The organism is Stenotrophomonas genospecies 5, from assembly GCF_054473825.1.
This window is the reverse complement of the sequence record NZ_JBTMUW010000001.1, coordinates 1,836,351-1,949,169: the sequence shown is the minus strand read 5'-3', so window position 1 is coordinate 1,949,169 and position 112,819 is coordinate 1,836,351. Positions and strand designations below refer to the sequence as shown.

Below are 112,819 nucleotides of genomic sequence, written 5' to 3'. Positions count from 1 at the left end.
TTGGTTTCATCGCGATAGTTGGTGGCGACCCGGTGGCCCTGGTCGGCCAGGCGTTGGCAGATGGCGGTACCGATGCCGCCGGTTCCGCCGGTGACCAGTGCGACGCGAGATGTCATGGAATGCAGTCCGGGTTTCAGGTGGGGGAAGGGGGATTCTGCAACATCGGCGCGGAAAGTGCGCCCGTCGGCAACAGGATGTCCGTGCGTGGCAGGCGGGCCGGATCGAATGCCTGCCGGGCCGCCGCGAGCAGGTCGTGCAGATCGTCGTGACCCTCGAGTGCGGCGGGCGACTGGCCGAGCAGGCCCCACAACTGACGCAGCACCGGCACCGGGCGGGCGCTGTCGACCGGCAGCGCGGCCAGCGACTTGGACAGCTTGTGCCCGGGCGCGTCCAGCAGCAGGGGCAGGTGCCAGTATCGCGGCACTGCCAGTCCGAGTGCCTGCTGCAGCAGGATCTGCCGCGCGGTGGAGTCGAGCAGGTCGGCGCCGCGCACCACGTCGGTGACGCCCTGCGCGGCATCGTCGACCACCACCGCCAGCTGGTAGGCCCAGCACCCGTCGGCGCGGCGCAGCACGAAATCACCCACCTCGGCGTGGACGTCCTGCACCTGACGGCCGCGCAGGCCATCTTCGAACTGCACCACGCTGCCGGCCGGTACGCGGAAGCGGACGGCAGGGTCCGGTCGGGGCTGCCGCGCGACGCAGCGATGGTGGATGCCACCCCGGGCTGCCAGTTCGCTGCGGCTGCAGTGGCAGATGAAGGCCTGCCCGCTGGCCAGCAGCCTGTCCAGAGCCTGCTGGTAAGCATCGCCACGTTCGCTCTGCCACAGCACCGGACCATCGTGGGCCAGGCCGAATGCCGCCAGTGCCTGCAACTGCGCGTGCGCAGCCCCGGGCACGGTGCGTGGGGGATCGATGTCCTCGATGCGCAGCCGCCACAGGCCATGGTGATGGCGTGCGAGCAGCCAGCTGCCGAATGCAGCCAGCAGGGAGCCGGGGTGCAGCAGGCCGGTAGGCGAGGGCGCGAAGCGGCCGCAGGAAAGGGGGGAGGTCATGCTGGCTGAATCGTCGGTCAGGTTGGTGCTTGAATTCAAGCTGACCGCACCGCAAATTGGCGGATATCGACCCCTTCCGAGCCGGAATTTCCCATGTTTACCCGCATCGCACTCTTTCTAGCCACCAACTTTGCAGTGCTGATCCTGGCCGGCATCGTGATGTCGCTGCTGGGGGTCAATCCGAACCAGATGAGCGGCCTGCTGGTGATGGCTGCGATTTTCGGCTTCGGCGGTTCCTTCATTTCGCTGCTGCTGTCCAAGTGGATGGCCAAGCGCTCCACCGGCGCGGTGGTGATCACCGAGCCACGCAACCAGACCGAGCGCTGGCTGCTGGCCACCGTCGAGCGCCAGGCCAAGGCGGCAGGCATCGGCATGCCCGAAGTGGCGGTCTACGATGGCCCGGAGATCAACGCATTCGCCACCGGCGCCAACCGCAACAACGCGCTGGTGGCGGTGTCCACCGGTCTGCTGCAGAACATGAGCGAAGACGAGGCCGAAGCCGTACTGGGCCACGAGATCGCCCACGTGGCGAATGGTGACATGATCACCATGGCGCTGCTGCAGGGTGTGTTGAACACCTTCGTGATCGTGCTGGCGCGCGTGGTCGGCGGCGTCATCGACAGCGCGCTGTCGGGCAACCGCGAAGGCGGCGGCCGCGGGTTCGCCTACTACATCATCGTGTTCGTGCTGGAGATGGTGTTCGGCCTGTTCGCGACCATGATCTCGATGTGGTTCTCGCGCCATCGTGAGTTCCGCGCCGATGCCGGTGGTGCCTCGCTGGCGGGTCGCCAGAAGATGATCGCCGCGCTGGAGCGCCTGCAGCTCAACCACGGCCAGAGCACGCTGCCGACCCAGATCGCCGCCTTCGGCATCGCCGGTTCGACCGCGAAGAAGCTGTTCATGAGCCATCCGCCGCTGGAAGAGCGCATCGCCGCGCTGCGGGCCTCGACGGTGGTGTAAGCCTCCGGTTGCAACGCACTGCTACAGGAACGCCCGGCCCCGTGCCGGGCGTTTCTGTTTGCGCGTCGGCAGCATCGACGCGTGCCCGCAGGATCGTTTCCGCGACTGCGGAGGGGTGTCACTTTCAAGGTCGAAGGCGAAGCGGCCGCTTCGCTCGCCGGGCATGGCCCGGCGCTACCCGTCATCGTCGTGCAGCTGTGGTTCTTGACCTTGGGTCCGCCTTGAGCGAGCCGAGCACCGCAGGTCCGGCGAGGGCGAAGAGGTGCGGGTGTCTGAGCGCAGCGAGTTCCCGCACCGTCCCTCGACGGACCGAGGAGCGAAGGGAACCGGCGTGCACAGCACGTCGGCTCGCGTCCTGGCGGCGTGTTTCTTTGGTTACTTTCTTTGCACGAGCAAAGAAAGTGACAAGCACGATCACTGCGGATACGAAAACGGCACCTTCACAGGTGCCGTCTCCATGAACCGCTTTACAGGGAAGCTCAGAACTTCGCGTCGAACTCGGCCGCATAGCCCGTGTTGACCAGCACCTTCTGCAGCGACTCGGCCACCTTTAGGTTGCCCGCCACCACCTGCTGGGTTTCCGGACCGCGGTTGTCCATGCGTGCAAGCGGCGCTCCCTTGAAATCGCACACCTTGCCACCGGCCTCACGCACCAGCAGCACGCCGGCCGCGATGTCCCAGGCCTTCACCCCGGCCTCGAAGTAGGCGTCGGCGCGACCGCAGGCGACATAGGCCAGGTCCAGCGCAGCGGAACCGGTACGGCGGATGTCCTCGGCCTGCACCAGCAGGGCATCGACCGCCTTCAACTGGGCGCCGGCACGGGCGCGCTCGCGCGGAGCGAAGCCGGTCTGGATCATGGTGCCGCCCAGGTCCTTGCGATCCGCCACGCGGATGCGACGGTCGTTCAGCACGGCGCCCGCGCCACGGCTGGCGGTGAACAGCTCGTTGCGCAGCGGATCGAAGATGACCGCGTCGGTCGGCTCGCCGTTCTCGACCAGGGCGATCGATACACAGTAGTGGGGCACGCCGCGCAGGTAGTTGCTGGTGCCGTCCAGCGGATCGATGACCCACATGTGGCGATGTTCGCCCTGCACGCCGCCTTCCTCGCCAAACACGCCGTACTCGGGATACGCGCGCTTGAGCTCCTTGACGATGACCTTTTCCGCGTCCGCATCGACTTCGCTGGCGTAGTCCATCCGCCCCTTCTGCACCACGTTCAGTGCCTCGAGCTTGTTGATGTTGCGCAACAGGACGTTGCCGGCGAGGCGGGCGGCCTTGACCATGACGGTGACGGCGGGTTTCTGCATGGCGTGGGCTCCCGGAAAGGCAGAAGGGTAGGACTGGCGGGGGAAAAGAGCGGGTCCGGCGCAGTGGCCGGCCGCACAGTTTACCATTGGTCATCGTCCAGCTCGACCTTTTCCCTGTTCATGTCCCAGTTCCCCGCCGCCACCCGCCTCCGATTCGTCCTGGTCGGAACCCAGCATCCCGGCAACATGGGCGCCGCCGCCCGCGCCCTGAAGACCATGGGCCTGGCCCGCCTGGTACTGGTGGCCCCGGAAAAACCGCTGGACGAGGAGGCATTCCGCCGCTCGGCCGGCGCCGAGGATGTGCTCGGCGATGCGCCCGTGGTGGCCACCCTGGCCGAGGCCGTCGCCGACTGCCGTCTGGTGCTGGGGTGTACGGCCCGCGCACGCCGGGTCCAGCTGGAGGAGTACCTGCCCGCCGACGCAGCGGCCCGTGCGGTCGCCAAGGCCGGTGAGGGTGCCGAGGTGGCGCTGGTGTTTGGCCGGGAACGGACCGGCCTGACCAACGAGGAGCTGCAGCTGTGCCACGCGGCGGTGCACATTCCGTCCGATCCGGCGTTCAGTTCGCTCAACCTCGCCGCCGCCGTGCAGGTGTTGGCCTACGAGGTGCGCATGCAGCTGCTCGGCGCCCAGCCTGCCGTTGGCGCCGAACCGGGCTTTCGTGAGCAGGTGGCCAGCCACGAACAGATGGAGAGCTTCTTCGCCCAGCTTGGCGACACCCTGGACGAGATCGATTTCCACAAGGGCCGTGCGCCGGAGTCGGCGATGCGCAAGCTGCGCCGCCTGTTCCTGCGCAGCGAGCCGAGCGAGCAGGAAGTGCGGTTGCTGCGCGGCATCCTGGCCGATGCCCAGCGCATGGCGCGTCTGGCCAAGCCGGGCAGTCACAACGGCTGACGACGTTCTCATTTTTTCGGGTAGTCTGTCCGGATACCCAGGGGGGGGATGAAACCGGTGTCGGGTCTGCGAACGGCAATGCAGGGGGCGCTGCTGAGCCTGGCCATGGTCCTGCTGGCCGGAACGGTGCGTGCTGCGCCGGATCCGGTGCTGGTGCTGGGCCGGATCAGCGACGATCCCAAGGCCCATTACCAGCAGCTGCAGCCGCTGCTGGACTACGTGGTGGCACGCATGCAGGACGTCGGCATCCAGGAGGGGAGGATACTGATGGCGCGTGATCCGCAGCAGATGGCCAGCTATCTGCGGCGGGGGCAGGTCGACTGGGTCACGGAAACCGCCGGAACCGCAGTGGCGTTGGGGCAGCGCAGCGGTGCGCGGCCGTTGCTACTGACCGAGCGCAATGGCGTGCGTGAGTACCAGACCGTATTCTTCGTGCGCCGCGACAGCCCGTTCCAGCGGCTGGAGGACCTGCGGGGCCACCGCCTTGCGCTGCAGAACACCGCATCCACCAGCGCCTACCTGGTGCCGGTGATGACGTTGCTGGGCCACGGGTTGTCCCCACAGATCCTCGCGGGTACGTGGGACGCTCCGGGCACGGACAGCGTCGGCTATGTGTTCGCCCGCAGCGAGCTGAACATCGCCACCTACGTGCACAAGGGCGTGGCCGATGCGGGCGCGGTGAGCAGCGTGGACTGGAACGATGAGCGGCGCATGCCGCGGGCGTTCCGGCGCGACTTCCGCGAACTGTTGCGCACGGAGCCCTATCCTCGCGCCGTGGAGGTGGTGCGCGCCGACCTGGATGCACGCGTCCGTGATCGCCTGCAGGAGGTCCTGCTGCAGGCGGCCAGTGATCCGCAGGCACAGGCAGCGCTGCACCGTTTTTTTGGTACTTCCGGTTTCCACCGCGTCGACGCGCATGCGCAGCAGCGGCTGGATGAATTGAAACAAGGATTGACGCGCGTGCGGATGGAAGTGGAATGAAGTGGCTCGGCTCGGGAATGCAGGCGCGGTTCCTGCTCGCGATGGGCGGGGCGATGCTTGTGGTGGTGGCGATCCTGGCGGTGCTGCTGGGGCGGCAGGCGGCGATGCAGAGCGAGGTGCGCAACCTCAGCGGCGGCGTCATCCATGAACTGTTCGACCGCAGCGTGCGCAGCCGCGGCGAAGCGATCGCCCGTGAGCTTTCCGATGCGCTGGCCAACCCGCTGTACTACCACGATCTGGACCAGGTCGGCGCACTGGTGCGCAGCACGTCGCGGCAGCCCGTGGTGCGCTATGTGCTGGTGTTCGACGAACGTGGCCGGCTGGTGCACGACGGTTCGGTGGAGGTCGCCGCCTTCGGTCAGCCCATGGGAGATCCCCTTGCGCCGGGCGCGATCGCCGCGCGGACGCTGGTGGTGCAGCAGTCGCCAAAGGTGCTCGACAACACGATGCCGATCATGGTCGGCAACCAGCGCATCGGCGGCGTCCGCGTCGGCATGGCGCTGGACGAAGTGCAGCAGCGCGAGCAGGCCGCCAACGCAACGCTGGGCGAGCGCCTGCAGCAGGTCGGCAGCCGTCATCTGGGCTGGCTGCTGCTGATGCTCGGCCTGCTGGTGGTGATCGGCGTGGCGGTGATCTTCTACGTGCAGCGCACCCTGGTCGCGCCGATCCGCGACCTGGCGGTGGCGGCCCGTCGCATCGAAGCCGGCGACTACCAGGCGCCGCTGCTGGAGAATACCCGCGACGACGAGGTCGGCGAGCTGGTGCGGGGATTCGCCCGCATGCGTGATGCCATCGCCCGCCACGACCGCGAGGTGCGGCACATGGCCTACACCGACGCACTGACCGGCCTGACCAACCGCTTGGCGTTCCGCGAAGCCCTGGACCACCGGCTGATGGCCGCGCGTGCGTCCAAGCAGCGGTTGGGCCTGTTGTTTGCGGACATCGACGATTTCAAGCGGGTCAACGATACGCTCGGGCATGAAGCGGGCGACGAAGCACTGCTGCAGTTTGCCCAGCGGATCGGCCGCGCCGTCGCCGAGGCCGGCGGCGATGAGGCGCTGCTGGCCCGTTTTGGCGGCGACGAGTTCGTGATCCTAGTCGGCGACGGCGATGTCGCTGCCAATGCGCGGCTGCTGGCCGAGGTGCTGGTGCGCGAACTGGGCAAGCCGCTGGTGGTGCAGGGCAGGGAGCTGTTCCTGGGCACCTCCATCGGCGTGACCCTGTTCCCGGACGATGCCGCAGACGCGACCACACTGCTGAAGAACGGCGACATCGCCATGTACCAGGCGAAGATGGCCGGCAAGAATTGCTACCGGTATTACAGCCGGGCGATGGACCATGCGGTCGAGCGCCGCGTGCACATGGAACAGGAACTGCGCGGCGCCTGGGAGCGCGGCGAGCTGCGCCTGGCCTACCAGCCGATCTTCCGCACCCGCGACCGGCGGATGGTCGGCGTCGAGGTGCTGCTGCGCTGGCAGCACCCCACTCTGGGCACGATCCCGCCGTCGGTGTTCATCGAAGTGGCCGAGCAGAGCGGGCTGATCGAGGTGATCGGGCCGAAGGTGCTGCGCGCGGCCTGCATGGAAGCGTCGCAGTGGCCGCGCAGTGCGGGCGGCGATGATCTGTTCGTGTCGGTGAACGTGTCGCCCCGGCAGCTGCGTGGCGGCGAGCTGCCGTCACTGGTCGCACAGTGCCTGCATGAGTCGGGGCTGCCGGCTTCGCGCCTGCATCTGGAACTGACCGAGACCGCCGTGATCGGTGATGAGATGGTGGCCGCGCAGTTGCTGGACAAGCTGCATCGCACCGGCGTCAAGGTGTGGCTGGACGACTTCGGCACCGGCTTCTCGGGCTTGAGCCACCTGCGCCAGGTGCCCGTGGACGGCGTGAAGATCGACAAGAGTTTCATTGCCGACATGCAGCGTGATCCGGACGACCTGGCGCTGACCACGGCGATCATCGCCATGGCCCACGCGCTGGGCATCACGGTGGTTGCCGAGGGCATCGAGCAGCAGGCGCAATTCGAGCTGCTGGCCCAGCGCGGCTGCGATCTTGGCCAGGGCTACTGGCTGAGCCACCCGGTCACCGCGACCGAAGTGGTGCGGATGATCGAGTCCGGCGTCTGAATCCTGGTTCAGGGGTCAGATCCCTTTCTGCAGGAAACGGCTCTGACCCCGGCGGGATCGCTACAGCGGGCGCTTGCTCGGGTCGCCGGGCAGTTCCCGCACCAGCTTGGGAACCAGGTAGCCGGACAGGCGCGCGGTCAGGCCGGCGATCAGCTCCCTGGCGCGGGTGTCATCCACCTCGAAGTGGGCCACGCCCTCGACCCGGTCCAGCTGGTGCAGGTAATAGGGCAGCACGCCGGCGGCAAAGCTGCGTTCGCTCAGTTCCTGCAGCGCCTGCACGCTGTCGTTGACGCCACGCAGCAGCACTGCCTGGTTCAGGAGCTGGGCGCCGGTGCCACGCAGGCGCGCCATTGCCGCGTCCACGCTGGCATCGAACTCATTGCGATGGTTGGCATGGACCACGATCGCCAGCGGCCACGGCAGGCTGCCCAGCCAGGCCAGCAGCTCGTCGTCGACCCGTTCCGGCAGCACGATCGGCAGCCGGGTGTGGATGCGCAGGCGACGGATGTGCGGAATCCGCCGCAGCGCGTCGGTCAGTTCGACCAGCTTGTGGGTGGCCAGCGACAGCGGATCCCCCCCGGACAGGATCACTTCGTCGATATCCGGATCGGCGGCGATGGCGTCCACCGCTTCCCACCAGCCGCCCTTGGCGGCATTCTCAGCGGCGTAGTCGAAGTGCCGGCGGAAACAGTAGCGGCAATTGATTGCACAGCTGCCGGTGGCGATCAGCAGCGCCCGGCCCCGGTACTTCTGGATGACCCCGGTCGCCTTCCTGGCCGCACCATCGCCCACCGCGTCGAAGCTGAACCCGGGAACGACCTGCATCTCGTCATTGACCGGCAGCACCTGGCGCAGCAGCGGGTCGGCCGCATCGCCCTTGCGCATGCGGGCCACGAACCCGTCCGGTACGCGCAGCGCGAACTGGGCCATGGCCGCCTCGGACACGCCCAGTGCGACCGGATCCAGCTCCAGCCGCGCCAGCAGTGCGTGCGGGTCGCGCAGCGCCTGGCGCCAGAGTTCCTGCCAGCGTGCGGGTGCACCCGGCGACGACGGGCGGGGAAAGGCGGAAAGCTGCATGGAGAGGGGGCCTGCGGTTATCATGGGGGCAGAAAAACAGTCGCCCACCGGCATCCGGTGGGCTTTCCATTCTACCGGCTCGCCGCACCCGCGGCGGTTTTGCCATTTGAGGAGCTTGAGCATGGCCACTGTGGGCATGAATGACGTCAAGAACGGGATGAAGATCCTGGTCAACAATGAACCGGCGGTCATCACCGATACCGAATACGTCAAGCCGGGCAAGGGCCAGGCGTTCACCCGCGTCAAGTACCGCTTCATCCGTTCGGGCCGCGTGGTCGAACTGACCATGAAGGCGACCGACGACCTGGAAGTGGCCGACGTGGTCGACACCGACATGAACTACATGTACAGCGATGGCGAGTACTGGCACTTCATGGATCCGGAGACCTTCGAGCAGGTCCAGGCCGACAAGGCCGGCATGGGCGGCGCCGAAAAGTGGCTGAAGGGCGAGGAAGCCTGCATCGTGACCCTGTTCAACGGTGCGCCGATCTTCGTGCAGCCGCCGAACTTCGTCGAGCTGAAGATCACCGAAACCGATCCGGGCGTCCGCGGTGACACCTCCGGCGGTGGCGGCAAGCCGGCCACGCTGGAAACCGGTGCCGTGGTCCGCGTGCCGCTGTTCGTCAACCAGGATGAAGTCATCCGGGTCGACACCCGTTCGGGCGAGTACTCCTCGCGCGTGAAGTAATCCGGCGCAGCCGGATGACCTGTGAGCCGGGCCCAGGCCCGGCTTTCCGGGCATCGCCTGGAACCCGTTGCCGGCGTCCACGGCGCCGCAACGGACAGCCGCCGGGCATGGCCCGGCGCTACCGCCTCCCGTGAGGTTCTCCCCCCAGCCAAGTGAGCCTGCATGAGCGACAGCCCGCACCTCCCCGAAGCCTGCGACCTGCTCATCGAAGCCGGCTACGTCGTTCCGATCGAACCGCATGCCGTGGTGCTGGAAGACCATGCCGTAGCCGTGCGTGGCGGCGAGATCGTGGCCGTGCTGCCGCGTGCCGAAGCGCGGGCGCGCTTCCGCGCCGCGCAGGTGGTCAGCCGTCCGGACGCCGCGCTGATGCCGGGCCTGGTCAACGCGCACACGCACAACCCGATGACCTTGCTGCGCGGCGTTGCGGATGACCTGCCGCTGATGACCTGGCTGCAGGAGCACATCTGGCCGGTGGAAGCGGCGGTGATCGGCCCCGAGTTCGTCGCCGACGGCACCACGCTGGCCATTGCCGAGATGCTGCGCGGCGGCACCACCTGCGCCAACGAGAACTACTTCTTCGGCGACGTGCAGGCGGCGGTCTACAAGAAGCATGGTTTCCGCGCGCTGGTGGGGGCGGTCATCATCGATTTCCCGACCGCCTGGGCGAAGAGCGACGACGAGTACTTCGCCAAGGCCGGTGAACTGCACGACCAGTGGCGCAACGACAGTCTGATCGGCGTCGCGTTCGCACCACATGCGCCCTACACGGTCAGCGATGCCAATTTCGAGCGGGTGCGGATGCTGTCCGACCAGCTCGACATGCAGGTGCACCTGCATACCCATGAGACCGCGCAGGAAGTCAGCGACTCGATCAGGCTGCATGGCCAGCGTCCGCTGGCGCGACTCGATCGCCTCGGCCTGGTCAATGACCGGTTGATCGCGGTGCACATGACCCAGCTGACCGACGCGGAGATCCACCTGTGCGCCGAGCGTGGCGTCAGCGTGGTGCACTGCCCGGAATCGAACCTGAAACTGGCCTCCGGCTTCTGCCCCGCCTGCGCCCTGCAGCGCGCAGGCGTGAACCTGGCCATCGGTACCGATGGCTGTGCCAGCAACAACGACCTGGACATGTTCAGCGAGAACCGCACCGCGGCGATCCTGGCCAAGGCTGTCGCCAACGACGCCACTGCGCTGGACGCGGCCACCACGTTGCGCGCTTCCACGCTCGGCGGTGCCCGTGCGCTGGGCTTCGGCGAGCGGATCGGCTCGATCGAGGTGGGCAAGCAGGCCGATCTGGTCTGCGTGGACCTGTCCGCGCTGGAAACCCAGCCGCTGCACAACGTGCTTTCGCAGCTGGTGTACGCCACCGGCCGGCAGCAGGTGAGCGACGTCTGGATTGCCGGCAAGCCCAAGCTGGTGCAGCGCGAGCTGGTCGGCATGGACCTGCCGGGCATCATCGCCAACGCGCGCCAGTGGCGCGAGCGCATCCGCCATATCCGCGCCTGAACCCTGGCGCTGCAAGGATTCCCCATGACTGTCCCCCATGCTTCCTCCAATTTCGATCAGGCCGAGCTGGACAAGTTCGCCGCACTGGCCAACCGCTGGTGGGACGCCGATGGTCCGCAGAAGCCGCTGCATGCGCTGAACCCGGTGCGCCTGAAGTACGTGGCCGACCGCGTGCCGCTGCGCGGCGCACGCGTGCTCGACATCGGCTGCGGTGGCGGCCTGCTGAGCGAAGCACTGGCCCAGGCCGGTGCCGATGTCACCGCCATCGATCTGGCCCCGGAGCTGGTCAAGGTCGCGCGGCTGCACGCACTGGAAAGTGGTGCCAAGGTCGACTACCGGGTGCAGGCCGCCGAGGACCTGGCCGCTGAACAGCCGGGCAGCTTCGATGTGGTGACCTGCATGGAGATGCTCGAGCACGTGCCGGACCCCGGCGCGATCATCGAGGCCTGCAGGCGGCTGCTGAAGCCGGGGGGGCACCTGTTCCTGTCGACCATCAACCGCACGGCCGCCGCATTCGCGGTGGCCATTGTCGGTGCCGAATACGTGGCGCGCCTGTTGCCGAAGGGCACCCACCACTACCAGGAATTCATCAGGCCGGCCGAACTGGCACGCTGGTTGCGCGAGGCTGATCTGCAGCTGGCCGATGTCAGCGGCATGGCATACGAGCCGTGGCGCAACCGTGCCCGCCTCAGCACCCGCACCGACATCAACTACCTGGCCTACGCGGTCAAGCCGGCATGACCGCCACGCACTTCCCGCGCGCGGTGCTGTTCGACCTGGACGGCACCCTGCTGGACAGTGCGCCGGACTTCGTTGCCACCTGCGACGCCATGCTGGCCGAGCGTGGACGCGCGCCGATCGATCCGGCGCAGCTGCGCCCGGTGGTGTCCAAGGGCTCGCGGGCGATGATCGCGGCGGCCTTCCCGGACCTGGATGCGCATGCGCGCGACGCGCTGATCCCGGAGTTCCTGCAGCGCTATGAAGCGTTGATCGGCCAGCACGCGGTGCTGTTCGATGGCGTCGCCGGCATGCTCGCCGCGCTCGATGCTGCTGGAACGGTATGGGGCATCGTTACCAACAAGCCCGAGTACCTGGCGCGGTTGATCCTGCCGCAGCACGGTTGGCAGCAGCGCTGCGCCGTGCTGGTCGGCGGCGACAGCCTGGCCGAGCGCAAGCCGCACCCGCTGCCGCTGCTGCACGCTGCGCAGGCGATCGGTGTCGCGGCAAGCGACTGCGTGTATGTCGGCGACGACGAGCGCGACATCATCGCGGCGCGCGCCGCGGCCATGCCATCGGTGGCAGCGCTGTGGGGCTACCGCCTGCACAGCGACGACCCGTTGGCCTGGCAGGCCGATGTACTGGTCGAGAACGCCGCACTTCTGCAACTGGCCAGCCTGTGGCCAACCCGGCCGGCACGCCCGGCCCACCCGTAAGGACGATCGTAGTGAGCAGCACCGCGCTGGAAAGCTTCCTCGACAAATGGCGCAGCCGTTGGCCGGAATGGTCGGTGGCCGCGCCGTTCGTGGCCGAATCGCACCGTGAGTTGGCCGTAGCGTGGTTCGCGCTGCTGCAGGAATTCGACGACATGCTCAATACCAGCGGCGATCCGTTGCCGGCCGATGCCAAGCTGGCATGGTGGGGCGAGGAGCTGCGCAGCTGGGAAGGACAGCGTTCGCGCCATCCGCTGGGTCGTGTGCTGGAACCGGTGCGTGCGCCGTGGGCGCGGTTGGCGGAAACGCTGCCGGATCTGGTGGAGGCACGCACCGTCGCGCCGGATGCGGCCAGTGCCGAAGCTGCGCTGGCCCGCTACGCTGAAGCGGTCGCGGCCGTGGAAGTGGTGTTGTTCGATGACAGGCCGCGGACCGGTGCGGGCCGGGCCGTGCAGTTGCAGACGCTGGCCCAGCGCCTGCAGGACGCAGGCGTGGCCGGCGTGCCGCGCAGCCTGCTGGACGAGGACACCCGCTCCGCCGCGCAGCGCTGGGCGCAGCACCTGTTGAAGGGGTGGGGCACGCGCGTGCCAGGCCCGCGCCCGCGCCGCGTGTGGTCCAGCCTGGCCCGTGCACGCCTGACGGCCCAGGCGGCCGGCAAGCCGATCGAGGCGACCCCGCTGCGCACCCTGCTGCGGGCGTGGTGGGCCGCACGCGGCTGATTCCGTTGCCGCTGCGCTCGCCGGGCATGGCCCGGCGCTACCGGGTTGCAGGTTGTTGATTCCGTTGCCGCTGCGCTCGCCGGGCATGGCCCGGCGAGGGTGCACGCGGGTTACTTCCGCTCCAGCACCAGCAGCGGATCGATGCGGGTGTCGAACCAGTTCATGCCCCAGTGCAGGTGTGGGCCGGTGGCACGGCCGGTGGCGCCAACCGCGGCAATGACCTGGCCCTGCTCGACGCGATCACCGACCTTGACGTCGATGCGCGACAGATGCAGGAAGTTCGAGCTGACGCCGTAGCCATGGTCGATCAGCAGCGTGCCACCGGTCAGGTACAGGTCGGGGCCGGCAAAGGTGACCACCCCGGCGGCGGGTGCCTTCACCGGCGTGCCGGTCGGTACCGCGATGTCCATGCCGGAATGGCCGGCACCGGGCTGGCCGTTGTAGACGCGGGCATTGCCGAAGCGGCCGCTGATGCGGCCCTGCACCGGCCAGATGAAGGTCTGGGTGAAGTCGGTGCGGTCATCGTCGCGGGCACGCGCGGCGGTTACCTGTGCCTGCTCGCGCTTGATCCGTTCGGCAATGGCGGGCGGAGGATTGACCGTCTTCGGCGGTACACCGTTGACCCGTTCGGTCGGCCAGTCGCGCGGCGTCACCGAGATGGTGGCCGTTTCGCTGCCGCCGTCCGGGCGCTGCACCTGCACGCGCAGCGGCCCCTTTTCATCGCGGCCGATACCGAACACCACGCTGCCGTAACCGCTCACGCGCAGCGAGCGGCCGGCATACTGCACGCGGCTGCCGGCGGGAACCTTGCCGATCACCAGCGCGCCCTGCGACGCACTGGCAGGAAACACCACGCGGCTGTCGATCAGGCTGCCGATGCCATCCTGGGCCTGTGCCGCAGATACGGCCCAGAGGGGGGCGGCAACCAGCACCCCCAGCATGAGGAACCCACGCATCAGCGGTCGTAGGTCAAGCGCTGGCCGGCCGGCTCGCCCACCAGCGTGCTGCCGTCCCACACCCGCTGGCCGTTGACCCAGGTGGAGGCGATGCGCGACCGGAAGGTCGTGCCTTCAAACGGCGACCAGCCGCACTTGGAGAGCACGTCCTCGCGCTTGACCGTGAACGGCACGTCTTCCACCAGCACGAGATCGGCGAAATAGCCTTCGCGCAGGAAGCCGCGCTGCTCCACGTCGAACAGCTGGGCCGGGGCATGCGCGAATTTCTGCACCACCTGCTCACGGGTCAGTTTGCCCTCGTGCACGCGCTCCAGTGCGGCCACCAGCGCGTACTGCACCAGCGGCAGGCCGGACGGCGCCTGCGCATAGGGCTTCTGCTTCTCCTCCCAGGTGTGCGGGGCATGGTCGGTGGCCAGCACGTCCAGCACGTCGTCGGCCAGCGCGGCGGTGATCGCCTCGCGGTCGGCCACGTCCTTGATGGCCGGATTGCACTTGATCAGGTTGCCCTTGGTGGCGTAATCCGGGCGGGCGAAGTGCAGGAAGTGCACGCAGGTTTCGGCGGTGATCTGCTTGCGGCTGCCATCGGCCCGGATCAGCGGGCCCTTCTCGAACAGTGCCAGTTCGTCGGCGGTGGAGATATGCAGGACGTGCAGGCGGGTGCCGTGCTTGCGTGCCAGCGACAGCGCCAGCCGCGTCGACTTGATGCAGGCTTCGCGCGAACGGATGTCCGGGTGCATGTCCGGGGTCAGCGCGTCGCCGTATTTTTCCTGGAAGGCTTTCAGGTTGGCATCGATCATCGGCGTGTCTTCACAGTGCGTGATGATCGGGGTCGGACACTCGCGGAAGATCGCGTCCAGTGTTTCCGGGTTGTCCACCAGCATGTTGCCGGTGGACGCGCCCATGAACACTTTCACGCCCGGCGCCTTCTTCGGATCGAGCTGGCGGATGGCCTCAAGATTGTCGTTGCTGGCCCCGTGGTAGAAGCCGTAGTTGGCCCAGGCGCGGCCACGCGCCAGTTCGTGCTTGGCTTCCAGGATGGTGGAGTCCAGCGTCGGCGGATTGGTGTTGGGCATGTCCATGAAGCTGGTCAGGCCACCGGCCACGGCCGCTGCCGATTCACTGGCGATATCGCCCTTGTGGGTCAGGCCCGGCTCGCGGAAGTGCACCTGGTCGTCGATCATGCCGGGCAACAGCCAGCGGCCGGCGGCGTCCACCACCTGCTCGCCCTCGCGCGGCGCCAGCCCGGTGCCGATCTGCGCGATGCGACCGTTCTCGATGCGCAGGTCGCCGTCGAAGGTGCGGCCTTCATTGACCATGCGGGCATTGGTGATGAGCGTGGAGGACATGTCAGTGTTTTCCTGTGCAACGGCATGAAGGGGTGTCGGTGCGTTCGGGCACGAGGTCGACACCGCCGGGGTGGAAGGGGTGGCAGCGGCCGAGCCGGCGCGCGGCCAGCCAGCTGCCGCGCAGCGGGCCATGCAGGGAGATGGCTTCCATCGCGTATTCAGAACAGCTGGGCACGAAACGGCAGCGTGGCCCCAGCAGGGGGCTGATGAAGCGCTTGTAGAAGCGCAGCAGGGCAATGAGCAGGCGCGAGATCACCCAGTCATCTTATGCCAGTTGGCATGAAGGCCGCATTTGTGCAGGATGGGCCGTTGGTCGCATGTCGCCGATGGCCTGCGACCGGTACCGGCACCTTCGGGTGCCGGCCAGGTTCCGTACCGCGCGAGGCGGTCCGTGTTCGTCGGACTGCCCCTTGGGGGCCTTGACTCCAGGACTGAATGGAGCGGGGCTGTCGAGGTTGCTGCTGCGGGTCGGGTAGGCTATAAAGGCCCGCTTTCCCGGGCCCCGGGGAATCCAAGGAAGAGCGTTTCGTGGCTGCTAAAAAAACTGCAAAGAAGGCCGCAAAGGCCGCCAAGAAAACCGCCAAGCCTGTTGTGAAGAAGTTGGCGGCAAAGCCCGTTGTCAAGAAGCCGGCGGCCAAGCCGGCGACCAAGGCAGCGTCCTCGCAACCGGCGGCCAGGAAGGCCACCGCGAAAAAAACGCCGGCCAAGGCAAGCAAAGCGGCCGTCAAGAAGGCCGCTGCGCCGGTCAAGGCCAAACCTGCTGCTGCCAGCAAGAAGGCGCCGGCAGTGAAAAAGGCCGCCAGCAAGGCGGTGCCGGTCAAGAAGGCTGCTGCCAAACCGGCTGCGAAGAAGCCGGCAGCCAAGCCGGCGCCGAAGGCGGCGGTGAAAAAGCCGGTTGCAGCGCCAGCGGCAAAGAAGGCCGCGGCGCTCAAGCCGGCGGCCAAGCCTGCCGCTGTAAAGAAGGTCACCAAGAATATCGCCACGCCGGCTGCCAAGCCGGCACCGGCCCCCGTAGTGAAGTCCGCACCGAAGCCTGCCGCAACGCAGGCTCCGGCCAAGCCTGTCCCGGCCAAGACCGCGGCAGGTGCTGCAGCCAAACCGGCATCCAAGCCGGCCTCGGCCGCTGCATCTTCCGCATCGACCGCCCCGCAATCCAAGAATCCCGTGCCCGTTTCGAAATCGCCTGCCAAAACCGCCGTGAAATCCGATCCCGCTCCGAAGACCGTGTCGCGCCCTGTCGGCAAGGTCGCCGTGGCCGTCGCCGCCCGCTCGGCCGCCCCGGCCCCGCGCAGCAAGTACAAGGTCGTCGAGTACAAGACCGACGAGGCCACCGGCCGCCCGATCCTGCCGGCCGGTTACAAGCCGTCGTCGGAAGAGGAATACATGAGCCCGCTGCAGCAGGAGTACTTCCGCCAGCGCCTGCAGAACTGGCGCGCGGATCTGGTGGAGGAGTCCAAGCAGACCATCGAGAATCTGCGCGAGGAAGTGCGTGACATCGGCGACGAGGCCGAGCGTGCGACCCGTGAGACCGAGAACTCGCTGGAGCTGCGCACCCGCGACCGCTACCGCAAGCTGATCGGCAAGATCGACAGCACGCTCAAGCGCCTGGAAGCCGGTGATTACGGCTACTGCGTGGACACGGGTGAAGAGATCGGTCTGGAGCGCCTGGAAGCCCGTCTCACGGCCGAGCGCACCATCGACGCCCAGGAGCGTTGGGAACACCTGCAGAAGCAGCAGGGCGACTGATTCCCGGTCGTTGTCTGGTCATGCAGAAAAACCCGGCCTTGGCCGGGTTTTTTGTTGGGTTCACGTTGGCTGTGTAGAGCAGCGCCTTCCGGGTATCGGGTGGAGCCCGCGGGTGTAAGCTCGGCCGCGGTATCCATGCCGCGGACGGTTCTGCCCGGCCCCACCGACAGGCTCTCGACGCTTCCCTGCGTGCGCGGCCGATGTAGAGCCGAGCCCACGCTCGGCTCAGGCCGAAGCCGGAGGGCAAGGAATAGCAAAAGCAAAAGCAGCCAAGCATGGCTTGGCTCTACCAGGAGCGGTCATGCGTGCGCTCGCGGCTGTTGGGTCCGCCTTGTAGCGAGCCGAGCACCGCAGGGCACTGGCGCGCAGCGCCGGCTCGCGGATGGCGGCGTGTTTCTTTGGTGACTTTCTTTGCACGAGCAAAGAAAGTTACACCCCGCCGCGGTCGCGGAAGAAGCCCGCCGGGCGCGGCCCGGCGCAACCGCTGCGTGGGCGCACGGAAATGCGCAGCCGAGCATGGGCTCGGCTCTACAGGTTCACTGCAGGTCGCGAAGATTCAACTTGCGCAGCGTCGGGTTCTTCCACGCGGTGATCCCGGCCACGCTCAGCACCGCGAAGCCCCCCAGCACCACTGCCGGTACCAGGCCCAGCAGTCGTGCCATCGTGCCGGCATAGAAGGCGCCCAGTTCGTTGGACGAACTGATGAAGATGCCGTTGATCGACGATACCCGCCCACGCATTTCCTCGGGCGTCGCCAGCTGCAGGATGGTCGAGCGGACCACCACCGACACGCCATCGAAGGCGCCGTAGAACAGCAGGATCAGCGCCGACAGCCAGAAGTGCTGCGACAGCCCGAAACCGATCACGCACAGCCCGAAGCCCGCGACCGCAGACAACAGCACCCGGCCGGCGTTGCGGTGCAGGGGGTGCCGAGCAAGCCACAGGCCCACGCCGATCGAGCCCAGAGCGGGCGCAGCGCGCAGGATGCCCAGCCCTTCGGGTCCATGGTGCAGGATCTCATGCAGGAAGGCGGGCAGCATTGCCACCACACCGCCCAGCAGCACCGAGAACATGTCCAGCGCCATCGCGCCGACCATGATGCGGTTGCCGACCACGAAGCGCGCACCTTCGGCGATGCTCTGGAAGATCGGTGCTGCGGGGCCGCTGTGCACCGGTTCCTCCACCTTCAGCGTGGCCAGGCAGGCCACTGCCACCAGCGCGAAGGCCGTCGCCACGCCATAGGACAGCCCCTTGCCTCCCAGGCCGACCAGTACGCCGCCCAGCGCCGGACCCACCACCATGCCGGCCTGGAACACCACGGCGCCCAGTCCCGCACCGCGTGCGAACTGCTCGCGCGCCAGCACGCGGGCGAACAATGCATTGTAGATCGGCGAAAGAAAGGCACGGACCATGCCGGTCAGTGCGATCGCCGCATAGATCGGCCATACGCCGTGGAACGGCAGCCAGCCCTTGGCCACGCTGGTCAGTACCAGTGCGGTGGCGATCAGGCCGGAGCAGGCGACCATTCCCAGCTTGCGCCGCGGTAGATGGTCGACCAGATAGCCGGCGAACGGGGCCACGCAGAAGAACGGCAGCACTTCGGCCAGACCGATCAGGCCCAGCGAGAACGGATTGCGGGTAACTTCGTAGATGTGCCAGCCGACGGTGACGGCCACCACCTGGTAGGACAACATGGCGAAGATGCGGTAGGCCAGCAGCTTGGCGAAGCCCGGCCGGGCCAGCAGGCCCAGCGCCGTGTCTTCGGCCGGGGCGGTCCCGCTCACGGGTGTCCGCGCTGCAGCTGGGCCTGCGCCGTCTCGCGGATGAAGGCCAGCATCGCTGCGACGCCGTTGCTGCGGGTCGGCGAAAGATGGCGGGCCAGGCCGATGTCCTGGATGTAGCTCGGCTGCGTGTCCAGGATTTCCTGTGCCGAGCGCCCGGAATAGACACGCAGGGCCAGGAAGATCAGGCCGGAGACGATCGCCGAATCACTGATGGCGTGGAAGCGCAGCGACTGCGCATTGCCTTCCGGAACGATCCAGACCATCGACTGGCAGCCGAGCAGGCGGTGTTCTTCGGTCTTCCACTCTTCGGGGAAGGCCGGCAGCTTGCGGCCGAGGTCGATCAGGTACTGGTAGCGCTCGGACCAGTCGCCGAAGAAGCCGAATTCCTCGGCGATGGCGGCCTGGGCCTCGGCGGTGGTGGGTTCAAGCGGGAACGGGGAGTCGATCACTGCAATCTCTTCGGTGGGGGCGTGGCGGGCGCGGATCAGCCGCGCTTGCGCGACCAGCGCACGCCCTGCGGGGTGTCTTCCAGCACGATGCCTTCGGCGGCCAGCTGGTCGCGGATGGCGTCGGAGCGGGCGAAGTCACGCGCCTTCTTGGCGGCGGCGCGTTCATCGATGAGGCCCTGGATGCGCGCATCCTCGCCATCATCGTGGGCAACGGTGCCGAACCACTGCGCCGGGTCGGCCTGCAGCAGGCCCAGCGCCAGACCCGCACCGAGCAGCTCGCCTTTCAGGCGCGCCTGTTCGGCCGGCTCGATGGCGCGGCGTGCTTCGGCGGCGATGCGCGCCAGTTCGGCCAGTGCCTGCGGCGTGTTGAGGTCGTCATCCAGGGTTGCCTCGATCGTGGCCGGGATCACCGCCACGGCCGGAACCGCGGCGAGCTCGCGCAGGGTGCCGTAGAGGCGGTCCAGCGTGCGCACCGACTGTTCGATCAGCGCGTCGGACCAGTCCAGCGGCTGCCGGTAGTGGGCCGACAGCAGGGCCAGGCGCAGCGCTTCCGGCGGGTGCTGGCGCACCAGGTCGTGCACGCGTTCGATGTTGCCCAGCGACTTGCTCATCTTGGCACCGCCGAAATTGAGCATGCCGTTGTGCAGCCAGAAGCGGGCGAAGATCTTTCCGCCATGGGCGCATTCGCTCTGCGCGATTTCGTTCTCGTGGTGCGGGAACTGCAGGTCGACACCACCGGCATGGATGTCGATGGTCTCGCCCAGATGGGCGGCAGCCATCGCCGAGCATTCGATGTGCCAGCCGGGGCGGCCACGGCCCCACGGCGACGCCCAGCCCGGCAGGTCGTCGGTGGACGGCTTCCACAGCACGAAATCGCCTGGATCGCGCTTGTACGGCGCGACATCGACGCGGGCGCCGGCCAGCATTTCTTCCGGGTCGCGGCGGGAGAGCTTGCCGTAGCCATCGAAGCTGGCAACGGCGAACAGCACGTGGCCCTCGGCGGCATAGGCATGACCGTTGGCGATGAGCTGCTCGATCATGGTGATGATCTGCGGCATGTGCGCGGTCACTTCCGGTTCGATGTCCGGCGGCACCACGCCCAGCGCGGCCATGTCCTCGCGGTAGGCGGCGGCGAAACGGTCGGTGATGGTGCTGATCGGCACCCCCTGTTCGCGCGCGGCCGTGTTGATCTTGTCATCCACGTCGGTGATGTTGCGGGCGTAGCGCAGGGCGCCGAAACGCCGCCGCAGCAGGTCGGCCAGCACGCCGAACACCACCGGCCCACGGGCATTGCCGATGTGCACGTAGTTGTAGACCGTCGGGCCGCACACATACAGGGTCGGACAGGCCGGGTCGAGCGGAATGAACGGTTCGAGCTGGCGTGTCAGGTTGTTGTGCAGGCGCAGGGTCATGGGGGTGTGGCTGGGGGACAAGCCTGCGATTTTAGAACGTGTCGGCCCCCTTTGGGGCGACCGCCTGCCACCGGTGGACCCGGGGGCCACCCAGGTGGGGTGGGCAGGAGCGGCGCGGACGGGTAATGTTCAGCCCCTTGCGCTCGTCACTGCCTACACTATTGCCGTGTCCTTGCTCCCGTCGCCAATGAAATCCACCGCGTTGCTGACCCTGGCCTGGCTGTCGGCGTTGCCGGCCGTGGCTCTGGCCCAGGAGGGGGAGCCCCGCAACCGGGTGGTGATCGTGGAGAACGTGAAGTTCGACTACGCCCAGGTGCTGAACGTCGAGCCGGTGTTCCAGACCCTGCGCGCGACCCGGACCGAGGAGCACTGCGAGCCGGTGTCGACCCGGACCCTGGCCCCGGTGAACGTCACCGGCGAGGAGCCGACGGAGGACAAGGGCCGGATCAGCCGCTTCTGGGACTCGGTGCGCTCGATGTTCAAGCGCAGCGACGAGGAGGCGGTGGACGAGACCGCAGCCGAGACGCCGGCCGCGCCCACCGGTCCCACCAACAACGGGCCGATGCTGACCCGCGACTGCCGGATCGTTCCCGTCGGGCGCGAGTTCCGTCGGCCCATCGCCTACGACGTGGATTACGTCTACAGGGGCACCAAGTACCGCTCGCGCCTGCCGGAAGACCCTGGTAACCGGCTCAAGGTCCGGGTCTCGATCACGCCCTGGGTCGGCCCGGAGCAGGGCAGCGCCAGCAATCCCTGATTCTGGGACCCCGGCCCCTTGCGCCGGCGCCGGCCGCGTGCAAAGATGCCCGGCCATGAAGCTCACCGACTTCCAGCACGACAGCAGCGCAGCCCGACAGGCGTCGGGCATGACCTCGCGTGCCCGTCGACCGGAACCCCACATTCTCGCTGGGTAACCGGAGCTTTTTGCTGTTCGTCCGATAGAAACCCAGCCCGCCGGCTGGGTTTTTTCGTTTCCGCTTCCTGAAAGCTTCAACTGCAACGATTTCACCCCACCTTTGGTTTCCGCATTTCCCTTCCACCGCGTCGAACCTGACGCCGCCACGCAAGGAAAGATGATGTCCCCCAAGCACTTCCTGAACACCCAGGACTGGAGCCGCAGCGAGCTTGATGCGCTGCTGACCCAGGCAGCGCTGTTCAAGCGCAACAAGCTCGGCGACCAGCTCAAGGGCAAGTCGATCGCGCTGGTGTTCTTCAATCCGTCGATGCGCACCCGCACCAGCTTCGAGCTGGGCGCGTTCCAGCTGGGTGCGCACGCGGTGGTGCTGCAACCGGGCAAGGATGCGTGGCCGATCGAGTTCAACCTCGGTACGGTGATGGACGGCGATACCGAAGAACATATCGCCGAAGTGGCCAAGGTGCTGGGCCGCTACTGCGACATCATCGCCGTGCGCGCGTTCCCGAAGTTCGTGGACTGGGCCTATGACCGCCAGGACATCGTGCTCAACAGCTTCGCCAGGTATTCGCCGGTGCCGGTGATCAACATGGAGACCATCACCCACCCGTGCCAGGAACTGGCTCACGTGATGGCGCTGCAGGAGCACTTCGGCACCCAGGACCTGCGCGGCAAGAAGTACGTGCTGACCTGGACCTATCATCCCAAGCCGCTGAATACCGCCGTGGCCAACTCGGCGCTGACCATCGCCACCCGTATGGGCATGGACGTGACCCTGCTGTGCCCGACCGCCGACTACATTCTCGACGACCGCTACATGGGCTGGGCCGAGCAGAACGTGGCCGAGAGCGGCGGTTCGCTGAAGATCAGCCATGACATCGACAGCGCCTACGCCGGTGCCGATGTGGTCTACGCCAAGAGCTGGGGCGCGCTGCCGTTCTTCGGCAACTGGGAGCCGGAAAAGCCGATCCGCGACCAGTTCAAGCACTTCATCGTCGACGAACGCAAGATGGCACTGACCAACAACGGTGTCTTCAGCCACTGCCTGCCGCTGCGCCGCAACGTGAAGGCGACCGACGCGGTGATGGACTCGCCGCAGTGCATCGCCATCAACGAGGCCGAGAACCGCCTGCACGTACAGAAGGCGATCATGGCGGCGGTTGCCGGGCGCTGATTCTTTCCCATTCAAAAACCCCGCCGGGCATGGCCCGGCGCTACCAGGACATTACCCCCCATGAGCAACAAAGACGTCGTCCTCGCCTTCTCCGGTGGCCTCGATACCAGCTTCTGCGTGCCGTACCTGCAGGAGCGCGGCTACAACGTGCATACCGTGTTCGCCGACACCGGCGGCGTGGATGATGAAGAGCGTGATTTCATCGAGAAGCGTGCCGCCGAGCTGGGCGTGACCAGCCATGTCACCGTCAACGGTGGCCCGGCCATCTGGGAGGGCTTCGTCAAGCCGTTCGTGTGGGCGGGCGAGGGCTACCAGGGCCAGTACCCGCTGCTGGTCTCGGACCGCTACCTGATCGTCGATGCCGCGCTGAAGCGTGCCGCCGAGCTGGGCACCAACATCATCGCCCACGGCTGCACCGGCATGGGCAACGACCAGGTCCGCTTCGATCTGGCGGTGAAGGCGCTGGGCGACTACCAGATCATCGCGCCGATCCGCGAGATCCAGAAGGAGCACACCCAGACCCGCGCCTACGAACAGAAGTACCTGGAAGAGCGTGGTTTCGGCGTGCGCGCCAAGCAGCAGGCCTACACCATCAATGAGAACCTGCTGGGCGTGACCATGTCCGGTGGCGAGATCGACCGCTGGGAAGCTCCGGGCGAGGGCGCACGTGGCTGGTGCTCGCCGCGCAGTGAATGGCCGGAACAGGCGCTGACCGTCACCCTGAAGTTCGTCGAGGGCGAAGCGGTCGAGCTCGACGGCAAGGCATTGCCGGGCGACCAGATCCTGGCCCAGCTCAACAAGCTGTTCGCTCCGTACGGCGTGGGCCGTGGCGTGTACACCGGCGACACCGTGATCGGCCTGAAGGGCCGCATCGTGTTCGAGGCCCCTGGCCTGGTTTCGCTGCTGGCCGCCCACCGCGCGCTGGAAGACGCGGTGTTGACCAAGCAGCAGAACCGCTTCAAGCCGGACGTGGCGCGCAAGTGGGTGGAGCTGGTCTACGAAGGCTTCTATCACGACCCGCTGAAGACCGACATCGAAGCGTTCCTGAAGTCCTCGCAGGCCAAGGTCAACGGCGAAGTGGTACTGGAGACCCGTGGCGGGCGCGTGGACGCGGTGGCGGTGAAGTCGCCGCATCTGCTCAACACCAAGGGCGCCACCTATGCGCAGTCGGCCGACTGGGGCGTGGAAGAGGCGGAAGGCTTCATCAAGCTGTTCGGCATGAGCTCCACGCTGTACGCGCAGGTCAATCGCGGTTGACCGCGATTGCGCTGGGGCGCTCCAGCAGAGGCGATACGGTAGCGCCGGGCCATGCCCGGCGGAATTTCACAGGAACTGTTGATTCATGCTTGAACAGACACTCGATCACCTGCAGGCCCTGGTGTCCTTCGACACCCGCAACCCACCGCGCGCGATCAGCACCGCCGGCATCTTCGATTACCTGCGCGCCAACCTGCCGGGTTTCACCGTTGAAGTGATCGATCACGGGGCCGGTGCGGTCAGCCTGTATGCCGTGCGCGGCACACCGAAGTACCTGTTCAACGTGCATCTGGATACGGTGCCGGATTCGCCACACTGGACTGCCGACCCGCACGTGATGCGCCGCCTGGACGATCGTGTGGTCGGCCTGGGCGTGTGTGACATCAAGGGCGCTGCGGCGGGGCTGGTGGCTGCGGCCAATGCCAGTGACGGCGACGCCGCGTTCCTGTTCTCCAGCGACGAGGAAGCCAACGATCCACGCTGCATCGCCGCGTTCCTGGCCCGTGGCATTGCCTATGACGCGGTGCTGGTGGCCGAGCCGACCATGAGCGAGGCCGTGCTCGCGCACCGTGGCATCAGCTCGGTGCTGATGCAGTTCACCGGCCGTGCGGGCCATGCGTCCGGCAGGCAGGATGCCGCCGCCAGTGCGCTGCACCAGGCGATGCGCTGGGGCAATCGGGCCCTGGATCATGTGGATTCCCTTGCATCTGCACGCTTCGGTGGCCTGACCGGCCTGCGTTTCAACATCGGGCGCGTCGAAGGCGGGATCAAGGCCAACATGATCGCACCGGCAGCCGAAGTGCGTTTCGGCTTCCGCCCCCTGCCCTCGATGGACATCGATGCGCTGCTGGCGACCTTCGCGGCTCTTGCCGAACCGGAAGCCGCGCTGTTCACCGAAACCTTCCGTGGCCCCAGCCTCCCGGCCGGTGACATCGCCGAAGCCGAGAACCGCCGTCTGCTGGCGCGTGACGTGGCCGATGCGCTGGAGCTGCCGATCGGCAACGCGGTGGACTTCTGGACCGAGGCATCGCTGTTCTCCGCGGCAGGCTATACCACGCTGGTGTTCGGCCCCGGCGACATTGCCCAGGCCCACACGGCCGATGAGTTCGTGACGCTGGAGCAGCTGCAACGCTATACCGACGCCGTGCACCGCATCATCGGCGCCGGCGCCTGATCAACCCCACAACGCCGCCATGCCCCGGCATGGTGGAACTGCAACGCGGCGACCGCCGCCCGTGACGAAACCGAAATGTCTCCTGCCCTCCAGCCCCACCGCCAGACCCGCCAGACCATCGTGCGCCTGCTGTCCAGCATGGCCAGCGCGAAGGAGATCAGCCAGTACCTCAAGCGCTTCTCGCAGCTGGACGCCAAGCGCTTCGCCGTGGTCAAGGTCGGTGGCGCCGTGCTACGCGACGATCTTGAAGCGCTGACTTCCTCGCTGTCCTTCCTGCAGGAAGTCGGGCTGACCCCGATCGTGCTGCACGGTGCCGGCCCTCAGCTGGACGCCGAGCTGTCTGCCGCCGGCATCGAGAAGCAGACCGTCAACGGCCTGCGCGTGACCTCGCCGGAAGCACTGGCGATCGTGCGCCGGGTGTTCCAGCAATCCAACCTGCGCCTGGTCGAAGCCCTGCAGCAGAATGGAGCGCGTGCCACCTCGATCACCGGTGGCGTGTTCGAGGCCGAGTACCTGGACGTGGACACCTACGGCCTGGTCGGTGAAGTGAAGAAGGTCAACCTGGCGCCGATCGAAGCCAGCCTGCGCGCCGGATCGATCCCGGTCATCACCAGCCTGGGTGAGACCGCCGGCGGACAGATCCTGAACGTCAATGCCGACTTTGCCGCCAACGAACTGGTGCAGGAACTGCAGCCGTACAAGATCATCTTCCTGACCGGTACCGGTGGCCTGCTGGACGAGGCGGGCAACGTCATCGATTCGATCAACCTGTCCACCGAGTACGACCACCTGATCGCACAGCCGTGGATTCACGGCGGCATGAAGGTCAAGATCGAACAGATCAAGGATCTGCTCGATCGCTTGCCGCTGGAATCGTCGGTGTCGATCACCCGCCCGGCCGATCTGGCCAAGGAACTGTTCACCCACAAGGGCTCAGGCACGCTGGTGCGCAAGGGCGAGAAGGTGCTGCGTGCGGCCACGTGGGACGAGTTGGATCTGCCACGCCTGAAGGGCCTGATCGAATCCAGCTTCGGCCGCACCCTGGTGCCGGACTACTTCCAGAAGACCAGGCTGCTGCGCGCGTACGTCAGCGAGAACTATCGGACGGCCGTCATCCTGACCAACGAGGCCGAAGGAGTCTATCTGGACAAGTTCGCCGTGCTCGATGATGCGCAGGGCGAGGGCCTGGGGCGTGCCGTCTGGAACGTGATGCTGGAGGAAACGCCTCAGCTGTTCTGGCGCTCGCGTCACGGCAATCCGATCAATCACTTCTACTACGCCGAATCCGACGGCTGCTACAAGCAGGACCAGTGGAAGGTGTTCTGGTTCGGTGCCGATGGCATCGACCGCATCCGCACCTATGTCGATCACTGCGCTGCACGCGCACCGAGCTTGCAGGGCTGAACGATGACCGTCACCGACACCTGGGCGACGGTGCCGACCCTGCGCGGCCAGCATGTGACGCTGCAGCCCTTGCAGCAGGGACACGTGGACGGCCTGCGTGCCGCGCTGGAAGGCAGCGGACTGGACCGGCTCTGGTACACCCAGGTGCCGGCGCCGGCACAGGCAGGCGCCTACGTACAGGCCGCACTGCAGGCGCAGGCGGAGGGCAGGGTGCTGCCCTTCGTCATCCGTGATGCCGCTGGCGACATCGTCGGCAGCACCCGCTTCTATGACCTCGATGCCGCCGTGCCCAGGCTCAGTCTCGGCTATACCTGGTATGCACCGCGCGCGCAGCGTACCGGTGCCAATACCGAGGCCAAGCTGTTGCTGCTGCAGCATGCCTTCGAAGTCATGGGCTGCATCAGCGTGGTGCTGGAAACCAGCTGGTTCAACACCACCTCGCGCACCGCCATCGCCCGCCTGGGGGCCAAGCAGGATGGCGTGCTGCGCAACCACAAACGGCATGCCGACGGCACGCCGCGCGACACCGTCATCTTTTCCATCATCGATGCGGAATGGCAGGGCGTGAAGCGCCACCTGCAGTACCGTCTGGACAGCCACGCATGAACGATTCGATTTTCTCCCTGGGCATCATCGGTGCCCGCGGCCATACCGGTGCCGAACTGATCAAGCTCGTTGCCGCGCATCCGCGCCTGCGCCTGGCGTTCGTATCCTCGCGCGAACGTGCAGGGCAGCGCCTGTCTGACCATCACCCGGAAGTGCAGGGTGATCTGCGCTACGAGAACCTCGACGCCGACGCGGTGGCGGCCAAGGGCGTGGACGCGGTGATCCTGGCGCTGCCCAATGGCCTGGCCGCACCGTTCGTGGCCGCGCTTGAAAGCGCCCGGCCCGATACGGTGATCGTGGACCTGTCGGCCGATTACCGCTTCGACCACAGCTGGTACTACGGTCTGCCGGAGCTGACCCGCGGTCGCTACACCGGGCAGAAGCACATCAGCAATCCTGGCTGCTACGCCACCGCGATGCAGCTGGCGATCCATCCGCTGCTGGACCTGCTGGCCGGGCCCCCGCAGTGCTTCGGCGTGTCCGGCTACTCCGGTGCGGGCACCACGCCCTCCGACAAGAACAACGTCGAACTGCTGGCCGACAACCTGATGCCGTACGCGCTGACCAACCACGTGCACGAGCGCGAGGTGTCGGTGCAGCTGGGGGTGGCAGTGGAGTTCATGCCGCATGTGGCGCCCCATTTCCGCGGCATCACCCTGACCGCCAATCTGTGGTTGAACCGCGCACAGACGCGCGAGCAGATCGTCGAGCGTTTCCAGCAGGCCTATGCCGGCGAAGCACTCATCGAGGTGGTGGATGACGCGCCGTGGGTCAGCCGCATCGCCGGCCGCCACGGTGCCCAGATCGGTGGCTTCACCCTGGCCCCGGGTGGCAAGCGGGTGGTGGTGGTGGCGACGCTGGACAACCTGCTGAAGGGCGCGGCCACCCAGGCCATGCAGAATCTCAACCTTGCGCTGGGCATCGACGAACTGACGTCGATCCCGCACTGAACCCGCATCCGGAGCCCCCATGGCAGACCTTCTTTGGCAGAAACCCGGCGTCGCTGTCGACGCCCAGATCCAGACCTTCCTCGCCGGCGATGACGTGATCCTCGACCGTGAGTTCTTCCTGCATGACATCGCGGCCAGCGCCGCGCATGCACAGGGCCTGCAGCACATCGGCATCCTCGCCGCCAGCGAGCTGGAGGGCCTGCTGCGCGAGCTGGAGGTGCTGGCAGACGACTTCCGCGCAGGCCGTTTCGTGCTGGATACGCGCTATGAAGACGGTCACTCGGCGATCGAAGCGCGCCTGACCGAGCGGTTGGGTGATGCCGGCCGCAAGATCCACACCGGTCGCAGCCGCAATGACCAGATCCTGGTCGCCACGCGCCTGTGGCTGAAGGAAAAGCTGCAGCGCGTCGCCCAGCTCAGCGCCGAGGTGGCCAAGGTCGCGCTCGACCGCGCTCAGGCGGAAAAGGACCTGCCGGTGCCGGGCTATACGCACATCCAGCGAGCCGTCGTGTCCTCGGCGGGCATGTGGTGGGCCGGCTGGGCGGAAGCCTTCATCGACAATGCCATCCGTGCACGTGACACCCATGCGCTGGTCGATGCCAACCCGCTGGGTACCGCCGCCGGGTATGGCGTGAACCTGCCGCTGGACCGTGAACACACCACGGCTGCGCTCGGTTTCGCGCGCATGCAGGTATCACCGATCTATGCACAGCTGTCGCGCGGCAAGTTCGAGCTGGCCGCCCTGGAGGCGCTGGGTGGCGCTACCCTGGACCTGCGTCGCATCGCCTGGGACCTGTCCCTGTTCACCAGCGCCGAATTCGGCTTCGTCGCACTGCCGGCGCAGTACACCACCGGCAGCTCGATCATGCCGAACAAGCGCAACCCCGATGTGATCGAACTGATGCGTGCCACCCATGCCAGCGTTGCGGCGGCGCGCACCGAAATCGAACAGCTGCTGTCGCTGCCGTCCGGCTACCATCGTGATCTGCAGTCGTCCAAGGGGGCCATCTTCCACGGCTTCGGTCGCGGCCTGGCCGCGCTGGAACTGCTGCCGGCGCTGCTGGCCAACCTGGAATGGCGCGAGGACAGGCTGCGCGCGGCGATCGACTCCGGCATGTATGCCACCGACGTCGCGGTCGAGGCCGCCGTGGCCGGCGTGCCGTTCCGCGACGCCTACAAGGCCGCCGCGGCAGGTGCCGACAGCGCAGGGCAGGGACGCACGCCGGAGGGCAGCCTGGCCGCGCGTGTCTCGCCGGGTTCGGCATCGGACCTGCGCCTGGATGAGCTGCGCGCGCGCTGGCAGGCGCTGTCCTGATGGCGGGCACCGTCTATCTGGTCCTGGCCATGCGCCGGCCCGGCTTCAGTGCCACCGCTGTGCAGCCGCATCTGGATTTCCTCGATGGACTGCGTGCGCAGGGCCAACTGCAGCTCACCGGTGGTTTCGCCGACGGCAGCGGCGGTGCCTACGTGCTGTGCAACGTGGAGAGCCTCGCACAGGCGCAGGCCATCGTCGCCACGGATCCGCTGGTGACGATGCAGGCCTCCGAGCTGACCGTGCACGAATGGAATACGCGCTGAGAGCCCGGCCATGACCCCGCACGCCGCCCCCGTCGCTTCGCCGTTTCCCGAACAGGCGCTGCCGCCATGGCGACGTGCCGTACTGAAGGTGGGCAGCAGCCTGCTCGCTGCCGATGGAGGCGGCCTGTCGCCACGCCACGCGCTGGGCCTGGCCCAGTTCGTCTCGGCCAATGTGCTGGCCGGCCGCGAAGTGGTGATCGTCTCGTCCGGCGCGGTCGCCGCCGGCCGCGCGATCCTGCCGCGTGCCGATGAGCCGGGCGCTGCGATGGCCGCGCGGCAGGCACTGGCTGCGCTTGGCCAGGCGCAGCTGATCGGCCTGTGGCAGCGCTTCTTCGAGCGCCCGGTCGCGCAGGTGCTGCTGACCCACGACGACCTGCGCAACCGCCGCCGCTACCTCAACGCCCGCGCCACCCTCACCGAACTGCTGCGGCTGGGTGCGCTGCCGGTGGTGAACGAGAACGACACCGTCTCGGTGGATGAACTCAAGCTCGGCGACAACGACAACCTGGCCGCGACCGTGGCGGCGCTGGTCGATGCCGACGCATTGTTCATCGCCACCGACATCGATGGCCTGTACAGCGCCGATCCGCGCACCGTGGCCGACGCACGGCCGCTGCACGATGTGCCGGAACTGGGCCCGGACGTGCTGGCGATGGCCGGCGGCGCCGGCTCGCGCGCGGGCACCGGGGGCATGCGTACCAAGCTGGAGGCCGCAGCCAAGGCCGGCCGGCTGGGTATCGAAACCTATCTGTTCAACGGCCGCAGCGGCGAGGTGGTGCGCGCGCTGGCGCAGGATCGCCTGTTCGGCACCCGGATCCATGCCGCACGCAGCCGTGAAGCGGCGCGCAAGCACTGGCTGCGCCATGCCCCCCTGGCCGATGGCGCGATCGTGATCGACGCCGGCGCGGCGCAGGCGATGCGTGAGAAGGGCGCCTCGCTGCTGCCCGGTGGCATCACCGGTGCCGACGGTGATTTCCGCCGGGGCGACATGGTGCAGGTGTGCTGGAACACCGCCGAAGGGCGGGTCTGCGTTGCCCGTGGTGTCAGCCAGTACGCGGCTGACGACGTGCGCCGCATCGCTGGCCGCCATTCGCGCGACATCCAGGCCGTACTGGGCTACAACTATGGGGGCAGCGTCGTCCATCGTGACGATCTGGTGCTGCCATGACCGGACCGCAGGACACCTCGATGAGTGACATCCAAGCACAGGCACGCGCCTGCCGTGACGCGGCCCAGGCGGTTGCAGGCCTCGACAGCGAAGCGCGGCGCGCGCTGCTGCAGGCCATGGCACAGGCACTGGAAGTGAATGCCGGCCAGATCCTGGCCGGCAATGCGCGCGACCTGGCCGCCGCGCGCGACAAGGGCGTCGGCAGTGCCATGCTGGACCGGCTGGCACTGAACCCGCCGCGTCTGCTGGCGATGGCCGACGCGGTGCGTGAGGTTGCCGCGTTGCCCGATCCAGTCGGGCAGGTGACCCGCGACGACGTCCGCCCCAATGGCATCCGCGTGCAGAAAGTGCGGGTGCCGCTGGGCGTGATCGCGATGATCTACGAGGCGCGCCCGAACGTGACCGCCGAAGCGGCCGCACTGTGCCTGAAGGCAGGCAACGGCGTGATCCTGCGTGGTGGCTCCGAGGCGATCCATTCCAATACCGCCATTGCCCAGGCATTGGCCGGTGCGTTGCAGGCCAACGGTGTTCCCCCCGCAGCGGTGACTGTACTGACCGACCTGCGGCGTGAGGCGATGCTGGAGCTGCTGCAGCTGCACGAGCTGATCGACCTGGCGATTCCGCGGGGCGGCGAAGGCCTGATCCGCTTTGTCGCCGAACACGCGCGCGTACCGGTGATCAAGCACTACAAGGGCGTCTGCCATCTGTTCGTGGACGCCAGCGCCGATCTCGACCAGGCCGTCGGCCTGCTGGTCGATGGCAAGTGCAGCCGGCCGGCCGCATGCAATTCACTGGAGACGCTGCTGGTGCATCGGCACGTGGCGGCGGAGTTCCTGCCGCGCGTGGCGCAGTCGCTTGGCGAACGGGGCGTACAACTGCGCGCGGATGCCCACGCGCGTCCGTTGCTGCCGGGCAGCACCGAGGCGACCGACGAGGACTACGCAGCCGAATTCCTCGATCTGGTGTTGGCCGTGCGCGTCGTCGATGATCTCGATGCGGCAATCGCGCATATCCGCCGCTACACCTCCGATCACACCGAAGTGATCGCGACCACCGATGCCGTCAATGCCGAGCGGTTCGTCAATGCGCTGCGCTCGGCGGTGGTGATGGTCAACGCGTCCTCGCGCTTTTCGGACGGCGGCCAGCTTGGGCTGGGCAGCGAGATCGGCATCTCCACCACGCGCCTGCATGCCTATGGTCCGATGGGGCTGGAGGCACTGACGGTCGAGCGCTTCGTGGTCCGCGGCGAGGGTCAGACGCGGGTCTGACCCGGCAGCCGCCAGGCCTGCGCCGGCGGCGAGCCGTTTACCAGAGGTCTTCCAGCTTTCGCGGCTTGCAGGCCACCCACGATGCGCACAGCATCAGCGTGGCGCAGCCGAACAGGAAGCCGAACGGCAGCGTCCAGCCGTTGCTGACGGTATGCAGCCAACCGACCAGGAACGGACCCAGGCAGCTGAAGCTGTAACCCACGCCCTGCATGAAGCCGGACAGCGCGGCGGAACCGGTCGGGGTACGCGTGCGCAGGTTGATCAGGGTCAGCGCCAGCGGGAAGGTCGAGGGGCCCACGCCGAGCAGGCAGGCCCACAGCAGCGGCGCCTTCATGGGGGCCAGCAGCAGGCCGGCAAAGGCGATCACGAATGACGAATAGCCGATCAGGACCAGCGGGAACGGATTCTGCAGGCGCACCGCCATCGACGGAATGACCAGCGACGGCAACAGGCCCAGCGCCGAGAACACCGCCACCATCACCCCACCGAACGCAGGTGTGGCGCCGGCTTCGACCACGATGCGCGGCAGCCAGGTGAACATCGAATAGGTCATCAACGATGTCATGCCGAACATCAGCGTCATGCTCCAGCCCAACGAGGTGCGCCAGACCTTGCCGTGAGGCTGCGCGGTGGGATCGGCAGCGTCGGCCTGCGGCTTCGGCGCGCGCCTGGCCAGTACCAGCCACGGCAGCGCGGCGGCCAATGCCAGCAATGCCCACATGCCCAGCGATACGCGCCAGCCGGCCGCGCTGGCCACCGGCACCGCCAGCAGTGCCGGCAGCATGGTGCCCAGCTGCAGCACGCTGATGTAGAGCGTGCTCATGGTGCCGACCTTGTTGGCGAAGTAGCGCTTCACCAGCGGCGGCACCACCACGTTGCCGATGCCCATTCCAGCCAGCGCGACGACCGCGCCCAGCAGCAGGGTGCCGACGTTGCCGGCGCTGGAGCGCAGCAGCAGGCCTGCCGTGGCCAGGATCATCGCCAGCAGGGTGGTGCGCTCCAGGCCCAGGCGCCGGGCCACAGCCGGCGTGGCCACGCCGAACAGTGCGAACGAGGCGGTCGGCAGCATGCCCAGTACGCCGGTCATGGTGGTGCCGAATCCGAACTGCTGGCCCAGTACGTCCAGCAGCGGGGTGATCGAGGTGACGGCAGTGCGCAGGTTGACCGCCGCCAGCAGGATGGCGGCGAATGCCAGAACGCGGCCGTGCAGCAGCGACGGCGATTCGGATGAGGAGGAGCTCATGGTGGTCCTTGCAGGTGTCGCACGCCGCCACAGTGGCGTGCAGCGCCGGCATCGGTCTACGCCGACGCGGCAGGTGGGGGAGTGGACATCATTGTACGTGGCTGGCGGGGCGAGGTCCCGTCGGCGCAATCTGTCGCTATCGGCACCTTCCGGCGCGCTGCGGCGCGCCTCTCCGGCGTTGCGTCCGGCGGGTCGCTGGACGGCAGACACAAAAAAACCCGGAGGACGATGGCGTCTTCCAGGCTTCTTGGTGACCACCGGAGTGGTCGGGGAGACAGGATTCGAACCTGCGACCTCTACGTCCCGAACGTAGCGCTCTACCAGACTGAGCTACACCCCGAAGGGGGCCGCCTATTCTAGCCATTCACCCCGATGGCGGCAAGGGGTGAACGCCGTTTCCTTCACGCTGCCGGGGCAGCGGCTCTTCAGGGAACAAAAAAGCCTGGACGACTTCACCAGGCTTCAATGCGACCACCGAAGTGGTCGGGGAGACAGGATTCGAACCTGCGACCTCTACGTCCCGAACGTAGCGCTCTACCAGACTGAGCTACACCCCGAAGGAGCCGCCTAAGATACCGTGTGAAGGCCTGGGCGGCAAGGTTTTTTTACATTTCAGCGACGATTCTCTGTGTCGATGCGGTTCTGTTCGCGGGCTTCGAACCACATGCCGTTGAGGATGGCGACCGTCGAGGCGAGGCCGGCGCCGAGGATCCAGGCGAAATACCACATGTTCGGTTCTCCTTGGGAGGCAGGGGATCAGTAGGCGTTGGGGTTGCTGCCCATTTCATCGCTGGTGGTCTTGCCCTTGAGCACGCGGTACACCCAGGTGGTGTAAGCGAGGATGATCGGCAGGAACACCACCGTGGCCAGCAGCATGATCCACAGGGTCAGATGGCTGGACGAGGCATCCCACACGGTCAGGCTGGAGGTGGGCTGGCTGGAGGACGGCAGCAGGAACGGGAAGATCGCGAAGCCGACGGTCAGGATGATGCCGGCGATGGCTGCGCCGGAGGCGATGAAGGCCAGGCCGCCGCGACGGGCACGCAGCAGCACCGCGCTGGCGAGCAGGCCAAGCAGGCCGACCAGCGGCGCCAGCAGGGTCGCCGGCATGGTGCTGTAGTTGCGCATCCAGCCGCCGGCCGCGCCCAGCTCGGCGCTCTTCAGCAGCGGGTTGGTGGCGCCGTCGGTGATCACCTGCGAGGTGATCTGGTAGCCCGGCAGGCCGAAGGCCACCCAGGCTCCCCCCACCGCGAACAGTGCGAAGGCGATCAGCGCGGCAATGCTGCCAAAGCGTGCCGAGCGTTCAGCCACCGGGCCATCGGTCTTGATCACCAGCATCGCGGCACCGTGGGCCACCAGCATGGAAACGCTGAGCAGGCCGGCCAGCAGCGCGAACGGCATCAGCAGCCCGAAGAACGAGCCGGTGTAGAAGATGCGCATGCTGTCATCGAAGTGGAACGGCACGCCCAGCAGGACGTTGCCCACCGCCACGCCCATGATCAGCGCAGGGATGAAGCCGCCGATGAACAGCGCCCAGTCCCAGGTGTTGCGCCAGCGCTCGCCCGGCATCTTGCTGCGGAACTTGAAGCCGACCGGGCGCAGGATCAGGGCAAACAGGATGACGAACATCGCCAGGTAGAAGCCTGAGAAGCTGACCGCGTACAGCGGCGGCCAGGCGGCGAAGATCGCACCGCCACCCAGGATCAGCCACACCTGGTTGCCTTCCCATACCGGGCCGATGGTGTTGATCACCAGCCGGCGCTCGGCGTCGGTGCGGGCCACGAAAGGCAGCAGCGTGCCCACTCCCAGGTCGAAACCATCCATCACCGCGAAGCCGATCAGCAGGATGCCGAGCAGCAGCCACCAGATCACGCGCAGCGTGGTGTAGTCCAGAAGAATGAAATCCATCTTGGTTTTCTCCTGCCTCAGGCCTGGCCGGCGGCCGGCGCTGCGGCATTGTGGGAAGCATGCGGGCGGGGCGACTGCAGCGACGGCAGCACCTCGTCCGGACCCTTGCGGATCGCCTTGAGCATCAGCTTGATCTCGACCACGATCAGTGCGGTGTAGATCGCGGTGAAGCCGGCCAGGGTCAGCACGATCTGGTGCAGGGCCAGGCCCGATGCCGCGTAGAACGTCGGCAGCACGCCATCAACCGCCCAGGGCTGACGGCCGTACTCGGCCACGAACCAGCCGCATTCGATCGCGATCCACGGTGCCGGCAGCGTCCACAGGGCCAGCGTGAGGAACCAGCGCTTGTCCTGGAAGTTGTTGCGGCACGAGTAGTAGAAGGCCAATGCGAAGAAGGCGATCAGATAGAAGCCCAGGCCCGCCATCACGCGGAAGGTCCAGAACAGCGGCATCACGCGCGGCACGGTATCCATTGCCGCCTGCGAGATCTGTTCGGGGGTGGCGTTGAGGATGTCCTCGCGGTAGCGCTTGAGCAGCAGCCCATGGCCCAGATCCTGCCAGTGGCGGTCGAACATCTCACGGGCTTCGACGTCGTTCTTGTTGGCGCGCAGGCGTTCCAGCGCACCGTAGGCGAGCTGGCCGCCGCGTACGCGGTGCTCGGCGCGCTCCACCAGTTCCAGGATGCCCGGGATCGGCTGGTCCAGCGAACGGGTGGCGATCAGGCCCATCAGGTACGGGATCTTCACCGCATAGTCGTTCTGGTGCGTCTGCTGGTTGGGAATGCCGAAGGCGGTGAAGTCCGCCGGGGCACGCTCGGTCTCCCACATCGCCTCGATCGCGGCCAGCTTCATCTTCTGGTGCTCGCTGGCGGCGTAGCCACTCTCATCGCCCAGCACCACCACCGACAGCGATGACAGCAGGCCGAACGCAGCGGCCACCGCGAACGAACGGCGGGCGAGGTCCTTGTGCTTGTTGCGCAGCAGGAACAGGGCACTGATCGACATCACGAACACCGCGCCGGTCACGTAGCCGGCGCTGACGGTATGCACGAACTTGGCCTGCGCCACCGGGTTGAACACCACGGCCATGAAATCGACCACTTCCATGCGCATGGTTTCCGGGTTGAACACCGCGCCGGTGGGGTTCTGCATCCAGCCGTTGGCGATCAGGATCCACACCGCCGACAGGTTGGTGCCCAGCGCCATCAGCCAGGTGACCGTCAGGTGCTTGACCTTGCTCAGGCGGTTCCAGCCGAAGAAGAACAGGCCGACGAAGGTGGCTTCCAGGAAGAAGGCCATCAGCCCTTCGATCGCCAGCGGCGCACCGAAGATGTCACCCACATAATGGCTGTAGTACGACCAGTTCATGCCGAACTGGAATTCCATGACGATGCCGGTGGCCACGCCCATGGCGAAGTTGATGCCGAACAGCACGCCCCAGAACAGGGTCATCCGGCGCCAGATCTCCTTGCCGGTCATCACGTAGACACTCTCCATGATGGCGACCATGAACGACAGGCCCAGGGTGAGTGGTACGAATAGGAAGTGGTACATCGCGGTCAGCGCGAATTGCAGCCGCGACAGTTCTACGACTGTCTGATCAATCATGGCCTGGCTACCTCGTTGGATAGTGCCGTTGCAGGTGGCGGGAAGGGTGGTCTACGACGTGAATGATGTGACCGACTACTTCAGACAGCCTTGATCCAGATCAATGTATGAACAGGTACGCGAAGAGATCGTATGCGGGCCCTGTGAAAACTGCGACCCCTGGCCGCAGGGGGAGGCTGTTGCCTGTGCCTACAATGCCATCCATCCTCCACTCCCTGTGAAGACCCTTTGAGCGCTGCCGAACCGACCGTCCTTTCGCCGGAAGCCGAGACGAACCGGCAGCGGCGTGCCCGCACCGCGTGGCTGGCCGACCTTGCGCGGGGGGCACGGGGCCGCCAGCGCCTGGCGGCCGTATGCATCAGCCTGTCCGGCGCGCTGCTGATCGGCCAGGCCGCCGCCATCGCCTGGCTGGTGCAGCAGGTGCTGGTGGAGCAGGCGCCGCTGTCCTCGGGCCTGCCGGTGCTGGCCGCACTGGCGCTGATCCTGTTGCTGCGCACGGCATTGGGCAGCGCGACCCAGGCTGCCGCCGGCGATGTTGCCGACACTGCCCGCCTGGCCCTGCGCGAGCGCGTGTTCGCGCGCCTGCTCGGCCACGGGCCGCTGTGGCTGCGGCAGCGCCGCACCGGCGAGCTGGGCGAGCTGCTGCTGCATCACGGTGATGCGATCGAGAATTATTACAGCGGTTTCCTGCCGGTGCGCACTGAAGTGGTGGTGGTGCCCGTGCTGATCCTGGCCGCGGTGGCCTGGGTGGATTGGGTGGTGGCGCTGATCCTGCTGTTCACGGCGCCGCTGGTGCCGTTCTTCATGATGCTGGTGGGGTGGGGCGCCGAAGCGGCAGGTCGCGCGCAGCTGGGTGAGCTGGCGCGCATGAGCGGCCATTTCGCCGACCGCATCAAGGGCCTGGGCCTGCTGCGCGTGTACGGACGGGGCGAGGCCGAGCTGGCGGGAATAGAAGCCGCTGCCGAGGGCGTGCGGCTGCGCACGATGAAAGTGCTGCGGATCGCGTTCCTGTCGTCCACGGTGCTGGAGTTCTTCGCTTCCGTCAGCGTGGCGATGGTTGCGCTGTACCTGGGCTTGAGCTATCTGGGCATGATGTCGCTGCATGCGGCCGTGCCGACGTTGGGCGCAGGCCTGTTCTGCCTGCTGCTGGCACCGGAATTCTACGCGCCGCTGCGACGGCTGGCCGCGCATTATCACGATCGTGCCAACGCGCTGGCCGCGGCAGCCGAAGTGGAGCGCCTGCTGCAGTCGTTGCCGGATGAGCAGGGACTGATCGAGAACGAGGTCGTGCCGCTGGCAGTGGAGCCGGCCGAGGCCGCACTGCCGCCGCTGCAGGCACAGGGCCTGGTGCTGCGCCCGCTGGGCGCGTCGCAGGATGTGCTGCAGGGCGTGGATGTGCTGCTGGAACCAGGCCAGCGGCTGGCACTGGTAGGTGCCAGCGGCAGCGGCAAGAGCACGCTGTTGGAGGCGCTGGCCGGCTGGCTGCCGCCGCGCGCGGGCAGGCTGATGCTGCGCCCCGGCGTGCAGGTGGCCTATGCCAGCCAGCGCCCCTATCTGTTCCACGGCAGCATCGCCGACAACCTGCGGCTGGCCGATCCTGGCGCCAGTGATGCACGATTGCGCGCGGTGGCCGAGGCAGCGCAGGTGCTCACGTTCGCGCAGGGGCTGCCGCAGGGGCTGGACACGATCATCGGTGAACGCGGCTTCGGCCTGTCCGGGGGCGAGGCACGACGCATCGGCCTGGCCCGCCTGCTGCTGCGCGATCCGCAGGTGCTGTTGCTGGATGAGCCGACCGCCTTCCTCGATGCAGATACCGAGGCCGCGCTGCTGCGCAGTCTTGCCGCCTACGCGCGCGGTCGCAGCGTGGTGGTTGCCACCCACAGCCCGGCCGTGATCGCCTGGGCTGATCGCTGCCTGCTGCTGCCGGAAGGACGTCTCGTCGAGCCGGCGCAGGCGGTGCACGCATGAGCCGCTCGCCCGACACGCTGCGTGCGGTGTTCCTGCAGCAGCGGCCGCGTCTGCTGCTGACCATGCTGCTGCTGTGGACCACGATGCTGGCAGGCACCGCCCTGCTTGGCCTGTCCGGTGGCTTCCTCACCGCAGCTGCGCTGGCCGGTGCCGCCGGTCTCGGCCAGGGCTTCAACTTCTTTTCGCCTTCGGCCGGCATCCGTGGCCTGACCATGGCACGCATCGTTTCCCGCTATTTCGAGAAGCTGGTTGGCCACGATGCCACGTTGCGCATCGCCCGCGACCTGCGGGTATGGTTCTTCCGGCGCGCCCTGCCACTGGCGCCCGCGCGGCTGGGTGCCACGCGCACCGGCGAGCTGCTCGCGCGCCTGCTCGGTGATATCGGTGAAGTGGACGGCCTGCTGGTCCGCGCGCTGGGCCCGCTGGTCGCGCTGGGTGCCCTGTCGATGGTGGCCGTGCTGTCGGCGGCGATGATCCTGCCGTCCGCAGCGGTGCTGCTGGCGGTGCTGGCCGCGCTGATTGCCTTCGGTGTGCCGTGGCTGGGCGTGCGTGGCCGCGATGGCGAGGAAGCGGATCGCGCCGCGCATCGAGCCGCGCTGCGCACTGCCGCGTTTGAAGGACTGGAAGGCGCGGGTGATCTGGCGGCGCTGCATGCCGATGCGGCGTGGCAGCTGAAGGTGCGGGTGGCCGCCAAGCAGTTGGCCGCGCGTGATCGCCGTCGCCGCTGGCGCCTGGTCGCCGCGTCGACACTGCACGGCAGCGTGGCCGGACTTGGCCTGGTCGCCATGCTGGCACTGGCCCTGCATGCGGCCGAGCAACAGCGCATCGCCGCTGAAATGGCAGCCGGACTGGTGTTCCTGACGGTGGCGCTGATCGAGCTGTGGGCGGGGATGGGCCTGGCATGGCAGTCGTTGCAGTCCGGTCGCATCTCGGCCGATCGCCTGCAGTCCATCGTCGAGCAGCCGCCGGCCGTGGACGAACCGCTGGCACCGCAGCCGGTTCCGGTGCACGCACGCGTGCACTGGGATGACGTCCACTTCCAGTGGCCGGGGGCGGTACGCCCGGTGCTGCGCGGGCTGCAGCTGACGTTGGCGCCCGGCGAGCGCATCGCCATCCGTGGCGACAGTGGCTGCGGCAAGACCACGTTGTCCAGCCTGCTGCTGCGCCTGTGGGATCCGCAGCAGGGCCGGCTGACCTATGGCGGGCGGGACCTGCGTGATTTCGCCCAGGCCGATTGGCATCGGCAGCTGGCCTGGCTGCCGCAGAACGCCCCGGTGTTCGCCGGCAGCGTGGCGGAGAACCTGCGCCTGGGGGATCCTGATGCCGACGATGCTGCACTGTGGGCCGTGTTGCACAGGGTGCGGCTGGGCGAGTGGGCCGAGCGCAATGGTGGCCTGCTGGCCTGGGTTGGCGAGAACGGTGCGACGATGTCCGCGGGTCAGGCGCGACGCCTGGCGCTGGCCCGCGCGCTGTTGCGCAACGCGCCGATCCTGTTGCTGGACGAACCGACCGAAGGCCTGGACGTGGACACGGCCCATGCGCTGCTGCAGGATCTGGCCGGCCTGCTGGACGGTCGCAGCCTGTTGATGATCACCCATGACGACCTGCCCGATGGCGTGGTCGACGCGCAGTACCGGTTGCGCGATGGCGTGCTGATCCGCGAGGCGTGAGCGGCGCGCCTCATCAGGAAAATTCGCGCAGCATCACGGCGATCGAGGCCACATTGGCCAGCACGCACAACCCGAACACCCACTGGAATGCGGCTTTGCGATGCTTGTGGCGGAACGTCGCCTGGCCCAGCAATGCGCCGGGCCAGCCGCCGGCGAAGGCCAGCAGCTGGAGTGTCCGTTCCGGAATGCGCCGGTGGTTGCGTTGTGCGGCGCGCTTGTCATGGCCATACAGGCCAAACGACACGGCACTGGCCAGCAGGCACCAGCCGCCCAGCCACAGGGGCAGAACGCCGCTGATCGTCAGTGCGATCAGCGCGCCGAAGGCGGCCAGCGCGAGATGACGCCGCCATCCCACTAGAGCGTGTCGAGGAAGCTGCGAACAGCCGGGCCGAACCGATCGAAATCGACCAGGAAGGCATCATGGCCCTGCGGCGAGTCCAGTCCGATGAAGCGTGCATCGGCGCCGCCGGCGCGCAGGCCGTCGGCCACCTGCTGCTGCTGCTGCACCGGGAACAGGATGTCGGTGTTGGCACCGATGGCCAGCGCCTTGTCCACACGGATCCTGGCCAGTCCAGCCATGACATCGCCATCGGTATACTCGGCCAGGTCGAACCAGTCCATCGAGCGGCTCAGGTACAGATAGCAGTTCGGATCGAAGAAGCGCACGAAGCGGCGCGCGTGGCCTTCGAGATAACTTTCGACCTGGAACTCCAGGCCGAACGGATCGTCGTCGGCCTGGTCCGAATCCAGGCGCACGCGACCGAAGCGGCCGTCCCATTCCAGCGCCGAGCGGTAGGTGATCACCCCCAGCTTGCGCGCCATGCGCATGCCGGATTCCGGGTACTGGGTGTCGTCGTAGCGGCCACTGTTCCAGCGTGGATCGAGACGGATCGCTTCCCGCTGCAGCGATCGGATGGCGATGGAGAACGGCAGCGCCTGCGCACTGCCGGAAATGTTGATGTGGCTGCGCGCGATTCCCGGATGCAGCATCAGCACCGCCAGCGCGGTCATGCCGCCCATCGAGTTGCCGATCACGCAGGCCAGCCGTTCGATACCCAGCGCACGCACCACCTCGACGGCGGCGCGTGCGCCGTCTTCGATCGACAGTTCGGGAAAGTCGAGCCGGTACGGTTCGCCGGACGCCGGATTGATCGATGCCGGTCCTGTCGAGCCCTTGCAGCTGCCCAGCGAGTTCACGCAGACCACGAACCAGCGGTCGGTATTGATCGGCTTGCCCGGCCCGAGCATCGCCTCCCACCAGCCCGGTGCGGGATTGCCTGCGTTGCCGGCGGCATGTGCGTCCGGCGACAGGCCGGTGACGATCAGGATCGCGTTGCCCCCATCGGCAGCCAGCGTGCCCCAGGTCTCGTAGGCCACGCGCGCACCGTGCAGGGCGCCGCCGCGCTTGAACGGGAAGGGCGAAGGCAGGGCATGGAAGCGGGTGCCGGGCGGAATGAATTCGGTCATGCGGGCATTCTAGCGGGGCCACATGTGGAGCTGGCGACACGCTGGTTTCCATCAGCGGGCGAATGTCGCACGCCAACCCTCTGTCGGGCATGGCCCGGCTCTACCGATGGCAAGCGCACAGGTAGCGCCGGGCCGTGCCCGGCGAGCGCAGCGGTGCGGTGCTACGGAAACCGCAGTTCCACCACGTCCTCATGCGGCAGGGTCACCTTTACCGGCAGACTCTGCAGGTCACCGTCGCCGCGATTGGCACTGCCACTGCGCGAGATCCGCGCCAGCACTTCCACCTCGCGATGCGCTGACAGGGGGGCGGTGGGCATTGGACTGTCGCCGTCGCCAAGTCCGACCGTGCCGGGAAAACCAGCCAGAGGCAGCTTGCGCACCGCGACCGGCATCGGCGGGCCGCCGACCGCACGTGCCAGCACGAAGATCTGCGCGCCCGCGGGCCATTGCGCATGCTGCACGGAGACGGGCAGCTGCACACGCACCTGCAGCAGTGCAGGCGAGGTCGCCGGGGCCGGATCATGCGCCTGTGCGGCCGCTTCGCGGGCAATGGCGATCTGTGCCTGCAGCGCCTGCGCGGCACCCGGTTCCAGGTGCGGCAGCAGGCCACTCCAGACATCGGCGGCTTCGCTGTTGCGGCCGCGCTGGCGCAGGGCGATGCCGAGCAGCCAGCTGGCCCGTTCGGCTTCGGGCGCCAGCGTGCGCGCCCGCTGCAGCCACAATACGGCGGTGTCGTCGAACTGCTTTCCGGCATCGGCCTGGGCGCGCGCCTGTGCCGCTTCCACCAGCACGCCCGGGTCGTCCGGTGCCAGTGCCACCGCGCGTGCGAAGGCTTCGGCAGCCGCGGCGGCGTTGCCCAGTTCGCTTTGCGAGCGGCCGAGCAGGGCCCAGCCATCGGCACGTTGTGGATCGCGCTGCAGCGCGCCCTGCAGGGCCTGCACGCCCTCGCGCAGGGTCGCCACCGATGGCGCCGGCTGCACCCGTGCCGCCTGCGGGTTCCCCACCAGCTGGTACAGGCAGGCGCCGGCGATGCCCACGGCAGCCACGGCGACGAGGAAGCCGGTGCGGCCTTGCCGCCGCAGCGGCCACAACACCAGCAGCGCAGTGAGCGCAGCGCTGGCGGCAGCCGCGAAAAGCAGCCAATCGTTCACCAGTCCTCTCCCACGTCGGCCGATGTCGGCGGTGCGGCGGCCACGGTACGGGCACGACGGCGGACGATGCCCACCACCACCAGCGCGCCGGCGCCCAGTACCAGCAGCGGACCACCCCACAGCAACCAGGTGCCCGGCTGCAGTGGGGGCTGGTAAAGCACGAAGTCGCCATAGCGGGCGACGAGGAAGCGCTTGATCTGCGTATCGTCATGGCCCTGCTGCATCAGCTGCAGTACCTCCCGGCGCAGGTCCTGGGCGATCTGGGCGTTGGAATCGGCCAGCGACTGGTTCTGGCACTGCACGCAGCGCAGCTGCGCGGCGAGGTCGTGGAAACGACGCTCCTCCGCTGCATCACGGAACTGCAGCGGCTTTGGGTCATGCAGTGGTTGCTGCGCCAGGCCGGGCAACGACCCGGCCAGCAGCAGTACCAGCAGCCCGCGCAGGCCGCTACGGAGCAACGCGCTGCGAACCGGCCGCATCGTTCTGAGCCTTCTCGATCTTCTCCAGCGCCGGGATCAGCTTCTCGTCGACCACCTTCTGCGTCATCGCTCCGCTGTACTTCCAGCGCACGATGCCGCTGCCGTCGACGAGGAAGGTCTCCGGCGCGGCCGTTACGCCCCAGTCGATCGCGGTACGGCCTTCGATGTCGCTGAGCACGACCATGAACGGATTGCCCAGCTGTTCCAGCCAGTGCAGGGCATCGGTGGGGTCGTCTTTCCAGTTGTAGCCGATCACGCGCACGCGCTTGCTCTCGGCGAAACGGGTGAGTACCGGGTGTTCCTCGCGGCAGGCCGCGCACCAGCTGCCCCAGACGTTCAGCAGATAGGGCGCACCGCGCAGTTCTTCGCTGCGCACGATCATCTGCGGATCGTGCAGCACCGGCAGCGCGAAGGCGGGGGCGGGCTTGTCGATGAGGGCCGAAGGCAGCACGTCGCGCTGCGGGTCGCCCGACTTCATCACGCCGTAGATCATCAACCCGAGCAGGCCGAAGAAGAACAGCACGCCGATAACGATGGCGACCGGCGGCAGCGGGCGGGAGGGGCGCGGGGCGGGGGACTCGGACATGGAAACTCCTACGGACGACGGAAGCGGCGGTCAGCGGCGGTGATGAATCCACCCAGGGCCATCAGCAGCGCGCCCAGCCAGATCCAGCGCACGAACGGTTTGATGTGGACGCGGACCGCCCATGCATTGTTGCCCAGCGGCTCACCCAATGCCACGTAGACATCACCGCCGATGCGCGCATCGATGCCGGCCTCGGTCATCACCTGGCCACCGCTGGCGTACTGCCGCTTCTCCGGATGCAGCAGGGCCAGTTCGCGGCCGTCGCGGAACACCCGCAGATGACCGCGGTCGGCAATGAAGTTGGGGCCCTCGCGGTGATCCACGCCTTCGAAGCGCACTTCGTGACCGCCGACCACGATCTGCTGGCCCGGTGCCAGCGCCACTTCGCGCTGCACGTTCAGCGCTTCCACCAGCAACGCGCCCGCCAGAAACACGGCGACGCCGGCATGGGCAACGATCATGCCGAGCATTTCGGCAGTAAAGCGGCCATTGCCACGCAACCGCTGCCAGACGAAGCGGGCGGTGCCCAGCGCGACCCAGGCCGCCGCGGCGACGCCGATGCCGGCTTTCCATCCGTTCTGCGGCGCCTGCCACCAGGCCAGCGCACCGAGCAGTACCGCCAGGCCGAACCAGGGGGCGAGCAGGGCCATCGTGTGCGAAGGCTGGTCGCGCTGCCATTTCACCAGCGGGCCGAAGGGCAGCAGCAGCACCAACGGCGCCATCAACAGCAGGAACAGGCTGCCGAAGTAGGGTGGGCCGACCGAAATCTTTCCCAGCGCCAGCGCATCGGCCAGCAGCGGGTACAGCGTGCCGAGCAGGACCATCGCGCAGGCGGTGGCCAGCAGCAGGTTGTTGGCCAGCAGCAGCGTTTCGCGCGAGGTTGCGGTGAAGCCGCGGCGGGCATCATCGGCGTCGATGCTCAGCTGGCCCGCGCGCAGCGTGTACAGCAGCAGGCTTCCACCCACCAGCAGTGACAGGAACACGAGGATGAACAGGCCCCGCGAAGGATCGGCGGCGAACGAGTGCACGCTGGTCAGCACGCCGGAGCGCACCAGGAACGTGCCCAGCAGCGACAGCGCGAATGCGGCGATCGCCAGCAGCAGGGTCCAGCTGCCGAAGGTGCCGCGCTTCTCGGTGACCGCTTGGGAGTGGATCAGTGCGGCGCCGACCAGCCATGGCATGAAGCTGGCGTTCTCGACCGGATCCCAGAACCACCAGCCGCCCCAGCCCAGTTCGTAGTAGGCCCACCAGCTGCCCAGGGCGATGCCCAGGGTCAGGAACGCCCAGGCGACATTGGTCCATGGCCGCGTCCAGCGCAGCCAGCGTGCGTCCACGCGTCCCTCCAGCAGCGCGGCCACGGCGAAGGCGAACGGCACCGCGAAACCCACGTAGCCCAGGTACAGCATCGGCGGGTGGATGATCAGTCCCGGATCCTGCAGCAGCGGATTGAGGTCACGGCCCTCCAGCGGGGCCGGGTTCAAGCGCAGGAACGGGTTGGAGGTGAAGATCAGGAAGGCGAGGAAGCCCATGCTGACGATGCCCATCACCGCCAGCACGCGCGCCTGCACGTGCCGGGGCAGGTGCCGTGAGAACAGCGCGACCGCTCCAGTCCACAGCGCCAGCACCAGCGCCCACATCAGCAGCGAGCCTTCGTGCGCGCCCCACACCGCCGAGTAGCGGTAGATGAGTGGCAGCAGTGAGTTGGAGTTCTCGGCCACGTAGCGCACCGAGAAGTCCTGCTGCACGAAGGTGGCGGTCAGCACCGCGAATGCACCGGCCACCAGCAGCAGCTGCGCGTAAGCGGCCGGCCGTGCCACCGCCATCCACGCCGCGTTGCCGCGATGGGCGCCGGCCAGCGGCAGGCCGGCCAGCAGCAGCGACGCCAGCAGTGCGCACAGCAGCAGGATCTGACCCAGTTCGGGCAGCACTCAGCGGACCTCGGGTGCCGTCACCGGCACGTCGTGCTTGAGATGGGCCTGGCCCATCTTGTCGGCCACTTCCTTCGGCACGTACTGCTCGTCGTGCTTGGCCAGCACTTCGTCGGCGACGAACACGGCGTTCTGCAGCGCGCCCTCCTGCAGGCGGCCGCTGGCGACCACGGCCGTGCCTTCGGCGAACATGTCCGGCAGGATGCGCGAGGTTGTCACCGCCAGCTGGGCATCGCCATCGGTGACCAAGAAGTGGGCTTCCAGCGAGCCGGGCGGGCGATTGAAGGAACCCTTCACCACCATGCCGCCGAGGCGGAACCGAGATTGCGGCTCGACGTCGCCACGCAGCACTTCGGAGGGCGTGTACAGGTAGGCAATGTTGCGCTCCAGTGCCATCGCCACAAGCGCGGTGGCCAGGCCGGAAGCGAGCAGGGCCAGCAGGACCCAGGCAAGGCGGCGGCGTTGGACCGGTGTCATCGTTCCAGCTCCGTGGACAGCGACGGTGGGACATCCTGGGCGCTGGCACGTGCCTGCTGCCGCTGCTGCCGGGCCTGTGCCATGCGCCGGGCGGCGCGCAGGCGCAGCCAGGAACCGAGCGCGTCGGCGCAGAGCACCAGCACGAACACCGCGTACGCACCGATCACGTAGGGCAGGTGGCTCATTGCGGGTTCTCCGCAGCAGCCTGCGCGGCGTCGATGCGGCCACCGACCCAGGCCTTGCCGGCCTCGCGGTCGAGATTGTCGGCGCGCGCCTTGGCCAGCACCGAACCGGCGAACCAGAACTTGGTACCGATCACCATCCACCACAGCGGGGCGATCATCGCACTGTCGATGGCCGATTCACCGAACACGTTGATCGACTGGCGCTGGTGCAACCCACCCCACCAGTCCACGGAATAGCGGATCACCGGCAGCAGGCTGACGCCGACGATGGCCAGCAGGCCGGCCGCACGGGCGGCACTGCGGCGGTCCTCGATGGCGTGGTACAGGCCGATCACGCCCAGATACAGGAACAGCAGCACCAGTTCGCTGGTCATTCGCGGGTCCCAGTCCCACCAGGTCCCCCACGTGCCCTTGCCCCAGATGCTGCCGGTGAGCAGGGTGATCAGCGTGAACCCCGCGCCCATCGGCGCGCACGCCATGGCCAGGATCTCGCAGACCTTGATCCGCCAGATCAGGGCAATGGCGGCGTACAGCGCCATCAGCGCGAATACGAACAGGCTCATCCAGGCGCTGGGCACATGGATGTAGAGGATGCGGAAACTGTCCAGCTGCCGGGCTTCCGGCGGCACCACCAGCAATGCCTGCCAGATTCCGACAAGCAGGACCGGCACGGCCGCGAGGTAGAACACCCGCGACCAGCGGGCGGCGAAACGATCGAACGTGGGCGGAGAACCGAGTTGGTGGAACCAGCGGACAATCGGATTCATGCGTGACGGCTATCCAGCAGGGGTGGATTGGCTCTCAGCTCGATCAACTCAGAGAAATACGAATCGCAGCGGCAGTCGCCAGCGGTGCCAGCACCAGTGCCACCAGCAGGCCGGCACCCAGCATCAGCAGCGCGCCGACCGGATCCTGTCCACGGCTGGCTGCAGCCAGGCTGCCTGCACCGAAGACCAGCACCGGTACGTACAACGGCAACGACAGCAACGCCACGAGAATACCAGAGCGCCGGATGCCCACGGTCAGTGCAGCGACCACACCACCGATCAGGCTCAGCAACGGTGTTCCCAGCAGCAACGATGCCAGCAACATCGGCAGCTGGTCATGCGGCAGATGCAGCATTTCCGCCAGCAGCGGGCTCAGTACGATCAGTGGCAGGGCCGTGGTGGCCCAGTGCAGCAGCACCCGCACCAGCACCAGCCACGCCAGTGGCACCGGTGCCAGCAGCCATTGCTCCAGCGAGCCATCCTCGGCGTCGGAGCGGAACAGCGAATCCAGCGCAAGCTGCCCGGCCAGCAGCACCGCCAGCCACAGCACTGCACCAGCGGTCGCCGCCAGCGGCTGTGGATCGCGTCCCTGTGCCAGTGCGAACAGCACCACTACCAGCAGGGCGAACAGCAGCGGCTGCAACGCATCGCCGCGGCGGCGCCAGAGCAGGCGCAGGTCACGCCTGACCAGGGCGCGCGCGGTCTGCCACAGGCCCGGTTCGGTACCCGGGGCGATCATGCGGCACCGCCGAGGTCGAGCTGGCGGGTACGCACCGGTGGTGCGGCGTAGGCCCCATGGGTGGTGACCAGGGCGGCGCCACCTGCACGCAGGTGTGCCGAAATCATCCGGTTGACCAGGGTGATGCCCTCCAGGTCGAGGTTGGCGTAGGGCTCGTCGAGCAGCCACAGCGGGGCGGGCGAGAGCCAGATGCGGGCCAGCGCCAGCCGCCGCTTCTGTCCGGCCGACAGGTGCCTCACCAGGGTGTCCTCATACCCGGCCAGGCCGACGATGGCCAGTGCATTGCCCGGCATCTGCCGCGCCCGGCGCCCGTGCAGGCCGCACAGGAAGTGCAGGTTCTCCAGTGTGTCCAGGTCCGGCTTCAGCGCGGGAAGATGGCTGAGATAGGCGACGTAGCGCGCCCGTTCGGCGTTGCTGGCGGGCCTGCCGTCGATCCGCACCTGGCCGGCGCCGGGTCGCGCAAGGCCGGCGAGCACGCGCAGCAGGGTGGTCTTGCCGGCACCGTTGCCGCCCTGCACGAGCAGCGCCTCGCCAGCATCCACGTGGAAGTCCAGCGGGCCGAACACGGGCGCGTCATTGCGCGAGAAGCTCAGGCCGCTGGCGGCCAGCAATGCAGGGGTGTCCAAGGGGCAGGGATCTTCATGCCGGAGTGCGGCGGCAATTGTAGCGATGAAATCTGCCCGGTAGCGCCAGGCCACGCCCGGCGAGCGTCAAGCGCGGTATCCCGCTGAAAGGGCATGTGCAAACAGCCGCCCGGCATGACCCGTCACGACCGGCCCGCGCCGCAGGCCGGGTCCGGATTTCGTACACTTCCAGCCCTTGTTCCCATTAGCCCAGGCCGATGCAACCCACCACCAAGCTGCCCAAGGTCGGTACCACCATCTTCACCGTCATGTCCCAGCTCGCTGCCGAGCACGGTGCAGTCAATCTGGGCCAGGGGTTTCCGGATTTTTCCGCGCCGCAGCGCCTGATCGACGAAACCGCCAAGGCGATGGCGGCCGGCCTGAACCAGTATCCGCCGATGACCGGTGTGGCGCCGCTGCGCCAGGCCATCGCGCAGAAGTCACTGGACCTGTATGGCGCCCAGGTCGACCCGGACACCGAAATCACCGTCACCAGCGGCGCGACCGAGGCCATCTTCAACGCCATCCACGCCGTGGTGCGTGCCGGCGAGGAGGTGATCGTGCTGGACCCCGCATATGACTGCTACGAGCCGGCCATCGAGCTGGCCGGCGCCACCGCCGTGCACGTGCCGCTGGACCCGCAGACGTTCGCCGTGGACTGGGACCGCGTGCGTGCGGCCATCACGCCGCGCACCCGCATGCTGATGGTCAACACCCCGCACAACCCCTCCGGTGCGATGCTGGACGAGGCCGACATGCAGGCGCTGGCCGACGTGCTGCGTGGCACGCAGATCTACCTGATTTCCGATGAGGTGTACGAGCACATCATCTACGATGGCCGCCGCCACGAATCGGTGCTGCGCTACCCGGAACTGCGCGAGCGGACCTTCGTCATCTCCAGCTTCGGCAAGACCTACCACTGCACCGGCTGGAAGATCGGTTATGCGGTGGCGCCGCCGCTGCTGACCGCGGAATTCCGCAAGGTGCACCAGTACAACACCTTCACCAGCTTCGGCCCGGCCCAGTATGGCTTTGCCGCGATGATCCGCGACGAACCGGAGCACCACCTGGAACTGGGCGCGTTCTACCAGGCCAAGCGTGACCGCTTCCGCGAGCAGCTGGCCGGTACGCGGCTGAAGCCGCTGCCGGTGCCGGGCGGCTACTTCCAGCTGGTCGATTATTCGGCCATCAGCGATCTGCCCGACCACGAATTCGTGAAGTGGCTGACCGTCGAGAAGGGCGTCACCGCCATCCCGCTGTCGCCGTTCTACGAAACCGCACCGACCGGCCAGCGCCTGGTACGGCTGTGCTTCGCCAAGAACGAGGCGACCCTGGACGCGGCGATCGAACGCCTGCGCCTGCTGTGAGCGGAGTGACGACCATGCAGGATCTGCGCATTTCCCTCGTCCAGGGCGACACCCGCTGGCACGACCCGGCCGGCAACCGCACCTACTATGGCGCGCTGCTGGCGCCGCTCGCCGGCACCACAGATCTGGTGATCCTGCCCGAGACCTTCACCAGTGGCTTCTCCAACGAGGCCATTGCCCAGGCTGAAGGCATGGATGGCCCCACCGTGGCGTGGGTGCGCGAACAGGCCAGGGCCTTGAACGCGGCGGTGGTCGGCAGTGTGCAGCTGCGCGACGGCGCGGGCGTGTACAACCGGCTGCTGTTCGCGACCCCCGACGGTGGACTGCAGTACTACGACAAGCGCCACCTGTTCCGCTATGGCGGCGAGCACGAGCGCTATGCCGCCGGCCGCGACCGCCTCTGCGTGGAATGGAAGGGCTGGCGCATCAATCCGCAGGTCTGCTACGACCTGCGGTTCCCGGTGTTCTGCCGCAACCGCTACAACGTGGAACGGCCCGAACAGCTGGATTTCGATCTGCAGATCTTCGTTGCCAACTGGCCCTCGGCGCGTGCCTACGCGTGGAAGACGCTGCTGCGCGCACGTGCGATCGAGAACCTGTGCTTCGTCGCTGCGGTCAACCGTGTCGGCGTGGACGGCAACCAACTGCACTATGCCGGCGACAGCGCCGTGCTGGATTTCCTCGGCCAGCCGCAGGTGGAGATCCGCGAGCGCGAGCAGGTGGTGACCACCACCATCTCGGCCGACGCGCTGGCGCTGCACCGTGCGCGCTTCCCGGCGATGCTCGATGCCGATGCTTTCCATCTGGACGTGCAGGCCTGAACGAAGGGCTGAACGCTGCCCGCATCACCGTGCGCGCCTGCATTCACCCTGCACGCGCGCGCTGCTAGATTCGCCGGCAGTCCGAACGCTGTGGAAGTCCTGCCGATGAACAAGTCCCTTGCCCTGTTGCTGGCGCTGGCCGCCACCTCCCTGGCTCCGGCCGCGCATGCCGGTGGCAACCTCGACTGCCACCTGCGCTACAACCTGTCCGGCTGGTCGCTGATCTACAAGACGGCCTCGGGCACCGGCACCGTCATCTGCAGCAACGGTGCCAGTCTGCCGGTGCGCATCCAGATGAAGGGCGGTGGCCTGACCGTTGGCAAATCGAAGATCACCGACGGGCGCGGCAGCTTCACCGGCGCCGTCAGCGTGGATGAACTGCTCGGTACCTACGCGTCGGTGGGGGCTCATGCCGGTGCGGTGAAATCCAGCAATGCGCAGGTGATGACCAAGGGCGACATCTCGCTGGCGCTGTCCGGTACCGGCAAGGGCTGGGACCTGGGTGTGGACGGCACGGCCTTCACCATCAGCCGACGTTGACCGGTTCCCGTCGCAGCGGCACCCGATAACGAAAAACCCCGGCCAATGCCGGGGTTTTTCATGTCAGGCGTGCTGCCGATCAGCCGCCGCGCGGGCCGCCGCGACGGGGGCCACCCGGGCCACGATTGCCGCCGGGGCCGCCCGCACCGCGGTTGCCCCCCGGACCGCCGGGGCCGCGATTGCCACCGGGGCCACCCGGGCCACGGTTGCCGCCGCCGGGACCGCGGCCGCCCGGACGGGCACCCTGCGCCGGCTTCGGGCTGCCATACGGATTGAAGCCCGGGTTGGCGTGGTCGGACGGGAAGCTCGGGGCGTTGCCCGGATGCCCGTACGGATGCTTGTTGCCCTGCGCGCCCTGGCTGCGGTTGCCCGCGCCGGGACGGCCCTGGCCACCGGCGCCGCCGCGACCCTGGCCGCCTGCGGCGCCCGGACCCTTCGGCTTGCCATAAGGACGGCCCTGGCCGCCGCCCGGACCACGCGCGCCCGGACCGGCGTTGCGGTGGCCGCTCGGGCCGGTGCTGACGCCATCGGGCACGTACCAGGTGCGGAACGCAGCCGGATTGCCTTCCGGCAGCGAACGGTCATTCTTCGGCTTGCGCTGCTTGAACGGCTTCTGCGACTGCTTGGCCGCGGCCTCGCCACTGACCGTGAGGCCGCCCTTGAAGCCGCCCCCCTTGCCGTTGCGTCCACGGCCACGGTCTTCGCGCAGGGTGTCGAAACGGCGCAGTTCGCGCCCTTCGTCGGCCGTGCTGTGGCCATTGACGTAGGCGTTGCCACGGCCACCTTCACGCACGCGCACGGTGGTCTTGGCGGCGCGGCGCTGGCCGATCACCGGCTGCAGGGTGAGGGCCGACGGAGCGCCTTCTTCCAGCTTCAGTTCAGCACGCAGCGCTTCGACCTGGGCGCTCGGCAGCTCGACCGACTGGCCACGGGCCAGTTCGCGCGGCAGGCTGACCCGGCCGTAGCGGGTGCGCTTGAGGCGACTGACCTGGCAGCCCTGCGATTCCCACAGGCGGCGCACTTCGCGGTTGCGGCCTTCCTTGACCACGACGCGGAACCAGTCGTGCGAATCGGTACCGCCGATGCGTTCGATCTCGTCGAACTTGGCCGGGCCGTCTTCCAGCGCGACGCCACGGGCAAGGCGGTCGACGATGGCATCGGCCACCTTTTCCTGGCCTTCCGGTGCACGCACGCGGACCACGTACTCGCGCTCGACCTCGAAGGACGGGTGCATCATCGCGTTGGCCAGTTCACCGTCGGTGGTCGCCAGCAGCAGGCCGGTGGTGTTGATGTCGAGGCGACCGATCGCGATCCAGCGCGCGCCCTTCAGCGGCGGCAGCGATTCGAACACGGTCGGACGGCCTTCGGGGTCTTCGCGGGTGGTCACTTCGCCTTCCGGCTTGTTGTAGACCAGCACGCGCGAGGGTTCGGACAGCGCCGTGGCGACGAAGCCGCGGCCGTCCAGTTCGATCTTGTCGCCGCTCTTGACCGACATGCCGGTCTGCGCAACTTCACCGTTGACCTTGACCAGGCCTTCGGCGATGCGCTGTTCCAGCGCGCGGCGCGAGCCAAGGCCAGCCTGGGCCAGGACCTTGTGCAGGCGTTCTTCCAACTTGAACTGTTCGGAGGTGGCTTCGCGCTTGAGCGAGAGCTTGTTCAACGACAGCTTGCGAGGGGTGTCACTCATCAGTTTTGCTCCGGCCGACGGTTTCGAGGTCGGCCTCTGGTTCGGAATCGGCTTGGTCAACAGCCACGGTCGTCGTCGCGACGGCGTTGTCTTCGCGTTCGTTCACTGGCACCGCGCGCTCGCCCGGCGCGGAATCGGGGTGCCCATCATCGAGGGGCGAAGGTGCTTGCTCATCGGTGGCCGCCGCAGGGACTGCGTCGGCGGAATGCGGGGTGTTGCCACCGGCCAGGCCGGCATCATCATTGGCGGCCCCGTCCGGCTCGGCCGAAACGTCGGGGCCGTCGGCGCTGGCGGCAGCCGGTGCATCGCGGTCCAGGGCCAGCTGTGGTTCCAGCTCGCCCAGGTCCTTCAACTCCGACAGCGGCGGCAGCTCATCCAGGCGCTTGAGGCCGAAGTAATCCAGGAAGCCCTTGGTGGTGCCGAACAGTGCCGGCTTGCCGGGCACGTCGCGGTGGCCGACGACGCGGATCCATTCGCGTTCTTCCAGTGCCTGGATGATGTTGCTGCTGACAGCGACGCCGCGCACCTGCTCGATCTCGCCGCGGGTGATCGGTTGCCGGTAGGCGATCAGCGCCAGCGTTTCCAGGGTGGCACGGGTGTAGCGGGTCTTGCGTTCGGTCCACAGCCGGCTGATCCAGCCATGCACCTCGCCGGTGACCTGGTAGCGGAAGCCCGAGGCGACCTCGACCAGTTCCACGCCGCGGCCTTCGCAGCCTTCGCGCAGGTGCTCCAGCGCACGTTCGATGCTGCCCGGCGGTGCTGGTTCCTCTTCCGGGAACAGGTCTTTCAGCTGGGCCAGGGTCAGCGGCTGGCTGGAGGCCAGCAGGGCACCTTCGACAATGCGGTTGATCAGCGGTTGATCCATCGGCAGGCAGCGCTCACTCGTTCTCGTTGGCGGCGTCGTTGTCGTCGAACTCGCTGCTGAACTGCAGCGGGGCATTGGTGTTGCCGGCCGCCAGCGACTTCACGTAGATCGCCGCCAGCGGTTCCTCCTGGACGATGTCCAGCAGTTGCTCCTTGGCCAGTTCCAGCACGGCCAGGAAGGTGACCAGCACGCCCAGCTTGCCTTCTTCAGCAGTGAACAGGCTTTCAAAACGGTAGAACCTGCCGTCTTCCATGCGGCCGAGCACTTCGCCCATGCGCTGCCTCACGCTCAGCGCCTCGCGCTTGATCGCGTGGCCGCTGAACAGCTCGGCGCGCTTGAGCACATCGTGCAGCGCCAGCAGCATCTCCTTCAGGTCCACCGGCGGCGGCAGTTTCACCGTGGCGCGTTCGGGCATGAAGGCATGGGCCACCGTGGTGTCCCGGTCCTGGCGGGGCAGGGCATCGATGTCCTCCGCCGCCTGCTTGAAACGTTCGTACTCCTGCAGCCGGCGCACCAGTTCGGCGCGCGGATCGGCTTCATCGCCTTCGTCGCTGACCGGACGCGGCAGCAGCATGCGCGACTTCACCTCGGCCAGGATCGCTGCCATCACCAGATACTCGGCCGCCAGTTCGAAGCGCAGCTCGCGCATCACGGTGATGTACTCCACGTACTGCCGGGTGATCTCGGCCACGGGGATGTCCAGCACGTCCAGGTTCTGCCGGCGGATCAGGTACAGCAGCAGGTCCAGCGGACCTTCGAAGGCATCCAGGATGACTTCCAGCGCGTCCGGCGGGATGTACAGGTCCTGCGGGATCTGCAGGACCGGTTGCCCATGCACGACGGCCAGCGGCATTTCCTGCTGCTGGGGGGCGGGCGGCCGGGTTGGCGGGTTCGCGTCGAGCGCGAGTTCGGAAGTCATCTAATGGACATCAGGATTGCAACGGACCAGTCGCGGCACCCGGCGCCGCGCGTGCACCGCGGGCCCCAAGGCACCAGGCGCGCCTGTCTCGGCGCGATTCCACACATATCAAACAGCAGGACGCGCCGCAGGAGACGGCAGCGACGGGACTACGGGGAGGTCGTCTACGTGGCCTGCCCGGAAGCGGCAGGTCGGTCGTCGGGGGCTGCGTTGGCCGCAAAAACCGACGGGTTGCTGCATCCAGCCACGTGCAATGGACTCTAGGGTAAGCCTTTGCCGCGCCAGTGTCCAGCCGCGGCCAGGGCGAGGGGGCTTTGGCTAGAATTGGCGGACCCGACAACGCGAGCGAGGAAATGCCGGTGTGGTATGTGATTGAAGGCTATGACGGCCAGGACGTGCTGACGCAACGGCTGCAGGCCCGGCCGGAACACCTGGCGCGGCTGCACGCGCTGCGTGATGAGGGGAGACTGCTGCTGGCCGGGCCCTGTCCGGCGATCGACAGCGAAGATCCAGGCCCGGCGGGGTTCAGTGGTTCGGTGGTGATCGCCCGCTTCGGGTCGCTGCCGGAGGCGCAGGCCTGGGCCGATGCGGACCCCTATGTGGCCGCAGGTGTCTATGAAAGGGTGCAGGTGCGGCCCTTCCGCCAGGTGCTGCCGTGAACGCGGACCGGATCGAGCGAATCCGTGATGCGCTGCAGCAGGCGCTGGCCCCGAGCGTGCTCGAGATCGAGGACGACAGTCATCGTCATGCCGGCCACGCTGGCGCGCGCGATGGCCGTGGCCATTTCAACGTGCATGTGGTCAGCGAGCGCTTTGCCGGCCTCGGCCCGCTGGCCCGCCACCGCGCGGTATACGCCGCATTGGGGTCGATGATGGAGACCGACATCCACGCGCTGTCCATCCGCGCGCTGGCACCGTCAGAACAGGGCTGAGCCCTTGTCCCGCACTGTCATTGCCGGTCCGTGCGTGGACCGTCAGGGACAGATTTCCATGTCCATTTCAGGACATTCGTCTAACGGACAGTTTACAAGCCCAGATGGAAACGCTTACATTCCGCGCCAATGCTGGTAGGTCCAAGCCGTGGAGGGCGGCTTCGTGAACAAGGCAGCCATTACAATCAAGGATGTCGCACGCGAAGCCCGGGTCTCCGTGGCCACGGTTTCCCGCGCGCTCAACGGGCATGAAAATGTCGCCGAACCGGTCCGCCAGCTTGTGCTGGAGGTGGCCGCACGGCTGCGTTACACCCCGCACGCCGCCGCCCGCAGCCTGAGCAGCCGCCGCACCAACACGGTGGGCGTGGTGCTGCCGGACCTGTACGGCGAGTTCTTCTCCGAGCTGATGCGCGGCATCGACGGCGTTGCCCGCAGTCGCCGCCAGCATCTGCTGGTGTCCAGCTACCACGGCGACCAGGAGCAGCAGGGTGCTGCCCTGCGCGCCATGCGCGGGCGTGTCGATGGCCTGCTGGTGCTCTCGCCCTATGCGGAGAGCCCCGGCTTCCTGACCGACAACCTGCCGCAGTCGCTGCCCACCGTACTGATCAACACCTATCTGCCTGGGCAGGATCATCCGGTGTTGAGCATCGACGACCACGCGGGCGCAATGGCGATGACCCGTCATCTGCTCGATGCCGGTCACCGGCGCATCGCCTTCATTTCTGGCCCGGACCTCAACTTCGACGCGCGCGAGCGCCTGCGCGGCTTCCGTGACGCGCTGGCGGCTGCCGGCGGCAGCGCCGAAGGCATCGAGCTGCCCGGTGATTTCGACGAAGCTTCCGGCCATCGCGCCGGTCAGGAGTTGTTGGCAGCCGGCACGCTGCCCGATGCCGTGTTCGCCGCCAACGACATGATGGCACTTGGCTGCCTGTACGCCTTCGCGCAGGCAGGCGTCCATGTCCCGTCCGATGTCGCCCTGGCGGGTTTTGATGACATTCCGCTGGCACGTTTCGTTCACCCGTCGCTGACCACCATGCAGGTCAGCATCGCCGAGCTCGGCGATCGGGCGATGACGCGCCTGATGCAGTTGATGGACGGCACCTCCACGGAAGGGGCCGGGGACAAGCAGACCCTGGTACCCCGTCTCGTTGTTCGCGATTCCACCACTCCGCCATCCGGCCGTTGAAGCCGGAGGCGTTCCTTCTTTTTTGATTGATCGCAGGGGACCGCACACGCGGTCGCCGCCACCCGGAGATTGAGTTGATGATGCATTCCACTATCCGCACGCCGGCGCGCCGGCTGCTGAGCACCGCACTGGTCAGCTGCCTGATGCTGGCCGCCGCCCCGAACGCCCTGGCGCAGTCGGCCAACGCCAGCCTGCGCGGCCAGGTTGCCGGCGCACAGGCCGGTTCGGAGGTCACCGCCACCAACGTTGCGACCGGCACCGTGCGCCGCGGCACCGTCCGCGCCGACGGCAGCTACTCGCTGATGGGCCTGGACCCGGGCACCTACGACGTGGTGGCCAACGGCCAGACCCAGAAGGTCACCGTGACCGTGGCCTCCACCGCCACCCTGAACTTCGCCGGCGCTGCCAGCAGTACCCCGGGTTCAACCGCGGCCACCAACCTGGACACCGTCAACGTCGTCGCGCCGACCCTGCTGCAGGAAGTGCGCACGTCCGAAGTCGGCAAGACCGTCAGCCTGCAGCAGATCCAGACCACTCCGCAGGTGTCGCGCAACTTCCTGGAGTTCGCCGATGCGGTGCCGGGCCTGATCTTCACCCGTGATGCGAAGGGCAACACCTCGCTGCGCGGCGGCGCCACCAATGCCGATGGCACCAACGTGTACATCGATGGCGTTGGCCAGAAGAGCTACGTCAAGGGCGGCGGTGTGGCCGGCCAGTCCGGCAGCGCCGGCAACCCCTTCCCGCAGCTGGCCATTGGCGAATACAAGGTCATCAGCGGCAACTACAAGGCCGAGTACGGCCAGGTCTCGAGCGCTGCGGTGACCGCCGCGACCAAGTCCGGCACCAACGAATTCAAGGGTGAGGCGTTCTATCGCTACACCGACGAGGACATGCGCGCCAAGACCCCGGCCGAACGCCAGGGCGGCAAGGACAAGCAGGTGTCGGCCGAGAAGGAATACGGCTTCGCGCTGGGCGGCCCGATCATCCAGGACAAGGCCCACTTCTTCGTGACCTACGAAGCCAAGCGCTTCGACCTGCCGGTCACCATCGCACCGGACGGTGCGGTCACCGGTGCCGCCGGTCTGCTGCCGCCCGCCGGCGCCGCCGGTCTCGGCCCGGCCAGCCAGCCGTTCCAGCAGGACCTGATCTTCGGCAAGATCGACTTCGAGCCGACCGACAACGATCGCATCGAGCTGACCTTCCAGGACCGCGACGAAACGCAGTCGCAGTTCAGTGGCCAGACCTCGCCGGAAGCCGGCCGTGAAGTGGTCAATACCGACCGTCGTTACGCGCTGCGCTGGAACCACAGCGGCGAGCGCTACTACAACGAATTGATGGTCACCCACGAAGATTCGTTCAACAACCCGACCCCGCTGACCCTGGCCAACGGCATCACCTACACCGCGCCGGACGGTCCTGAAGACCGCACGATCGTGAAGATCGGTGGCGCCTCGGCACTGGACTCGCAGGTGAAGGGCCAGAAGGGCTGGTCGATCGAAGACAACCTGACCCTGGATGGCATCCAGTGGGCGGGCGACCACACCATCAAGATGGGCGTGAAGTACAAGCAGATCGACCTGTACGCTTCCGATGCGGCGCAGATCAACCCGACCTTCACCTACACCCTGGGTGATCCGGACTTCCCGGATTCCATTCCGTACAAGGCGCAGTTCGTCAAGCCGGTGACCGGCGTGTCGGGCGTGTCCGGCGAAGTACGCTCCAAGTCCAAGCAGTACGGCGTGTTCATCCAGGACGACTGGCAGGTCAATGACCACCTGCAGCTGAACATCGGCCTGCGCTGGGACTACGAGAAGACCCCGTCCTACCTGGACTTCGTGACCCCGCAGCAGGTGGTCGATGCCATCTATTCGCAGGATCCGCGCGCACCCGCCGGCCAGACCTACGCCGATTCGCTGGCGCTGGGCGGCCTGGACATCAGCGACTACATCAGCAACGGTCACAACCGCAAGGCATTCAAGGATGCCTGGCAGCCGCGCCTGGGCTTCTCGTATGACATCAACGCCGACGAGCAGCATGTGATCCACGGTGGTGCCGGCCGTTCCTACGACCGCGACCTGTTCGACAACCTGCAGCTGGAGACCACCAAGCTGGCCCTGCCGCAGCCGACCATCTACTTCCGCAACCCGGCCACCGGGACCTGCATCAACGGTCAGGCCGCCTGCTACGACTGGAATCCGAACCTGCTCAACGGCATCGGCAACCTGCAGGCGCTGGTGGGATCGACCAGCAACGCCGGCCTGGAGGTCGACCTGCTGAACAACAAGCTGAAGGCGCCGTACTCGGATCAGTTCAGCCTGGGCATGAGCAACCAGATCGGTGACTGGCTGACCGATGCCACCATCGCCCGCACCCTGAGCTACGACGGTTTCGCCTTCACCCTGGGCAACCGTTACCCGACCGGCCAGTTCTTCGATGATCCGCGCCTGTGCGGCGGTACCGAGCCGGGTCTGAGCCAGGCCTGGAGCTGCAACGTGCCGGGCTTCGGCAGCCTGATCATCGGCCAGCAGGGCATCAAGACCCGTGCCACGCAGGTGCTGCTGTCGGCGCAGAAGCCGTTCACCAAGGAAAGCGGCTGGGGCACCTCGATCGCCTACACCTGGACCACCGCCCGCCACAACCGCGACATCAACGAGAAGTACGCCTTCGACCGTGGCCTGATCGGCGATTACCCGACCATCCGTTCCAACGGTGCCCCCCGTCACCGCCTGGTGGTGACCGGTTCGTACGCGGGCTTCTGGGGCATCACCTTCGGCGGCAAGATCACCCTGGCAACGCCGACGGCCGTCAACGACTGGTACCCCGTGCCGCAGGCCAGCGGCTACACCCTGCCGACCCCTCAGGCGGCCGTGCCCAACGCCAACGGCAAGTTCCTGGTGGGTGGCAAGATCTTCGGCTACCGCTCGGTCGACCTGCAGGCGACGAAGACGTTCAAGATGCCGGGTGATACCGAGCTGTACGCTCGCCTGGACATCATCAACGTGTTCGATTTCGACAACTTCTCCACCTACAACTACGTCAAGACCAACGGCAAGCTGCAGGCCAGCTACAACGAGACCGGTGACATCATCGGTACGCCCCGCCAGATCAAGGCGGAAGTGGGCTTCCGCTTCTAAGCGGGTATGCCTGCTGCAGGAGTCGATGCCGCCGGTTCGCCGGCGGCATCGGCAACTGCGATGATCGCGCTGTCAGGCCACGTTCCCGTGGCTTTTTTAAACGCGTGGTTTGTAAACGATTTCAGATCATTGGACGTTATGCTTTCCCATCGATCAGTCCACCGGAGGAACCGCGCCATGCAGGCACGCCACCTGTTGTCCGCCGCAGCGATGACCCTGGCCATCGCCGCCTGCAAGCCGGCCCAGCAGGAGCCCGCCAAACCCCGGCCGCCGGTGATCCTGATCGAGGCCGACGCACCGCCGCGGCCGATGAAGCCGGAACTGCCGCCGCTGTTCGATGACATTGAACGCCGCACCTTCCAGTTCTTCTGGGACACCACCAATGAAGTGAACGGCCTGACACCGGACCGTTATCCGTCACGCCCGTTCGCCAGCATCGCCTCGGTCGGCTTCGCGCTCACCGCCTATCCGATCGGCATCGAGAATGGCTGGGTCAGCCGCAACCAGGCGATCGACCGCACGCTGACGACGCTGAAGTTCTTCCGTGACGTGCCGATGGGCCCGCAGCGCACCGGCAAAGCCGGCTACAAGGGCTTCTACTATCACTTCCTGGACATGCAGGAAGGCCGCCGCTACGACAGCTGGGTCGAACTGTCGTCGGTGGATACCGCGCTGCTGATGATGGGCGTGCTGTTCGCGCAGTCCTATTACGACGGCGATGATCCGCGCGAGAAGGAAATCCGGCAGATTGCCGATACCCTGTACAGGAAGATCGACTGGCCGTGGCTGCAGCAGCGCGCGCCGCTGATCTCGATGGGCTGGTTCCCCGAAAGCGGCTTCATCGACCACGACTGGATGGGCTACAACGAGGCGATGATGGTGTACATCCTTGCCCTCGGCTCGCCCACGCATCCGGTCAGCCCCGACGCATGGACGGTGTGGACCCGGACCTACGACAACGACTGGGGCGTCTACCAGGGCCAGGAATACCTGTCCTTCGGGCCACTGTTCGGCCACCAGTACAGCCATGTCTGGATCGATTTCCGCGATATCCAGGATGCCTACATGCGCGAGCGCGGCAGCACCTACTTCCTCAACAGCCGCTCGGCCGCGTTGGCCCAGCGCGAGTACGCCATCGCCAACCCGATGCAGTGGAAGGAGTACGGTGAGAACGTGTGGGGACTGACCGCCAGCGATGGTCCGCAGAACACCACCCAGGAATATCGCGGCGAGCAGCGCCAGTTCCGCCACTACTCCTCGCGCGGCGCCGGCCTGCGCGAGAACTTCGACGACGGCACCATCGCGCCGACCGCGGCGGTGGCCTCGATCGTGTTCGCCCCGGAGCAGGTCATTCCGGCCACGCTGGAGATGCACAAGCGCTTCGGCGATTACATCTATTCCAGCTACGGCTTCCTGGATTCGTTCAATCCCAGCTTCAGCTACGACATTCCGATCAAGACCGGGCGCCTGGTGCCGGATCGTGGCTGGGTCGCCAGCGACTACATCGCCATCGACCAGGGCCCGATCCTGACCATGATCGCCAATTACCGCAACGACTTCGTGTGGGAAGTCATGAAGAAGAACCCCTACATCCGCAAGGGGCTGGAGCGCGCCGGATTCAGCGGCGGCTGGCTGGCCCCCGAGGGCTCGTTCCAGCCGCTGGAACTGCAGAAGGACGAGAAGGCTGCATCGGCGCGCGCGGTCGGCATCGCCGAGTCACGCGCGGCCGCCGCACAGGAACAGAAGAACAATGCCAACCGCACCACAGGCCAGGGAAAGTAACGCTGTGCAGAACTGGCTCCATCGCATGCGCCGCTGGGCGCTGCCGGCCCTGGCCGCGCTGGTCGTGGCGGGCTGCGCCCGTACCGAACCGGGCACCACCACCGTGCGCTTCTGGGCGATGGGGCGCGAAGCGGAAGTGGTCAGCGAGCTGATCCACGAATTCGAGGCCGAGAATCCCGGCATCAAGGTGGATGTGCAGAACATCCCATGGACTGCGGCGCACGAGAAGCTGCTCACCGCGTTCGCCGCCGATGGCCTGCCCGATGTCTGCCAGCTGGGCAACACCTGGGTTCCCGAATTCGCCGAGCTCGATGCGCTGACGCCACTGCAACCGTTCGTGCAGCGCTCGGCGGTGGTCGACCCGAAGGATTACTTCCAGGGCATCTGGGACACCAACGTGATCCATGGCGAGCTGGTGGGCGTGCCGTGGTACGTCGATACCCGCCTGATCTATTACCGCAAGGACCTGCTGGCCAAGGCCGGTTACGACCACCCGCCACGGACCTGGCAGGAGTGGAACGAACAGATGGCGGCGATCAAGCGGATGCAGGGGCCGAACCGCTATGCCGTGCTGATGCCGATCAACGAGTTCGAGCAGCAGCTGTCGCTGGCGCTGCAGCAACCCGATCCGCTGCTGCGCGACGACGATACCCGTGGCAACTTCTCCAGCCCGGGCTTCCGCCGCACGCTGGCTTTCTACGCCAACATGTTCGAGCAGGGCTGGGCGCCGAAGATGTCCGAGACGCAGATCTCCAATGTCTGGGATGAATTCTTCCGCGGCTTCAACGTGTTCTACATCTCCGGCCCCTGGAACATCCGCGAGTTCAAGAAGCTGCAGCCGAAGGCGCTGGAAGGGCAGTGGGGCACCGCCGCGTTGCCGGGCCCGGATGGCCCCGGTGCGGGCATCGCCGGCGGTACCAGCCTGGTGATCTTCCGCAAATCGCAGCAGAAGCAAGCCTCCTGGAAGCTGATCGAGTTCCTGTCGCGCCCGGAAATCCAGGCCCGTTTCCATTCGATCATCGGTGATCTGCCGCCGCGTCGCAGTGCCTGGGATGCACCGTCCCTGGCCGGTGATCCGCTGGCGGCGGCGTTCCGCGACCAGCTGGAGCGGGTCAGGCCGACGCCCAAGGTGCTTGAGTGGGAGCGCATCGTGCAGGAAATGCGCATCGTCACCGAAAAGGTGGTGCGCGGCGGGATGCCCCAGGACGACGCCGTGGCCGAGCTGGACCAGCGCGTGGACAAGGTGCTGGCCAAGCGTCGCTGGATGCATGAACAACAACGCCTGCAGGAGCGCGCGCCATCGCCGACGCGTTCAAGCAGCACCCTGGCCGATGGGGGCGCGCAATGAAACGAACTTCGCTGGCCGGATGGATCTTCGCAGGCCCCTCGCTGATCGTGCTGGGGGTGTTCTTCGGCCTGCCGGTCGCCTCGGCGCTGGCGCTCAGCGTCACCGACTTCGACCTGTACGCATTGGCCGACAGCAGCAACCTGCGTTTCGTCGGCCTCGGCAACTACATCGACCTGCTGCAGACGCCGATGTTCTGGAAGTCGCTGTGGAACACCAGCTACTTCGTGCTGATCGGTGTGCCGCTGTCGATCGGTGTGTCACTGGGCGCGGCGATGCTGCTGAACGCGCCTGCCGCGCGTTTCAAGGCGCTGTTCCGCACCGCGCTGTTCGCGCCGGTGGTGACCACGCTGGTGGCGGTGGCGGTGATCTGGCGCTACCTGTTCCATACCAGCTACGGCCTGGTCAACTACGGCCTGGGCCATCTGGGCATCAGCCCGATCGACTGGCTGGGCGATCCGAACTGGGCGATGCCCACCATCATGCTGTTCGCGGTGTGGAAGAACTTCGGCTACAACATGGTGATCTTCCTGGCCGGCCTGCAGGCGATCCCGCATGATCTGTACGAAGCGGCGCGGATCGACGGTGCCTCGCGCTGGAAGCAGTTCCTGCACATCACCCTGCCCATGCTCGGCCCGGTGCTGCTCGTGGTCGGAGTGATCACCGTCTCCGGCTACTTCCAGCTGTTCGCCGAGCCTTACGTGATGACGCGTGGCGACCCGCTGCAGAGCACGGTCAGCGTGCTGTATTTCATGTTCGAGGAAGGCTTCAAGTGGTGGAACCTGGGACGCGCCTCCGCGGTGGCATTCCTGCTGTTCCTGATCATCCTGGCGGTGACCACCGTGATGCTGCGCTTTGGCCGCAGGAGGCAGTTGGTATGAGTCGTGAAATCGGCCAGTCGCGCTGGCATCCGTGGTGGATCAACGGCGCGTTGCTGGTGCTGGCCCTGGTCAGCCTGGCGCCGCTGCTGTGGATGGTCTCGGTCTCGTTCATGCCGCAGGGCGAGGCCAGCCATTTCCCGCCTCCGCTGTTGCCCTCGCAGGTGACCACCCACAACTACCACGAGCTGTTCGCGCGTACCGGCATGGGCGGCAATTTCGCCAACAGCCTGCTGGTGTCGCTGGCGATCACGCTGGGCTCGCTGCTGCTCAATACGATGGCCGGCTATGCGTTCGCCAAGCTGAATTTCGTTGGCCGTGAGCGCCTGTTCCAGGTGTTGATGGCGGCGCTGGTCATTCCCGCCCAGGTGGCGATGCTGCCGCTGTTCCTGCTGATGAAGCAGCTGGGGCTGGTCAACAGCTTCGGTGGCGTGATCGTGCCGGCGCTGGCGAGCGTGTTCGGCATCTTCCTGGTGCGGCAGTACGCGCGGTCGATCCCGGACGAACTGCTGGAGGCCGCGCGCATCGACGGGGCAGGGGAGCTGCGCATCTTCTTCCAGATCGTGCTGCCGATGCTCAAGCCGGTGCTGGTGACCCTGGCGATCTTCACCTTCATGGGCGCATGGAACGATTTCATGTGGCCGCTGATCGTGTTGACCGATCAGGAGCACTACACTTTGCCGGTGGCCCTGGCCACCCTCTCGCGCGAACACATCATGGACGTGGAAATGATGATGGCCGGCGCGGTGGTTACCGTGGTTCCGGTGCTGGCACTGTTCCTGGTGCTGCAGCGGTACTACATCCAAGGATTGTTGCTGGGGAGCGTGAAGGGATGAAGGGTGCGATCGCCGTTGGACTGGGCCTGTTGTGGACCTCCCTGGCGATCGCCGCCCCTCCGGCGCTGCCGGCGCCGAAGGTGCTGGACGACTTCGACGATGTCAGTGCCTGGAAGCTGGTGCTGTCCGACCAGGTCAGCGGCTCGCTGCGCCCGGTCAGCGGCGCGGGTGGCGGCCGCGCGCTGTGCCTGGATTACGACTTCCACAACGTATCGGGCTACGTCGGCATCCGTCGCGCGCTGACGGTCGAGTATCCGGTCAACTACCGCTTCGGCTTCCAGCTGCGCGGTGATTCACCGGCCAATGATCTGCAGTTCAAGCTGATCGACGCCAGCGGTGACAACGTGTGGTGGGTCAACCGCCCCGGTTACAGTTTTCCCAGGTCGTGGACGCCGGTCGAGTACCGGCGTCGGCAGATCGACAAGGCGTGGGGGCCGTCGCCGGAGAAGGAAATGGCGCGCAGCGCCGCAGTCGAGTTCACGATCTACAGCAAGGTCGGCGGACGCGGCACGGTGTGCTTCGACAGACTGACCCTGCAGGGCCTGCCCGCACGGGACGAATCGCCGCTGCGGCCGGAGGTGATTGCCGACACCGCCACGGCGCTGCAGGACCGGATGGTGGACGGCAAGAGCGATACCTTCTGGATCAGCGGTGGGGTGAAGCAGCAGACCATCAGCCTGGACCTGCACAAGAGCCGCGAGATCGGCGGCGCGGTGATCGACTGGCTGCCGGACCTGCAGGCGACCCGCTACACCGTGCGCACGTCCGTGGACGGACGCGACTGGCGCACGGCACGCGAAGTGACCGCCGGTGGCGGTGGCCGTGACTGGCTGGCGCTGCCGGATACCGATGCGCGCTATGTGCGCTTCGACCTGCAGGGAGGTCCGAACTGGCGCTATGGCATCCGTGACATCACGCTCAAGCCACTGGACTTCGCAGCCACGCCCAATGCATTCCTGTCGTCGGTTGCCGCTGATCTCCCACGCGGTGCGGTACCGCGCGCGTTCGTGGGCGAACAGCCGTACTGGACCCTGCTGGGTCTGGATGGCGGCCAGCAACAGGCGCTGATCAGCGAAGACGGTGCGCTGGAGCCTGCCAAGGGCAGCTTCAGCATCGAGCCGTTCGTCCGCCTGGATGGCAAGCTGATCGCCTGGAGCGATGTGGCCATCACCCAGTCGCTGCAGGATCGCTACCTGCCCATCGCCAATGTCGACTGGGTGCATGAGAAGGTGGGGCTGGCGGTCACCGGATTCGTGCAGGGCACGCCCGAGCGTGCGCAGCTGATCGGTCGCTACCGCCTGAGCAATCCGGACAAGGTGGCCCACGAGTACACGCTGGCGTTGGCCATCCGCCCCTGGCAGGTCAATCCGCCAACCCAGTTCCTCAACACCACCGGCGGCTTCAGCCGCATCGACAGCCTCGACGTCGGCGAGCAACTGGTCCGCATCAATGGCGAGCCACGCATCTACCCGCTGCAGGTACCTGATGCGCGTTTTGCCACCTCTTTCGACGGCAAGCTCGATGCCATGCACCTCGCCTCGGGCAAGCTGCCGGCGACGACCACGGTGAAGGACAGCACCGGCATGGCGTCGGGCGCGCTGCTGTACACGATCACCCTGGAATCCGGGCAAAGCCGCGAAGTGGCGGTGGTACTGCCGCAGACCGGTGGCTGGGCGCCGCAGGCCGTGGACGTGGCAAAGGCGCAGCAGCAGGTTGCCGACATGTGGCGTGCCAAGCTCGGCGTGGTATCGCTGCAGGTTCCGAAGGCGGGCCAGCCGATGGTCGACACGCTGCGCACCGCGGTAGCGCACATGCTGATCTCGCGCGTCGGGCCAAGCCTGCAGCCGGGCACGCGCTCGTATGCGCGCAGCTGGATCCGCGACGGCGCGATGATCTCCGAAGGGTTGCTGCGCATGGGCCGCAGCGACGCGGTGCGTGACTACCTCAACTGGTATGCGCCGTTCCAGTTCGAGAATGGCAAGGTGCCGTGCTGCGTCGACGCACGTGGCAGCGACCCGGTGCCGGAGAACGACAGCCATGGTGAGTTGATCTACAACATCGCCGAGTATGGCCGCTACACCGGCGACAGCACGTTCATGGAACTGATGTGGCCGCATGTGCAGGGGGCCTATCAGTACATGGAGCAGCTGCGTGCCAGCGAGCGCACCGAGGAGAACCGTGCACGCAACCCGGCCTTCTACGGGATGATGCCGGCCTCGATCAGCCACGAAGGTTACTCGGCCAAGCCGATGCATTCGTACTGGGACAACTTCTGGGCGCTGCGTGGCTACAAGGACGCTGCGCTGCTGGCGACGCAACTGGGAAAGGTGGAGGCGATGCAGATCGCCGAGTCACGCGATCAGTTCCGCGACGACCTGCAGGCATCGCTGCTGTCGGCCATGCAGCAGCACAACATCGATTACCTGCCGGGCTCGGCCGAGCTGGGCGATTTCGACGCGACATCGACGACCATCGCACTGGCGCCCGGGGGCGAGCAGGGCCGGCTGCCGCAGCAGGCCCTGGAAGCAACCTTCGAGCGTTACTGGAAGGAATTCGTCGCGCGTCGCGATGGCAAGCGCGAATGGAAAGACTACACGCCGTATGAGTGGCGCAACGTCGCCGCCTTCGTGCGCCTGGGCTGGCGCGACCGCGCCTGGCAGGCGACCGAGTTCTTCTTCAAGGACCGTGCCCCGCAGGCATGGAACCAATGGGCGGAAGTGGTCTCGCGGACACCGCGCAAGCCGTTCTTCGTCGGCGACCTGCCGCATGCATGGGTCGCGTCGGATTTCGTGCGCTCGGCGCTGGACATGTTCGCCTACAGCCGCGACATGGATGAGTCACTGGTGCTGGCCGGCGGCGTTCCAACGGCCTGGCTGCAGGGTGAGGGCATCGCGGTGCAGGGCCTGCGTACGCCGCAGGGGCAGTTGAACTATCGGTTGCGGCGCAGTGACAAGCTGCTGGTGCTGGAGGTGCAGCCCGGCCTGGTGCCACCGGCTGGAGGCGTCGTGCTTCCGTGGCCCTATGCGGGCGAACCGGGTGACGCCACCATCAATGGCGCGCCGGGTGAATGGATCGACCGCGAACTGCATGTGCACGAACTGCCGGCCCGCGTCGAGATCGAAGTGCCGGCGGCAGTGCGTCGCTCCGAGCGCAAGGGACAGTAAGCATGGGTAGGAAGGCATGGCGTGCGCGCGCGGCAGCGTGCGCACTGGGCATGGCGATCGCGCTGGCGCTGCCTGCCGCGGCGATGGCGGACGTACCACCGGCGGACGATGTGGACGCATCGGCCCACGCGCCTGGCATGGGCATGGTCACCTTCAACCTGCACCACGACCGCGAGGACTGGCCCAGGCGGCGTCGTACGATCCTGGCAGAACTCAAGCGCCTGCAACCTGATGCCATCGCGCTGCAGGAAGTGATCCAGCGGCGCAACGTGCGCAACCAGGCGCAATGGCTCGCCAGCCAGCTGGGCTACCGATACGTGTTCGTGTCCACCGATCCGGTCGGCGCGCCCAAGCGCTACGGCAACGCACTGTTGACGCGACAGCCGATCCTCGCCCAGGGCGAGCACCTGCTGCTGCCGCTGGACGACTACCGCACCGTGGCGCACCTGCGCATCGAGGTGGAGGGCCGGCCAGTCAACCTCTATGCAACCCATCTCAATGAGCGCAGCGATGAAAGCGGCAAGCGCATCCGGCGGACGCAGGTGGAAGATCTGCTGCGCTTCATCGCCGCAACGTCGGATGGCGCGCCGGTGGTGATCGCAGGCGACTTCAACGCACTGGTCGATGCGGGTGACCTGAGCGAGCTGCGCAGCCACTATGGCGACAGCTATGGCAGCGTGCATGTGAACACCGACCTGGCGGCTGTCAGCACCCTCAACCGGCATTACTACCAGGCGCCCTCGCGGATCGATCACATCTTCTTCCAGCAGGATCAGCTGGTTGCACGGGAGGCCAGGCTTCTGTTCGACCAGCCGGATGACAGCGGCCGCTGGGCTTCGGATCATTACGGCGTCTGGACGCGATTGCAGTTCGCGCCGAAACCCTGAAGAACGACCCAGCAGCCTATCCCGGTCGGCACGATACAGCCGGATGCACAAACAGAAACGGCGGGGATCATCGATCCCCGCCGTTCTGCTGTCACCCGATCAACGAGCGGTCAGTTGGCCGGCGGCGTGCGCTTGGCGGCCTCGTCGTCCTCTTCGTCAGCCTTGGCTTCGGCCGCCTGGGCGGCAGCATCGGCATGGCCATCCGCGACCGGGTCGAGGGTCGGCGTCACGACGGCATCGGCGACCGGCGCAGGGGCGTCCACCGGCGGGGCTTCCACGGCTACTGGTGCGACCGGGGCTTCGGCAACCACGACAGGTTCGACGGCCGGCTTCACTTCAACCACCGGGGCAGCCTCAACGGCCACCGGCGCGGTATCAGGCACGGGCGCTGCCTCAACAGCCGCCGGCTTCGATTCCACGACGGGTGCAGGCTCGACCACGACCGGCTTCACGTCCACCACAGGGGCCGCTTCGGCCACGACCGGCGTTGCTTCGATCACCGGTGCGGCGTCCGCCGACGGGGTTGCCGCCGCCACGGGCTGTGCGGGTGTCGCGGCGTCGATGGCGTCGAGCATGCTGGTCTGCACCGGCGATGGCGCCGGTTCTGCCTTGGCAGCGGTCTCGACCGGTGCCGGAGGCGCGGCGGTCACCGGCGCGGCGGCTTCAACCACGTCGCTGCTGACTACGGCGGCCGGTGCGGCGGCGACAGCGGCCGCAACGCGGGCCGGCTTCTCGCCTTCGACGATGGACGGCTCGGCGTCGTCATCGAAGTCGAACTCCGGCTGCGAGCGGGCGGGCTGCGTGGCTGCAACCGGTGCTGACCCGGCAGCGTGGTCGACACGCGGCTCGGCGCTGTCGGTGCTGTCGGCGTCATCGCCTTCGTCACCGTCATCCTGGTCTTCGCCCAGCGGATCGGTGCCGGCCGCATTCTCGGCGCCACCACGGCGGCGGCGGCGGCCACCACGACGACCACGACGACGGCGGGTCGCGCCTTCGCCGGCCTGCTCGCCCGTGGTGTCGGCAGGTGCCTCTTCGCCCGTCACGGCAGTGGCGTCACCTTCAACGGCGGTGACAGGCGCGACTTCGGCCAGCGCCGCGGTTTCGACCGGCGGCTGTGCGGCCACCGCCGCGACCGGCGCCGTAGCCTCCCGCGCGGTCACCGCAGCAGCGGTGATGGCACTGGCCGCCACCGCAGCGGACGCCGTCGCCGTGTCGGTCTGAGCTTCTGCGGCACCTCGCTGCGGCTTCTCGGCCGGCTTGTCGCCGTCCTGCTGCGGACGTGGCTGCTTCGGCTGCTTGAGCTTCGGCTGCTGCTGCGGGTTCTGGCCCTGCTGCTCGTTGCGCGGCTTGTTCTGCTGCTGCGGCTGCTGGCCGTCCTTCTGCTTGCCCTGCGGCTGGCCGTTGCCGTTCGGGTTGCCATTGCCGCCCTGACGACCGTCCTTGCGCTGTTCGCCGCGATCCTTGCGGTTGCCGCCCTCCTTCTGCTGCTGCGCATTGCCGTTGCCGCGATTGTCGTCGCGACGGTCCTTGCGGTCCTTGTTGCGGTCCTTGTTGCGCTCCCTGCGGCCACCGTCCTGCTGCGGCTGGCGGGCGGCCGGCGGCGCCGGGGCGGGTGCCGGCTCACCACCGAACACGCGCTTGATCCAACCGATCACGCCACCGCCGGTCGACGGGGCGGCGGGCGCAGCCACCACCGGCGCGGGTGCCGCTGCAGCCGGCTCCACTTCCTCACGCACCGGGGCGGGGGAGGTGTGCTTGACCTGGGTCACCACCGGCGGCGGGATGTTCAGCTGGCCCTTGGTGAGGGCGTGCACAGGCAGCTTGCGCGGAGTGCCACGCTGGTAGCTCGGACGGCTGCTTTCCTCGCCCAGTTCGTTCTCACGCAGGCGGGTGACCGTGTAGTGCGGGGTATGCAGCTGCTCGTCGGCGACGATCACGATCGGCGCTTCATGGCGCTGTTCGATTTCGCGCAGCGCGCTGCGCTTCTCGTTCAGCAGGTAATTGGCGATCTCCACCGGCGCCTGCACCAGCACCTGCCCGGTGTTCTCCTTCATCGCGTGCTCTTCGGCCACGCGGATGATCGACAGCGACAGCGACTCGACGCTGCGCATGCGGCCGTGGCCATCACAGCGCGGGCAGACGATCTGGCTCGATTCGCCCAGGCTCGGGCGCAGGCGCTGGCGGCTCATTTCCAGCAGGCCGAAGCGCGAGATGCGGCCGACCTGCACGCGTGCGCGGTCGTACTTCAGCGCGTTGGCCAGGCGGTTCTCGACCTCGCGCTGATGCTTGTTGGAGGACATGTCGATGAAGTCGATCACCACCAGGCCGCCCAGATCGCGCAGGCGCAGCTGGCGGGCCACTTCCTCGGCCGCTTCCAGATTGGTCTGGAAGGCGGTGTCCTCGATGTCGCTGCCCTTGGTCGCGCGCGAGGAGTTCACGTCGACGGCGGTCAGTGCTTCGGTCTGGTCGACCACGATCGAGCCGCCCGAAGGCAGGCGCACGTTGCGCTCGTAGGCGCCTTCGATCTGCGATTCGATCTGGAAGCGGTTGAACAGCGGGATGTCGTCCTTGTAATGCTTGAGCTTGCGCAGGGTCTGCGGCATCACCTGCTGCATGAACTCCCTGGCGTGCTCGTACATCTCCTCGGTGTCCACCAAGATCTCGCCGATGTCGGCGCGCAGGTAGTCACGCAGGGCGCGCACGATCAGGCGCGATTCCTGGTAGATCAGGAACGGGGCCGGCTTGCTCAGCGCCGCCTCGGCGATCGCCCGCCAGACGCTGAGCAGGTAGTCCAGATCCCACTGCAGCTCTTCCGCATCGCGGCCGACGCCGGCGGTACGGATGATCACGCCCATGTCGTCGGGAATGTTCAGCTTGTCCAGTGCGTCCTTCAGGGCAGCCCGGTCTTCGCCCTCGATGCGGCGCGAGACGCCGCCGGCACTTGGCGAGTTCGGCATCAGCACCATGTAGCGGCCGGCCAGGGAGATGAACGTGGTCAGGGCGGCGCCCTTGTTGCCACGCTCTTCCTTGTCGACCTGGACCACCACTTCCTGGCCTTCCTTGAGCAGCTCGCGGATGCCGGCCTTGTTGTGGTCGACACCGGCCTGGAAGTAGTCGCGGGAGATTTCCTTCAGCGGCAGGAAGCCATGGCGGCCACCGCCATATTCGACGAAGGCGGCTTCCAGCGAGGGCTCGATGCGGAAGATCCGGCCCTTGTAGATGTTGGACTTCTTCTGTTCCTTCGACGGCTGCTCGATGTCGATGTCATACAACGACTGGCCATCCACGATGGCAACACGCAGCTCTTCAGCCTGCGTGGCGTTGATCAGCATTCGCTTCATTGTTGCGTTCCTCGCAAGCGGCTACCGCGCGGAACGCCATGGGGTTTCGCCTCTGGATACGGCTCGCCCCCCATTCGCGCAAGCGCGGGGAGGGGGGCTTGGGTTTCCAGCGCTACGACACCACGGCAGGCCGCGGGAGCGCTTCACTCATATGGTTTTTGGGGTGTTGCAGGGCCGCAGGCAGCTGTCAGCCAGGCTGGAGCGCCACGCGGGACATGTTCAGCACGGTTGCGTGTCAGGCATCCGGCGATGGCCGGGAAGGCCGGTGAGCCGCTAACATGGCCGCCCCGCGGGCGGTGGTCGCGCACTGTGCCGGATTCGTCGGAAGCTGGGCTTCTGGCCCTGAGTAACTTCCAACGAAATCAATCCCTTATCTCGCCCCCCGAGTGTAACAGAATAAACAGCCTGATGACCGCCCAAGACTCCACCAAGCCAGCTGGCGACAAGCCATCCGTGCGCATGATCACCGTTCCCGCCGACCGCGCCGGCCAGCGCCTGGATAATTTTCTGCTCGGCCAGCTGAAAGGGGCCCCGCGCAGCCTGGTCTACAAGCTGGTGCGCAGCGGGCAGGTGCGGGTCAATGGCGGCCGCGCCAAGGCCGAGCGCAAGCTGGAGGCGGGCGACGAGGTGCGGGTGCCGCCGGTTCGTCTCACCGAGGAGGGAGACAAGGCTGGCCCTCCCGAGTCGTTCATGCGCCGTCTGGAACAGGCCATCGTCTTCGAGGACGCACGGCTGCTGGCGCTGAACAAACCCTCGGGCGTGGCCAGTCATGGCGGCAGCGGGATCAGCTTCGGCGCCATCGAGACCCTGCGCGCCCTGCGCCCGGGCCAGACGCTGGAACTGGTGCACCGTCTCGACCGCGATACGTCGGGCCTGCTGGTGGTGGCCAAGAAGCGCTCGGCGCTGAGCGAGCTGCAGGCGCTGCTGCGTGAAGACCATGGCGCCGGCATCCGCAAGCGTTACCTGACCCTGCTGACCGGACGCATGCCCGACGGGGTGATGACGGTGGACGCGCCGCTGCACGTGGGCCTGCGCCAGCGCGGTGAGCGACATGTCCAAGTCAATGCGATCGGCAAGGAATCGATCAGTCATTTCCGCGTGCTGGAGCGGCGTGGGGGCCATTCCTATTGCGAGGTGCGCATCGAGACCGGCCGGACCCATCAGATCCGGGTGCACGCCCAGCATCTGGGGCATGCGGTGGCCGGTGACGACAAGTACGGCGATCCTGCAGTGAACAAGCGGCTTCGTGAGCAGATCGGCCTGAAGCGGTTGTTCCTGCACGCGGCCTCGCTGGAGTTCGCGCTGGACGACGGCAAGACTCCCTACGTGCTGAACGCTCCGCTGGCGGATGAGTTGGTCGAGGCGCTGGACCGCCTGCGCTGACGGCGATTCGGCGGCGCCGGGCGCTTGGTCGGCACCGTCGCTTCCCTGCGATGAGTGGGCTTGTCACTTTCTTTGCTCGTGCAAAGAAAGTAGCCAAAGAAACACGCCGCCATCCGCGCCGGCGCTGCGCGCCGGTGCCCTGCGCTCCTCGGCTCGCTACAAGGCGGACCTGACAGCCGCAGCGTAGACCCATACCCGCACGCAGCCCTTGTAGAGTCGAGCCACGCTCGACTGACGCGCGCAGCGCGGGCTTCGCTTTTTCATTCTTTCATCGCGCGGCTGGCACGCGCCTATAGCCTGTCAGAGCCTAGTCCAACCCCGGGAACTCGCTCCGCCAGCCGCGAGGGGGCTCAGCCCGTTGGTCGCAACCCGCTCACCACTTGAACAGCACCAGGCTGACCGCCAGCGTTCCCATGCCTGCAACCAGGCCGTACACCGTTTCGTGACCCTTGGCGTAGCGCTTGGCCGCCGGCAGCAGTTCATCCAGGGCCAGGAACACCATCACGCCGGCGATCAGGCCGAACACCCAGCCGAACGTGGCGTGCGACAGCGATCCGGACAGCAGCCAGTAGCCCAGCATGGCCCCCACCGGCTCGGCCAGGCCCGACAGCAGGCTGGCACCGAACGCATAGAGCTTGTTCTGGGTGGCGAAGTACACCGGGACCGCGATTGCGATGCCCTCGGGAATGTTGTGGATGGCGATGGCGAAGGCCAGCGGCATGCCCACCGACGGGCTTTCCAGCGTAGCGAAGAAGGTCGCCAGCCCTTCCGGGAAATTGTGTGCGGTGATCGCCACCGAGGTCAGCAGCGCGACCCGCTTCAGGTACTCGCGGCTGTTCTCGCGGAACGCAGGGTCCTGCTTGTCCAGGCTGTCGTGCGGATTGGGAATGAAGTGATCGATCAGCACGATAACGATCACACCGGCCAGGAACGCCAGCGTGCCGTAGGTGAAGCCGGTGCGCTCGCCATAGGCCAGGGCGAACGACGCGATGGACTTGTTGAGGATCTCCGACAGCGACACGTAGACCATCGCGCCGCCGGCGAAGGCCAGGCCGAACGCCAGCAGGCGCGGGTTGGGGCGGCGCGAGAACAGCACCAGCAGGCTGCCGATGGCGGTCGCCAGGCCGGCCGCGAGGGTGACCGCCAGCGCGATCCAGATGTTTTCGGGGGGGATCTGCAGCATGTACCGACGCGGTCCTGGTCAACAGACAACCGCCCCGGGCACTGCCGGGGCGGCAAGGGCGAGGCGGGCGTCGGCTGGCCTCGTCATGGTGCGCGGTCAGCCGCCGCGGCGCAGGCGCTCTTCCACCGCGAAACACTGGTCCGGCTTCGGCTGCGGCGGGTTGAAGCTGACCGGCACCTGGATGGTGGCGGGCACGGCCTGGCCATTGCGGGTGGCGGCCTTGAACTGCCAGCCCTGCACGGCATTCCTGGCCAGCTCATCCAGCTGCGGGTTGCCCGCGCCGCTCAGCAGGGTCACTTCGCTGGGCTTGCCGTCGGTGCCGATGGTCACCTTGAAGGTGCTGGTGCCGCCTGTACCGGTACAGGCCAGCTCGAGCGGGTACTGCGGTGGCGGCGTCTTCACCGCAGCCACCTCGGTCGGCGGCGGCACGGGCGGCGACGGCTCGGAGGCGCCACAGCCGGCGAGGCCGGTCACAGCGATCAGGGACAGGCTCAGCACTCGCACATTCATGGCAGTTGCTCCGTGAGGGCCGATGTCTTGGCCGCGCAGATGAAGTCGTTCTCGCTCAGGCCGCCGACGTCGTGGGTCGAATAGCGCACCACGGCGCGGTCGTAGTGCACGCCCAGGTCCGGGTGGTGATCCTCGTGGTGGGCGATCCAGGCCAGTGCATTCACAAAGGCCATGGTGGCGTAGTAGTCCTTGAAGCGGAAGGTGCGCAGCAGCGCCTGGCCGCCCTCGGCCAGTTCCCAGCCGGGAATCTGCGGCAGCAGCTCGGCCAGGCGGGCCTCGCCCAGCTTGTGGTCGCTGCCTTTGCGCGGCACGCAACGGGCCTGGGCCAGTGGAATCAGGTCGGCCATGGGAATCTCCACCTCGTGTTGACTGAACAATGCGCCGGACGGTGTATAAACCGAATGAGCGGTTGACACTTACTTGGCTAGAATAGCCTGATGATCCAGATCTCCGACACTGCCCAGACCCATTTCCGCAAGCTGATCGAACGCGAGGGCGCGCCCGGCATGGGCGTACGCCTGAGCGCGGTTGATCCCGGCACTCCGCGTGCCGATGCGCGGCTGGAATTCGCCGAACCCTCGGACCTGCACGGCGACGAGTGGGCCGTGGACTGCGACGGGTTCACCCTGTATGTCGACGCCGGCAGCGTCGGCTGGCTCGATGGCGCGGAGATCGACATCGTGGCCGGCGCGGCAGGTGCCCAGCAGTTGACCATCAAGGCGCCGCGCATCAAGGGCGAAGCGCCCGGGGAGGCCGCTTCGCTGGTCGAGCGTGTGCACTGGGTGGTGGAGAATGAAATCAATCCACAGCTCGCCTCCCATGGCGGCAAGGTCGCAGTGCAGGAAGTCTCGGCCGAGGGCGTGGTGCTGCTGCGTTTCGGTGGTGGCTGCCAGGGCTGTGGCATGGCCGATGTGACCCTCAAGCAGGGCATCGAAAAGACCTTGATGGGCCGGGTGCCCGGCGTGACCGCAGTGCGCGACGCGACCGACCACGACAGCGGCCACGCACCGTACATCCCGCGCGGCAACGCCGCCTGATCGCCGACGCGTGCCTCTGCCCAGAGCCGAGCAACTCATCGACCTGCTGCTGGCGCGCCAGCAGCAACCGATCATCCTGGAGAAGAACACGCGCCTGCCTTATGGCTGGGCGCTGTGGCTGCGCTCGCTGAGCCCGTTGCCACGCCCGTTCCATGCCCGCGAGGTGATCGCGGTGCTGCTGCCCAGGCCTCTGCCGGGACGCCCCGGGACGCTGCCGGCGCTGCCCCGCTGGCAGGCGCTGCGGCGCCTGTTGTGGCAGGACTGGGAGCCGGCGCCGCGTGACCAGCGCTGGATGCGCTGGACGTCGGCCGTCGCCAGTGCATTGCTGCACCTGCTGTTCTTCCTGCTGCTGCTGTGGGTGGCGGTGATCCGCACCTCGGTGCCCGCCGAGCAGGGATCCGACGGTGAGCGCGTGCAGATCGAGTTTGTCGGCCGCGCCAGCCAGGAGGGCGGAGGCGACCAGCCCGGCGCCGAATCGGCTGCAGCAGCTGCAGCCGGCCGCACGGCTGCAGGAGACGCGGCAGGATCGGCAACTGCGCCGCAGCCGCGACCGGTCGCGGCGCGCCCGCAGCCATCCCCTGCTGCGGCCCCCGCTGCCGCCAGTACGCCTCCGCAAGCCATGCCGACCGAGCCGGCCCCACCGGCCACGCCGCCGCCTTCGCCGGTCCAGGCGACCGACGTGGCGCAGGCCACGACCGATTTCGTGGTGCCGCCGGTCAGCGTGCCGCGCACCGAAGTGAGCATCGTGCCGCGCGACACAACGCCCAGCGTACGCGAGCGCAGCGTGCAGCCGCTGGAGGCGCCGCCCACACCGCAAGCGCTGCGCACACCGGATGTGCAGGTGAGGGTGCCGCAGATCCGCCAGCCGCAGGTGCAGGAACGTGAGGTGGCCATCGTGGAGACACCCGTTGTGGCTCCGGCGGTGCGCGCAGCGGAAGTACCGATCCGCGTTCCGCAGCAGGATGTGCAGGTGCGCGAACGCGAAGTGCAGGCGGTTGTCGATCCGCAGGTGCGGATGGCGCCGATCGCAGGCCGTGAGCCTGCAGTACGGGCGCCCGCGGGCCGCGACGTGCAGGTGCGCGAACGTGAGGTGGCGTCTGCACCGGTCGCTTCGCCTGCGCCTTCCAGTGGCAGTGCCGCAACCTCCGCCCCCGCAGCCCAGGGCAGCGCGGCTGCGGTGAGCAGTCCCGCGGCGCGCCCATCAGCCGCCGCCACGACACCGGCACAGGCCGGTGCCCGCCCGACGCCGACCCCGGGCAACTGGGCTACGCCGGCCCGGGGCGACGACTGGGGGGCCTCGGATCGCACTCGTGATGGCGCCCGCAGCGGCGCCGCGCAGGCGAGCAGCGCGGGCCGGGGCAACGGCCTGTTCAACGCCGACGGCAGCGTGCGTGTACCGGGGCAGGACGGCCCCGGCAATGCGGAGCGTGGCGCTCCCGGGGGGGACAACGACGGCTGGAGCAAGGAACGCATCGCCCAGTCGGGGACATGGCTGAGGCGACCGCCCTACGACTACACGCCCACCTCGTTCGACAAATACTGGGTGCCGCAGGAGTCGCTGCTGGCCGAGTGGGTGCGCAAGGGCGTCAAGGCGATGGAGATTCCGCTTCCCGGCACCAGCACCCGGATTTCCTGCGTCATCTCCATTCTGCAGGCGGGTGGCGGCTGCGGCCTGACCGACCCGAACATGCAGGACCAGCCGGCCGTGGCCCGGCCGCCGCCGGATATCCCGTTCAAGAAGGAACTGCAGGAAGACAATGGGAGCCGCTAGCGGCTCCCATTGTCCACGCATGTTTCCTTATCCCCGCGCCGTTGGCGCGCCCCCTTTGAACAACAAGGGGGCTCTTCGCCGGAACCATTGCGGGCGGCCGGCCTTGGTCGGCGTCGCCCCTTTACTCGCTCTGTGACAGGAACACCCAGAACGGCACGTCGCGGCCGACCCGATCCCGGCTGGCTTCGTCCAGCACGTCGAGCAGGGTGTCGAAATCCTTGGCTGCGCCAGCGCGCAGCGCGTCGACATCCGCCAGGAACAGCGCATAACCGCTGGCCGGCAGCCACTGCAGGTCGCGAAGATTGTCCGACAGGGCATCCCAGTTGCCGCCGAAACCGGCCGGGAAGTCCAGCTGCGCGGACAGCCGCGCCAGCAGGGTGCGCTTGTCGGTCACGCCCTCCAGATCGATGCGGATCACCTTCAGGCCGGCATCGCGCATGGCAGCGGCAAGCGCGCCGATGTCCGCGCTGTCGATGGCATACACGCCGGCGTTGTTGATGTCGTGCAGGCCGAGGCCGAAATCATCGTGGCTCATCGAGCGTCTCCGGGGGATGGAACGGTGAAGCTGCGGAATGAGCCGTAATGGTCATCGGTGTAGTACCACGCCTCTGCTGGATCGCCGCCCGTGACGATGCGGCGTGCCCCCCGGTTGCCCGCACCGGGGGTGTCGACCGTGTACTCGCGGTAGTAGCCACGCGGCCGCTGCGGCAGGCGCTGCTCGCGGTTGCCGAAGGTGCTGCCATCCTGGCGGTGCGGGAAGGGCCCGCCCCGCTGGATCAGGGTGATGGTCTGGCGTGCTTCGGCGGGAAGGAAGGCGGGCAGGCCGTTGCGTGCGCCATCGCCGTGTGCCGGGGTGGGGGCAGTCCGGGCCGGGGCGCCCTGCAGGTCCGGCGCGAACTGCGGTGCCGGCGGCCGCTGCATGACGTGGTTGACGACCAGGCCGAGCAGCAGCAGGGCGATGGCAGTGATCAGCAGCCGGGGGTTGCGCATGGGCACGAACGGGTGAGGGTGGTGCATGCACTGTAGCGCCTGTGCGCTGCACGCTGCATGAGGAACCGCCGCGTCACCGCTGCGTAACAATTGCCGGCATGCTCACCGGCAGGACGCAATTTCCTTTACATCCCCCTTGGTAATCTAGTGGTCTGTCCCCATCATTCACCGCGCTACACCCGACACCGTCGGGTGCCCTCGCAATCAGGAGATGCATCATGGCCTATACCCTGCCCAAGCTGTCCTACGCCTACGACGCGCTGGAGCCGCATATCGACGCGGCGACGATGGAGATCCATCACACCAAGCATCACCAGACCTACATCAACAACGTCAACGCGGCGCTGGAAGGTACCGAGTACGCTGACCTGCCGGTGGAAGAGCTGGTGAAGAAGCTGAAGTCGCTGCCGGAGAACCTGCAGGGCCCGGTGCGCAACAACGGCGGTGGCCATGCCAACCACTCGCTGTTCTGGACGGTGATGGCGCCGAACGCGGGCGGCAACCCGGTGGGCGACGTGGCCAAGGCCATCGACAAGGACCTGGGCGGTTTCGACAAGTTCAAGGACGCCTTCACCAAGGCGGCGCTGACCCGCTTCGGCAGCGGCTGGGCATGGTTGAGCGTCACCCCCGACAAGAAGGTCGTGGTGGAAAGCACCGGCAACCAGGACAGCCCGCTGATGGAAGGCAACACGCCCATCCTCGGTCTGGACGTGTGGGAGCACGCGTACTACCTGAAGTACCAGAACCGTCGTCCGGAATACATCGGCGCGTTCTTCAACGTCATCGACTGGAACGAAGTCGAGCGCCGTTACCAGGACGCGATCGCCTGAAGGCGGTGACGGGATGACATGAGAAGGCCGGGGGAGACCCCGGCCTTTTTGTTTGCCAGCTTCTGGACGTCGGGCGGGACCTGGTGGGTGCCGACCTTGGTCGGCACCCACCGGGGCCGAGGGCGGGCCTATTCCGCGGTGGCCGTATCGCCCTGCAGGCGCAGGGTGGCCATCATCCCCAGGCGCAGTCCAGGCAGCTCGCCGTCGGCCGGCAGCAGGATGGGCTGCTGGCGGATGCCGCCGAAATGCTTGACCTGGAACAGCACATCCAGACCGTGACCGCTGGCGCCGCCGGCACCGGAGGCTGACGCTTCCGCCCGGCCGCCCGGGCTGCGCCGGGCCGGCTGGAAGCCCGGCGTAGCGCGCACCAGTTCCACCGTGCCGGCGGAAAAATCGCCTGCGATCACACTGGGCAGGCCTTCTGCGGTCGCGCTGATCCAGGCCATGAGATCGCTGGTCTGGTGCTGGCGGGCCGCCGCTTCATCCGGCTCCGGGCGCAGGCGGGTCACGTAGACATTGACCAGGGCCTCGCCCAGCCGCAGCCGCATCATGCCCGCCGCGCTGAACGTACCGGGCGGGTGCAGCAGGGTCACGCCATCCTCGCTGACCGGCAGCCGCGTCAGCATCGCATTGCCGTGCCGCAGCGGCTGGCTGGGCGGGTCAGCCGTGACGAAGTCGCAGCTGTAGCGCAGCCGGTTGGCCAGCCAGCAGGCCGGGTTGCGCCCCTGCTGCTGCCGTACCTGCTGCACCGAGATGACGTCCGGCTGCAGCTCGGTCAACAGCTGCGCCACCTGTTCGCGGCGTTGCTTCCATTGCGCATCGTCCCGCCCGGGCAGTTCCAGGGCCGCCACGGTCAGCTGCCGGGCCTGCGCGTCGAGGGTCGCGGTGTCCGCGGCCTGCGGCCGCGCCGGTGCCGGCAATGCAAGCAGCAACAGGCAGCAGCCGAGCAGGGGGCGGACGAGGACGAGGGCGCGCATAACGATAAGTTTACGCTTTTGTCGTGCAGGTGCCGTGACTTCCGGCAGGGCACCGGTACCGCCTGCCATGGATCGGCGGCGCTGTCATGCAGCCCCGCAGCGTGCTTCCAGCCCGCAGGTTCCGGTAACCTTGCGGCTTTCGCTTTGCAGGAATGCCTTACAGGATGAGCCACGACGCAGTCGCCCCCATCGCCGGCCAGGGAAAGATGCCGCGCCAGATCCCGTACATCATCGGCAATGAGGCCTGCGAACGGTTCAGCTTCTACGGGATGCGCAACATCCTGGTGCAGTTCCTGATCACCTCGCTGCTGCTGCAGGAAATCACTGCGGAAGGCCGTGCCGGTGAAGCCAAGGACATCATGCACAGCTTCATGATCGGCGTGTACTTCTTCCCGCTGCTGGGCGGCTGGCTGGCCGACAGGTTCTTCGGCAAGTACCACACGATCCTCTGGTTCAGCCTGGTCTACTGCGCCGGCCACCTGTGCCTGGCGCTGTTCGAGAACAGCCGCCAGGGCTTCTTCCTCGGCCTGGGCCTGATCGCGCTGGGTGCCGGTGGCATCAAGCCGCTGGTGGCCTCGTTCATGGGAGACCAGTTCGACCAGAGCAACAAGCACCTGGCCAAGCTGGTGTTCGATGCCTTCTACTGGATCATCAACTTCGGCTCGCTGTTTGCGTCGCTGCTGATTCCGCTGGTGCTGAAGAACTGGGGCCCGCAGTGGGCGTTCGGCATTCCGGGCATCCTGATGTTCGTGGCGACCTTCGTGTTCTGGCTTGGCCGCAAGCGCTACGTACTGGTGCCGCTGCCGCCGAAGGACCCGCATTCGTTCGCCAACGTGGCGCGCACGGCGCTGACCGCGCGGGTGGCGGGCCAGGGCCGTCCGGGCCTGGCGATCGCCGTGGCCGGCCTGGTGCTGGCGGTGGCATCGTTCGGCCTGGTAGGCTCGTTGGGCATCGTGATCTGCCTGTGCCTTGCGCTGGTGGCGATTCTGGCTGGTGTCGGTGGCGGCACCTGGCTGCAGCTGGACCGCGCCCGCGCGCACCATCCGGCCGAAGCCGTGGAGGGCGTGCGTTCGGTGCTGCGCGTGCTGGTGATCTTCGCGTTGACCACGCCGTTCTTCTCGCTGTTTGACCAGAAGGCCTCGACCTGGGTGCTGCAGGGACAGCAGATGCAGATGCCGAGCTGGTTCACCGCCTCGCAGATGCAGGCGCTGAACCCGCTGCTGGTGATGATCCTCATCCCGTTCAACAACCTGGTGCTGTACCCGGCCCTGCGCCGCTTCGGCTTCGAGCCGACCGCGCTGCGCCGGATGACCGCCGGCATCGCCTTCAGCGGCCTGGCCTGGATCGTCGTCGGCAGCATCCAGGTGGTGATGGATGGCGGCAATGCCATGTCGATCTTCTGGCAGATCCTGCCGTACGCGCTGCTGACCTTCGGTGAGGTTCTGGTGTCCGCGACCGGCCTGGAGTTCGCTTACAGCCAGGCGCCCCAGGCGATGAAGGGGGTGGTGATGAGCTTCTGGAACCTGACCACCACCATCGGCAACCTGTGGGTGCTGCTGTCCAATGCGGCCGTACGCAACGAAACGGTGACCCACCAGATCGCCGGCACCGGCTTGAGCGAGGCGGCCTTCCTGATGTTCTTCTTCGCCGGCTTCGCCTTCATCGCGGCGTTGGCCTTCGGTTGGTACGCGAAACGCTATCGTATGGTCGACAACTACCGCGCTGCCTGAGCCTGACATGACCCCCGTCAATCTGCTGTTGATCGCCATCACCGCCATCCTGTCATGGAGGGCGTTCAACCACCGCGCGCTGGCCGACCGCCTGATCCTGTGGCCACCGGCCATCGACCGCCATCGCCAGTACGACCGGCTGGTGACCTATGGATTCATCCACGCGGACTGGTCGCACCTGATCTTCAACATGATCACCCTGTTCTTCTTCGGGGGATTCATCGAGAGCGTGATGGCGCAGCTGACCGGCAGCTACCTGACCTATCCGGCGTTCTACATCGGCGCGCTGGTGGTCTCGATCCTGCCGAGCTACCTGAAGAACCAGAAGAATCCGAACTACCTCAGCCTGGGGGCTTCGGGTGCGGTGTCGGCGGTGCTGTTCGCCTTCATCCTGATCAAGCCGTGGTCGATCATCCTGGTGTTCTTCATCCCCGCACCGGCCATCGTGTATGCCGCGTTCTATGTCGGCTACAGCATCTGGATGGACAAGCGCGGTGGCGACCGCATCAACCACAGCGCGCACCTGGCCGGCGCGGCATTCGGCGTGATCTTCATGCTGGCCATGCAGCCGAGCATCTTCACCCACTTCCTGCGCGAACTGTCCAACCCGACCTTCCGCCTGGGCGGCGGTTGAGGGACTGGGGTCGGATCCGCCGGATCCGACCCCGGGGCAGGGCCCCCGCTCGTGGTCAGGCCCGGGTCTGCTGGCCGTAGGTGTCCAGCAGGCGGGCGAAGACTTCCTCGCCGATGCGCTGGAAGGCCTGCTCGTCGGTCTGGCCTTCCACGGCGAGCTGGAGCAGGCCCTCCAGCAGGGCGCGGTCGGTATCGGAATGGGAATCGCTGGGGTGCATCGGGGGCCTCCACGGCAGTCGCACGGTCTACGGTCGCAAGGGCCGTGCCAGCGTGGCCGGACCCCTCCGCAGGCGATAGCGGCCGCGGGCGCTCCAGCTTTAGGGTCGCAAACTGACGTGGAGGGCCTGGACTTGCCCCTGTTCAGGCTTCACGCGATCATGGCGCCCGGCTGCGCACCATCCACGCAGTCGCCGCAGGAGACAGTCCCATGGCTTCGGTCACGCCCCCCGGTCTGGCCTACGAGGTCGATCATGACCAGGCCAACCATCGCTTCACTGCCCGTGTGCGTGGACAGGTGGCGGTGCTCGATTACCAGATCAAGCGCAGACGCATGGTCATCACCCACACCGAGGTGCCCGAGCCGATCGCCGGCCGGGGCATCGCCGGCGAGTTGACCCGGGTGGCGCTGCGGTTCGCGCGGGAGCAGAAGTACAAGGTCGTGCCGGCGTGTGCCTACGCCGAGGCATTCCTGCAGCGGCATGAGGAGTATCACGACCTTCTGGCGGGATGACGCCAGCGGGCTACGCTTAAGCCAGGGCGGGCGATGATGGATGAACATGAACAGGGGATCCCGATGAAGATTGGAAACAACCGGCTGCTGCGCGGAAGCGTGCTGGCCGGTGTGGCAGGCGTGCTGTTGCTGGCGGGCTGCCAGCGTGAAGCCGAAACCCCGGCACCGGTGGCCGACGCGGCGCCGGCGGTCGATGCCTCCGCCACGGGCGAGGCGCCCGCTGCGGAAGCACCGCTCGACCTGCGCGACGTGATCGAGAACAACGAACGCGAGGTGGTGGGCATCAGCTATCCGGCAGGCATCGACCGTTATCCGGGCCTGGCGCGTGCGCTCCAGGACTACGCCACCACGGCCCGCAGCGAGCTGCAGCAGGCGCTCGATGGGCTCGGCAACGACAAGCCGACCATGCCCTACGAACTCTCGCTGAGCTTCGAGAAGGTGCTGGAGACGCCGCAGCTGGTGGTGGTGAGTGCCGATGGCAGCCGTTACACCGGCGGCGCCCACGGCGAACCCCTGGTGGCACGTTTCGTCTGGCTGCCGGAGCAACAGCAGATGCTCAGCGCCGACAAGCTGGTGACCGACAGCAAGGGCTGGAAGGCGATCAGCGATTTCGTCGCGGACCAGCTGCGCGAGCGCGTGGCGACACGCCTCAGCGGCGAGGACATGGAGCCGGCCGAGCTGCAGGAGTCGCTGCGCAATGCATCGCGCATGATCGCCGATGGCACCGGCCCGCAGCCCGACAATTTCAGCCAGTTCCAGCCGCTGACCGACGACAAGGGGCAGATCACCGCGCTGCGCTTTGTTTTCCCGCCCTACCAGGTGGGTCCATACTCGGATGGAACGCAGACCGCCGATGTGCCGGCGGCGGTGCTGTTGCCGCACGTGGCCAAGGATTACGTGGAGCTGTTCGCACGCGGTTGAGCGCAGACGAGGAGGGGGCGTGGATACAGGGTTGCAGGAGCGGGTCAGCGGCCTGCTCCACGAAGCCGGGGTCCGCATTGGCGGCTCCCGGCCACAGGACATCCAGGTACATGATCCGAGGTTCTTCGCACGGGTCATGGCGCACGGTTCGCTCGGCCTGGGCGAGAGCTACATGGATGGTTGGTGGGACGCCAACGTCCTGGACGAATTCCTGGTCCACCTCATGCAGGCGCATCTGGACGAACGGGTGCACGGCTGGCGGGAAGTGGCCGACGCGCTGAAGGCGCGCCTGTTCAACCTGCAGGCCGGGCAGGGAAGCTACGAAGTCGGCCGTCGCCACTACGATCTGGGCAACGATCTGTACCAGGCGATGCTGGGTCGGCGCCTGGTGTACAGCTGTGGCTACTGGCGGCAGGCCGATGATCTGGACGCTGCACAGGAAGCCAAACTGGACCTGGTCTGCCGCAAGCTGGGATTGCGCCCGGGCCAGCGGGTGCTGGATATCGGCTGCGGTTGGGGTGAGGCCCTGAAGTTCGCTGCCGAACGCTATGGAGTCAGCGGGGTCGGTGTAACGATCTCGCAGGAGCAGGCGGAATTCGCGCGCGAGCTGTGCGCCGGTCTGCCGATCGAGATCCGCCTGCAGGACTACCGCGCGCTGGACGAACCCTTCGATGCGATCTTCTCGATCGGCATGTTCGAGCACGTCGGTGACAAGAACTACCGCAGTTTCTTCGAGGTGGCGCGGCGCTGCCTGTCGCCACGTGGCCTGCTGCTGCTGCACAGCATCGGGACCAACGTGTCGCGGCATCGTACCGATCCGTGGATCGCGCGCTACATCTTTCCCAACTCGATGCTGCCCTCGGCGGCGCAGATCAGCAGGGCGTTCGAGGGGCGGTTCGTGTTGGAGGACTGGCACAATTTCGGCACCGACTACGACCTGACCCTGCAGGCGTGGCGGCGCAACGTGGAAGCGGCGTGGCCGCGGCTGGATGCGCGCTATGACGAGCATTTCCGGCGGATGTGGCGCTTCTATCTGGCCGGTTCGATGGCGACCTTCCGTTGCCGGCACGCGCAGTTGTGGCAGCTGGTGCTTTCGCCGGAAGGTGTGCCGGGAGGCTATGTGGCGCCGCGATGAAGCCAGAGCGGGGGCAGATCCCTTTCGCAGAAAAGGGCTCTGACCCCAACCACAACGAAAAAACCGCCCGGTTTCCCGGGCGGTTCTGTTTTCAGCACAGCGTACCGGCGATCAGTTGCCGGTGCCGGTCAGGCCACGCTTCTCCAGCAGCGGTTCGATCTGCGGCTCGTGGCCGGCGAAATCGCGGAACAGCTGCATCGCGTCGACGCTGCCGCCACGCGACAGCAGGGTGGCGCGGAAGTGGTCGCCGTTCTTGCGGCTCAGGCCACCGTTCTCGCGGAACCACTTCTGGGTGTTGGCGTCCAGCACTTCCGACCAGATGTAGGCGTAGTAGCCGGCCGAGTAGCCGCCCATGATGTGGCTGAAGTACGGGGTCTTGTAACGCGGCGGAACCGGTGCGTAGTAGATGCCGTCCTTCTCCAGCGCGGCGCGCTCGAAGGCCATCACGTCCTTGGCGGCCGGCACCTGGTCCGGGCCGATCTGGTGCCAGCGCTGGTCCAGCATGGCCGCACCCAGGTACTCGGTGGTGGCGAAGCCCTGGTTGAACTTGGCCGCGGCGATCACCTTGTCCAGCAGTGCCTGCGGCATCGCCGTGCCGTTCTGGTAGTGCTTGGCGTAGTTCTTCAGGATGGCGCTGTCATCGGCCCACATCTCGTTGACCTGCGAGGGGAACTCGACGAAGTCACGCGGCACCGAGGTGCCCGAGAAGTACGGGTACTTCACGTTCGAGAACATGCCGTGCAGGGCGTGGCCGAATTCGTGGAAGGTGGTCGTCACCTCATCCCAGGTCAGCAGGGTCGGCTGGCCGGCCGGCGGCTTGGGGATGTTGAGGTGGTTGGCCACCACCGGCTTGAAGCCGGTCAGCTTCGACTGCGAGACATACGAGTTCATCCATGCGCCGCCGCGCTTGGAGGCACGGGCGTACGGGTCGAACAGGAAAATCGCCAGCTGGCTGCCGTCGGCGTCGAACACGTCGTAGACGGTGACATCATCGTGATAGACCGGCAGGTCGGTGCGCTGCTTGAAGGTGAGGCCGAATTCCTGGTTGGCGGCGAAGAACACGCCGTTCTCCAGCACGTTCTTCAGTTCGAAGTACGGCTTCAGCTGCGACTCGTCGAAGTTGTACTTGGCCTGACGCACCTTCTCGCTGTAGAAGGCCCAGTCCCACGGCTCCAGCGCGAACGTCGGCTTGCCCGCGGCCTTCTGCTCCTGGTCGATCATTGCCTGCAGGTCGGCCGCTTCGCGCTTGGCGTTGGCCACTGCGGCCGGGGCCAGCTTGCCCAGCATCGCGTTGACCGCCTCAGGGGTCTTGGCGGTCTGGTTGGTCAGGTTGTACGCAGCGAAGTTGGCAAAACCCATCAGCTTGGCCTTGTCGGCACGCAGCTGCATGATGCGCGAGACGATGGCGGTGTTGTCGAACTCGCCACCGCGGCTGCCACGGCTGACCGATGCTTCGTAGATCTTCTGGCGCAGGGCGCGGTTGGCCAGGTTGGTCAGGGGCGGCTGGCCGGTGGTGTTGAGCAGGGTGATCACATACTTGCCATCCAGGCCACGGGCCTTGGCGGCTTCGGCGGCGGCGGCGATCTGCTCCCTGGACAGACCATCCAGTTCCTTCACGTCATCAACGGTGATCGCCGAAGCGTTCACTTCCGACTGCACGTTCTGGCTGAAGCGGGTACCGAGGTTGGCCAGCTCGGCGTTCATTTCCTTCAGCTTCGCCTTGTCCGCGTCAGACAGCTTGGCGCCGGCGCGCACGTAGTTGTCATAGTACTTCTCGACCAGGCGCACGCCTTCGGCGTCCAGACCCAGCTGCGTGCGGGTGTCATACAGCGCCTGGATGCGCGCGAACAGCTTGCTGTTCAGGGCGATCGCATCGCTGTGCGCGGCGAACCTGGCCGAGTAGTCGGCCTGCAGCTTCTTGCGGGTGTCGTTGGTGTCCGCGCCGACCAGGGCGAAGAACACGGTGGTCGCGCGGTCAAGGATGTCACCGCTCTTTTCCAGGGCGATGATGGTGTTGTCGAAGGTCGGCTTGGCCTTGTTGTTGGCGATGGCCTCGATTTCCTTCAGCTGCTGCGCCATGCCGGCGTCGAAGGCCGGAGCGAAGTCGCTGTCCTTGATCTTGTCGAACTGCGGATAGTGCAGTGCCAGCGGGCTTTCGGCGAAGAACGGGTTGGCCTGCTGTGCGGTGGTGCTGGCAGCCGGGGTGGCGGCGCCGGCGGAATAGGCGGGCAGGGCAAGGCCGAGGGTCATGGCCACGGCAAGGGCAAGGCGGGTGGTCAAGGCGGTACTCCGGTAAGGCAGACAAGTGCCCGAGGTTAACCCGGGGTAATGGGATCGGGCTTGTGTCGAAAGGCATGGGCGGGGATACCATCGGAAGCCCCCATTGCGGAGATCTGCCATGACCACTGCGTTCGATTTCGGTTTCACCGACCTGGACGGCCAGCCGCAGGCCCTGGAGCAGTACCGCGGCAAGGCGCTGCTGCTGGTCAACGTGGCCAGCAAGTGCGGTTTCACCCCGCAGTACGAGGGACTGGAGGCGCTGTGGCGCGAGTACGGCCCGAAGGGCCTGGTGGTGATCGGCTTCCCCTGCGACCAGTTCGGCCACCAGGAACCGGGCAATGCCGAGGAGATCCGCAGCTTCTGTGCGCTGACCTATGCAGTGGACTTCCCGCTGTCGGAGAAGATCCAGGTCAACGGCGACGGTGCACACCCGCTGTGGAAGTGGCTGAAGTCCGAGAAGACCGGCCTGCTGGGGCTGAGCGCGATCAAATGGAACTTCAGCAAGTTCCTGGTCGGACGCGACGGGCAGGTGCTGAAACGCTACGCTCCGACCGACAAGCCGGAAAGCCTTCGCGGGGACATCGAGAAAGCGTTGCAGTCCCGGCAGTAAGGGCTGCCGCTTCCCGCGGCAGCGCCGGACGCAGGCCCGGCGCTACGGGTTACTTCTCGACGAAGGCGCGCTCGAACACGTAGTGACCCGGCTGGCCGATGCGCGGGGAGACCTGGAAGCCACGGGCGTCGAGCACCGTGCGCAGGTCGGCCAGCATCTGCGGGCTGCCGCAGATCATCGCGCGGTCATTCTCCGGGCTCAGTTCCGGCAGGCCCAGGGTGCGCTGCATTTCCCCGCTTTCCATCAGCGAGGTCAGGCGCCCCTGGTTGGCGAACGGTTCGCGGGTGACGGCCGGGTAGTACAGCAGCTTGTCGCCGATCATCTCGCCGAGGAACTCGTGCTCACGCAGGTCCTTCTCGAAATAGTCGCGGTACGCCAGGTCCTTCTCGTAGCGCACGCCGTGGCACAGGATCACCTTCTCGAAACGCTCGTAGGTCTCCGGGTCCTTGATGATCGACAGCCAGGGCGCCAGGCCGGTGCCCGTGCCCAGCAGGTACAGGTTCCTGCCGGGATGCAGATCGCTGATCAGCAGGGTGCCGGTGGGCTTCTTGCCTACCAGAACCTTGTCGCCGGGCTTGATGTGCTGCAGGCGCGAGGTCAGGGGGCCGTCCTGCACCTTGATGCTGAAGAACTCCAGCTGCTCTTCCCAGTTCGCGCTGGCGATGGAGTAGGCGCGCAGCAGCGGCCGGGCGTCGGTTTCCAGGCCGATCATCACGAACTGGCCGTTCTCGAAGCGGAAACCGCTGTCGCGGGTGAGGGTGAAGCTGAAGTAGGCATCGGTCCAGTGGCGGACCTCAAGCACCGTTTCGGCGCCGAAAGCGGAAGACATGGGCGTATCTGTTGGAAGTCGTCGGGGTAATTCTATCTCAAATGAGACGGGTTCTCATTAGGCGGAACGAGAGGCGTTCTCAGCGGTAGCCGGCGGCCTGCAGCTCGAACAGCTCGGCGTAGCGGCCGCCCTGGGCCATCAGCTGCTCGTGGGTGCCGCTGGCCTCGATCCGGCCATCGGCCAGCACCAGGATGCGGTCGGCCATGCGCACCGACGAGAAGCGATGGGAGATGAGTACGGCAGTGCGATTGTCCGCCAGTTCCCTGAACCGCTGGAATACCTCGAACTCGCTGCGCGCATCCAGCGCTGCGGTCGGCTCGTCCAGGATCATCACCTGCGCATTGCGCATCCACGCGCGGGCGATGGCGATCTTCTGCCACTGCCCGCCGGAGAGGTCCACGCCCTCCTTGAAGCGACGCCCGATCAGCTGGTCGTAGCCGCGTGGCAGCGACTCGATCACTTCCTGGGCCATGCCCCGGCGCGCGGCATCGGCAACCCGTCCCCGGTCCGCCATCGCCTCGACCTGGCCAACGCCGATGTTCTCCCCGGCGCTCAGGTTGTAGCGCACGAAGTCCTGGAAGATCACCCCGAGATTGGCGCGCAGGTCATCCAGGTCATAGTCGCGCAGGTCCCGGCCGTCGAGCAGGATGCGCCCCTCGTCGGGCTCGTACAGCCGTGCCAGCAGTTTGACCAGCGTGGTCTTGCCGGCACCGTTCTCGCCGACCAGTGCCAGCACTTCGCCGGCATGCAGCTGGAAATCGAGGTGGCGGACGGCCCATTGCTCGGCATCGGGATAGCGGAAGCCGACGTTCTCGAACACGAAGCCCTGGCGGATGGGCTGCGGCACGGCTGCGGCGCCCTCGCGCGAATGGATCTCCGGCTGGATCTGGAAAAACGAGAACAGATCGTCCAGGTACAGGGCCTGGCTGGCCACCTGCGAGAAGCCGATCAGCAGGCCCTCCAGCAGCTGGCGCAGGCGCAGGAAGCTGCCAGCGAGGAAGGTCAGGTCGCCGATCGAGAAATCGCCGCGCACCGTGCGCCAGGCGATGTAGGCGTAGGCGGTGTAATAACCCAGCGTGCCCAGCGCGGCCAGCAGGGTGCCCCACACGGCACGGCGCCGGGCCAGCGCGCGGTTGGCCTTGAACAGCGCTACCGACAGGCTCCTGTAACGCTCCACCAGGAAGCGGTGCAGGTTGTAGATCTTCACTTCCTTGGCCGTCTCCACGCTGGCGCCGAGCTGGCGCAGGTAGTCGAGCTGGCGGCGCTCGGGCGTCCATTGGAAATTCAGGCTGTAGCCGGCGGCGTTGAAGTGCGATTCGCCGATGAAGGCAGGCACCAGGGCCAGCGCCAGCAGCAGGATCAGCCACGGCGCGTAGACCAGCAGGCCCACCGCCAGGCTGACCACCGTGATGGCGTCCTGCACCTGGCCGAACAGCTGGCTCATCAGGTTCATCCGGCCCATCGTCTGGCGTCGTGCGCGGTCCAGCTTGTCCTGCAGGTCCGGATCCTCGAAGTCCTCCAGATCCAGCGTTGCGGCGTGCTCCATCAGCCGGATGCTGGTGGCGTTGGCGAACAGCTCCGACAGCAGGGCATCGGCGTAGGCCACCATCCGGCCCAGCAGGTCGGAGACGATGGCCAGGCCCAGCTCCAGGGCCAGCAACCCGAGCAGCGGATTGAGCAGGCCGCTGGCCAGGGCCTCGCCCAGCGGCGGAAAGCCGGCGTCGTGCCGGCTCAGCTGCAGCGCGCTGTCGATGATCAGCTTGCCCACATACAGCATGGCGACCGGCAGCAGGGCACGGATCAGGCGCAGCCCCAGGCTGACCAGGGTCAGTGCGGGGCTGGTCTTCCACACCAGCCGCAGGAACGGTGGCACGTTGCGCATCGCATTGAAGCGCTGGCGCAGGCTGGGTTTCTTTTCGACTGAAGGCATGTCGCCATTGTGCGCGCCGGAGCCGTGGCGAAGGCATGAATGCGACGCCCGCAGGGAGCGTGCGCGTCAGCGCGCCACCGGTGCGGAGCCGCGCTGCGCGAGGCCCCGCACTCTTGTGGATCAGGGCAGCGGCGGCAGCAGGCCGGCGCCGAGGCGGTTCCAGGCGTTGATCACCGCGATGCCCATGCTCAGGTCGCTGATGCCCTTCTCATCGAAGTGCGGTGCCAGCGCATCGAACGCCGCCTGCGATGGCGCGGCGTCGGTGAGCCGGGTCAGGGCCTCGGCCCAGCCCAGCGCAGCGCGCTCACGCGCATCGAAGAAGCGGCTTTCGTGCCAGGCGGGCAGGGTGTCCAGCTTGCGCGGCTCGATGCCACTCTTGCGCAGCGCCGTCCCGTGCATGTCCATGCAGTAGCCGCAGCCGTTGAGCTGCGACACGCGCAGGAACACCAGTTCCATCAGGGTCGGATCGATCGAACTGTCATGCACTGCCTGGCTGGTATCGAGCAGGCCCTTGAAAGCCTTGGCGGCCAAGCGGGTATAGGGAACGCGGGGTGAGGCGGGGTTGGACATCGTGGGCTCCACGGCGGCCCCGATGGCCGCCTTCCCTTACCAGGACGCCGCCGCGTCTGCGTGCGTGACAACCGCGGGCAGTTTTTCCGGATTGAGCACGCTGTAGAGGCGCGCGATGCGGCCATCGATCACCTCGATGGTGGTGACCGAATGCAGGCGATCGCCGTCGAAGCCCAGGATCGCCGGCTCGCCGTTGACGTAGCCCAGCCGGGCCGGGTGCGTGCCGCCGCGGCGGGCAATGGCCCAGAACAGGCGGCCGATGCGTTCGGCACCCCGCAGCGGGCGCACCGCTGCGGTGACCACGCCGCCTCCATCGGAGACCATCAGCGCGTTGGCATGCAGCAGGGCCTGGATCGCCTCGCTGTCGCCACGCTGCGACGCATCCATGAAGCGTGCCAGCAACTGCCGGTGCTGGCCGGCGTCGGCATTGAAGCGCGGCCGGCCGGCTTGCAGCCGCTGCCGGGCCCGGTGCACCAGTTGCCGGCAGTTGGCCTCGCTGTGGCCGATCAGGTCGGCGATCTCGCGATAGTCGTGGTCGAACGCTTCCTTCAGCAGGAACGCGGCGCGCTCCTCCGGGCCGAGCTGTTCAAGCAGGGTCAGGAAGGCCACCGATACATCATCGGCCAGGGCATGCAACTGGGCCGGGCCGGGCGTCGGGTCGGGCTCCAGGGTGACCGCCATCGGTTCAGCCAGCCACGGGCCCACGTAATGCGCGCGCTCGCGCTTGGCCGCACGCAGACGGTCCAGTCCCAGGCGCGTGGTGGTGGTGACCAGCCATGCCTCGGCATCGCGGACGCTGGCCGGGTCGGCGCCGGACCAGCGCAGCCAGGCGTCCTGGACGACGTCCTCGGCGTCGGCGCGGCTGCCCAGCAGGCGGTAGGCGAGGGCCATCAGGCGCGGACGGTGGGTCTGGAAGGCGGTTTCGGCGTTCATGCGGGCAAGGACGCCGCAGCGGGCAGGGGCGTGACAAGGGCTTGGGGTCAGAACCCTTTCCCCGGGAAAGGGTTCTGACCCCATAGACTCTACCCGCAGCCGGGGAGGGGGTAAAATGGGCGGATTACCCCCGCCAGCCTCGAGCAAGCGAGCAAGCCGTGACATCGATCAAGCAGGAAGACCTCATCCAGTCCATCGCCGACGCGCTGCAGTACATCTCGTACTACCACCCGGTCGACTACATCAAGAATCTCGCCGCTGCCTACGAGCGCGAGGAGTCGCCGGCCGCGAAGGAGGCGATGGCCCAGATCCTGATCAATTCGCGGATGTGCGCCGAAGGCCATCGTCCCATCTGCCAGGACACCGGCATCGTCACCGTGTTCCTGGAAATCGGCATGGATGTGCGCTGGGACGACGCCACCATGGGCGTGGAAGACATGGCCAATGAAGGCGTGCGCCGCGCCTATCTGCATCCGGACAACAAGCTGCGTGCTTCGGTGCTGGCGGATCCGGCCGGCAAGCGCATCAACACGAAGGACAACACCCCGGGCGTGGTCAACGTCAAGGTCGTGCCGGGCAACAAGGTGGATGTGATCGTGGCCGCAAAGGGCGGCGGCTCGGAAGCCAAGACCAAGTTCGCCATGCTCAATCCGTCCGACTCCATCGTCGACTGGGTGCTCAAGACCGTGCCGACGATGGGGGCCGGCTGGTGCCCGCCGGGCATGCTGGGCATCGGCATCGGCGGCACTGCGGAGAAGGCCATGCTGCTGGCCAAGGAAGCGCTGATGGAGCCGATCGACATCACCGAGCTGCAGGCCCGTGGAGCGTCCAACCGGATCGAAGAGCTGCGCCTGGAGCTGTACGAGAAGGTCAATGCGCTGGGCATCGGCGCCCAGGGCCTGGGTGGCCTGACCACGGTGCTGGACATCAAGATCAACGATTACCCGACCCACGCGGCCAACCTGCCGGTGGCGATGATCCCGAACTGCGCCGCGACCCGCCACGCGCACTTCACCCTGGATGGCAGCGGTCCGGTGATGCTGGATCCGCCGTCGCTGGAGGACTGGCCGAAGCTGACCTACGACGCCTCCAAGGGCACCCGGGTGGACCTGGATACGATCACCCCGGAGGAGGTGGCCAGCTGGAAGCCGGGCCAGACGCTTCTGCTCAACGGCAAGCTGCTGACCGGCCGCGACGCCGCGCACAAGCGCATGGTCGACATGCTCAACAAGGGCGAGGAACTGCCGGTCGATCTGAAGGGACGCTTCATCTACTACGTCGGCCCGGTCGATCCGGTGCGCGATGAAGTGGTCGGTCCGGCCGGGCCGACCACGGCAACGCGCATGGACAAGTTCACCCGCCAGGTGCTGGAACAGACCGGTCTGCTGGGCATGGTCGGCAAGGCCGAGCGCGGCCCGGCTGCGATCGAGGCGATCCGTGACAACAAGTCGGCGTACCTGATGGCGGTCGGTGGCTCGGCCTACCTGGTGTCCAAGGCGATCAAGGCGGCCAAGGTGGTCGGGTTCGCCGATCTCGGCATGGAAGCGATCTACGAGTTCACCGTGCAGGACATGCCGGTGACGGTGGCGGTCGACTCCACCGGTGAATCGGTGCACAAGACCGGCCCGCGCGAATGGCAGGCCCGCATCGGCAAGATTCCGGTGGTGGTGGAGTAAGCGCGGCACACGCTTGATGGCAAACGGCGCGTGTTGGCGCCGTTTGTCGTTTAACGAGCCGGCACGGAACTTCTGCTAGTTTCCATGCGACTCGAACCGGGAACGTTCATGCCGCTGTTACGGAACTTCGCGCTTGCCGGGCTGTTCGCACTGGCCGGCTGCAGCAGCACCTCCTCCTCGTATGAAGGAGCGGATTTCAGCGCATCGGCGCAATGCCGCATGCAGTGCCAGGCCAGCCATCGCAGCTGCATGGCGCAGGCGGACAGCCTGGGCAGTCGGCAGAGCAGCTGCGAACAGCAGATGGCTCCGGCTGCCGACAAGCGCTGCAAGGACATCGCCAATGCCGATCTGCGCCGCTCGTGCGAACTGAAGGCGCATGACTGCACGCTGCGGCAGCCGATGATGAGCTGCGGCGAACGTCGCGACACCTGCATGAGCAGCTGCGGTTGAGCAGTGGCCGCCGGGCGGGCGCATAATCGCTGGCTCTACCTGCAACGGATCCCGCGCATGAGCACCACCCTGTATGGTTCGTCGAGTACCGCTTCGCTGGTCGTGCACTGGCTGCTGATCGAACTGGGCATCGAGCACGAACTGGTGCTGCTGGATTTCGACAGGCGCGAGCACAAGGCGGCGGACTACCTGGCGTTGAATCCGGCCGGGAGGGTGCCGACCCTGAGGATCGATGGCCTGCTGTTGACCGAGGCAGCGGCCATCGCGCTGTACCTGGCCGACCGCCATCCCGAAGCGGGGTTGCTGCCGGCCGTGGGCACGCCCGCGCGGGGCGAGGCCTATCGCTGGATGTTCTGGTGCGCCAACACCCTGCAGCCTGCCTATCGTGCATGGTTCTATCCGCACGAAGCGGCGGGCGAGGCCTGCGTGGAGGCAACGCGTGCGATGGCCCGGCAGCAGCTGGAGGCGGCCTGGCAGCATGTGGCGGCGCACCTGCAGGCGCACGGGCCTTACCTGCTGGGCGACGCGCCCAGCGTGGTCGATTTCATGCTGGTGATGCTGATGCGCTGGTCGCGCAACATGCCCCGGCCCACTGACACCTGGCCGGTGCTGAAGGCGCACGCAACCGCGCTGAAGGCGCGCCCCGCCTTCGCGGAAGTCTATCGACGCGAAGGCATCAGCGACTGGCGGTGATCGCCGGCGTTGAGCCGAGCGCGTGCCGCCGGGCATGGCCCGGCGCTGCCGGGTGGTGCGTCCGGGCTACAGGATCTCCAGCACCGTTTCCGGCGGGCGGCACAGGCGCGTGCCCTTGGCCGTGCGCACCACGGGCCGGTTGATCAGGCGCGGGTGCGTCGCCATCGCCGCCAGCAGGGTCGCCTCATCGGCCCCGGCCAGCGCCAGACCGGCAAACTCCGGTTCCTTGCTGCGCACCAGGTCGGCGGCGGCCAGCCCGGATTCGGCAAGCAGCTGGCGCAGGGTCGCCACGTCGGGCGGTGCCTGCAGGTACTCGATCACCTCCGGCTCGATGCCGGCGTCGCGGATGAGCTTCAGTGCGCCGCGCGAATTGCTGCACGCCGGGTTGTGCCAGATCGTCACGCCCATCAGAACCATTCCAGCAGCGACACGCCCACGCCCACGTAGGTGGCCTTGTGGTTGTAGTCGATCAGGCTTTCGCCGTATCCGTCGAAGACCTGGATGTGGCCGCGCAGCAGGTTGCTGATCGGGAAACCGTAGTCGAGCTGCAGGGCGCCATGCGAACGGTCGCCGGTACGCAGCGAATGGCGCGCCATCAGGGACACTTCGTGGCCATTGCGGTTCCAGATCAGGGTCGCGTCGCCGCGGCCCATGTAATCCTCGATGTCCGGGTTGTTGTCATCGCTGCGCGTTTCGGGAATGCGGTACCAGGGCCGCAGCACCAGCGCCCAGTTCTCGCGGTCCAGCCCGACGTTGAGCATCACCCGGTTCCAGCTGCGCGAAAGGGGATCGGCGCGGCCGTTGGACTGATGGTTGAGGCTGATGCCGGTCATGCGTCCGCGCCAGCCACCAATGGAGTAGCCGTTGCGGAACACCATCATCACTTCCGGCTCGTAATTGGTCTCGCGGAACGGGCGCGAATTCTCGGCGTTGTAGGCCTGCCAGCGCGAGCTCTGGGTATAGCCGGCCCAGATGTCGCCGTTGTCGCCGAACAGGTTCTCGGCGATCTTGGTCTTGAAGCTGATCTGGAACTTCAGCTCGGCACTGTCCAGCGCCTGCGGCTCGGTCACGCTGTTGGCCGGATTCGGCGACTGCGGCATCTGGTTCTTGTCGCTGGTCCAGAACGCCGGCAGCAGGTACACCGGCTTGTAGGCCCGCAGCTGGAACGGTCCCAGCTTCGAGTCTTCCGCCAGTTCCCAGCGGCTGTCCAGCAGGGAACCGCGGCCTGCATTGGCCAGGGCGCTGTCGTCGGGGGCGGGGCGCAGCACATCGCCGACCCGCGCCCGCAGGTTCTCTTCGCCCTGGCTCAGGCGGGCGGCGCGACGCTGTTCGCGCAGCGCCTGCGCGGCCTGCTGCGCGGCGGCATCGGCCTCGGCGGTGGCCGGTGCGGTACGGCCGAACAGGCGGTCGTAGCACGACAGTCGGGCGGCGTCGGTTTCAATGGCCGCGCAACCGGCCGGCGTGGTGGTCGTGGCAGGCGCGATTTCCTGCGCGGCCAGCGGCGCGCTGGCCAGGGCAAGCGCCAACGGCGCCAGACGGGGGAGCAACGGCGGGAGGGTCATTGCAGCAGGCCCTTCGGGATGACTACGGGAAGACGCACAGTGTGGCGGCTGCCCGCAGCAACGGCCAGCCCCATGGAGTTATGCCCGGCGCAGGTGTGCGCGTGGCGTGAAGATCGTGCGTTACAGGAACCAGGCGAACGCGAACAGGCCCAGCATCGCGATGACCATCGCCAGTTTCAGCGCCAGGCCCAGCAGGATGCCCAGCCAGGTGGCGAGGCCAACCTTGGTCGAGCGGCCCAGCTCCCGCGTGTGCCAGTACTCGCCCAGCAGAGCGCCGACCAGCGGGCCGGCGAACAGGCCGATGGGCATGAAGAACAGACCGGCGATGCTGCCGATGAAGGTGCCCCACAGCGCCTTGCGGCTGGCCCCGACACGCTGGGCCCCGACCACCGTGGCCAGCACATCGGCCAGCAGTGAAAGCAGGGTCAGCACGCCCAGCACCAGCAGGGTCGGCCAGCCGACATGGGTGAAGCCGTCGGCCCACGCTGCCAGCAGCAGGCCGACGAACACCAGAGGGACGCCTGGAAGTGCCGGCAGGACGATGCCGGCAACACCAACGAGGACAAAAATGACCGCTAGCAGATACAAGATGAATGAGAGGCCCATGCTGTCCCGTATGGTTGTCTTTTTGGGGTTGACAGTGAAAGATTTTGCCAGTTGCTTTTTCGTTTTGGCCGGGTTAAGTTGCAGTCGCTGAGCTTGGCAAGGTCACCGTGGATCGTGGCCTGATGAAGCAAGATCTTCCCGATCCGCTGCATCGATGCACCTCGCTTCCCCCTTGCTTGTCAGCCGCCCACAAGGCGTTTCCAACAACAAGAGAGAGTCATCAGGGAGTTAGTGAGATGTCCGAACGCGAGAACGGTACTGTCAAGTGGTTCAACGATGCAAAGGGCTTCGGCTTCATCAGCCGTGAAAACGGCGAAGACGTGTTCGTGCACTTCCGCGCCATCCAGACCCAGGGCTTCAAGAGCCTGAAGGAAGGCCAGAAGGTCACCTTCACCGTCGTGCAGGGCCAGAAGGGCCTGCAGGCCGACGCCGTGCAGCCGATCTGACCGGTCTGCAGCCGTCACATGAAAAAGGCCCGCGCAAGCGGGCCTTTTTCTTTGTCCGGGGCCGGCAGCGGATCAGCGCAGGATCACCCGGCCGTTGACCACGCGAACATAGGTGTTTTCGCGGATGCCGCCCAGATCACGCTGGTTGACGACGATGGTGCGTCCGTCATCCATGCGCACGCTGATGTCATACGTATCGCTGGTCACGTTCTTCTGGATCTGGTTGCCGGCCAGCGCGCCACCCACGGCACCCGCCGCTGCGGCGATGTTCTTGTTGCCGCGGCTGCCGCCGGTGTGGTCGGAGATCTCATGGCCGGCAACCGCACCCACGATGCCGCCGAGGATCGCGCCGGTCGCGCTGGGCGCAGTGCGGCCGGACTGCACGGTGTTGATGCGGGTGACGATGCCGCAGTCGGCGCAACGGCCCTGGTTGTAGCCGGAGTTGTTGCCGTAGCCGCCGTTGTTGTACCCATTGTTGTAGCCGCCGCCGCCGTAACCCGGCGAGGTGGCGCAGCCGGCCAGGGCGAGGGTGGCGATGGCACTGGCGGCGATGAGCTGGATCTTCATGGGGCGTCTCCTGGCCGTGAAGGCGGATGTGTTGGGTGGTACTGCGTCATGCAGCAGGGTGCGCGAATCGTCTCCTTTCCAACGTGAACAAGACGCCAATCAACGCCGCCATGACCGGCTGCGGGATGAACGCTGTTCAACGGAAATCCTGATGGCAGGCGCGGCAGTCCGCCTGCAGCGTCTGCACCACCTGGGCCAGCGCGGTGCAGTCTGCCGGTGGCGTCGCCAGGGCGGCATTGAGGCCGGCCCGGTACTGGCTGGCATGCTGCTGGAACTGCGCGCTGTCCTTCAGGCCGGGGAAGGCCAGGTCCAGGTCGTTGGAGAGCAGGCGCAGCGTCTGCAGGCGCGGCACGCTGTCGGCCAGGCTGCAGCGGTTCTGCTGTTGAGCCTGCTGCAGCAACTGGGATTGCCGCTGCATCACCTGCATCAGGCTGTCCGGGAAGGGGTCACGGCGGGCCTGCAGGGCGCGGCCGACCATCACCGTGGCGATCAGGCCGATCAGCAGACCCAGCGCGAGCACGAACAGGTAGCGATAGGCGGAAGACGGCGGGCGAGGGGGGCTGGCGTTCATGGCGGGCTCTCCGGGTGTGCAACGGTAGGTTCGACCCGGCGTGCTGTGGACGCCGGCCGCTGCACGTTAAAATAGACCGATGAACGAACAGGTCAAACAACGCTTCGCCGGCATCGAACGGCTGTATGGCGTGGGTGCGCTCGAGCGCCTGCAGGGCAGCCGCGTAGCGGTGGTCGGCATGGGCGGGGTCGGCTCGTGGGTGGTCGAGGCGCTGGCGCGCTCGGCGGTCGGCCATCTCACCCTGATCGATGCGGACGACATCTGCGTGTCCAACACCAACCGGCAGCTGCCGGCGATGGAGGGCAATTACGGGCGCAACAAGGCCGACGCCATGGCCGAGCGCTGCCGGGCGATCAACCCGGAACTCGATGTCGACGCGGTGCAGGCGTTCCTGACCACCGCCAACATGGCGGAACTGCTTGATCGTCGCTTCGATCTGGTGATCGATGCCTGCGACAGCTTCCGGGTCAAGGTGGAGACCATCGCCTGGTGCCGCCGCCGCAAGCTGCCACTGCTGACGGTCGGCGCCGCGGGTGGCCGCACCGATCCGACCCTGGTACGCATCCGCGATGTCTCGCGCACCGAGCACGACGCGATGCTGGCGCTGATCCGCAAGAAGCTGCGCAGCGAGTTCAACTTCCCCAAGAACGCCAAGCGTTACTTCGGCGTGCCGGCGGTGTACTCGCTGGAGAACGTGAAGTATCCGCAGGCCGATGGCAGTGTCTGCGGCCTCCGTCCCAACCTGGGGGCGGACGCTGCGCTCAAGCTTGATTGCGGCGCAGGGCTGGGGGCAGCCACCCATATCACCGGTGCCTTCGCCTTTGCCGCCGTCGGCAAGGCGCTGGAAATGCTGCTGGAGCCGAAGAGGGTCAAGTCCGAATCCGTTGAGGCTTGACCGGTAGCGCCGGGCCATGCCCGGCGAAACGGCGATCAGGCGGCCGGCAGCGCGAACAGCCGCCGCGCGTTGTCGGTCGTGGTCCTCGCTACCGTCTCCAGGTCGGTCTGCCGCAACGCCGCGACGTGGCGCGCGATGATCGAGAGGCGTGCCGGCTCATTGCGCTGCCCACGGATGGCCGCGTCGGGCTGATCGGGCGCGTCCGTTTCCAGCAGCAGCTGCTCCAGCGGCATTTCCCGGACCAGCCGTTGCAGGCGCTGTGCCCGTTCGTAGGTCAGGGGGCCGCCCAGACCCAGCAGGAAGCCCTGCCGATGCAGCTGTGCCGCCTGCTCCGGGCTGCCGGAGAAACTGTGCACCACGCCGCGCAGGCCACCGATGCGGCGGATCGCTGCGATCACCGCATCTACGGACCGACGCGCATGCACGATCACCGGCAGGTCGAAGTCGCGCGCCAAGCGCAGCTGGCCGGTGAAATAGGTCTGCTGCGCCTCCGCATCCAGGCCTTCCACGAAATAATCCAGGCCGCATTCGCCGATCGCCCGCGGACGCTCACGCTCGATCCATTCCCGCAGCAGCGGAAGGTGCCCGGCACGATGCTCGGCAAGAAACATCGGATGCAGCCCGTACGCGGGGTACAGGCCGGGTGCCTGCTGGCAGACCTCGCGCAGCTTCGGCCAGCTGGCGGCGGTGACGGCCGGCACGACCTGGAACTGCACCCCGGCCGCGCGCGCGCGCTCGATCACGGCAGCACGGTCGGGGTCGAACTCGCCTGCATCGAGATGGCAATGGCTGTCGACCAGCACGCTCAGCGCTGCTCCAGCGGTGGCGGCGTGCGGGTGCCGCGGCTCTTCCAGTTGGCCAGCAGCAGTGTGCCCAGGCCCAGCACCAGCTCATCGACGAAGGGAAGCGGATCGGGAATGAACAGGGTCAGCGCGAACAGCCCTGCCGTGAGCTTGAACAGCGTGGGGTAGCGCAGCCGGCGCGCCCATTGCAGTACCGGCAGCAGCATCGGGTTGGCCATGGCGGGATCCTCCTGGTGAATATGCAAACGCTACCACGGGCCCAGCATTTCCCGATGCTGAATGGGTTACGGCGACGAGCAGGAAATGTGGAGATTCCGTTCAGGGAGGCCGTGCTGCAATCTGTGCCGAGAACGTTGCGGACGGTCCGCAAGGAGCAGGTCATGAAAAGCACAACTACAACTGTCCTGGTCGCAGCGGGCGCGCTGCTGGTGGGTGGTATCGCCACGGCCGCCTTCATGAAGAGCGGCAACCCTTCGCCGGATTCCATCAGCGCCGGCGCCCCCAACGGCGAATCGCGCCTGGCCGATGGCAGCGGCACCGACGATGGTGCGCGTGGCAACCAGCTCGATGCCACCGCGCCGCGCGGCCTGGAGTATGCCGATGTGCTGAAGGTCGACCCGATCACCGAAAAGCAGAAGGCGTACGCCACGGTCATCGGCACCGACGCGGTGCGCGAGACCTCCACCACACAGACGCCGCACGAGGTCTGCCAGGATGTGGTCGTGCAGGAACGCCTGCCCGAGCGTGATGGCAACGTCGGTGGCACCGTCGCCGGCGCGGTGATCGGTGGCCTGCTGGGTAATCAGGTTGGCGGCGGCAATGGCAGGAAGGCGGCGACCGCAGCCGGTGCCGTGGCCGGCGGCCTGATAGGCAACCAGGTGGACAAGCGCCACGTCGGTGGCCGTGTGGTCAACCGCACCGAGCGCCAGTGCCACACCGAGACCGCCACCTCCGAGTCGAGCCGTGTCACCGGCTACAACGTCACCTATCGCAACGAGGACGGCACCACCGGCACCATGCGCATGGCCAGCAAGCCCGGCAACCGCATCGCCATGGGCACCAACGACGTGGTCAAGGGTTACAACGTGACCTACCGCTATGATGGTGCCGAGAAGACCGTGCGCATGGACAACAAGCCAGCCAGCGATCGCCTGCCGGTGGTCGATGGCCAGCTGGTCACGCAGACAGCGGCAGCCGGCGCCACGGCACCGACCCGCCAGTAATCCTGCCGCTGCAGCGGACAGGCGACAGGCCGGCTTCTGCCGGCCTGTCTGTTTTTGTGGCCGGGTGACATTTGCGATGATGGCGCTCCGTCATCGCCCTGGAGTCGGCATGAGCATCTTCGACCTGCGCCTGGAAACCGAGCGCCTGATCCTGCGCCCACCGCATCGCGAGGATTTCGAGCCCTATCTGGCGTTCTGCGCGGATGAAGAGGTGATGCGCACGCTGGGCGGAGTACAGCCACCGTCAGTGGCATGGCGTGGATTCTGCAGCCTGGCTGGCGCGTGGCAGTTGTTCGGCTTTTCGATGTTCAGCGTGATCGAGAAATCCAGTGGTGAGTGGATCGGTCGCATGGGGCCCTGGCAGCCACAGGACTGGCCGGGCACCGAGGTCGGCTGGAGCATCCGGCGTGCCAGCTGGGGCAAGGGCTACGCGCCGGAGGCGGCGACCGCTGCGATCGACTGGGCATTCAACGCACTCGGGTGGGAGGAGGTGATCCATACCATTGCCGAGGACAACGAGAATTCCCGTGTCGTGGCCCGCAAGCTGGGCAGTACGCTGCTGCGCATGGGCGAGCTGCCGCCGCCGTACCAGGGCAAACCGATGCAGATCTGGGGGCAGTCGCGCCAGCAGTGGCAGCAGCGCGTGCGCTGAGGGGCCCGACGGGCTGCATCCAGGGGCGGGCTGCGCGGTGGGCATGCTGCACCCGCGCTTGGCATCGGCGGGCGCGCTTGCCAGACTGCGCGCAACCGGTCGTTGGCCGGGTCTCCTGGAGCAGGCAATGGTGGAAGAACGCGTTCCGTTGACGGTGCATGGCATGTCCGTTTCAGGCAATTGCCACAAGGTGCGCATGCTGCTGGAACACCTCGGCAGCCGCTATCGCTGGGTGGAGGTGGACAGCGCCCATGGCCAGACCCACACGCCGGAGTTCCTGGCATTGAATCCCAATGCGAAGGTGCCGTTGATCGTGCGCGAGGACGGCCGCGTGTTGACCGAATCGAACGCGATCCTGTTCTGGCTGGCCGAGGGCACGCCCTACCTGCCCGGCGATGGCTGGGAGCGGGCGCAGGCGTTGAGCTGGATGTTCTTCGAGCAGTACACGCATGAACCCTGCGTGGCGGTGGCCCGTTTCATCCGTGGCTGGACGCCGGCCGACTCCCCGCGGCGCGCCGAACTGCCGCGCCTGCAGGAGCGCGCCAGCACCGCACTGACGGTGATGGAACAGCACCTGCGGCAGTCGCCCTGGTTCACCGGCCGCAGTTATGGCATCGCCGATATCGCGCTGTTTGCCTACACCGACGTTGCCAGCGATGGTGGCATCCGCCTTGATCCGTTCCCGCAGGTGCAGGCCTGGCTGCAGCGGGTCCGGGCGCAGCCGCGGTTCGTGCCGATGCCGGCCGTGGGCGCGGAGGTGCTGGCGCGATTTAACGCGGTGGCCTGATTCCAAGGGGAGCGTCGGGCAGGCCGACTGCGGGGGAAGCCGGGCGGGCCCGCGCCACGCTACGCAACAACGACACGGAGGGTGTTCGATGTTCGCTGTGGTTCCAGATCCCATTCCCGCGCGCATGCGCGGGCTCAACCGCGCCGAAGTGTGCGACGTCAATTTCCTGGAGGCGGTGCGCGGCTGGCGGGGCACGCCACGGCCACGGCCCGCGCCGCACGCGCCGATCCTGCCAGGCAGCACGCTCAGCGCGGCGGCCTTTGCCGACCTGTTCGATTCGCAGCTGGCCAGCCGCCAGCTGGACCTGATGGCACGCGTGCTGCGCGTGCAGAACAAGGTCTTCTACACCATCGGCTCGTCCGGACACGAGGGCAATGCGCTGTTGGCGCGGGCCTGCCGGCACACCGATCCTGCGTTCCTGCACTACCGCTCCGGCGCCTTCATGGCCGAGCGCGCGCGGCAGGTGCCGGGCATGGATCCGGTGCGCGACGCGGCACTGTCGTTCGCCGCCAGCGCCGACGATCCTGCCAGCGGAGGCCGTCACAAGGTGTGGGGCAGCCGGCCGCTGTGGGTGCTGCCACAGACCTCGACGATCGCCTCGCATCTGCCCAAGGCGCTGGGCACTGCGTTGGCCATCGAGAGCGGCAAGCGCCTGGGCCAGCCGTTGCCGATTCCGGCCGACAGCATCGTGGTCTGTTCCTTCGGCGACGCCTCGGCCAATCACGCCACCGCACAGACGGCGTTCAACACCGCCATGTGGTCGGCCTACCAGAAACTGCCGGCGCCCATCCTGTTCGTCTGCGAGGACAATGGCCTGGGCATTTCGGTGAAAACACCGGAGGGATGGATCGCCGAGCGCTTTGGCGTCCAGCCGGGACTGGACTACTTCTTCGCTGACGGGCTGGATCTGGCCAGCGGCCACGCGCAGGTGCAGGCCGCGGTCGAGCATTGCCGGACGACCCGCAGGCCGACCTTCCTGCACCTGCGCACCACGCGGCTGATGGGGCATGCCGGTACCGATTTCGAGGTGGAGTGGCGCGCGTTGCCGGAGCTGTGTGCGGCGGAGGCGCAGGATCCGCTGCTGCGCTCGGCGCAGATCGCGATGGAGTCGGGCTGGATGGATGCCGCGGCCGTCGAGGCGGCCTATGAAGCGATGCGTGTGCGCTGCATGGCGGCCGCCGCCGACGCCGAGCGCCAGCCGAAGCTGCAGTCCCTTGAGCAGGTGATGGCACCGCTGGCGCCCTATACACCTGCAGCGGTGCACGCCGAGGCCCGGCGCGCGGTCGCGGACGAGGCGCGACTGTCGCTGTATGGCGGCGCCGACGCATTGCCGGAGCGGCAACCGCCGCGTCATCTGGCCATCCAGATCAATCACGGACTGCAGGAACTGCTGTGCAAGTATCCGCAAAGCCTGTTGTTCGGCGAGGATGTGGCGCAGAAGGGAGGCGTGTACACCTTGACCCGCGACCTGCTGCGTCGTTTCGGCCCGCGTCGGGTGTTCAACACGCTGCTGGACGAGACCATGATCCTGGGCATGGCGCAGGGGCTGGCCAACATGGGCATGCTGCCGATCCCCGAGATCCAGTACCTGGCCTACCTGCACAATGCCATCGACCAGATACGTGGCGAGGCGTGTTCGCTGCAGTTCTTCTCCAATGACCAGTTCCGCAACCCGATGCTGGTGCGGGTGGCAGGGCTGGGCTACCAGAAGGGATTCGGTGGCCATTTCCACAACGACAATTCGATCACCGCCCTGCGCGACATTCCCGGCCTGGTGGTGGGCTGTCCCTCGCGTGGCGACGACGCCGTGATGATGCTGCGCACGTTGGCGGCGCTGGCCCGGGTGGATGGCCGCGTGGCGGTGTTCCTGGAGCCGATCGCGCTGTACATGAGCAAGGACCTGCACGAGCCGGGTGACGGCCAGTGGCTGTTCGACTACCCGCAACAGGGACAGGCGCTGCTGCCGGGGGAGGGCCGGGTGTATGCCCCCGAGGCGCAGGATCTGGTGATCTACACCTATGGCAATGGCGTGCCGATGGCGCTGCGTGCCGCGCGGGTGATCGACCAGCAGCTCGGGTGGCAGGTGAGGGTGGTTGACCTGCGCTGGCTGGTGCCGCTGGACGGCGGATTCATTGCCACCCAGGCGGCCACGGCGCGGCGCGTGCTGGTGCTGGACGAGGGGCGTCACAGCGGTGGCGTGGGCGAGGGGGTGGTCACGGCCCTGGTCGAGGCCGGCTTCGGTCACCTGCCGCTGCGTCGGGTCTGCGGCGCCGATACCTATACGCCGCTGGCGGGGGCAGCAATGTTCGGGCTTCCAAGCGACAATGCGGTGATTGGCGCCGCCCTCGACCTGGCGCAGGAACCCTGATGCATGTGTGGATTGGCGGGAATGCTGTTGCCGGCACCGATGGTGCCGGCCGAGGAACTGCAGGCACAGGCCCTGGCCATGGGCCAGGCGCTGCACCATCGCGGGCCGGATGATGGTGGCACCTGGGTCGATGCCGCTGCCGGGATCGCACTGGCGCACCGCCGGCTGAGCATCCTCGATCTGTCCCCGCTGGGCCACCAGCCGATGGCATCGTCCGACGGCCGCTATGTGATGGCCTACAACGGCGAGGTCTACAACTTCGCGGCCCTGCGCGCGGAGCTGGAGCCGCTGGGCCATGCGTTCCGTGGCCACTCCGATACCGAGGTGCTGCTGGCTGCGATCCTGCAGTGGGGCCTGGAAGACACCCTGCAGCGCTGCAACGGCATGTTCGCCATCGCTCTGTGGGACCGCAGCGAGCAGTGCCTCTGGCTGGCCCGCGACCGGGTCGGCAAGAAGCCGCTGTACTACGGCTGGGCCGGTGACGCGCTGGTGTTCGGTTCCGAGCTGAAGGCACTGTGGCAGCATCCAGCGTTCGATAACGATATCGATCGGGATGCGTTGACGCTGCTGTTGCGGCTGGATTACATCCCGGCGCCGCACAGCATCCATCAGCGCTGCTACAAGCTGATGCCCGGCCGGGTGCTGCGGGTGGATGCGGCGATGGTTGCCGCCGGAGCCGGCGCGCACCGGCCGGAGCAGGCGCAGCGTCCGTACTGGGACGCGCGTGCGCGCATGCAGGCCGCACTGGCCGCACCCTTCCAGGGCCGCATCGAGGAGGCCGAGGAGCAGCTTGATGCCCTGCTGCGCGACGCCGTGGCGTTGCGCATGGTCGCGGACGTGCCCGTCGGCGTGTTCCTGTCCGGGGGGACCGATTCGTCGCTGGTGGCGGCGCTGATGCAGGCGCAGAGCAGGCAGCCGGTGCACAGCTTCAGCATCGGCTTCCAGGATTCAAGCCACGATGAGGCACCGCTGGCCAGGGAACTGGCCGCGCATCTGGGCTGCGACCACACCGAGCTCTACGTCAGCGGGGCCGACGCACTGGCGGTGGTGCCGCAGTTGCCGACGATGTTCGACGAGCCTTTTGCCGATGCCTCGCAGGTGCCGACCGCGCTGGTGGCCCGGCTGGCAAGGCAGGGGGTGACCGTGGCCTTGTCCGGCGATGGTGGCGATGAGCTGTTCTTCGGCTACACCCGCTACGTGCGCGCGCTGCGCAACTGGCAGATGCTGGGTCGCGTGCCGGGCCCGCTGCGGCGCTGGATGGGTGCCCGCGCGCAGCAGCAGGGCGAGGCATCGCGCACGGGAGGCCTGGCGGCGCTGCTGGCCGAAACCGGCGCCCGCGGCATCGGCGATGTATACCGCAACCGCATTTCGCGCTGGCGTGACCCGGCGGCGGTGGTGCCCGGTGCGCAGCCGGCTGGCAGCTTCTATGACCTGGCCGATCCGCTGCACGGCGCGGGCACGCCGGCAGACGCGATGATGCTGGCCGATTTCGTGACCTACCTGCCTGATGACCTGCTGTGCAAGGTCGACCGCACTTCGATGGCGGTCAGCCTGGAGGCGCGTGCGCCGTTGCTGGACTGGCGGGTGGCCGAGTTCGCCTGGTCGCTGCCGCTGGGCTTCAAGCGCAGTGAAACGACCAGCAAGGTCCTGCTCAAGCGCGTGCTGGGCCGATACGTCCCGCACGCGATGGTGCACCGGCCCAAGCGTGGTTTCGGTGCGCCTGTCAGCGACTGGCTGAAGGGCGACCTGCGGCCGTGGGCCGACGATCTGCTGCAGCCTTCGCGGCTGGAACGCGAAGGCGTGCTGTCGGCGGCCGCGGTGCAGCCGCTGTGGCAGCAGTTCCTTGGCGGCCAGCGCAAGTGGCACACGCATCTGTGGAACGTGCTGATGTTCCAGGCATGGCAGGCCCACTGGCGCCAGGTCCGGGCCAGCATCAGCGGCTGACCTTCACTGCCTGGAAAGGGGACGGTGAATAGGATGGGTTTCCCGCACCATGAGGAGTCCGTCCGATGTCCGTACCCACCATCGCCGTGTTCGTCGGAAGCCTGCGCCGGGAGTCATGCAACCGCCGGCTGGCCCATGCACTTGAAAAGCTTGCCGGCGACCGGGCCCGGTTCCAGTACGTGCAGATCCGCGACCTTCCCCTGTATGACCAGGATTTCGACGCCGATTACCCGCCATCGTGTGTCCGCCTGAAGGAGCAGGTGCGTGCCGCCGACGCCGTGCTGTTCGTGACACCCGAATACAACCGTTCGGTGCCGGGCGTGCTGAAGAACGCCATCGACATCGGCTCGCGCCCCTATGGCGACAGCGCATTCGCAGGCAAGCCCGCTGCGGTGATCGGTGCGTCCATCGGCCAGATCGGCACCGCGGTGGCCCAGCAGCACCTGCGCAACAGCCTGGCCTTCCTCGACATGCATGTGCTCGGCCAGCCGGAGGCGTTCATTCATTTCAAGGACGGCCTGATCGACGCCGACGGTACGATCCACAACGACGCCACGCGGGAATTCCTGCAGGGGTATGTGGACCGGTTCCTGGCGCTGATCGCGGTGCACGTGAAGGGCGATTGAGACGTATGGGGTCAGAGCCCTCTGCGTTGCAGAGGGATCCGACCCCAGCCACATCCGGGGTCGGATCCCGGCGCGCAGCGGCGGGCTCTGACCCCACTTGCAGCTGAGCGGGCCAGAGCCCGTACGCTGCACGGAATCCGACCCTGGCCGGCTGATCTGCGATAATGACGCACTCGGGCGTCGCACGGGCGCCCGTCGCAGGCAGTGCGACGCCTCCGCGCCATTCTGGCCAGGCTCCGGCGGATATCCCCCGTTCTTCCACGGCTTATCCACAGGCTTGTCCATGGCCGCCAGGGTCGGCGCATGCCTACACTCGTCTGGCCCCACTTTTGCAGGAAACACCGCCGCATGTCCGCCCGTCCCGGCTTCCGTTCCAACCGCAGAGACCGCGGTGATGGCTTCGAACGCGATGATTCGCGCATCGACCAGCTGCGGGTGCCACCGCATTCGGTGGAGGCCGAGCAGGCGGTGCTGGGTGGCCTGATGCTGGCACCCGAAGCGTTCGACCGGGTCAACGACCAGCTGACCGAGACCGACTTCTATCGCCGCGATCATCAGATGATCTACCGCGCGATCCGAGAGCTGTCCGAGCGTGACCGACCCTTCGATGCGGTGACGCTGGGCGAATGGTTCGAATCGCAGGGCAAGCTGGAGCTGGTAGGGGATGGCGCTTATCTGATCGAACTGGCCAGCACCACGCCGTCGGCGGCGAACATCGCGGCCTACGCCGAGATCGTACGTGACAAGGCGGTGCTGCGGCAGCTGATCCAGGTCGGTACCGACATCGTCAACGATGGTTTCCAGCCGGAAGGCCGCGACAGCAGCGAGCTGCTGGCGTCGGCGGAAAAGAGCGTGTTCGCCATTGCCGAGCAGGGCGCACGCGGGCGTACGGATTTCGTCGCCATGCCCGGCGCGCTGAAGGATGCCTTCGAGGAACTGCGCAACCGCTTCGAGAACGGCGGCAACATCACCGGCCTGCCAACCGGCTACAACGATTTCGACGCGATGACGGCCGGCCTGCAGCCGACCGACCTGATCATCCTGGCCGCGCGCCCGGCGATGGGCAAGACCACCTTCGCGCTGAACATCGCCGAGTATGCGGCGATCAAGTCGAAGAAGGGCGTGGCGGTGTTCTCGATGGAAATGTCCGCATCACAGCTGGCGATGCGACTGATCTCCTCCAATGGCCGGATCAACGCGCAGCGCCTGCGTACCGGCCAGCTGGAAGACGAGGACTGGAGCCGCGTCACCAGCGCGATCAAGATGCTGAAGGAAACCAAGATCTTCATCGACGACACGCCGGGCGTATCGCCGGAAGTGCTGCGCTCGAAGTGCCGCCGCCTCAAGCGCGAGCACGACCTGGGCCTGATCGTGATCGATTACCTGCAGCTGATGAGCGTGCCCGGCAACAGCGAGAACCGCGCGACAGAAATCTCGGAGATCTCGCGTTCGCTGAAGGGCCTGGCCAAGGAGCTGAACGTGCCGGTGATCGCACTTTCCCAGCTCAACCGCTCGCTGGAAACGCGTACCGACAAGCGCCCGGTGATGGCTGACCTGCGCGAATCGGGCGCCATCGAGCAGGACGCGGACATGATCGTGTTCATCTACCGCGACGACTACTACAACAAGGAAAACTCACCGGACAAGGGCCTGGCCGAAATCATCATCGGCAAGCACCGTGGCGGCCCGACCGGTTCGTGCAAACTGAAGTTCTTCGGCGAGTACACGCGTTTCGACAATCTGGCCCACGATTCGGTCGGTTCGTTCGAGTAGGGCTGCCGGCCGCGGGCCGGCGATCTCCTTCTGTTCTGCAAGAGCCGGGCGCGTGCCCGGCTCTTTGCGTTGGTGCGCGCGCAAGGCGCGTACCTTGCCGGGCGATGGTCACATGACGTGTAACTGACATGTAACTGGGCCTTCCTACCATGCCGCCGCTGTCCTCCCACTTCCGACGCCCGTCGCTGGCGTCCAGCGCGTCCAAGGAATCCGCCTCCCATGCCGTCCCACGCTCCGCTCCGCCGCAATCTGCTGGCTCTGCTGGTCTGTGCCTCGCTGCCGTCGCTGGCGGCCGCTGAAACCGCCCCCACCTCCGATACACAGTCGGCGACCACCCTCGATTCGATCTCGGTGATCGGCCGCGGCGAAGCGCGCCAGGTGCAGCGTGTCACCGCCGAGGACATGAAGGTGCTGCCGCCGGGCGCGAATCCGCTCAAGCTGCTGGCCAGCAAGCCGGGCGTGCATTTCGAGTCGGGTGACGCCACCGGTGCCTACGAGTGGTCGACCAGCATCAGCCTGCGCGGCTTCAACCAGAACCGGCTTGGCTACACGCTGGACGGCATTCCGCTGGGCAACATGAGCTACGGCAACAGCAATGGCCTGCATGTCAGCCGCGCGGTCATCAGCGAGAACCTGGGCGGTGCGGAAGTCTCCACCGGCATCGGCGCGCTGGGGACGCCGTCCACCAGCAACCTGGGGGGCGTGTTCCAGTTCTATTCGATCGATCCTTCCACCGAGTACGGCGTGGTGCTGGCGCAGGGCTTCGGCAGCGACAACGCGCGGCGCAGCTATGCCCGCCTGGAGACCGGCGAGCACCAAGGGTTTGCCGCGTACCTGTCCGGCGTGTACTCCGAAGGCGACAAGTGGAAGGGGAAGGGCTCGCAGGAGCTCAAGCAGTTCAACGGCAAGGCCGTTTACAACTTCGGCGTGGACAGCAGGATCACCGCGCTGTTCAACGCATCACGCCGCGTCGAGGCGGACTACCAGGATCTGTCGCTGGAGATGATCGACCGCCTGGGCTGGAACTGGGACAACTACGCGCCGGACTGGGACCGCGCGCTGGCCGCGGCACGCGGGCAGTTCAGTGGCGGCGTCAACAGCCCCTGGGATGCGTACTACTCCGGTCATGGCCTGCGCAACGACGATATCTCCAGCGTCGCCGGCGACTTCGGCCTCAACGAAGCGATGCGCCTGAAGGTCAATGTCTACAATCACAGCAATCGCGGGCAGGGCCACTGGTTCAGTCCGTCCAATCCTTCCAATCCGGGCACCGCGCGCGAGATCCCGATCTCGATCCGCACCACCGAGTACGCGATCGACCGTACAGGCGTGACCTCCGCGTTCACCTGGAACGTCGGCGGGCACGAGCTGGAAGCCGGCCTGTGGTACGAGGACAACGGGCACAGCGTGCAGCGCAACTTCTACTACATCGATGGCCCGATCACCGACGACTTCTTCCTGCGCAATCCGGACCAGCGCGTGTGGCGCCAGCTCTACACCACCATCACCCGCCAGTTCTATGTGCAGGACCGCTTCCGCCTGTTCGACGACCGCCTGACGGTGGACATCGGCGCGAAGTCGCCGCACACCCGCACCCGCGTCCGCACGCCGCTGGGCAGCTATGCCAACAACAGCAGCCTGACCTCCAGCAAGGGACTGCTGCCGCAGGCCGGCTTCAATTTCAAGCTCAACGAAGGCAATGAAATCTTCGGTTCGTTCGCCAGGAACATCGCCGCCTATGCGCTGGGCGTGGGCAGTCCGTTCAACGTGCCGCAGCAGGCCTTCGACGCCAG

General features: G+C 67.1%; 107 protein-coding genes and 2 tRNA genes (2 of these 109 only partly in view). 59 read left to right on the top strand and 50 right to left on the bottom strand.

Annotation, left to right across the window (positions count from 1 at the left end; all coding sequences use genetic code 11):
* Together phbB and gluQRS are read right to left on the bottom strand one after the other, a co-directional pair.
* A protein-coding gene (phbB, locus tag ACX9OW_RS09060; RefSeq protein ID WP_053520095.1) for an acetoacetyl-CoA reductase crosses the window boundary here: on the bottom strand, positions 1-116 show its 5' portion. Its footprint begins 625 nt before the window's first position; 116 of the gene's 741 nt are visible here — the first part of the coding sequence; it begins with the start codon at positions 114-116; the stop codon falls past the left edge of the window.
* Positions 117-133: 17 nt separating this feature from the next.
* Entirely contained in the window at positions 134-1,054 is a 921-nt protein-coding gene (gene gluQRS, locus ACX9OW_RS09055) for a tRNA glutamyl-Q(34) synthetase GluQRS (protein ID WP_459062196.1), read from the bottom strand.
* Positions 1,055-1,147: 93 nt separating this feature from the next.
* Here gluQRS and htpX point away from each other — a divergent pair, with 93 nt between their 5' ends.
* A complete protein-coding gene (gene htpX / locus ACX9OW_RS09050) occupies positions 1,148-2,014 on the top strand; it encodes a protease HtpX (RefSeq protein WP_053520093.1) in 867 nt (288 codons plus the stop codon).
* Between the two features lie 479 nt (positions 2,015-2,493).
* On the opposite strand, the gene ACX9OW_RS09045 is transcribed toward htpX, so the two are convergent.
* Entirely contained in the window at positions 2,494-3,321 is an 828-nt protein-coding gene (locus tag ACX9OW_RS09045; protein WP_053520092.1) for an inositol monophosphatase family protein, read from the bottom strand.
* A gap of 120 nt (positions 3,322-3,441) precedes the next feature.
* On the opposite strand from ACX9OW_RS09045, the gene ACX9OW_RS09040 reads away from it, so the two are divergent.
* Genes ACX9OW_RS09040 through ACX9OW_RS09030 form a run of 3 tightly spaced genes read left to right on the top strand, consistent with a single transcriptional unit; the run spans position 3,442 to position 7,316 of the window.
* On the top strand, positions 3,442-4,212 hold the full coding sequence (locus tag ACX9OW_RS09040; RefSeq protein ID WP_053520091.1) for an RNA methyltransferase: 771 nt from the start codon (positions 3,442-3,444) through the stop codon (positions 4,210-4,212).
* Between the two features lie 48 nt (positions 4,213-4,260).
* Entirely contained in the window at positions 4,261-5,193 is a 933-nt protein-coding gene (locus ACX9OW_RS09035) for a phosphate/phosphite/phosphonate ABC transporter substrate-binding protein (RefSeq protein ID WP_111186437.1), read from the top strand.
* On the top strand, positions 5,190-7,316 hold the full coding sequence (locus ACX9OW_RS09030) for a putative bifunctional diguanylate cyclase/phosphodiesterase (protein ID WP_053520089.1): 2,127 nt from the start codon (positions 5,190-5,192) through the stop codon (positions 7,314-7,316). The genes ACX9OW_RS09035 and ACX9OW_RS09030 overlap by 4 nt, the downstream gene beginning before the upstream one ends.
* A 60-nt stretch (positions 7,317-7,376) precedes the next feature.
* Here the strand turns inward: ACX9OW_RS09030 and epmB are convergent, their stop codons facing one another.
* Positions 7,377-8,393: an EF-P beta-lysylation protein EpmB gene (gene epmB / locus ACX9OW_RS09025; RefSeq protein ID WP_065175508.1), complete on the bottom strand. Its 1,017-nt coding sequence runs from the start codon at positions 8,391-8,393 to the stop codon at positions 7,377-7,379.
* A 121-nt stretch (positions 8,394-8,514) separates the two neighbouring features.
* On the opposite strand from epmB, the gene efp reads away from it, so the two are divergent.
* From efp to ACX9OW_RS09000, 5 genes are all read left to right on the top strand, one after another.
* Entirely contained in the window at positions 8,515-9,081 is a 567-nt protein-coding gene (gene efp, locus ACX9OW_RS09020; RefSeq protein WP_053520087.1) for an elongation factor P, read from the top strand.
* Positions 9,082-9,243: 162 nt separating this feature from the next.
* Positions 9,244-10,587, top strand: a complete 1,344-nt coding sequence (locus ACX9OW_RS09015; protein ID WP_053520086.1) for a TRZ/ATZ family hydrolase — start codon at positions 9,244-9,246, stop codon at positions 10,585-10,587.
* 24 nt (positions 10,588-10,611) lie between these two features.
* Positions 10,612-11,328, top strand: a complete 717-nt coding sequence (ubiG, locus tag ACX9OW_RS09010; protein WP_111186435.1) for a bifunctional 2-polyprenyl-6-hydroxyphenol methylase/3-demethylubiquinol 3-O-methyltransferase UbiG — start codon at positions 10,612-10,614, stop codon at positions 11,326-11,328.
* Positions 11,325-12,020, top strand: a complete 696-nt coding sequence (locus tag ACX9OW_RS09005) for a phosphoglycolate phosphatase (RefSeq protein WP_065181926.1) — start codon at positions 11,325-11,327, stop codon at positions 12,018-12,020. The genes ubiG and ACX9OW_RS09005 overlap by 4 nt, the downstream gene beginning before the upstream one ends.
* A gap of 11 nt (positions 12,021-12,031) precedes the next feature.
* Positions 12,032-12,736, top strand: coding sequence for a phytoene/squalene synthase family protein (locus ACX9OW_RS09000; protein ID WP_459062195.1), 705 nt, complete (start codon positions 12,032-12,034; stop codon positions 12,734-12,736).
* 110 nt (positions 12,737-12,846) lie between these two features.
* Here the strand turns inward: ACX9OW_RS09000 and ACX9OW_RS08995 are convergent, their stop codons facing one another.
* Genes ACX9OW_RS08995 through yidD form a run of 3 tightly spaced genes read right to left on the bottom strand, consistent with a single transcriptional unit; the run spans position 12,847 to position 15,294 of the window.
* On the bottom strand, positions 12,847-13,692 hold the full coding sequence (locus ACX9OW_RS08995; protein WP_065181928.1) for a M23 family metallopeptidase: 846 nt from the start codon (positions 13,690-13,692) through the stop codon (positions 12,847-12,849).
* Positions 13,692-15,038 carry a dihydroorotase gene (locus tag ACX9OW_RS08990; RefSeq protein WP_459062194.1) on the bottom strand — a complete coding sequence of 449 codons (1,347 nt, stop codon included), beginning with the start codon at positions 15,036-15,038 and terminating at the stop codon, positions 13,692-13,694. The genes ACX9OW_RS08995 and ACX9OW_RS08990 overlap by 1 nt, the downstream gene beginning before the upstream one ends.
* A 1-nt stretch (position 15,039) precedes the next feature.
* On the bottom strand, positions 15,040-15,294 hold the full coding sequence (gene yidD, locus ACX9OW_RS08985; protein ID WP_053519683.1) for a membrane protein insertion efficiency factor YidD: 255 nt from the start codon (positions 15,292-15,294) through the stop codon (positions 15,040-15,042).
* Between the two features lie 272 nt (positions 15,295-15,566).
* Between yidD and dksA the strand changes: the two genes are divergently transcribed.
* On the top strand, positions 15,567-16,784 hold the full coding sequence (dksA, locus tag ACX9OW_RS08980; RefSeq protein ID WP_459062193.1) for an RNA polymerase-binding protein DksA: 1,218 nt from the start codon (positions 15,567-15,569) through the stop codon (positions 16,782-16,784).
* A 536-nt stretch (positions 16,785-17,320) separates the two neighbouring features.
* On the opposite strand, the gene ACX9OW_RS08975 is transcribed toward dksA, so the two are convergent.
* From ACX9OW_RS08975 to cysS, 3 genes are read right to left on the bottom strand one after another with little or no spacing between them, the layout of a single operon-like run.
* A complete protein-coding gene (locus ACX9OW_RS08975; RefSeq protein WP_111186432.1) occupies positions 17,321-18,568 on the bottom strand; it encodes an MFS transporter in 1,248 nt (415 codons plus the stop codon).
* Positions 18,565-19,017: a SufE family protein gene (locus tag ACX9OW_RS08970; RefSeq protein WP_053519686.1), complete on the bottom strand. Its 453-nt coding sequence runs from the start codon at positions 19,015-19,017 to the stop codon at positions 18,565-18,567. Before ACX9OW_RS08970 ends, ACX9OW_RS08975 begins: the two co-directional genes overlap by 4 nt.
* Positions 19,018-19,052: 35 nt before the next feature.
* On the bottom strand, positions 19,053-20,429 hold the full coding sequence (cysS, locus tag ACX9OW_RS08965) for a cysteine--tRNA ligase (RefSeq protein WP_065181932.1): 1,377 nt from the start codon (positions 20,427-20,429) through the stop codon (positions 19,053-19,055).
* Between the two features lie 187 nt (positions 20,430-20,616).
* Between cysS and ACX9OW_RS08960 the strand changes: the two genes are divergently transcribed.
* The 11 genes from ACX9OW_RS08960 (at position 20,617) to ACX9OW_RS08910 (ending at position 31,921) form a co-directional block, all read left to right on the top strand.
* Positions 20,617-21,186, top strand: coding sequence for a hypothetical protein (locus ACX9OW_RS08960; protein WP_459062473.1), 570 nt, complete (start codon positions 20,617-20,619; stop codon positions 21,184-21,186).
* Between the two features lie 319 nt (positions 21,187-21,505).
* The gene (locus tag ACX9OW_RS08955; RefSeq protein ID WP_053519689.1) at positions 21,506-22,516 is read left to right on the top strand and encodes an N-acetylornithine carbamoyltransferase; all 1,011 of its coding nucleotides are present in this window, start codon (positions 21,506-21,508) and stop codon (positions 22,514-22,516) included.
* A 60-nt stretch (positions 22,517-22,576) separates the two neighbouring features.
* Positions 22,577-23,773 (top strand): argininosuccinate synthase, encoded by a 1,197-nt coding sequence (locus ACX9OW_RS08950; protein WP_053519690.1) that lies wholly within the window; start codon positions 22,577-22,579, stop codon positions 23,771-23,773.
* A gap of 85 nt (positions 23,774-23,858) precedes the next feature.
* Positions 23,859-24,947, top strand: coding sequence for an acetylornithine deacetylase (locus tag ACX9OW_RS08945; RefSeq protein ID WP_459062192.1), 1,089 nt, complete (start codon positions 23,859-23,861; stop codon positions 24,945-24,947).
* 75 nt (positions 24,948-25,022) lie between these two features.
* Positions 25,023-26,351 carry an acetylglutamate kinase gene (locus ACX9OW_RS08940; RefSeq protein WP_053519692.1) on the top strand — a complete coding sequence of 443 codons (1,329 nt, stop codon included), beginning with the start codon at positions 25,023-25,025 and terminating at the stop codon, positions 26,349-26,351.
* 3 nt (positions 26,352-26,354) lie between these two features.
* Positions 26,355-26,957: a GNAT family N-acetyltransferase gene (locus ACX9OW_RS08935; RefSeq protein WP_065175501.1), complete on the top strand. Its 603-nt coding sequence runs from the start codon at positions 26,355-26,357 to the stop codon at positions 26,955-26,957.
* Positions 26,954-27,907 carry an N-acetyl-gamma-glutamyl-phosphate reductase gene (argC, locus tag ACX9OW_RS08930; protein WP_053519694.1) on the top strand — a complete coding sequence of 318 codons (954 nt, stop codon included), beginning with the start codon at positions 26,954-26,956 and terminating at the stop codon, positions 27,905-27,907. The genes ACX9OW_RS08935 and argC overlap by 4 nt, the downstream gene beginning before the upstream one ends.
* A gap of 19 nt (positions 27,908-27,926) precedes the next feature.
* Entirely contained in the window at positions 27,927-29,222 is a 1,296-nt protein-coding gene (gene argH, locus ACX9OW_RS08925) for an argininosuccinate lyase (protein ID WP_065181935.1), read from the top strand.
* Positions 29,222-29,485 (top strand): YciI family protein, encoded by a 264-nt coding sequence (locus tag ACX9OW_RS08920; protein WP_053519696.1) that lies wholly within the window; start codon positions 29,222-29,224, stop codon positions 29,483-29,485. The genes argH and ACX9OW_RS08920 overlap by 1 nt, the downstream gene beginning before the upstream one ends.
* Before the next feature lie 10 nt (positions 29,486-29,495).
* Complete coding sequence (gene proB / locus ACX9OW_RS08915) at positions 29,496-30,653, top strand: glutamate 5-kinase (RefSeq protein ID WP_074899354.1); 1,158 nt, start codon at positions 29,496-29,498, stop codon at positions 30,651-30,653.
* Entirely contained in the window at positions 30,650-31,921 is a 1,272-nt protein-coding gene (locus tag ACX9OW_RS08910) for a glutamate-5-semialdehyde dehydrogenase (protein WP_459062191.1), read from the top strand. The genes proB and ACX9OW_RS08910 overlap by 4 nt, the downstream gene beginning before the upstream one ends.
* A 37-nt stretch (positions 31,922-31,958) precedes the next feature.
* Here ACX9OW_RS08910 and ACX9OW_RS08905 read toward each other — a convergent pair whose 3' ends face one another.
* The 6 genes from ACX9OW_RS08905 to ACX9OW_RS08880 form a co-directional block, all read right to left on the bottom strand.
* Complete coding sequence (locus ACX9OW_RS08905; RefSeq protein WP_053519699.1) at positions 31,959-33,164, bottom strand: CynX/NimT family MFS transporter; 1,206 nt, start codon at positions 33,162-33,164, stop codon at positions 31,959-31,961.
* A 263-nt stretch (positions 33,165-33,427) separates the two neighbouring features.
* A tRNA-Pro gene (locus ACX9OW_RS08900) sits at positions 33,428-33,504 on the bottom strand.
* Between the two features lie 140 nt (positions 33,505-33,644).
* A tRNA-Pro gene (locus tag ACX9OW_RS08895) sits at positions 33,645-33,721 on the bottom strand.
* Positions 33,722-33,776: 55 nt separating this feature from the next.
* Positions 33,777-33,893, bottom strand: coding sequence for a cytochrome bd-I oxidase subunit CydX (gene cydX, locus ACX9OW_RS08890; RefSeq protein WP_053520342.1), 117 nt, complete (start codon positions 33,891-33,893; stop codon positions 33,777-33,779).
* Positions 33,894-33,920: 27 nt separating this feature from the next.
* Positions 33,921-35,072, bottom strand: a complete 1,152-nt coding sequence (gene cydB, locus ACX9OW_RS08885) for a cytochrome d ubiquinol oxidase subunit II (RefSeq protein ID WP_053520343.1) — start codon at positions 35,070-35,072, stop codon at positions 33,921-33,923.
* A gap of 17 nt (positions 35,073-35,089) precedes the next feature.
* A complete protein-coding gene (locus tag ACX9OW_RS08880; protein ID WP_053520344.1) occupies positions 35,090-36,679 on the bottom strand; it encodes a cytochrome ubiquinol oxidase subunit I in 1,590 nt (529 codons plus the stop codon).
* 228 nt (positions 36,680-36,907) lie between these two features.
* On the opposite strand from ACX9OW_RS08880, the gene cydD reads away from it, so the two are divergent.
* Together cydD and cydC are read left to right on the top strand one after the other, a co-directional pair.
* A complete protein-coding gene (gene cydD, locus ACX9OW_RS08875; protein WP_193396141.1) occupies positions 36,908-38,647 on the top strand; it encodes a thiol reductant ABC exporter subunit CydD in 1,740 nt (579 codons plus the stop codon).
* Entirely contained in the window at positions 38,644-40,317 is a 1,674-nt protein-coding gene (cydC, locus tag ACX9OW_RS08870) for a thiol reductant ABC exporter subunit CydC (RefSeq protein ID WP_459062190.1), read from the top strand. Before cydD ends, cydC begins: the two co-directional genes overlap by 4 nt.
* A 13-nt stretch (positions 40,318-40,330) precedes the next feature.
* Here the strand turns inward: cydC and ACX9OW_RS08865 are convergent, their stop codons facing one another.
* From ACX9OW_RS08865 to ccmA, 11 genes are all read right to left on the bottom strand, one after another.
* Positions 40,331-40,672 carry a DUF1294 domain-containing protein gene (locus tag ACX9OW_RS08865; protein ID WP_053520347.1) on the bottom strand — a complete coding sequence of 114 codons (342 nt, stop codon included), beginning with the start codon at positions 40,670-40,672 and terminating at the stop codon, positions 40,331-40,333.
* Positions 40,672-41,784 (bottom strand): homoserine O-acetyltransferase MetX, encoded by a 1,113-nt coding sequence (gene metX / locus ACX9OW_RS08860; RefSeq protein ID WP_459062189.1) that lies wholly within the window; start codon positions 41,782-41,784, stop codon positions 40,672-40,674. The genes ACX9OW_RS08865 and metX overlap by 1 nt, the downstream gene beginning before the upstream one ends.
* 161 nt (positions 41,785-41,945) lie before the next feature.
* Complete coding sequence (locus ACX9OW_RS08855) at positions 41,946-42,938, bottom strand: tetratricopeptide repeat protein (RefSeq protein ID WP_459062472.1); 993 nt, start codon at positions 42,936-42,938, stop codon at positions 41,946-41,948.
* On the bottom strand, positions 42,932-43,378 hold the full coding sequence (locus ACX9OW_RS08850) for a cytochrome c-type biogenesis protein (protein WP_053516933.1): 447 nt from the start codon (positions 43,376-43,378) through the stop codon (positions 42,932-42,934). The genes ACX9OW_RS08855 and ACX9OW_RS08850 overlap by 7 nt, the downstream gene beginning before the upstream one ends.
* 4 nt (positions 43,379-43,382) lie before the next feature.
* The gene (locus ACX9OW_RS08845; RefSeq protein ID WP_053516864.1) at positions 43,383-44,000 is read right to left on the bottom strand and encodes a DsbE family thiol:disulfide interchange protein; all 618 of its coding nucleotides are present in this window, start codon (positions 43,998-44,000) and stop codon (positions 43,383-43,385) included.
* 8 nt (positions 44,001-44,008) lie between these two features.
* Positions 44,009-45,928 carry a heme lyase CcmF/NrfE family subunit gene (locus tag ACX9OW_RS08840; RefSeq protein ID WP_459062188.1) on the bottom strand — a complete coding sequence of 640 codons (1,920 nt, stop codon included), beginning with the start codon at positions 45,926-45,928 and terminating at the stop codon, positions 44,009-44,011.
* Positions 45,929-46,405 carry a cytochrome c maturation protein CcmE gene (ccmE, locus tag ACX9OW_RS08835; RefSeq protein WP_111186423.1) on the bottom strand — a complete coding sequence of 159 codons (477 nt, stop codon included), beginning with the start codon at positions 46,403-46,405 and terminating at the stop codon, positions 45,929-45,931.
* On the bottom strand, positions 46,402-46,590 hold the full coding sequence (ccmD, locus tag ACX9OW_RS08830; RefSeq protein ID WP_053516869.1) for a heme exporter protein CcmD: 189 nt from the start codon (positions 46,588-46,590) through the stop codon (positions 46,402-46,404). Before ccmD ends, ccmE begins: the two co-directional genes overlap by 4 nt.
* On the bottom strand, positions 46,587-47,357 hold the full coding sequence (ccmC, locus tag ACX9OW_RS08825) for a heme ABC transporter permease CcmC (protein WP_065181944.1): 771 nt from the start codon (positions 47,355-47,357) through the stop codon (positions 46,587-46,589). The genes ccmD and ccmC overlap by 4 nt, the downstream gene beginning before the upstream one ends.
* Before the next feature lie 43 nt (positions 47,358-47,400).
* Positions 47,401-48,096 (bottom strand): heme exporter protein CcmB, encoded by a 696-nt coding sequence (gene ccmB / locus ACX9OW_RS08820; protein WP_053516872.1) that lies wholly within the window; start codon positions 48,094-48,096, stop codon positions 47,401-47,403.
* Entirely contained in the window at positions 48,093-48,794 is a 702-nt protein-coding gene (ccmA, locus tag ACX9OW_RS08815) for a heme ABC exporter ATP-binding protein CcmA (protein WP_414488328.1), read from the bottom strand. The genes ccmB and ccmA overlap by 4 nt, the downstream gene beginning before the upstream one ends.
* A 143-nt stretch (positions 48,795-48,937) precedes the next feature.
* Between ccmA and ACX9OW_RS08810 the strand changes: the two genes are divergently transcribed.
* The 3 genes from ACX9OW_RS08810 (at position 48,938) to ACX9OW_RS08800 (ending at position 51,447) form a co-directional block, all read left to right on the top strand.
* Positions 48,938-50,086 carry a pyridoxal phosphate-dependent aminotransferase gene (locus ACX9OW_RS08810; RefSeq protein WP_414488329.1) on the top strand — a complete coding sequence of 383 codons (1,149 nt, stop codon included), beginning with the start codon at positions 48,938-48,940 and terminating at the stop codon, positions 50,084-50,086.
* A gap of 14 nt (positions 50,087-50,100) precedes the next feature.
* A complete protein-coding gene (locus tag ACX9OW_RS08805; RefSeq protein WP_111186421.1) occupies positions 50,101-50,907 on the top strand; it encodes an amidohydrolase in 807 nt (268 codons plus the stop codon).
* A 105-nt stretch (positions 50,908-51,012) separates the two neighbouring features.
* Positions 51,013-51,447 carry a hypothetical protein gene (locus ACX9OW_RS08800; protein ID WP_459062187.1) on the top strand — a complete coding sequence of 145 codons (435 nt, stop codon included), beginning with the start codon at positions 51,013-51,015 and terminating at the stop codon, positions 51,445-51,447.
* Between the two features lie 79 nt (positions 51,448-51,526).
* Here ACX9OW_RS08800 and ACX9OW_RS08795 read toward each other — a convergent pair whose 3' ends face one another.
* Genes ACX9OW_RS08795 through ACX9OW_RS08785 form a run of 3 tightly spaced genes read right to left on the bottom strand, consistent with a single transcriptional unit; the run spans position 51,527 to position 54,918 of the window.
* On the bottom strand, positions 51,527-53,134 hold the full coding sequence (locus ACX9OW_RS08795) for a pseudouridine synthase (protein ID WP_065175486.1): 1,608 nt from the start codon (positions 53,132-53,134) through the stop codon (positions 51,527-51,529).
* Positions 53,127-53,999: an SMC-Scp complex subunit ScpB gene (gene scpB, locus ACX9OW_RS08790; protein ID WP_180875560.1), complete on the bottom strand. Its 873-nt coding sequence runs from the start codon at positions 53,997-53,999 to the stop codon at positions 53,127-53,129. Before scpB ends, ACX9OW_RS08795 begins: the two co-directional genes overlap by 8 nt.
* 13 nt (positions 54,000-54,012) lie before the next feature.
* On the bottom strand, positions 54,013-54,918 hold the full coding sequence (locus tag ACX9OW_RS08785; RefSeq protein WP_053516881.1) for a segregation and condensation protein A: 906 nt from the start codon (positions 54,916-54,918) through the stop codon (positions 54,013-54,015).
* Between the two features lie 359 nt (positions 54,919-55,277).
* On the opposite strand from ACX9OW_RS08785, the gene ACX9OW_RS08780 reads away from it, so the two are divergent.
* From ACX9OW_RS08780 to ACX9OW_RS08735, 10 genes are all read left to right on the top strand, one after another.
* On the top strand, positions 55,278-55,577 hold the full coding sequence (locus ACX9OW_RS08780; RefSeq protein WP_053516934.1) for a YciI family protein: 300 nt from the start codon (positions 55,278-55,280) through the stop codon (positions 55,575-55,577).
* Positions 55,574-55,849: a BolA family protein gene (locus tag ACX9OW_RS08775; RefSeq protein ID WP_053516883.1), complete on the top strand. Its 276-nt coding sequence runs from the start codon at positions 55,574-55,576 to the stop codon at positions 55,847-55,849. Before ACX9OW_RS08780 ends, ACX9OW_RS08775 begins: the two co-directional genes overlap by 4 nt.
* Before the next feature lie 148 nt (positions 55,850-55,997).
* A complete protein-coding gene (locus tag ACX9OW_RS08770) occupies positions 55,998-57,035 on the top strand; it encodes a LacI family DNA-binding transcriptional regulator (protein WP_053516884.1) in 1,038 nt (345 codons plus the stop codon).
* 77 nt (positions 57,036-57,112) lie between these two features.
* The gene (locus ACX9OW_RS08765) at positions 57,113-60,169 is read left to right on the top strand and encodes a TonB-dependent receptor (RefSeq protein ID WP_053516885.1); all 3,057 of its coding nucleotides are present in this window, start codon (positions 57,113-57,115) and stop codon (positions 60,167-60,169) included.
* 177 nt (positions 60,170-60,346) lie between these two features.
* Positions 60,347-61,951, top strand: coding sequence for a glucoamylase family protein (locus ACX9OW_RS08760; RefSeq protein ID WP_053516886.1), 1,605 nt, complete (start codon positions 60,347-60,349; stop codon positions 61,949-61,951).
* A 25-nt stretch (positions 61,952-61,976) separates the two neighbouring features.
* Positions 61,977-63,299 carry a sugar ABC transporter substrate-binding protein gene (locus ACX9OW_RS08755; protein WP_053516888.1) on the top strand — a complete coding sequence of 441 codons (1,323 nt, stop codon included), beginning with the start codon at positions 61,977-61,979 and terminating at the stop codon, positions 63,297-63,299.
* A complete protein-coding gene (locus ACX9OW_RS08750; protein ID WP_065175483.1) occupies positions 63,296-64,177 on the top strand; it encodes a carbohydrate ABC transporter permease in 882 nt (293 codons plus the stop codon). Before ACX9OW_RS08755 ends, ACX9OW_RS08750 begins: the two co-directional genes overlap by 4 nt.
* Complete coding sequence (locus ACX9OW_RS08745; protein WP_053516890.1) at positions 64,174-65,010, top strand: carbohydrate ABC transporter permease; 837 nt, start codon at positions 64,174-64,176, stop codon at positions 65,008-65,010. The genes ACX9OW_RS08750 and ACX9OW_RS08745 overlap by 4 nt, the downstream gene beginning before the upstream one ends.
* A complete protein-coding gene (locus ACX9OW_RS08740; RefSeq protein ID WP_459062186.1) occupies positions 65,007-68,174 on the top strand; it encodes a discoidin domain-containing protein in 3,168 nt (1,055 codons plus the stop codon). Before ACX9OW_RS08745 ends, ACX9OW_RS08740 begins: the two co-directional genes overlap by 4 nt.
* Before the next feature lie 2 nt (positions 68,175-68,176).
* Positions 68,177-69,061, top strand: a complete 885-nt coding sequence (locus tag ACX9OW_RS08735) for an endonuclease/exonuclease/phosphatase family protein (protein WP_459062185.1) — start codon at positions 68,177-68,179, stop codon at positions 69,059-69,061.
* A gap of 110 nt (positions 69,062-69,171) precedes the next feature.
* On the opposite strand, the gene rne is transcribed toward ACX9OW_RS08735, so the two are convergent.
* A complete protein-coding gene (gene rne / locus ACX9OW_RS08730) occupies positions 69,172-72,402 on the bottom strand; it encodes a ribonuclease E (protein WP_459062184.1) in 3,231 nt (1,076 codons plus the stop codon).
* Between the two features lie 408 nt (positions 72,403-72,810).
* On the opposite strand from rne, the gene ACX9OW_RS08725 reads away from it, so the two are divergent.
* A complete protein-coding gene (locus tag ACX9OW_RS08725) occupies positions 72,811-73,785 on the top strand; it encodes an RluA family pseudouridine synthase (protein WP_459062183.1) in 975 nt (324 codons plus the stop codon).
* 373 nt (positions 73,786-74,158) lie between these two features.
* Here ACX9OW_RS08725 and zupT read toward each other — a convergent pair whose 3' ends face one another.
* From zupT to ACX9OW_RS08710, 3 genes are all read right to left on the bottom strand, one after another.
* Positions 74,159-74,968 (bottom strand): zinc transporter ZupT, encoded by an 810-nt coding sequence (gene zupT, locus ACX9OW_RS08720; protein WP_111186415.1) that lies wholly within the window; start codon positions 74,966-74,968, stop codon positions 74,159-74,161.
* A 96-nt stretch (positions 74,969-75,064) separates the two neighbouring features.
* Positions 75,065-75,478 (bottom strand): energy transducer TonB, encoded by a 414-nt coding sequence (locus ACX9OW_RS08715; RefSeq protein ID WP_053516898.1) that lies wholly within the window; start codon positions 75,476-75,478, stop codon positions 75,065-75,067.
* A complete protein-coding gene (locus ACX9OW_RS08710; RefSeq protein WP_053516899.1) occupies positions 75,475-75,825 on the bottom strand; it encodes a 4a-hydroxytetrahydrobiopterin dehydratase in 351 nt (116 codons plus the stop codon). Before ACX9OW_RS08710 ends, ACX9OW_RS08715 begins: the two co-directional genes overlap by 4 nt.
* 90 nt (positions 75,826-75,915) lie before the next feature.
* Between ACX9OW_RS08710 and ACX9OW_RS08705 the strand changes: the two genes are divergently transcribed.
* Together ACX9OW_RS08705 and ACX9OW_RS08700 are read left to right on the top strand one after the other, a co-directional pair.
* Entirely contained in the window at positions 75,916-76,515 is a 600-nt protein-coding gene (locus ACX9OW_RS08705) for an NfuA family Fe-S biogenesis protein (protein ID WP_065175480.1), read from the top strand.
* 10 nt (positions 76,516-76,525) lie between these two features.
* Positions 76,526-78,286, top strand: a complete 1,761-nt coding sequence (locus tag ACX9OW_RS08700) for a hypothetical protein (RefSeq protein WP_459062182.1) — start codon at positions 76,526-76,528, stop codon at positions 78,284-78,286.
* Positions 78,287-78,407: 121 nt separating this feature from the next.
* On the opposite strand, the gene ACX9OW_RS08695 is transcribed toward ACX9OW_RS08700, so the two are convergent.
* Together ACX9OW_RS08695 and ACX9OW_RS08690 are read right to left on the bottom strand one after the other, a co-directional pair.
* On the bottom strand, positions 78,408-78,821 hold the full coding sequence (locus tag ACX9OW_RS08695; RefSeq protein ID WP_459062181.1) for a barstar family protein: 414 nt from the start codon (positions 78,819-78,821) through the stop codon (positions 78,408-78,410).
* Positions 78,818-79,276, bottom strand: a complete 459-nt coding sequence (locus ACX9OW_RS08690) for a guanyl-specific ribonuclease (RefSeq protein ID WP_262100342.1) — start codon at positions 79,274-79,276, stop codon at positions 78,818-78,820. The genes ACX9OW_RS08695 and ACX9OW_RS08690 overlap by 4 nt, the downstream gene beginning before the upstream one ends.
* 218 nt (positions 79,277-79,494) lie before the next feature.
* On the opposite strand from ACX9OW_RS08690, the gene ACX9OW_RS08685 reads away from it, so the two are divergent.
* A complete protein-coding gene (locus ACX9OW_RS08685) occupies positions 79,495-80,106 on the top strand; it encodes a superoxide dismutase (protein ID WP_049458515.1) in 612 nt (203 codons plus the stop codon).
* A gap of 128 nt (positions 80,107-80,234) precedes the next feature.
* Here the strand turns inward: ACX9OW_RS08685 and ACX9OW_RS08680 are convergent, their stop codons facing one another.
* Positions 80,235-81,083, bottom strand: a complete 849-nt coding sequence (locus tag ACX9OW_RS08680; protein ID WP_053516904.1) for an endonuclease/exonuclease/phosphatase family protein — start codon at positions 81,081-81,083, stop codon at positions 80,235-80,237.
* A 164-nt stretch (positions 81,084-81,247) separates the two neighbouring features.
* On the opposite strand from ACX9OW_RS08680, the gene ACX9OW_RS08675 reads away from it, so the two are divergent.
* Positions 81,248-82,813: a POT-type proton-dependent oligopeptide transporter gene (locus tag ACX9OW_RS08675; protein ID WP_053516906.1), complete on the top strand. Its 1,566-nt coding sequence runs from the start codon at positions 81,248-81,250 to the stop codon at positions 82,811-82,813.
* Between the two features lie 7 nt (positions 82,814-82,820).
* Entirely contained in the window at positions 82,821-83,447 is a 627-nt protein-coding gene (locus ACX9OW_RS08670) for a rhomboid family intramembrane serine protease (RefSeq protein ID WP_197600302.1), read from the top strand.
* Positions 83,448-83,502: 55 nt separating this feature from the next.
* On the opposite strand, the gene ACX9OW_RS08665 is transcribed toward ACX9OW_RS08670, so the two are convergent.
* Entirely contained in the window at positions 83,503-83,664 is a 162-nt protein-coding gene (locus tag ACX9OW_RS08665) for a hypothetical protein (RefSeq protein WP_164972342.1), read from the bottom strand.
* A 209-nt stretch (positions 83,665-83,873) separates the two neighbouring features.
* Between ACX9OW_RS08665 and ACX9OW_RS08660 the strand changes: the two genes are divergently transcribed.
* From ACX9OW_RS08660 to cfa, 3 genes are read left to right on the top strand one after another with little or no spacing between them, the layout of a single operon-like run.
* Positions 83,874-84,176 (top strand): GNAT family N-acetyltransferase, encoded by a 303-nt coding sequence (locus ACX9OW_RS08660; RefSeq protein ID WP_053516908.1) that lies wholly within the window; start codon positions 83,874-83,876, stop codon positions 84,174-84,176.
* 36 nt (positions 84,177-84,212) lie between these two features.
* The gene (locus tag ACX9OW_RS08655) at positions 84,213-85,097 is read left to right on the top strand and encodes a DUF3298 and DUF4163 domain-containing protein (protein WP_065175544.1); all 885 of its coding nucleotides are present in this window, start codon (positions 84,213-84,215) and stop codon (positions 85,095-85,097) included.
* Positions 85,098-85,116: 19 nt separating this feature from the next.
* Positions 85,117-86,232, top strand: coding sequence for a cyclopropane fatty acyl phospholipid synthase (gene cfa, locus ACX9OW_RS08650; RefSeq protein ID WP_065175474.1), 1,116 nt, complete (start codon positions 85,117-85,119; stop codon positions 86,230-86,232).
* Between the two features lie 111 nt (positions 86,233-86,343).
* Here cfa and ACX9OW_RS08645 read toward each other — a convergent pair whose 3' ends face one another.
* Positions 86,344-88,512 (bottom strand): M3 family metallopeptidase, encoded by a 2,169-nt coding sequence (locus ACX9OW_RS08645; protein ID WP_053516910.1) that lies wholly within the window; start codon positions 88,510-88,512, stop codon positions 86,344-86,346.
* Between the two features lie 118 nt (positions 88,513-88,630).
* Between ACX9OW_RS08645 and ACX9OW_RS08640 the strand changes: the two genes are divergently transcribed.
* Positions 88,631-89,122 carry a glutathione peroxidase gene (locus ACX9OW_RS08640; protein WP_065181959.1) on the top strand — a complete coding sequence of 164 codons (492 nt, stop codon included), beginning with the start codon at positions 88,631-88,633 and terminating at the stop codon, positions 89,120-89,122.
* 49 nt (positions 89,123-89,171) lie between these two features.
* On the opposite strand, the gene ACX9OW_RS08635 is transcribed toward ACX9OW_RS08640, so the two are convergent.
* The 4 genes from ACX9OW_RS08635 to ACX9OW_RS08620 all read right to left on the bottom strand — a co-directional run bounded on the left by ACX9OW_RS08635 (position 89,172) and on the right by ACX9OW_RS08620 (position 93,384).
* A complete protein-coding gene (locus ACX9OW_RS08635; RefSeq protein WP_053516913.1) occupies positions 89,172-89,951 on the bottom strand; it encodes a ferredoxin--NADP reductase in 780 nt (259 codons plus the stop codon).
* A gap of 79 nt (positions 89,952-90,030) precedes the next feature.
* The gene (locus ACX9OW_RS08630; protein WP_445394308.1) at positions 90,031-91,881 is read right to left on the bottom strand and encodes an ABC transporter ATP-binding protein; all 1,851 of its coding nucleotides are present in this window, start codon (positions 91,879-91,881) and stop codon (positions 90,031-90,033) included.
* Between the two features lie 120 nt (positions 91,882-92,001).
* The gene (locus tag ACX9OW_RS08625) at positions 92,002-92,451 is read right to left on the bottom strand and encodes a carboxymuconolactone decarboxylase family protein (RefSeq protein ID WP_065181961.1); all 450 of its coding nucleotides are present in this window, start codon (positions 92,449-92,451) and stop codon (positions 92,002-92,004) included.
* Between the two features lie 36 nt (positions 92,452-92,487).
* Positions 92,488-93,384: an RNA polymerase sigma-70 factor gene (locus ACX9OW_RS08620; protein WP_445394309.1), complete on the bottom strand. Its 897-nt coding sequence runs from the start codon at positions 93,382-93,384 to the stop codon at positions 92,488-92,490.
* A 158-nt stretch (positions 93,385-93,542) separates the two neighbouring features.
* On the opposite strand from ACX9OW_RS08620, the gene ACX9OW_RS08615 reads away from it, so the two are divergent.
* From ACX9OW_RS08615 to ACX9OW_RS08605, 3 genes are all read left to right on the top strand, one after another.
* Positions 93,543-95,060 (top strand): fumarate hydratase, encoded by a 1,518-nt coding sequence (locus ACX9OW_RS08615; protein WP_065181962.1) that lies wholly within the window; start codon positions 93,543-93,545, stop codon positions 95,058-95,060.
* A gap of 108 nt (positions 95,061-95,168) precedes the next feature.
* Complete coding sequence (locus tag ACX9OW_RS08610; RefSeq protein WP_053516936.1) at positions 95,169-95,510, top strand: hypothetical protein; 342 nt, start codon at positions 95,169-95,171, stop codon at positions 95,508-95,510.
* A 57-nt stretch (positions 95,511-95,567) separates the two neighbouring features.
* Positions 95,568-96,203 carry a glutathione S-transferase family protein gene (locus tag ACX9OW_RS08605; protein ID WP_065181963.1) on the top strand — a complete coding sequence of 212 codons (636 nt, stop codon included), beginning with the start codon at positions 95,568-95,570 and terminating at the stop codon, positions 96,201-96,203.
* A gap of 66 nt (positions 96,204-96,269) precedes the next feature.
* Here the strand turns inward: ACX9OW_RS08605 and arsC are convergent, their stop codons facing one another.
* From arsC to ACX9OW_RS08590, 3 genes are all read right to left on the bottom strand, one after another.
* Positions 96,270-96,611 carry an arsenate reductase (glutaredoxin) gene (gene arsC, locus ACX9OW_RS08600; protein ID WP_111187118.1) on the bottom strand — a complete coding sequence of 114 codons (342 nt, stop codon included), beginning with the start codon at positions 96,609-96,611 and terminating at the stop codon, positions 96,270-96,272.
* Positions 96,611-97,765 (bottom strand): phospholipase A, encoded by a 1,155-nt coding sequence (locus tag ACX9OW_RS08595; protein ID WP_053516921.1) that lies wholly within the window; start codon positions 97,763-97,765, stop codon positions 96,611-96,613. Before ACX9OW_RS08595 ends, arsC begins: the two co-directional genes overlap by 1 nt.
* Before the next feature lie 120 nt (positions 97,766-97,885).
* Positions 97,886-98,371 carry a DUF456 domain-containing protein gene (locus ACX9OW_RS08590; protein ID WP_459062180.1) on the bottom strand — a complete coding sequence of 162 codons (486 nt, stop codon included), beginning with the start codon at positions 98,369-98,371 and terminating at the stop codon, positions 97,886-97,888.
* Between the two features lie 236 nt (positions 98,372-98,607).
* Between ACX9OW_RS08590 and ACX9OW_RS08585 the strand changes: the two genes are divergently transcribed.
* Positions 98,608-98,817 (top strand): cold-shock protein, encoded by a 210-nt coding sequence (locus ACX9OW_RS08585; protein ID WP_053516923.1) that lies wholly within the window; start codon positions 98,608-98,610, stop codon positions 98,815-98,817.
* Positions 98,818-98,889: 72 nt separating this feature from the next.
* Here ACX9OW_RS08585 and ACX9OW_RS08580 read toward each other — a convergent pair whose 3' ends face one another.
* Together ACX9OW_RS08580 and ACX9OW_RS08575 are read right to left on the bottom strand one after the other, a co-directional pair.
* The gene (locus tag ACX9OW_RS08580; protein WP_053516924.1) at positions 98,890-99,384 is read right to left on the bottom strand and encodes a glycine zipper 2TM domain-containing protein; all 495 of its coding nucleotides are present in this window, start codon (positions 99,382-99,384) and stop codon (positions 98,890-98,892) included.
* 136 nt (positions 99,385-99,520) lie between these two features.
* Positions 99,521-99,955, bottom strand: coding sequence for a hypothetical protein (locus tag ACX9OW_RS08575; protein WP_065175471.1), 435 nt, complete (start codon positions 99,953-99,955; stop codon positions 99,521-99,523).
* 79 nt (positions 99,956-100,034) lie between these two features.
* Here ACX9OW_RS08575 and ACX9OW_RS08570 point away from each other — a divergent pair, with 79 nt between their 5' ends.
* On the top strand, positions 100,035-100,850 hold the full coding sequence (locus tag ACX9OW_RS08570) for a tRNA threonylcarbamoyladenosine dehydratase (RefSeq protein ID WP_053515341.1): 816 nt from the start codon (positions 100,035-100,037) through the stop codon (positions 100,848-100,850).
* A 35-nt stretch (positions 100,851-100,885) separates the two neighbouring features.
* On the opposite strand, the gene ACX9OW_RS08565 is transcribed toward ACX9OW_RS08570, so the two are convergent.
* Both ACX9OW_RS08565 and ACX9OW_RS08560 read right to left on the bottom strand, forming a co-directional pair.
* A complete protein-coding gene (locus tag ACX9OW_RS08565; protein WP_459062471.1) occupies positions 100,886-101,659 on the bottom strand; it encodes a TatD family hydrolase in 774 nt (257 codons plus the stop codon).
* The gene (locus tag ACX9OW_RS08560; RefSeq protein WP_053515346.1) at positions 101,656-101,871 is read right to left on the bottom strand and encodes a DUF6116 family protein; all 216 of its coding nucleotides are present in this window, start codon (positions 101,869-101,871) and stop codon (positions 101,656-101,658) included. Before ACX9OW_RS08560 ends, ACX9OW_RS08565 begins: the two co-directional genes overlap by 4 nt.
* Before the next feature lie 162 nt (positions 101,872-102,033).
* On the opposite strand from ACX9OW_RS08560, the gene ACX9OW_RS08555 reads away from it, so the two are divergent.
* The 8 genes from ACX9OW_RS08555 to ACX9OW_RS08520 all read left to right on the top strand — a co-directional run.
* The gene (locus tag ACX9OW_RS08555; protein ID WP_053515348.1) at positions 102,034-102,876 is read left to right on the top strand and encodes a glycine zipper 2TM domain-containing protein; all 843 of its coding nucleotides are present in this window, start codon (positions 102,034-102,036) and stop codon (positions 102,874-102,876) included.
* A 109-nt stretch (positions 102,877-102,985) separates the two neighbouring features.
* On the top strand, positions 102,986-103,528 hold the full coding sequence (locus ACX9OW_RS08550; RefSeq protein WP_193396160.1) for a GNAT family N-acetyltransferase: 543 nt from the start codon (positions 102,986-102,988) through the stop codon (positions 103,526-103,528).
* 127 nt (positions 103,529-103,655) lie between these two features.
* Positions 103,656-104,315 (top strand): glutathione S-transferase family protein, encoded by a 660-nt coding sequence (locus ACX9OW_RS08545; protein ID WP_459062179.1) that lies wholly within the window; start codon positions 103,656-103,658, stop codon positions 104,313-104,315.
* Positions 104,316-104,403: 88 nt separating this feature from the next.
* Complete coding sequence (locus ACX9OW_RS08540) at positions 104,404-106,683, top strand: thiamine pyrophosphate-dependent enzyme (RefSeq protein WP_459062178.1); 2,280 nt, start codon at positions 104,404-104,406, stop codon at positions 106,681-106,683.
* A gap of 3 nt (positions 106,684-106,686) precedes the next feature.
* Positions 106,687-108,627 (top strand): asparagine synthase (glutamine-hydrolyzing), encoded by a 1,941-nt coding sequence (gene asnB / locus ACX9OW_RS08535; RefSeq protein ID WP_193396162.1) that lies wholly within the window; start codon positions 106,687-106,689, stop codon positions 108,625-108,627.
* Positions 108,628-108,692: 65 nt separating this feature from the next.
* Positions 108,693-109,253, top strand: coding sequence for an NADPH-dependent FMN reductase (locus tag ACX9OW_RS08530; RefSeq protein WP_053515357.1), 561 nt, complete (start codon positions 108,693-108,695; stop codon positions 109,251-109,253).
* A gap of 348 nt (positions 109,254-109,601) precedes the next feature.
* Positions 109,602-111,026 carry a replicative DNA helicase gene (locus tag ACX9OW_RS08525; protein WP_053515359.1) on the top strand — a complete coding sequence of 475 codons (1,425 nt, stop codon included), beginning with the start codon at positions 109,602-109,604 and terminating at the stop codon, positions 111,024-111,026.
* A gap of 219 nt (positions 111,027-111,245) precedes the next feature.
* On the top strand, positions 111,246-112,819 hold the 5' portion of the coding sequence (locus ACX9OW_RS08520; RefSeq protein WP_459062177.1) for a TonB-dependent receptor family protein. It continues 670 nt past the right edge of the window; 1,574 of the gene's 2,244 nt are visible here — the first part of the coding sequence; it begins with the start codon at positions 111,246-111,248; its stop codon lies beyond the right edge, outside the window.

Coding starts and splice junctions, on each gene's coding strand:
- gluQRS (WP_459062196.1), bottom strand. CDS start 1,054: ATGACCTCCCCCCTTTCCTGCGGCCGCTTCGCGCCCTCGCCTACCGGC.
- htpX (WP_053520093.1), top strand. CDS start 1,148: ATGTTTACCCGCATCGCACTCTTTCTAGCCACCAACTTTGCAGTGCTG.
- ACX9OW_RS09045 (WP_053520092.1), bottom strand. CDS start 3,321: ATGCAGAAACCCGCCGTCACCGTCATGGTCAAGGCCGCCCGCCTCGCC.
- ACX9OW_RS09040 (WP_053520091.1), top strand. CDS start 3,442: ATGTCCCAGTTCCCCGCCGCCACCCGCCTCCGATTCGTCCTGGTCGGA.
- ACX9OW_RS09035 (WP_111186437.1), top strand. CDS start 4,261: ATGAAACCGGTGTCGGGTCTGCGAACGGCAATGCAGGGGGCGCTGCTG.
- ACX9OW_RS09030 (WP_053520089.1), top strand. CDS start 5,190: ATGAAGTGGCTCGGCTCGGGAATGCAGGCGCGGTTCCTGCTCGCGATG.
- epmB (WP_065175508.1), bottom strand. CDS start 8,393: ATGCAGCTTTCCGCCTTTCCCCGCCCGTCGTCGCCGGGTGCACCCGCA.
- efp (WP_053520087.1), top strand. CDS start 8,515: ATGGCCACTGTGGGCATGAATGACGTCAAGAACGGGATGAAGATCCTG.
- ACX9OW_RS09015 (WP_053520086.1), top strand. CDS start 9,244: ATGAGCGACAGCCCGCACCTCCCCGAAGCCTGCGACCTGCTCATCGAA.
- ubiG (WP_111186435.1), top strand. CDS start 10,612: ATGACTGTCCCCCATGCTTCCTCCAATTTCGATCAGGCCGAGCTGGAC.
- ACX9OW_RS09005 (WP_065181926.1), top strand. CDS start 11,325: ATGACCGCCACGCACTTCCCGCGCGCGGTGCTGTTCGACCTGGACGGC.
- ACX9OW_RS08995 (WP_065181928.1), bottom strand. CDS start 13,692: ATGCGTGGGTTCCTCATGCTGGGGGTGCTGGTTGCCGCCCCCCTCTGG.
- ACX9OW_RS08990 (WP_459062194.1), bottom strand. CDS start 15,038: ATGTCCTCCACGCTCATCACCAATGCCCGCATGGTCAATGAAGGCCGC.
- cysS (WP_065181932.1), bottom strand. CDS start 20,429: ATGACCCTGCGCCTGCACAACAACCTGACACGCCAGCTCGAACCGTTC.
- ACX9OW_RS08960 (WP_459062473.1), top strand. CDS start 20,617: ATGAAATCCACCGCGTTGCTGACCCTGGCCTGGCTGTCGGCGTTGCCG.
- ACX9OW_RS08955 (WP_053519689.1), top strand. CDS start 21,506: ATGTCCCCCAAGCACTTCCTGAACACCCAGGACTGGAGCCGCAGCGAG.
- ACX9OW_RS08950 (WP_053519690.1), top strand. CDS start 22,577: ATGAGCAACAAAGACGTCGTCCTCGCCTTCTCCGGTGGCCTCGATACC.
- ACX9OW_RS08945 (WP_459062192.1), top strand. CDS start 23,859: ATGCTTGAACAGACACTCGATCACCTGCAGGCCCTGGTGTCCTTCGAC.
- ACX9OW_RS08940 (WP_053519692.1), top strand. CDS start 25,023: ATGTCTCCTGCCCTCCAGCCCCACCGCCAGACCCGCCAGACCATCGTG.
- ACX9OW_RS08935 (WP_065175501.1), top strand. CDS start 26,355: ATGACCGTCACCGACACCTGGGCGACGGTGCCGACCCTGCGCGGCCAG.
- argC (WP_053519694.1), top strand. CDS start 26,954: ATGAACGATTCGATTTTCTCCCTGGGCATCATCGGTGCCCGCGGCCAT.
- argH (WP_065181935.1), top strand. CDS start 27,927: ATGGCAGACCTTCTTTGGCAGAAACCCGGCGTCGCTGTCGACGCCCAG.
- ACX9OW_RS08920 (WP_053519696.1), top strand. CDS start 29,222: ATGGCGGGCACCGTCTATCTGGTCCTGGCCATGCGCCGGCCCGGCTTC.
- proB (WP_074899354.1), top strand. CDS start 29,496: ATGACCCCGCACGCCGCCCCCGTCGCTTCGCCGTTTCCCGAACAGGCG.
- ACX9OW_RS08910 (WP_459062191.1), top strand. CDS start 30,650: ATGACCGGACCGCAGGACACCTCGATGAGTGACATCCAAGCACAGGCA.
- ACX9OW_RS08905 (WP_053519699.1), bottom strand. CDS start 33,164: ATGAGCTCCTCCTCATCCGAATCGCCGTCGCTGCTGCACGGCCGCGTT.
- cydX (WP_053520342.1), bottom strand. CDS start 33,893: ATGTGGTATTTCGCCTGGATCCTCGGCGCCGGCCTCGCCTCGACGGTC.
- cydB (WP_053520343.1), bottom strand. CDS start 35,072: ATGGATTTCATTCTTCTGGACTACACCACGCTGCGCGTGATCTGGTGG.
- ACX9OW_RS08880 (WP_053520344.1), bottom strand. CDS start 36,679: ATGATTGATCAGACAGTCGTAGAACTGTCGCGGCTGCAATTCGCGCTG.
- cydC (WP_459062190.1), top strand. CDS start 38,644: ATGAGCCGCTCGCCCGACACGCTGCGTGCGGTGTTCCTGCAGCAGCGG.
- metX (WP_459062189.1), bottom strand. CDS start 41,784: ATGACCGAATTCATTCCGCCCGGCACCCGCTTCCATGCCCTGCCTTCG.
- ACX9OW_RS08845 (WP_053516864.1), bottom strand. CDS start 44,000: ATGTCCGAGTCCCCCGCCCCGCGCCCCTCCCGCCCGCTGCCGCCGGTC.
- ccmE (WP_111186423.1), bottom strand. CDS start 46,405: ATGACACCGGTCCAACGCCGCCGCCTTGCCTGGGTCCTGCTGGCCCTG.
- ccmD (WP_053516869.1), bottom strand. CDS start 46,590: ATGAGCCACCTGCCCTACGTGATCGGTGCGTACGCGGTGTTCGTGCTG.
- ccmC (WP_065181944.1), bottom strand. CDS start 47,357: ATGAATCCGATTGTCCGCTGGTTCCACCAACTCGGTTCTCCGCCCACG.
- ccmB (WP_053516872.1), bottom strand. CDS start 48,096: ATGATCGCCCCGGGTACCGAACCGGGCCTGTGGCAGACCGCGCGCGCC.
- ACX9OW_RS08810 (WP_414488329.1), top strand. CDS start 48,938: ATGCAACCCACCACCAAGCTGCCCAAGGTCGGTACCACCATCTTCACC.
- ACX9OW_RS08805 (WP_111186421.1), top strand. CDS start 50,101: ATGCAGGATCTGCGCATTTCCCTCGTCCAGGGCGACACCCGCTGGCAC.
- ACX9OW_RS08800 (WP_459062187.1), top strand. CDS start 51,013: ATGAACAAGTCCCTTGCCCTGTTGCTGGCGCTGGCCGCCACCTCCCTG.
- ACX9OW_RS08795 (WP_065175486.1), bottom strand. CDS start 53,134: ATGAGTGACACCCCTCGCAAGCTGTCGTTGAACAAGCTCTCGCTCAAG.
- scpB (WP_180875560.1), bottom strand. CDS start 53,999: ATGGATCAACCGCTGATCAACCGCATTGTCGAAGGTGCCCTGCTGGCC.
- ACX9OW_RS08785 (WP_053516881.1), bottom strand. CDS start 54,918: ATGACTTCCGAACTCGCGCTCGACGCGAACCCGCCAACCCGGCCGCCC.
- ACX9OW_RS08765 (WP_053516885.1), top strand. CDS start 57,113: ATGATGCATTCCACTATCCGCACGCCGGCGCGCCGGCTGCTGAGCACC.
- ACX9OW_RS08760 (WP_053516886.1), top strand. CDS start 60,347: ATGCAGGCACGCCACCTGTTGTCCGCCGCAGCGATGACCCTGGCCATC.
- ACX9OW_RS08755 (WP_053516888.1), top strand. CDS start 61,977: ATGCGCCGCTGGGCGCTGCCGGCCCTGGCCGCGCTGGTCGTGGCGGGC.
- ACX9OW_RS08750 (WP_065175483.1), top strand. CDS start 63,296: ATGAAACGAACTTCGCTGGCCGGATGGATCTTCGCAGGCCCCTCGCTG.
- ACX9OW_RS08745 (WP_053516890.1), top strand. CDS start 64,174: ATGAGTCGTGAAATCGGCCAGTCGCGCTGGCATCCGTGGTGGATCAAC.
- ACX9OW_RS08740 (WP_459062186.1), top strand. CDS start 65,007: ATGAAGGGTGCGATCGCCGTTGGACTGGGCCTGTTGTGGACCTCCCTG.
- ACX9OW_RS08735 (WP_459062185.1), top strand. CDS start 68,177: ATGGGTAGGAAGGCATGGCGTGCGCGCGCGGCAGCGTGCGCACTGGGC.
- rne (WP_459062184.1), bottom strand. CDS start 72,402: ATGAAGCGAATGCTGATCAACGCCACGCAGGCTGAAGAGCTGCGTGTT.
- ACX9OW_RS08725 (WP_459062183.1), top strand. CDS start 72,811: ATGACCGCCCAAGACTCCACCAAGCCAGCTGGCGACAAGCCATCCGTG.
- zupT (WP_111186415.1), bottom strand. CDS start 74,968: ATGCTGCAGATCCCCCCCGAAAACATCTGGATCGCGCTGGCGGTCACC.
- ACX9OW_RS08715 (WP_053516898.1), bottom strand. CDS start 75,478: ATGAATGTGCGAGTGCTGAGCCTGTCCCTGATCGCTGTGACCGGCCTC.
- ACX9OW_RS08710 (WP_053516899.1), bottom strand. CDS start 75,825: ATGGCCGACCTGATTCCACTGGCCCAGGCCCGTTGCGTGCCGCGCAAA.
- ACX9OW_RS08705 (WP_065175480.1), top strand. CDS start 75,916: ATGATCCAGATCTCCGACACTGCCCAGACCCATTTCCGCAAGCTGATC.
- ACX9OW_RS08695 (WP_459062181.1), bottom strand. CDS start 78,821: ATGAGCCACGATGATTTCGGCCTCGGCCTGCACGACATCAACAACGCC.
- ACX9OW_RS08690 (WP_262100342.1), bottom strand. CDS start 79,276: ATGCGCAACCCCCGGCTGCTGATCACTGCCATCGCCCTGCTGCTGCTC.
- ACX9OW_RS08685 (WP_049458515.1), top strand. CDS start 79,495: ATGGCCTATACCCTGCCCAAGCTGTCCTACGCCTACGACGCGCTGGAG.
- ACX9OW_RS08680 (WP_053516904.1), bottom strand. CDS start 81,083: ATGCGCGCCCTCGTCCTCGTCCGCCCCCTGCTCGGCTGCTGCCTGTTG.
- ACX9OW_RS08675 (WP_053516906.1), top strand. CDS start 81,248: ATGAGCCACGACGCAGTCGCCCCCATCGCCGGCCAGGGAAAGATGCCG.
- ACX9OW_RS08670 (WP_197600302.1), top strand. CDS start 82,821: ATGACCCCCGTCAATCTGCTGTTGATCGCCATCACCGCCATCCTGTCA.
- ACX9OW_RS08665 (WP_164972342.1), bottom strand. CDS start 83,664: ATGCACCCCAGCGATTCCCATTCCGATACCGACCGCGCCCTGCTGGAG.
- ACX9OW_RS08660 (WP_053516908.1), top strand. CDS start 83,874: ATGGCTTCGGTCACGCCCCCCGGTCTGGCCTACGAGGTCGATCATGAC.
- ACX9OW_RS08655 (WP_065175544.1), top strand. CDS start 84,213: ATGGATGAACATGAACAGGGGATCCCGATGAAGATTGGAAACAACCGG.
- ACX9OW_RS08640 (WP_065181959.1), top strand. CDS start 88,631: ATGACCACTGCGTTCGATTTCGGTTTCACCGACCTGGACGGCCAGCCG.
- ACX9OW_RS08635 (WP_053516913.1), bottom strand. CDS start 89,951: ATGTCTTCCGCTTTCGGCGCCGAAACGGTGCTTGAGGTCCGCCACTGG.
- ACX9OW_RS08630 (WP_445394308.1), bottom strand. CDS start 91,881: ATGCCTTCAGTCGAAAAGAAACCCAGCCTGCGCCAGCGCTTCAATGCG.
- ACX9OW_RS08625 (WP_065181961.1), bottom strand. CDS start 92,451: ATGTCCAACCCCGCCTCACCCCGCGTTCCCTATACCCGCTTGGCCGCC.
- ACX9OW_RS08620 (WP_445394309.1), bottom strand. CDS start 93,384: ATGAACGCCGAAACCGCCTTCCAGACCCACCGTCCGCGCCTGATGGCC.
- ACX9OW_RS08610 (WP_053516936.1), top strand. CDS start 95,169: ATGCCGCTGTTACGGAACTTCGCGCTTGCCGGGCTGTTCGCACTGGCC.
- ACX9OW_RS08605 (WP_065181963.1), top strand. CDS start 95,568: ATGAGCACCACCCTGTATGGTTCGTCGAGTACCGCTTCGCTGGTCGTG.
- arsC (WP_111187118.1), bottom strand. CDS start 96,611: ATGGGCGTGACGATCTGGCACAACCCGGCGTGCAGCAATTCGCGCGGC.
- ACX9OW_RS08595 (WP_053516921.1), bottom strand. CDS start 97,765: ATGACCCTCCCGCCGTTGCTCCCCCGTCTGGCGCCGTTGGCGCTTGCC.
- ACX9OW_RS08590 (WP_459062180.1), bottom strand. CDS start 98,371: ATGGGCCTCTCATTCATCTTGTATCTGCTAGCGGTCATTTTTGTCCTC.
- ACX9OW_RS08585 (WP_053516923.1), top strand. CDS start 98,608: ATGTCCGAACGCGAGAACGGTACTGTCAAGTGGTTCAACGATGCAAAG.
- ACX9OW_RS08580 (WP_053516924.1), bottom strand. CDS start 99,384: ATGAAGATCCAGCTCATCGCCGCCAGTGCCATCGCCACCCTCGCCCTG.
- ACX9OW_RS08575 (WP_065175471.1), bottom strand. CDS start 99,955: ATGAACGCCAGCCCCCCTCGCCCGCCGTCTTCCGCCTATCGCTACCTG.
- ACX9OW_RS08570 (WP_053515341.1), top strand. CDS start 100,035: ATGAACGAACAGGTCAAACAACGCTTCGCCGGCATCGAACGGCTGTAT.
- ACX9OW_RS08560 (WP_053515346.1), bottom strand. CDS start 101,871: ATGGCCAACCCGATGCTGCTGCCGGTACTGCAATGGGCGCGCCGGCTG.
- ACX9OW_RS08555 (WP_053515348.1), top strand. CDS start 102,034: ATGAAAAGCACAACTACAACTGTCCTGGTCGCAGCGGGCGCGCTGCTG.
- ACX9OW_RS08550 (WP_193396160.1), top strand. CDS start 102,986: ATGAGCATCTTCGACCTGCGCCTGGAAACCGAGCGCCTGATCCTGCGC.
- ACX9OW_RS08545 (WP_459062179.1), top strand. CDS start 103,656: ATGGTGGAAGAACGCGTTCCGTTGACGGTGCATGGCATGTCCGTTTCA.
- ACX9OW_RS08540 (WP_459062178.1), top strand. CDS start 104,404: ATGTTCGCTGTGGTTCCAGATCCCATTCCCGCGCGCATGCGCGGGCTC.
- asnB (WP_193396162.1), top strand. CDS start 106,687: ATGTGTGGATTGGCGGGAATGCTGTTGCCGGCACCGATGGTGCCGGCC.
- ACX9OW_RS08530 (WP_053515357.1), top strand. CDS start 108,693: ATGTCCGTACCCACCATCGCCGTGTTCGTCGGAAGCCTGCGCCGGGAG.
- ACX9OW_RS08525 (WP_053515359.1), top strand. CDS start 109,602: ATGTCCGCCCGTCCCGGCTTCCGTTCCAACCGCAGAGACCGCGGTGAT.